Origin of the sequence: Spartinivicinus poritis, from assembly GCF_028858535.1 — a bacterium.
In the GTDB taxonomy this organism is placed as follows: Bacteria; Pseudomonadota; Gammaproteobacteria; order Pseudomonadales; family Zooshikellaceae; genus Spartinivicinus; species Spartinivicinus poritis.
Genome location: NZ_JAPMOU010000020.1, coordinates 1 through 108,705 on the forward strand (window position 1 = coordinate 1; position 108,705 = coordinate 108,705).

The window sequence follows — 108,705 nt, forward strand, 5'->3', positions numbered from 1 at the left end:
AAACAAATAAAAATCCAGCCCCATATTTCAACAGCAAGGCTTTTAAAAGCGGCTAAAAAATCACCTTGAAAGGGCTGGTCAACAGTTGTATATATAGTTGACTGGTTGTAAATACAAATAGTATGGGAACTAACAGTAAATTATAGACTTATTATTATGAAAAAAACTGTAAAACTATCACTACCACTTTTACTGATGATGGGTTGTGCCAGCCTGTCGGCTGAAGAAACAGCGGAAGAAAATGCTGCACTTGAAGCGATTCAAACTTTTTGTAGTAGCAAACTAGCTGAAAATAGACGTTTATATAATCAATTGAAAGCCATTGAAGGCGAAAAAACAATTAGCAGTTTTTTAGTGCCATATAACCAGCTTGAAGTAAAAATGACGGATAGTTATGCACATGCTCAACTGTATGGTGCAACTCACCCCAATGCTGATGTAAGAAACTATGCAAATAATTGTGTAAAGGATTTTGCCAGCTTGTCAAATGAAATATCATTATCTCAAGAGGTTTATAATGCTTTATTAGCAGTAGATATTTCTACGGCAGATGATGAAACTAAACGCTATCATGCTATTTTAGTGAATAGATTTAAGCTGTCTGGGGTTGATAAAGATGCAGGCACAAGAGCAAGAATAAAAAATATATTAAAAGAAATCGCTGCTACAGGTTTACAATTTAATAAAAATATTCGTGAAGATGTAAAAGTTTTATTATTGGACTCAGTTGATCAGTTGCAAGGGCTACCTCAGGACTATATTGATAGTCATCAACCGGGCGATGATGGAAAAATTAGAGTCACAACCCAATACACTGACTATAAGCCATTTATGAGGTATGCGGAAAGTGATGACTTACGTAAACAGCTGTTTTTAAAATATAATCAGCGAGGATACCCTGCCAATGTTGCGGTATTAACGCAGTTGGTGCAAAAACGTCATGAGTTAGCTCAACTATTGGGTTATGAGAGTTTTGCTGAATATATCACCTCTGATAAGATGGCAGGCAATCCTACTCGGGTAACTAAGCTAGTTGAGGATGTTGCCAAATTAGCTAAACCGGGTAAAGAGAAAGACTATCAAAAAATGCTGGCGTTTCTGCAGAAAACGGATAGTGATGCAGAGAAAGTTAATCCATGGCAAGATACTTACTTAGCAGATAAAATAAAAACGACTGAGTTTAATTTAGACTCTAAACAAGTACGCGAATATTTTAGCTACCCCAAAGTACGTGATGGATTATTTAAAATAGTACAAGATTTATTTCAAGTGCGTATCCAGCGGAGAGAAGGGGTGGCCACTTGGCATGATTCTGTTGAAGCTTATGAAATGTATGATGGGGAAAAGTTAATTGGTCGCTTTTTCCTCGATATGCATCCGCGTGACGGTAAGTATAAGCATGCTGCTCAATTTCCTTATAAAACAGGTATAACAGGTCAGCAAGTGCCTGAAGCGGTGCTGGTTTGTAACTTCCCAAAGGATGGCAAAGCATTAATGCTGCATAGTCAAGTCAGAACATTTTTCCATGAGTTTGGTCACTTGATCCATACCTTATTTAGTGGTGAGCACCAATGGGCAGGTATTTCAGGTATCAAAACAGAAAGGGATTTTGCTGAAGCACCATCACAAATGCTGGAAGAGTGGATTTGGGATAAAGACGTATTACAAACGTTTGCTAAGAATGAGCAAGATGAAATCATTCCAGATACGCTTGTTGCTAAAATGAACCAGGCCAGAAGTTTTAAGCTTGGTATGGATACAATGCAACAGTTATATTATGGTGCTTTATCATTAAATTTATACAATCAAAACCCAGCAGACTACAATATTGCGCAGCTTAATCAGACGCTTGCGAATAAATATTCTCCTTACGGGTATATTGATGGTACTCACTTGTATACTTGGTTTGGCCATTTAAATGGGTATTCTGCAATGTATTATACCTACCAATGGTCTAAAGCAATTGCGGCTGACATGCTCACCAAGTTTAAGGCTGAGGGCTTAACTAACACGCAAGTGGCGGCAGAGTATAGAGAAAAAGTACTGAGTCAAGGTGGCGCTAAACCAGCGGCAAGGTTGGTTCAAGATTTCTTAGGAAGAGAATATAACTTTGAAGCCTATGCTAACCAATTAAACGCCTCTCAAGACTAATGTAGACTATTTTTTGTTGTCTACTTTATAGGTATTCTTTACTCACCGTGGTGGGCTTTTAGGGTTAGCGCTAAAAGTCCACCACACTCTACTTACAATCAATCCCCACTTTTAACATCGCTCACTTGGACTAAACTGCTAAGTTGGATAGTGTGCTGATGTTGTGTATCATGTCCGGTAATTCTATTAAAGCGCGTTACTCTGATTAAACTTTTTAGCTTTGCAGGATGGAAGTATTATGATGAAGCTTCACCGAGTTGCCGTGGGTTTGTTACTAGCAAGTGGTTTATTAGCTGCCAAGTTAGGGATTGCGCAAGCTAACACACAAGCCTCTCCTGCCATTAACGCAGAAACACTTCGGCCACTGTTAAATAGTGAAAGGATTACACTTAAATTTGGTAGCTATGGAATAAAGGTTGTTCAGAATGGTGAAAAAATAAGAGTTTCTAACCTATATAGTGAATCAGATAATAAACAGACAACCCGTACCTTAGCAGTGGTTGTATACCCAGAAATGGTTGCCCCAGCATTTAAACAGGAACATCAACAGATCGTGGCAGGTGGGTCGATTGGTGCTACTTTTAAAAAGAGTGGCTGGAAAATCAATAAACAGCATACTTACTTTGGTGAGATAGCGGCTTCACCAAAACTGAGCCAGCTTTACCAGTTAATGGGGGGGATCAAACCCACAGGCTTAGCCATGCATCTTTATCAACTAAATGTGAGTAAAGAGGGCAACCAATTTCATTATGCAACGATTGCAGAAGTACATCATCCAGCGTATTTGACTTCTAAAGATTTACAGGCAATTTACAAAGATCAGTATCAACAATTACAAAAGCAGAGTAATACAATCAACGTAATTCTTAATACTGTAAAAGAAAAATTAGCGAGTCTATAACTTGGGTATAGAGCGATATTTAGTGTGAGTTATGGTAAAGCCAGCATATTGCTGGCTTTTTTGAATGTTATTTAGCGACATAATTAACTCTTATTTACTTTGATGAGAAATACTTAGCCAGTATAAATTGTATTATGTATAGTGTTTTGCAATGTGTGATTTTATAGACACTACTTTATTGGTTCATGCTCAGGACAGTCTATTCTGAAATCACTAATCGCTAAGGGGCTGTTTAATAGATGACAGTAAGCGCCTTGTTTATTTTTTTCAAAGTGCTGGCAAGTCATGCACATGCGGGTGGGGATCATGCCTTGCGCTTGAAAGCAGGCAATTAATTGGATAAGCACTTGCCAAGTGGTTTGCTGCTCAGCTTGGGTTAAAGTGGCTAAAACCGGTTCAAACAGCTGAGTTAATTGCTGTAGCTGAAATAGTGTCGCTACCTTTAGGGGTAATCCCTAAGGAAAAAGTGCGTGGATCTGCTTTTGCCTGTTTGGTGAGGTAGCCTTTTTCAACTAGGACTCGGATTGAATCACTAACAGTGGCTTTAGTAACGACAAATTCTTCAGCCAAGCGGGTCACTGTACATAAGTGTTCCCGATGGCTGGCAATAAACAACAAAAGTTGTGTTTGTAATGGGGTTAGCTTGTTAGCTTTTGCCTGTTGCTGAATAACGGCCCGAAACACAGTAGATAAGCGCTCAAGCCCTGCAATAATTTTGGCATTGAGGTTGGTCGCTTGTTCATGTGGATCAAAGGCATTATGCATTTAACGGCATCCATCAGGTGGCGAGGGAGTCTTGCAAGTACGCTTTTAGATCATTGTGATCTAAAAGCACGGGTAAAAATTATTAGCGATGTCTTTAATTACTTGGTATGTCTGATTAATTGCGAAAGTTTGAGATGGGAATAAGAGCCATCTAAGCTGTTGGGAACCACTGCAATTCATTGAGAGCAATGAATGAGTCAACTTAGGCAACTGAAAAAATTTTGGTTTGGCATGTTAAAGCTCGTTGTAGCTTGTTTATTTTTTAAAAACACCAACGGTTTAGCCGAAACAATCAGTGTGGCTGTTGCTGACTGGCCTCCCCATTACTATAAAGAAAAACCAACTTATGGGGGGCACGCTCAACCGGTCATTAGGCTGATTGAGCTGGCTGGGTTTAAGGTGAAATTTGTTTGGTATGATGATTGGAAGGCAGCGTTTAATACAGTCAAAGCGGGTAGGCATCACGCTACGCCTTCTTGGCGTTGTACGGCGGAACGAGCAGCCTTTTTTTACTATACCGCCCCCAACCTTTATGACCCATATGTCTTCTTTCATCTAATTGACACGCCTTTTACTTGGGAATCACTAGCCCAGTTAAAAGAGTGGGAACCGATAGGTGTGACGGCAGGTTATGATTATGGAAAAAACTTTAATAAAGCAGTAGGGCAATATCAAATACAATTACATCATGTCAGGGTTGATAAATTAATGTTGAAGCTGCTATTAAAAGAAAGAATTAAGCTTGGGCTATTTAGTCGTGATAATGGTTTGTTTTTAATGAAAAGCCAGTTATCTCGCGAGCAACAGCAATACATTACCTATCACCCAAAACCTGTCGTTAATGCCATTTATCATATAATTTTTTCAAAAAAGAACCGAGATAATAGTAGGATAGTTGATAAAATTAACCAGCAAATAAAAAAGAACTCAACAATGTTCGAACCTGGTTTGCAGGAAATTCAGAATAATTGGCAAGGTTGTATAAAAGGTGCTCTGAATTTACACTGATGAAAATTTCTTTGCTTCGCGATAAGTTACCATGTGTTGTAGTTCTTCATCCCACAAACTGGATTTAAAACAATTAATAACATCTCGTAATGCAAGTGTAGTAGTTACTGGTGATTGTAGTTCAGGAATTGCAGCCATCGCTTCAGGTAATCGATAAAATGGGATGTGCACATTAAGGTGATGAATATGGTGATAGCCAATATTTCCTGTAAACCATTGCATGACCTTGTTAAGTCGCATATAACTTGATGATTCCAAAGCAGCCCGGTAAAACGTCCAAGCTTCTGGTGAAATAATATTCATACGTTTAAAGCTATGCTGTGCAAAAAAAAGATATGATCCCAGTGCGCAAGCAATAGTCATCGGTAATAAAACAACAAAAAATGCCATATCAGCACCGCCAAATACCCATAACACAGTAATCAGGCCACCATGAGCAATAATTGATAACAGGGAATCCCAATGTTTTAATGGGTTAAGAAATAACGGCAATAAACAAATGCTAAATGCAAAAATCGTCAAGTAGCCAAACATAACCGTGAATGGGTGGCGTTCTATACGGTAACGAGCACGTTCAATAAATGAAGCGGCATGCCACATTTTTGTCGTGATCACTGGAAACGTGCCAATGCTTACAGCACTAAACTTACCCACATGGCCATGATGAAAATTGTGGCTTTCTTTCCAGGAACTGGGAGGTGTCAGTGCAAAAGCCGCATATATGTGAAATATTATCCAAGCAGCTCGTGAGTTTTGAAGGATTGAACCATGCATGTAGTCATGATAGGTAATGAAGGTTCGCACCATTAACATGGCGCCCAATATTGACAGCATTAATTGCAGTGGCCACCAAGGAGCTGCACCAGCGAAAGCTAATACAATAATCATCAAGCTTAATGTCACCCCTACATGCCACCAGCTTTTCACTCTTGACTCTTTAGCAAAAGGCACGGTTGCTGCTATTAAATCACGTCCTACACGAATGTCTGCACTGTGTTCAGGTAGCTCAAAGGTGTCACTTGAATTGGTGATATTTGACGACGTTTGAATCATTATTATCCCCTCCATTCAGCGGTGTAATCATCCTTTATTAACTTTTTTCGCTAGGATTGTTTCTAATTAAAGTGCATACACTATTCTATTAAGATAGAAAGTAGTTTAGTTTGTTGAAAGTGTTCAGAGTCACTACAAAAAGATTCCTTCCTCAACAAGTAGGTCAATACAGCGATGGCATCAAACAATGGCGGAAGCGACACAGGTGACCCTTGGCAAAATAAAGGCCACACTCATACTAATAAACTCATCCAACACAGGCAGAACTGGACCCGTCAGTTGATAGCAAATGGTGTTCCCTATGGCGCTATCATCTTAGCTGTCATTGGGCTTGTAGGACTGGTTATTTGGACAGCCTATTATACCGTGCCAAGCGACTCTGTTGCTGTTGTCCAGCGGTTTGGTCAGTATTTAAAAAATGTACCGCCTGGATTGCATTTTAAACTACCGATGGGTATCGACAAGGCAACAATTGTTCCCGTTAAACGGCAGTTGAAGCAGGAATTTGGTTTTACAACGCCCGGTGCTAATGACCCATACCAGAGCCCTCGTCCTAATGAGGAAAAGCGAGAAACGCAGATGGTAACAGGTGATCTGAACGCTGCGTTAGTGGAATGGGTTGTTCAGTATCGCATCTCTGATCCAGTTAAATTCTTATTTGAAGTGCGTGAGCCAAGTGAAACGCTTCGATATGTTTCTGAGTCGGTTATGCGCGAAGTGGTTGGTGATCGCACCGTCGATGAAGTTATTACTATTGGTCGACAGGAAATCGAAATAGAAGCATTAACTAAGATGCAAGCATTATCAACTAAGTATGTAATGGGCATTAGTATTGACCAAGTTCAGTTGAAAAATATCAATCCTCCCCAAGCGGTACAGGAGTCATTTAATGAGGTCAATCAGGCTCAACAAGAAAAAGAAAAACTTATTAATGAAGCACGACGAGATTACAATAAGGTCATTCCTCTAGCTGAGGGGGAGAAAGACCAACGAATTCGTGAGGCTGATGGATATCGACTTAAACGGATTAATGAGGCTAAAGGTGATGTAGCTCGATTCAATGCGTTGTTAGCGGAATACCTTAAAGCGCCGGAAGTGACGCAACGTCGTATCTATATTGAAACCATGCAGGAAATCATGCCAAGTATCCGCTCTAAAATTATTATGGATGAGCAAGCAAAGAATATTTTGCCACTATTAAATCTTAATGCTTATAAGAGAAGTCAACCATGAATGGTTTTAAGCAGCTTGTATTTTTAGCGATCTTTTTTATTGTTATTTATGTGGTAAAGAGTTCTATTTACACTGTGAGCGAAGTTGAGCAAGTGATTATCACCCAGTTTGGCAAACCAGTAGGCTTACCTGTAACCGATGCTGGACTCAAGTTTAAGCTTCCTTTTATTCAAGATGTCAATCCGATTGATAAACGAGTACTGGAGTGGGATGGAACACCATCAGATATGCCAACCAAAGATAAGCTTTATATTTCAGTTGACCTATATGCTCGATGGCGAATTACTGCCCCCTTACAGTATTTTTTGCGGCTACGCGATGAACGCAGTGCCCAATCCCGTTTGGATGATATATTAGGCAGTGAAACACGAAACGCTGTGGCAAAGCATGAATTAATTGAGATTATTCGTACCACCAAAAATCGCGAACCACTACGTGATGAATTGCTGACTGAAACAGAGCGGGAACAGAAATTAGGTGCGTTGGTGCCAATCCACAAAGGTCGGAAATTAGTTGAAGAGGAAATTTTTAAAGCCGCTGCTGAAAAAGTACATGTATTTGGTATTGAACTGCTCGATATACGGTTTAAACGAATTAATTATAATGCTAGTGTACGCCCCAAAATTTATGACCGAATGATAAGTGAGCGCCGTCAAATTGCTGAACGCTTTCTATCAGAAGGCAATGGTGAAGCAGCTAGAATCCGTGGTAATCGCGTACGTGATCTGAACAAAATCCAATCTGAAGCCTATCACCAAGTTGAACAAATTCGTGGATTAGCTGATGCCAAAGCAACTGAAATTTATTCAAGTGCGTATAACCGGAGCCCTGAAGCTATTGCTTTTTACGAATTTACGCGCACGATGCAATCCTATAAGTCTATTATTGCCAAAAATACAACCCTCGTTTTATCCACTGACAGTGATCTATTCAAGTTTCTAAAAGGTATGAGTCCTGATAATAACGTAAGTGCAAACATTAAAGAATAATACTGTACCGAATAAAAGTATTAGAGGTGCCCTTAAGAGAGTCTTTTAATTTACTTTTATCTTGAAGTTATTTTTTCGAATGATTGTCTGATATAAAAAATATGAAAAGCGATAACCAGTTTAATGATAGAGGGCATCCAACTCAACTTCCCAAAGAACTCATTGACTGGTTAGCCAGGCCCGTAAAGCGGTTTTTGCGCATTGAAGCAGCTGTGGGCTGGATACTTTTATTATTTACCATTGTGGCACTCGTACTCTCCAATTCTTCTTGGAGCCATATTTTTATGGCTATATGGGAAATTCCGATAGGTATTTATATTGGTTCGCTAGAATTCAGTCGCTCACTACGTGAATGGATCAATGAAGCATTAATGACCTTGTTTTTTTTCCTTATTGCTCTAGAACTTAAACGGGAGATGGTGCTTGGTGAGCTACGGAACCCACGTATGGCAGCCTTACCAATTGCGGCGGCTCTGGGGGGGTATGCTAGTACCAGCTACCATTTATTTAATGCTGCAACTGGGTCAGCCAGGGCAGAATGGCTGGGGTACCGTGATGGCAACGGATACTGCGTTTGTTATTGGGTGTCTGGCATTACTAGGGTCTCGCATTCCCCAGAGTTTACGAATATTTATGCTGTCAGTAGCCATTGTTGATGATATTGGCGCTATCTTAGTTGTAAGCATTGGTTATGGTAGTCGCATTCATTGGGAAATCCTTGCCTTATCTGCTATCGGCGTTGTTATTGTAAGAGTCATGGCATTGCTTGGTATTCGAAGTATAACTCTCTATTTTCTAATAGGGGGGATAATTTGGCTCATAATTGACGCATCCGGAGTGCATGCAACAATTACTGGTATCATCCTTGGCTTGATGACACCAACCGTTAAATGGGTAACTGACAAACATCTACATACCATATTAGACAGTGTGGGAGTGATGCCAGAAGCTAATCACAAAAAAAACGCTACGACTCATCGAATGGCATTACGAACAGCTGAGGCTGCAGCACGTGAAGCACTGTCACCAGTCGAGCGATTGGAAACGTTGTTACACCCATGGGTTGGATTCGTTATTATGCCACTTTTTGCTTTTGCTAATGCTGGAGTATTAATCAATATCACAGATTTTGGAAACTCCATTACCATAGCTGTTTTTTTGGGGTTTACACTAGGTAAACCGATTGGAGTATTTATCTTCAGTTGGATAGCAGTATTAACAGGTATAGCTTTACGCCCAGCAAACTTAAGTTGGTTATTGTTACTGGCGGGAGGTTTTTTGGCAGGCATTGGTTTTACAATGGCGCTATTTATTGCCAATTTAGCTTTTAGCCCAACCCTAATTAATTCTGCCAAACTAGGGATTTTTTCAGCCTCATTATTTTCTGCAATATTAGGAATCTCACTGTTGAGCTTATGGGCTGTTTTTGGAAAAAATAAACTAAATAATTCAATGGATTACTAATTTAGTAAGGTTTTAACTTAACATAGTACCATGCCCACCTTCCTTAATTGCCCATTGATTAGATCGATTAGGTGCTATCTGCATGTTCTTTACAACCTCCAGTCGTCCACAATCTCAAGGAGAAGAAATTGCAAACAGCATCAGTCATGGAATCGGTTTGATTGCGGCATTGATTGGAACCCCATTTCTTATTTTCCATTCAGTAGAATATGGCGATGCTAGTATTATTGTTGGTGTCAGCATCTTTCTTTCGACAGTTATACTACTTTACCTATCATCTACACTTTATCATTCACTGCCCATGGGTAAGGCTAAGCGCGTTTTTCGGCTTATCGAACACTCAGCCATCTTTCTTCTTATTGCAGGCACATACACGCCTTTTGTCCTTGGTATACTACGTGGCACATGGGGGTGGACGCTATTCGGAGTCATTTGGGGACTTGCTGTAGTAGGAGTAGTCCTTAAGATATTGGAGAAAGCTCCTCATCCTATTATTTTTACAAGTCTTTATTTATTGATGGGGTGGATTATTGTTATCGCCCTTGATCCTTTGCTTGATACAATGACACCTACTGGTTTATTTTGGCTGATTGCTGGGGGCTTGTGCTATACAGTAGGAGTCATTTTTTTTGCCACAGACTCGCGCCTAAAGTATGGCCACTTCATCTGGCATTTGTTTGTTTTAGCAGGTACCACATGCCATTATTTCTCAGTACTTGGGTATATAATCTAATAAGCAAATTTATGCTTGTTCAACTGTTTTAAATCAGATGGAATAGCAAATAGGAGTAACTTGGTTAAGAAGCTATAAGCTTTAACTACTAATTAAAAGGAGTATGTTGCGAGATAAAAGTTCTATTTATCATTGTCCAATTTTTCCATTTCTTCTTTAATCCAGTGGTAAACCTTTGATTGAGATACGTTGTTAGCATGAAAGTTTCTATTGATTAGTTTTTCAATCACTAAAGCATCATCTTTTGAGTAGTTTTCTGATTTGGCAATCTTATTGATCAGGCTTAAGACTTCATAACCTTCATGTTTATTAAATAAATTCACACCTAAACTTCCTTTTAGTCTAGAATCGTTGGATTTTGTTTTCCAATGATATATATACTTTAACTCTCTTTTATTGATTACTGACATGATAATTCCTTTTTTATTGCTTTAAAATCCAAAAATTGACGGGGAAAAGTCAATTCATTTAATTAAGTATATACTAACAAATGAACTTTTACCCATTAATTTAGACTAATGTACGTAGTCTAAGCAGAATGAATTATGTAAAGCAGCCTCAAGTGTAAATGTAGATAAATACAATTATTGAGAGGTACCCTTTAGTTAAGAGCTTTCAATCGCCTGGTGAGAATTATATATGGAGCTACAGCCAATGAAAAAACTACAAAATAATGATGTGAAAGCTGTTCTTAACTTTTTAAATAGTTACTTTGTTACTCAAATAGAAGAAAAAAGAGTAGGGAAGTTGAATAGTGCAGAAAGTATGGCATGTGCAAGTATTTTGTTGGATATGAGTATGTACTTACTTGAGATATCTGAAGATACCGAAAATCACCACACAGCATTATGTTGGCTAAACAGGAAACTTTTGGCTGAAATTAGCGAACATATACAATACCAAGATCACTATCCTAATCGTTTATTAATAAATAATATCAAGTCGTTGCAAATGGGGATTGATGGGAGCAAGTAAATAGATAAAAGGCTGTTCTTTAATAGGTTCGACATATTTATAGGCTTTTTACATGATAGGCGGATTCAACTAATAAGTGCAACTCAACAACATCGCGGATGAGAGGGGCTATCTGCTATACTAGGCCGCTTCTCTTTTCCGCCAAGATTGGAGTTGCTAATGGCCGAGACCTACAAGCAGATAACCCTAGAAGAACGATATCAAATTTCAGCTTATTTGGCAGCAGGTTTTAGCCGCTCAGCTATCGCTGAACAGCTAGGACGCAGTAAAAGTAGTATTTCCAGAGAGATAAATCGTAACAAAGGCTTACGAGGTTATCGCCCCAAACAAGCCCATGAAAAAGCAATGGAACGCCGTCAGATGGCTTTTAAAGCAGTTAAAATGACACCAGAGCTTATCCATTTAATTGAAACAAAAATTCGCGAAGAGTGGAGCCCGGAGCAAGTATCAGGTTGGCTATTGGATGAGCATAATCTACAGCTGAGCCATGAGAGGATTTATCTGCATATATGGGACGAGAAGGCTCAGGGTGGAGATCTGTATAAACACCTGAGACGGCAAGGTAAAAAATACACCAAACGTTGCCATAGTAAAAATAGTCGAGGCCAAATCAAAAACCGGATAAGTATTGATGAAAGACCTGCGATAGTGGATGCTAAAACCCGTGTGGGTGACTGGGAAATTGACACTGTGATTGGTAAAGGGCATCAGGGGGTATTGGTTACTCTTGTTGAAAGAAAAACACTTTACACACTGGTTGCTCAAGTAGAAAGTAAGCAAGCAACCGTTGTAATAAAAGCGGCAATTGACCTGTTAATGCCATTTAAAGAACGTGTACATACGATAACAGCAGATAATGGAAAAGAGTTTGCGTTCCATGAAGAAATAGCTAAACAGCTACAGACCAAAGTGTATTTTGCTCATCCTTACCACTCATGGGAGCGGGGTGTAAACGAGAATACTAACGGTTTACTAAGGCAATATTTTCCGAAGAATACTAATTTAAAAAATATTACCCAAAAACAAATTGACGCGGTGGTTTATAAGCTTAACAATAGACCCCGTAAAACACTTGGATATAAAACACCTGAAGAGATGATAAATCGATCTCTTGCCAGGACATCGCATCAGTAGGGAAATTAAAAGGCGGAGTTGCACTTATTAGTTGAATCCGCCATATTTCTAATACGTTGGGTGACTTTAGAATAAATGATGCTTTCCATACTTAAAACTATTATATTATCAGGTGAATTATTTCTCAGTGTAACAACATTTTCTGAAACCATTGAGTTGGTAGATGGAACTATAATTTTTGGATATGTTAATTCACTCAATGGTGAGGTTTATTTAATGAATACGCCTAGCTTAGGGCAATTGCGGATAGAACAAAGGAAGTAAGGTGTGCTCAATCCGCAAAGGAAAAGTTATCTCTAGTACAGGAAATGATTTATCCAATTCTATTGTTAATATTCCTAAAGCAATGACCGCTATTCAAACATTACAGAATGACCCTCAGATGAAAGCTATACTTGCTGATTAGGAGCTTATGCGGCTGATTAGCAGGGGTGATCTCAATGCACTGCAAAGCAACCTTATTTTATGCCTAAAAATATTTAACCTTCCTGATAGGCTTTTTTCACTTCCTCGGCAATAATCTTCAAACCGTTAGCAACTTTTTCATCATCTTGTGAATAAGTAATGCGAATACACTCTTGTTGATGGCGCCAGTCATTATCATTGATACCTGGGAAAAAATAATGGCCTGATACCACAATAACCCCTTTATCTTTTAATCGTTCGTAAAGTTCTAGGCTGGTGATAGGGAGGTCTTTAAACCATAACCATAAAAACATAGCACCTTCGGGTTTATGGATATAGTAGTCGTAACCATCAAGAGCCTGGTGGATAGTATTTACCGCTTTTTCAACTTTCGTTTGATAAAACGGTTTAATAATTTCATTACTCATGGTCAAAATGCTGCTGTCTTTGACCATATCCATGGTTAATAAACTGCCAGTACTGTTAGTAGCTAAGCTCAAAATAGCATTGATTTTAGTGACTGATTCGATTACCGATTCATTGGCAATCACGATACCGGTTCGACAAGCGGGTAAGCCAAGTTTCGATAGGCTTAAGCACAGAATAATATTGTCATTCCAATAAGGGGTAGCTTCGGTAAAAATCAGGTTAGGGAAGGGGGTACCGTAAGCGCCATCAATAAATAAGGGAATGTCGTGTTGCTTGGCTAGTTTATCCAGATGCTCTATTTCTTGATCGGTTAATACATTACCTGTCGGGTTGGTAGGGCGTGATACACAAATAGCACCAGTGTTGTCAGTAACCTGTAAATTAGTAAAGTCGACATGGTATTTGAAGGTATGCTGGTCGATTAACTCAATGGAAGGGCGGTTAGCTGTAAAAAAATGCTCGCTTAAACCCGCATCAGCATAACCGATATACTCGGGTGCTAAAGGAAACAAAATTTGCTTTTGGCTGCCGTCCTGATACTGACCAGCAAACATATTAAATAACATAAAAAAGGCAGATTGGCTGCCGTTGGTCAAGGCAATGTTGCGGGTGGTTAAGCCCCAGCCAAACTGGCTGTTTAACAACTTAACCAGAGCATCAATAAATTCTTTCTCGCCTTGAGGAGGATCATAGGTGCCGATGAATCGGACAAATTCGCTATGATTATCAACAATCCGACGTAGCCGGGCTTTAAACACTTCCTCTACCTCAGGGATATGGGCAGGATTGCCGCCCCCCATCATTATCAAGGGCTGATCACTGGCAAGGGCATTGCCTAAGTCACTCATTAAAGATTGAATGCCCGTTTGGCCGGTAAATTTTTCTCCAAAATTGGATAGTTTCATTGCTTCCTCGAATAGTAGAGTTGTCTATCCTGCTATGTCGCTAATATACACTAGATGGCTTGGGTTTATACGTTTATACCGCTTATGTCGTTACCAGGCCCTAGTGTAGTCAGTATATCAGAAGTATTAACAAGTGAAATATCAGGTGTAGAGCAGTTAAAAAATGAAAACTACGCTATAGTCAAAGCGAATGGTTTTTAGGGGCGGCCGTCAAGCGATGAAGCCCTATGAGTTTATGTTTTTATAAATGAATAGGGTGAAGAGTGACGACAACAAACCCTAAAAATCATTCGAGAAGAGTATATATTCAGCTATGTGTAAGACGGGCGAGTAGTGGTTTCACTGATATGCAACAGTTAATATGCCGTTTGCTTGCTTTTTTAAACGTAATAATAAGTACCATGCTAATCATCAGTCGACCTGGGCTGGCTGAGAAAATTCGTTTATCTGTAGCAGACTGGCCACCTTACTATTATAAGACGCATCCTGCCGATGGTGAGCATGCCAAGATAATTAATCAATTATTCAAGCAGGTTGGATTAGAGGTTGAATATGTTTGGTATGATGACTGGAAAGCAGCCTTTAATACTGCAAAAGCAGGAAGACATCATGGTACGCCCTCCTGGCGGTGTAACTCAGAACGGGCAAAATATTTTAGTTTTACGTTGCCTATTTTTAATGACCCCTATGTTTTTTTTCATTTAGCTGATACGCCCTTTAATTGGGATCGTTATTCCCAATTGAAAGCCTGGGAGCCGATAGGGGTGACTGCCAGCTATTTTTATGGTGATGACTTTCATCAAGTGGTTGCTCAAGACCGTATTTACCTCCATCAAGTCAGAATTGATGTATTGATGTTCCGGCTGCTGCTCAGGGGACGCATTCAGCTAGCATTAATGACCCGAGATAATGGTCAGTCATTGATGAGGAGAGCCTTAACTCAGCAGCAACAAGCAAAAATCACTTATCATCCTACGCCTGTAACATACTCAATCAGTCATATTCTATTTTCAAAGCAATGGCTGGGTTACCAGGAACTAGTAGAATCAATTAACCAGCAGATTACTCAAAGTAAAGACTTATTTCCTGAAGATATTCAGGCGATTCAGCAGCAGTGGCAAGGGTGCAAGTAGCACCCTGATCTTGGTTGTTTCTCTGAGCTGGGGCCTGTTAACAGGCCCTAGTTAGATAGGCTGGGATACAGAGGCATTAAACTATGTTTTGCTGGTTTAGCCTGTTTAGTCGGTTTTAATTGCTTGATTTGTTGTTTAAAGGCTGCACAGTCAAACGGTAGGGATTGGTTGCCATATAATTGGTTATCCAATGCTTGCAAGTAGGCACTGAGAGCAGGGTTTTGCCAGCACTCATCAGTTTTTTGCAAATTTTGGATTTGGGGATTATCCAGCGCTTGCTGGCTCCACTGAACAAACAGTCGTCTAATTTCGGTTAAATTTTGTTGGTCACAACTATTCATTAAACCATTAAATAGTTTTTGGGTTGAAGCGTTTTCCACTGCTGGTGTATTTGAAAGTGTATTAGCGGTTTTGGGTTGTTGCTGTCGTTGCTGCCACCACAGGCCAAGGGTAATTAGCCAAAGTGTCGCAAATAACAGGGTAAACCATGGCCAAACCCCACTGGATAGAGGGGATGGTTTCGTCAATGTGGTGTTTATTTCTGGCTGGGTAGCCACGACAGAAGGCGTGGGTGCAGTAGCTGGCGCTGAAGGTGCTGTTGGTTGGGCCTGGCTGGTTGCAACAGGGGCTACGGTAATTTGCTTGGCTGGTAAAACTGCTTCTTCTATGGTTTGGCTAGTGGTATTAAACCAGCGATAGCGAATTTCGGGTAACTCGATAGTACCTGCTTGGGTAGGTACCAATGCAATGGATTCTATTCGTTGGCCAATAATACCCTGGTCAGTTGGGATATCCTTGGTTTGTGATTTATCAGGGTACAGTTTTACCCCATTTAATTCAGGGGTTGTTAGTGGAGGTAATTGAGCAGCGGTTAATCCCTCGGCTTTAATTTCAATGGTTCGAGTAACAGAGTCTCCCACTTTAAGTTGGCTGGTGTCTGTACTCCAATTTTCAGTGAGTGTCAGTTTTTGGGCTGGTAGCCAATGACCTTTAGCTGAGGCGGGAGGGGCTTTTACGGTTAATTTAATTTCTGGTGAATATTCTTCAACAGGCGTACCTATCTGGCGAGGAAACATATTAAATGGTGAATTTCTTCGACTTTGTGAAGCAACCGTACTGGTAAATTTAAGGGCTGGAATTAATATTTCACCACTTTCTTGAGGAAAAATAGCATACTTCAGCTCAAATACCCCATAACGCTGGCCATTGATAATGGTTTCATAATTTTTGACTTCCCCTAATTGCTGACTAATAACACTGGGAATGGTTAAGGGGGTTATCCGACTATCGTCGTACAGTGGAACAGAATGATAAATAAGGATAGTAAGCACCGCTTGTTCCTGAACAAAAACCTTCTCTTTATCCAGGCTGGCTTCGATAAAAACAGGTGAAACATTTTTACCTGATAATTGTTGGTTTGATCCTGCTGGTTTCACATCTAAGGTAATAGGCTTGGTTTTTTCCCCTCGCAAGCTGATTGGGGGAATCACCACATAGCCACTTTGTTTGGGTCTTAAGGTAATAATCCAGTCAGTCCAGGACTGGGTTTTGCCATTAACCGATTGATATTGGCTACGCTGGCTGCGTCCTAATACCGTGAATAATTCATGCAAAGGTGATAGGTCGGGTTCAGCACCAAACTCCTGTTTATCACTGCGTAGGGTGAGTTCAACCGTTTCATTCTGATTAATAATGGTCCTGTCCACAGAGGCGGTAAACTTTGCATGGCAGATTACTGACCAACCCATCAGTAACGTTGTCAGCCAGATTAGCGCTGATCTTTTTCGAGTTACCATTTGATTTCACTATCCGATTGTTGCTGTTGAAATTGTTTTAAACGCTGTTGATAGAGTAGTTTTCTTCTTAATAGACCACTGGGGTCATCAGGGATTCGCCTTAACCAGCCTTCTACTTGTTGTTTTTCCAGGCTATTGGCATCACTGTCCACCAGCTGCTGGGCCTGCTGTTGTGTATCCTGTTGTTCTGCCTCATCAGCCGATTGCTGGCTGAGTTGGCTTGCCTCTGATGACGGCTTGTCTTGGTCTTGTGCATCCTTTTCAACTGCTTGTTCTGTCTTTTGGCTACTGGACTCTGTCACTTGGTCATCCTGATCTTGCTGACCGCCTTGAGTTGCTTGGCTATTTTGCTGTGCCTGTTGGTTTTGCTGATCTGAAGACGGTTGACCTTGTTGTGAGTCCGACTGGCTTTGATCCTGCTGATTTTCACCTTGCTGATTATTGTTTTGAGCACTGTTTTGCTGCTGGTTGTTTTCCTGTTGTTGATTGTCCTGGCTGGACTGACCCTGGTTGTTCTGATCTTGGTTGTTTTGATTTTGGTTCGATTGCTGTTGGTTTTGCTGCTGTTGCTGTTGTTTTTTCAAGTCTTCCAGAATTTTTTTGTTCTGTTGAGCTTTTTCAAAGTCGGGGTTGAGCTTAAGGGCTTGCTCATAGGCGCTAATGGCTTCATCTATTTTACCTGCATAAGCTAATGCGTTGCCCTGGTTGTAAAAGCCTTCTGCGCCGCCTGTCTGCGCAAAGGACTGGGCCGCTTGTTCATATTGTTGGCTTTGGAATTGGCTGGTGCCTTTCCAGCCTGGGTTGGTAAATAGCTCGGCGGCACTGGCAGTATCGCCATTGGCTAATGCTTTGGCCCCCTGTTGATCGCGGGTTTGCCAAAGGTCTTGCCACCAGCCAGCAGAGGCGGGTTCTGGGAGGGCAAGGGGCACCAACAACACGGCCATTAACCAGCCCCGTCGGAATCCTATTAAAGCCAGTGGCACTAACAGCAGTAACAACCAATAACCTTGGTCATGCCACTCATCGAAGGTTTGTTCCACTTCCATGGTGTCAGCCAGGTTATCTGTCTCAGGTAACAGGCGTTCGATATCCTTATCAGTTAGGGTGATATCACTGTAGCGACCACCAAACTGCTGGGCTAAATCCGCCAGTTGATTCCGGTTCAGTTTGGCGATAACGATGGCACCCCGTTGATCTTTTAATAAGGTATTATTGACGCGAATAGGAGCACCTTCCTTAGTACCAATTCCTAAAATAGATAGCTGGTAGGGGGCATTTTTCAACTGTTGTTGAATAGTTTGCAGGGTTTCTTTTTCTAAACCATCAGTCATTAACAGAATATCGCCACTGCCTGCTTCACTATTATTAAGTAGCTCAAGTGCTTGGCTAATACCTCGATCTGCACGGCTGCCAGTGACTGGCATAATTTCTGGGCTGAGGGCTTTCACTAAATTAGCAATGGTTTGGCCGTCATCCGTTAAAGGGGCGATGGTGTAGGCTTCCCCTGCATAAGCCACCAAGCCGGTTAAACCTTCCTGCCGTTGCTTAAGTAAGTCACGTAATTTTCGTTTCGCCCGGGTTAGCCGGTTGGGTTTTAAATCATCAGCATAGAGTGACAGTGACATATCCAGCACAATCACTAAGGGTTGGGCAGACTTTTGTACGGGTAAGGTGACTTTTTGCCAGCTGGGGCCTGCTAGTGCAAGGGTGGCCAGTAGCCATGCTAGCAGCAATAAGGCTAGTGGCCAGCGCTTCATGGCAGCGCCCGACTCAGTCATTAAGTGTTTCAGCAAGTGGGCAGGAATCACCTGCTCCCACAGCCCCTGTTTTGGTTGGTAATACCAGAGCCCCCAAACCAGCAGACAGCCAGGGACTAGCAGTAGTAGCCAGAAAGGGCGAATAAAGTGAAAGTCAGCAAGCTCCATCATTAGCACCTTCATTCATTGCCAAGTAAATTTGCCACATCAGCATGAGATTGTTGTTTTGTTGAAGTGGCTGTCAAACGATTGGAAAGGCTGGGCCAGAGACGACTGAGGGTCAGGCCGAAGCTAAGTAACAGCGCAGCTGCCAAAGGCCAGTGATATAAGCTTTTGCTGGGGCGAAAGGTTTGATCCTGTTGGGAAACTGGTTCCAGCTCATCTAGTAGGGTATAGATTTTATTTAGCTCCTCACTATTTTTGGCTCGAAAATACTGGCCTTGGGTTTTATCTGCCATGGCTTTAAGGGTTTTTTCATCTAGGTCAATGGAAGGGTTGACCCGTCTTGCCCCAAAGCTGGTGCCGAAAACACCAGGTAAGATCATTTCATCAGCACCCACGCCAATGGTATAAATTTTGATGCCTTCTTTGGCTGCCAGCTCGGCTGCTTGAATGGGGGTGACTTCACCCGCGGTATTGGCTCCATCGGTTAATAGGATCAATACTCGACTATCCGTTGGGCGTTTACGTAGTTGTTTAACGCCTAACCCGACGGCATCGCCAATAGCGGTATTTTTACCTGCCATACCAATTAATGCTTCATCAAGCAGGGTGGTGACTGTGCTTAAGTCGTAGGTCATGGGGGCTTGCAAATAGGCTTGACTACCAAACAAAATCAGTCCCAGTCGATCCCCTTTACGGCGGGCGATGAAATCTTGTAATACCGCTTTGACCACCGTGAGCCGGTCAACCTGCTTACCCTTCAGCTTTAAATCCTGGTGTTCCATACTACCGGACAAGTCCACAGCCAACATGAGCTCACGGCTACTGGTGGGTAAGGAAATAGGCTTGCCCACCCAACGGGGCTGGGCTAGTGCCATTAACACCAATAACCAGATGAAGATAACCAACAGTTGTTGTAATCGGTTAGCTTGGGTGCTTTGCTGATGTACGTCAGTTGCACTGGCCAAACTTTGATAAAAAGGCACGCGAATCGCTGCCTGTTGCTGCTTGGCAGGCGGCGTTAGCCAATACACTAAAGCGGGTAGGGGCACTAATAACAATACCCAAGGCCAGTTAAACTCAAACATGATGATTGATCCAACGATAAGTAAAGTCTTTGAGTTTGTCTGCCGGACAAGTCGGCTGGGGTTGATATTGACCAATGCCAAAAAAGCCATCCGGTAGTTGCACTGGGTGGTTGGGCTGATGGCTCACTAAAAACTGGTGCCATAGATCACCCGTTAGTCCAGCAACCTGGCTGCGACCATAGGCGGTCATTGCCACCTGTTTTAATAGTTGATTACAGGCAGCGACAAATGCCGTTAAATTTTGTTGGTGTTGATATTGCTGCCAATAATTATCCAACAACTGAAGGGCTTGTTTACGGTAGCGGCGCTGGATGGCACGTTGATACAGCCAGTAACTGACACAACCGATAATAAGAAGCAGCAGAGCCGCTAACATCCACCAGCCCGGTGCCAAAGGCCACAGGCTAACAGGCTCTGGCTGTACGATGGGTGCCAGCTGCTTTAATACGGCTTCAGGGATGGCTGATGGTTTATCCATGTCGCCTCCTGTACTGTCCGGCTAGTTTTTCTACTAACTGCGAAATAGCGGGCTGGGTCGTTGAAAGCTGCAATAAAGGCATCCGGTAACGTTGGCACATAGTGACTAATTGCTGCTGTTGGGTTTGCCACTGTTGTTGATAGCGTTGCCGACTAGGCGCATGACGGCTATTAACGGTTAACCGGTGTTGACCATCAGTAACGGCATAAACGCCGGGCTTGGGTAACTGCGCTTCTAGTGGATCAGTAATATTGACAATAAATACATCGTTATGTTGAGACAGCTTATAAAGGTGCTGCTCTGCCAGCGGGGGTAATTGATAAAAATTGCCCACTAAAATCACCGCACTGCCGGGCTTAACCAATTGACGGCTATGGCCTAAGGCGTGACAAAAATAGTCTGAAGAGGGAAGGGTAGCGGTTTGTTGCCAAGATAACGCTTGGTTCATTTCCGCTACCCCATGCAACAGTTGCAGTACGGATTTTTTACTGCGCCTGGGTTTGATTTCGTGATGTTGCTGTTGATGATTAAAGACTAAGCCACCCACCCGATCACCATGTTGCAAAGAGGCCCAGGCAAAAACGGCTGCGGCTTGCGCTGCAGTGACGGATTTAAAGTCCTGCCGACTACCAAAAAATAATGGCAAGCTTTGCTCCACCAGTAAAAACACCGGGCGCTCTCGCTCTTCTTGAAATAATTTGGTGTGAGGTACCTGGGTGCGGGCGGTGACTCGCCAATCAATGGTGCGAACATCGTCTCCTGGTTGATAAACCCGCACTTCAGCGAAATCGATACCTCGGCCTTTAAGTTTGGACTGGTATTGGCCTGCTAGACTGCTACGCACTTTATTCGGGTTAAATAGCTGAATATCTTTGGCCGCCAGCCGCAGCTGAATGAGTTCTTTAATAGATGTATAAGCACCACTCATAATCCTGAAGAATGCCCTGTTATTTTATTTCGAACACCAAAACTGATTATTTGCATCGTTTTGTGGCGTGTCACTAGCTTGCTGGTACTACTTGAATCAGTCGGTCAATCACCTGGTCGGCATTAACCCCTTCAGCTTCGGCTTCAAAGGTCAAGATTAAACGGTGGCGTAGCACATCGTGTGCAATGGCCTGAACATCATCAGGTGTCACAAAGTCACGACCTTGTAACCAAGCGTAAGCACGTGCACAGCGATCCAAGGCAATGGTCCCCCGAGGGCTGGCGCCATATTCGAGCCAGCTGGCTAGCTGATCATCATAGGCTCGGGCATCCCGGCTAGCTAACACCAGTTGGACAATATACTCTTCAACTGGCTCAGCCATGTGTAACGCCAAAATAGCTTGGCGAGCGGCAAAGATATCCGCTTGTGTCACGGCTTCGGCAGGCGGGGTAGGTGCCTCAATGGCTTCACCACGGGCTAGCTGTAATATTTTTCGCTCAGCATCTGCAGAAGGGTAGCCAATCATGACATGCATTAAAAAGCGGTCGAGCTGTGCTTCAGGTAAAGGGTAAGTGCCTTCTTGCTCAATGGGGTTTTGAGTTGCCATTACCAAAAATAAGTCAGGTAGGGGGTAACTGGTTTTGCCTACACTCACTTGCCGTTCTGCCATGGCTTCAAGCAGGGCTGATTGCACTTTAGCGGGAGCACGGTTAATTTCATCCGCTAACACCAGGTTATTGAAAACCGGGCCAGGCTGAAATTCGAAACTGCCATTTTCTGGGCGATAGATATCTGTGCCGGTAATATCAGCAGGCAACAGATCAGGGGTAAATTGAATACGGTGAAAATCAGCTTCCAAACCATCAGACAGGGCTTTAATGGCTTTGGTTTTGGCTAAACCGGGAGCCCCCTCGACTAATAAATGACCATCGGCTAACAAGGCAATCAACAGTCGTTCGACTAACCGCTGTTGGCCAATAATCTGGCTAGACAAATATTCTTGTAGGGCAATAATTGCTTGTTTTGCTGTTGTCATATTCCTTCTCTACCACCATGCGTCAAGTGACGGACACCATTGAGGGCGCCGTAAAACTATTGCGCTAATAGCCTGTTGTCCCTCTTTTAACAAGGGTTTAGTCAACAAGTAGGCTAATTAGTTTTATGGAGTCACTATTTATTTTAGGTCGCAAGGATAAAGGGAATTTTCTGATTTGCAACTTTCTGTTTTACTGCGCTTTGTTTTGAGGTAAGCAATTCCTATCGCTAGGCTGTTAGACTTATTCGGAAAATACGACTTAAGTTGCTTGCTGACGTTTATCTATAATCCGTCAGTTTATTTACAGCCTATTTGCAAGTGCATAATAAGTGCTCAGCTGGCCTGGGTTGATGAAGTCATGGCTAAGCTCTTGGTCTACGCTTGTAAAGTGTGTGGGTCAGACTGGGCAATACTGCGGAGTTTAAGGTATGGGCTATATTTCAGCCGACAACAAAACTGATTATTTAAAAAAACTAGTGGCCGACGTGGTAACCCATGTGCCGGCCAACCAGGTAGATGCAGTCACAGCATTTACTCACCAGTTCTTTTCGATTGCTGGATTTGAAGATTTATTAAAGTTTCGTAAAAGTGATATTGTCGGCGGTACATTGTCATTTTGGAAATTTATCCAACAGCACAACCCTGAACAGCCCAAAATTACCATTATTAATCCTGACTATGAGCATTTTGGCTGGCACTCTACTCACACGGTTATTCAAATCATTCACCAAGATCTGCCTTTTTTGGTGGACTCCATCCGAATGCGCCTGAATCGGCGTGGTACTACCATTCATTACCTGCAAAATACCGTACTTAATTCTGTGCGTGATGAAAGCTTTAAGCTGATCTTGCAGTCTGACCAGCAGGGCTCGACGGTTAAAGAAGCGGTTATGTATTTGGAAATTGACCGACTTGAGCATCAACGTGAGCTGGATGAATTAACTGACGAGCTGAATGGCGTTCTCTCTGATGTCAGGCTAGCGGTGGCTGATCATCATGCAATCTGTGATAAAGTAGCAGTACTGACCGATCAATTGGCAAGTTCTCATCCCGCTGATCAAGTAGAAGAAGAACAAGCTTTTTTAAACTGGCTGTTAAGCAATAATTTCACCTTCCTTGGCTATGAAGAAATTGAAGTAAAAGGTAAGGGTAAAAGTAAAAAACCAGTCGCCGTTGCCAGCTCAGCATTGGGCTTGCTCAAATCGAAACGGGTTGCTGCCCATATCGATTGTGACTTTTTGTCTAATAAAGACATTATCAGTTTTTCTAAGTCAGGCTTGCGCTCGAGTGTGCATCGCCCAGCTTACCCAGACTACATTGCGGTTAAACAATTCGATAAGGCTGGCGAGGTAGTAGGTGAAGCTCGTATTATGGGGCTATATACATCTCCTGTTTATTCTGAAAGCCCAAGGCTTATTCCTATTTTACGACAAAAAGTCCAAGCGGTGATTGATCGCAGTGGCGTAGAGCCTTCCAGTCATCATGGCAAAGAATTAGCCCAGATTTTGGAGGTGTTTCCTCGAGAAGAGCTGTTTCAAATGCAATTTAACCAGCTGTTTGAAACAGCCATGGGTATTTTGCAAATCCAGGAAAGACGACAGATTCGGGTTTTTATTCGTCAGGATAAAAACTGCCTGTTTTATTCTTGCTTGGTCTATGTACCAAGAGATGTATACAGCACCCAGTTGCGGATGAAAATGCAGGCTATTTTAGAGCAGCGTTTGGGTACAGTTGACTCTGAGTTTACCACCTATTTTTCAGAGTCGGTGCTGGCTCGAGTACATTTTACGCTTCGGTTGAACCCTGAAAATGTACTGGATTACAACCTGCAAACCATTACCAATGAAATTATTCAAGCGGCTTATTCTTGGGAAGATGAGTTTAAAGACACTCTGTTAGAGGCTAAAGGTGAGGTAGAAGGTAACCACCTGGCGAACCTCTATTGCAGTGGTTTTCAAGCCGGTTATCGAGAAACATTTTCACCAAGAACCGCTGTTGTGGATGTGGAACACTGTGAATCGTTATCAGACAGTCATCCTCTGACCATGAGTTTTTATCAGTCAATTGATGATGTAGATAACCGGCTACGGTTTAAAGTGTTTCACCAGCACCAACCACTGCCATTATCTGATTTGATACCGATCATTGAAAACTTAGGTTTGCGAGTCATTGGGGAATATCCTTACACAGTCCGCAAGTCAACAGGTGAGTCAATCTGGATTCATGATTTCACCTTGCTCTATGGCCAAAATCAGCCGATTAATGTCCAACAGGTGAATACTATTTTTCAGGATGCCTTCCAGCATATCTGGTTTGGTCAGGCTGAAAATGATGGCTTTAACCGACTCATTCTGGGTGCACAATTAAGCTGGCGACAAGTGTCGGTATTAAGGGCCTATGCACGTTATTTAAAACAAATTCGGTTTGGTTTAAGCCAACCCTATATTGAGCAAACTCTCACTGAAAATATCGAAATTGCCAGATTACTGGTTGAGTTATTTGAAGTTCGCTTTAACCCGGAGTTGCAACTGGGTAACGGGCAGCGTAAAGAACATCAGCAAGCCCTTGAACATAGCATTTATGCCGCCCTTGATCAGGTCAGTGTGCTTAACCAGGATCGAACCATTCGTCGTTATGTGGATGTTATTAATGCCACTTTGCGTACAAACTTTTTCCAACCGGATGCCAGTGGCCAATTAAAAGATTATATTTCACTTAAATTCTCACCAACTCAGATTCCACAAATTCCACTGCCTTGCCCCATGTTTGAAATATTTGTTTATTCACCTCGGGTGGAAGGGGTGCATTTACGGGGCGGTAAGGTTGCCCGTGGTGGTTTGCGTTGGTCTGATCGGTTAGAAGATTTCCGTACGGAAGTATTAGGCCTGGTAAAAGCCCAGCAGGTAAAAAATGCGGTGATTGTACCCGTCGGTGCTAAAGGGGGCTTTGCACCTAAACGACTACCGACAGATAGCCGGGAAGCCATGCTGGAAGAAGGAATTGCCTGCTATAAGACCTTTATTCGTGCTTTACTGGATGTGACGGATAATTTACAGGAAGGTAAGGTTATTCCTCCAGCATCAGTTGTCCGTTATGACGGTGATGATCCTTATTTGGTGGTAGCGGCGGATAAAGGAACAGCAACCTTCTCTGATATTGCTAACCAGCTGGCAGAAGAATATGGCTTCTGGTTAGGCGATGCCTTTGCATCTGGTGGCAGTGTGGGTTATGACCATAAGAAAATGGGGATTACCGCGCGCGGTGCTTGGGTGTCTGTGCAACGACACTTCCGTGAAAAAGGTATTGATATCCAAAAAGACACTATATCTGTCGTGGGTGTTGGTGATATGGCAGGTGATGTATTTGGTAATGGTATGCTGCTATCGGAAAGTTTGGCAGTAGTGGCAGCCTTTAACCATATGCATATTTTTATTGATCCTAACCCATTAATTTCCCAATCATTTAAAGAGCGCCAGCGGCTGTTTAATTTACCTCGTTCTAGCTGGATGGATTATGATCAGTCATTAATTTCTGCCGGGGGTGGGGTTTTCTCTCGGGATGCCAAGTCGATTAAGATCAGCCCTGAAATGAAAGAGCGGTTTGCAATTGATGAAGATCAACTGACGCCTAATGAATTAATTACGGCGCTGTTAAAATCACCCGTCGATTTAATCTGGAATGGGGGCATTGGTACCTATGTCAAAGCGGCTACTGAATCCCATGCGGATGTAGGGGATCGGGCCAACGATGCATTACGGATTAATGGTAAAGAGCTACGCTGCCAAGTTGTGGGTGAGGGTGGTAACTTAGGTCTTACTCAACTGGGCCGGGTTGAATATTGCTTGAGTCAGGGTGCTTCCAATACCGATTTTATTGATAATGCGGGTGGCGTCGATTGCTCAGACCATGAAGTCAATATTAAGATCTTGTTGAATGAAGTGGTAAGCAATGGCGATATGACCCTTAAGCAACGAAACCAGTTACTTGAGGCAATGACTGATGATGTCGCTGACCTGGTGCTAATGAATAACTACCGTCAGGTGCAGGCTATTTCTCTGGCTCAGCAAGAGGCTACTCAGGTAATGGATGAAAATAAACGTTTTATTCATTACCTGGAAGCGCAAGGTAAATTAAACCGCGCCATTGAATTTTTACCTGATGATGATGGCTTGGCAGAACGAGTAGCAAACAACCAAGGACTTACCCGACCAGAGCTGTCTTTATTAATTTCTTATAGTAAAGCGGACTTGAAAGAAGCGCTGTTAGCTTCCGATGTATTGGCTGATGCTTATTTCGCTAGGGAAGTGAATACTGCATTTCCACCGGTGTTAGTGGAAAAGTTTGGTCAGGCGATTGAAAGCCATCGACTAAGAAAAGAAATTGCTGCCACGCAAATTGCCAATAATTTAATTAATATGATGGGCATTACCTTTGTTCATCGTTTGCAATTATCGACAGGGGCAGAGCCGGCGGATATTGCTAAAGCCTTTGTGGTAGCCAGAGATATTTTTGCAATTAATGATTGCTGGCAGCAAATTGAAGCATTAGACCATAAAGTGCCTTCTAGTATTCAGCAGGAAATGATGGCTGACTTAATTCGCTTGACCCGTCGTGCGACACGTTGGTTAATTCGTATGAAGCGCAAAGAGCTTAATGCAGAAGAATGTGTTGCTCATTATGGCCAGCAAATTCGTGAGTTTAGTCAGTTGCTACCTGGTTTATTAGGTAATGGAATGCGTCAGGTATGGCAGGCTAAAACCCAAGAATTAGTCGAAAAAGGCGTACCAGAAGATTTAGCTGGTTTTGTGGGTGGTTATAAATACCTGTCTTATGGTTTATCTATTGTGAAAGCGGCCGATCAGACCGGTCAGCCATTAGCTAAAGTGGCGCAAACCTATTTTGCGATTGGCGAGCGTTTGCATTTACATTGGTTTGCGCAAGAGCTAGGCAATTTAGAAGTGTTTAACCATTGGCAATCTATGGCTAGAGAAAGTATTCGAGATGAACTTACCTGGCAGCAGCGGGCATTAACAGTAGCTGTATTAAATATGGAAACAGCTGTTGAAAATATCGCTGAGCGGATTGAGCAGTGGATTAATCAGCATCAGGTATTGGTCGGGCGTTGGGATGCCATGCTGGCGGATCTACGTGGCCAAACCAACTGTGAGCTGGCGATGTTTACCGTTGCAAACCGAGAGTTAATGGATTTAGCGCAGAGTGGCTCGCGGTAGCATTTAACACACTCCCTCTTAGAAGCCTAGGGAGTTCCCCCCTTTGAAAAAGGGGGGCTAGGGGGGATTTATAAGGCTGCTAGAGTTTTGGTTATAGGAAACGTTAGTGTCCGATATGGAGTAAAGGGTATTCTTCGCCGCTCTTGAAAGACCATCCCTGGTCTATCAAGAGCTAAAAAGGCATCCTTGCCTTAGCTATAGAATACCCTTTTACCCCATATCCATTAGCTTTAGTGATAATCTCTAATGGAGGAGAGGTAAAAAAACACCAAAAATGTCCACCATTACTGTTGAATTAACGATTCCAGCAGACGAATTTCTAGCCTTATACCGCGGCACAGCCCGTGATGTAGTAGCGACCTCCATAGATGGTCGAACTGTTCGATTCCCAGCCAAAGTCTTACAGCCCTTTGTCACCCAAGCAGGCATTCATGGCCGCTTTAGTATTGAGTTTGACCAACACTTCAAGTTTAAAAAAATAACTCAGTTGTCGTAACCTAATCTTTTTGTAAAAAGACAGCGACGGGTAAGATTTGTTACTATAGCTCCCGACAGAAGCCTTGTTCGTTTTACGATAGGCTGTTTATTAGACAGTTGTTTTATTGGGGATGTTAAGGGCGGTAGCGTTCAGTTCATATTAAACTAACTGTTCAATATTTCAACTCTTGATGCTTTTGTTTTTTATTATTTAGTTACTGGAAAAAGAATGAAACACATAAATAAGTTGATTGTTGTTGGTTTTTTGTCACTTTCTAGCAATGTGTTTGCAATACCTACAAGTGATAAACTAATTGATCAAATAGGTATTCAAGGTGCGTCACCAGATGAAATTGTTATTACTAACTTGGCTGGTTGGGGGGCTGCAGGATGTGAAAAAGCAAGACATGTAGTTTTAGGAGCCTCTGTGAATAATCGACAAGAAATGCTTTCTGTAGCGTTGGCTGCAAAAATGGCCCAAAAAGTTGTTCGCTTCTATGGTAATTGTGATACCTCAAATGGGGATGATCGATTTAATGCCACTTACATCATAGTTAAGTAAATTACGAATAGGTACAACTAAGAACGGTGTTATTGAAAATAATCCTAAATAAATAATGATGGACAAAGGATTGCCAACAAATTGTGAAGGAACTCCATACGGCTGGATGCTAATTGAGCAAAAGAAAACAACAATCATTTCCATGGTGCTTGCTGCATGGGCATCACAAAATAAGTCAGGTACTATCTATACCTCCGGTCGCCTTGGTGATAGTGGATATTATTTAGTCACGCAATTTGATCCAGACAATTAAATTGTAACAGCGAGCGCAACCTTTGGGAAAACCTACAACTTGCTTTGGTTTCCCTAGGTTGTGGTGTTAAAAAAGAGCGTGTAGAAAATTGAAAATTAGAAGCACAGAAGAATTAGCAAATTATGTCAATCGTGGTAATAAAGTGAAGTACATATGTTTTTGGGGGCATCAAAAACATAAAGATGCTGTCTCAAAATCATGCTTTAGCCAGTGGTATGACTCGCCTTTCGAAAAAGAAGGAAACTATTTTCTAACAGCTGAGCATTACATGATGTATCGCAAGGCGTTGTTGTTTAATGACGCTAAGGCCGCAGAAAGACTGTTAGCTGCTAGTAATCCAGGAGAAGCTAAAGCAATAGGGCGTGAAGTTAAAGGTTTTGAGCAATCACTGTGGGATGCTCATCGTTTTGAAATAGTTGTATCTGGTAACTTGGCAAAATTTAGTAGTAACAGCGATCTTAAAGAATTCTTGCTCAATACAGGTAAACGAGTGCTCGTAGAAGCTAGCCCAGTAGATAAAATATGGGGTATAGGGTTGGCTGAAGAAAATCCAGCTTGTAAAAATCCTAACTTATGGAAAGGGCTTAATTTATTGGGATTTGCGTTAATGGAGGTTCGCGATCAACTTTTGATAAAATGAGTTGTAGCTAATAAACCGTAAATAGAGTTTGTGCTGTTATGGAGTGATATGGAAAACATATTTATTGAAGAAAGGGCTGTTAGTCTTAAAGGTAATGAATTATTAGAGGTAAAAAAAGAGCTGGTAAGTTCCTTATCAGAATTTCTATCTCTTAAACTTGAAATTATTAACCCTAAGGATGTTTGTTCTATACATAGTACGGCGATAATGACTAATCAAGGATGTTCAGCTTATGAGCTAGCTTGGCAAGGCCTTATCAGTACCACCAATTATAGATCAGATGGTAAACTAGAATATGGTGCTTTTTTATTTCCTATTATCGGTAATACAAGAGTTAGTGCTTTGAGACTTGATAACCAGCAGCAATATTATGACTATGCTTATCGATATATACGGTTAAAAAATGATGGTAATTGGTATGATATAGGGTGGCAAGTTGATGAATTTGAAGAGTTTGAAAATTGGTATGTATAGCCAAAGCGAATGGTTTTTAGGGGCGGCCGTCGAGCGATGAAGTCCCATGAGTTTATGTTTTAATAAATGATTGGGGTGAAGGCAGTTAAATGCTCCTGCATAAACTGCATTCCCACCATCCTTGGTGGTCAGCGATGGTAACAAAACCCTTGTGCCCTAGGGGTATAAAAATCATTCGAGATGGGTATAGAGAGGTTACTTTGAACCTAGAACTTAAAATTCCCCCTTTGCTATTAATGATCATATTTGCAGTGCTCATGTATATAGTTGATACACTTTTTCCCAGTGCTGGATTGACAGGTCATTATCTAGTGGCGCTTGTGTTAGCTATGACTGGTATTTTCTTTATTATTGCAGGGGTACTATATTTCTATCAAGCAAAAACGACGGTAAACCCAATCACACCGGAAGATAGCTCCAGCCTGGTTACTCATGGTATCTATCGTATTACCCGAAGCCCGATGTATGTTGGGTTTGCGATGCTTCTAGTTGGTTGGTCTGTTTTGCTCTCTAATGTATATTCACTGTTATTAGTCTTCGGATTTATTTGCTATTTAAATCGGTATCAGATTAAGCCAGAAGAGCAGGCGTTGGAAAACTTATTTGGTGAAAAATACCTTGCATATAAAAAGCGTGTCAGTAGGTGGCTTTAGGTAATATTTTGTTGTTTAATATCGATTAAAGAATAGCTTTAAATAACCTATCGCCAATTATCACTCAGTATCCGTACTTCACGCTGGGGAAATGGTATTTCAATACCATTTTTCTGGAGGGTTTCGAGAATAATTAGTAGTAGATCGCCACCTACTCGATTGCGGCCGTCGTCAATTCCTTCCATCCAGAATTCAACAAACATATTGATACCAGAGTCACCAAAACTATCGATTTCGCAATCAGGGCGTTCTTCAAAGGGGATATTATCTCCACTGATCACCTGAGGGTGTTCTGCTTCAGCCGTCTTCACTAGCTCGACCATATGACGGACATCGGTTTTATAGGCAACTGAAAAGTCTACACGGTAACGCTGCTTAGTATTTTTGTGAGTCCAGTTGGTGAATGAGCTAGTAATAAATTTTTCATTGGGCACGACGATGTCTTTTCCATCGAAGGTTTACAATGTGGTTGAGCGCATATTCAACTGGGTAACAACACCGGTTCTGCCGTCTTCTAACTCTATATAATCACCGACGGAGACTGAACGATCCAGCAGTATAATGACACCGGAAATAAAATTAGACGCGATTGCTTGTAGTCCAAAGCCCAAACCAACGCCAACTGCACCACCAAATACTGCCAGAGCTGTAAGGTTAATACCCATCACCTGTAGCATTAGCAGGAAGATGATGAAGAAAAGAGCAATTTCGAAAAGTTTGGCCAGCACTTCACGCGTGCGAAAATCTAATGATTGTTGTTTACGGATCAGGGTCTGACCTGTGGAGTTAGACACTCGTCCCAGCCAAAATAATAGTGAGCCAAAAAGAATAACTCTCACTAAACCGTAGGCTGACAAACTGATATTTCCGACTTTAATAGCAATGGACTCAAGCACCAGAATAATATCATCTAAAACACCAACTAAATGTAGGAATAAAATGGGTAGACCAATCCAGCGGAATATCTGTGCTACGAGTTTATGAGTGATCACCAAGCTTACGAATGAGTTGTATAGCAACAATATTGCAGCAGTTAAGGCGAGCTGCATTACCCAGCCGTCTTCCAGTATGAGCTGACTGAACTCTAACGCCAAGCGCAATAGTAATATTGCAAATAATGGAAATAATAGTTTCCCAAAGCGGAAAAATAGATCATGAATGGGGAAGCTTTCAGGCGGGGTTGGCCTCTGCTTAAAGATAGGGATTTGTTTGCGAAGTTGGCTGGCAAGCATATAAGCCAGCGTATAGATCAGAATAATTACGGCAATTTCGCTATAGGTTTCAATTTGCGAGACTGTAGCAATAACGTTATTTAGGGTACTATTGATTAAGGCCAATAAGGCTTCTTGGTTCATGCCACCTTACCTTTTTTAGTACCCTTATGTAGAATCCTATTTTTAGTGAATTATCTATCCAATACAGTTTATCCTGCTTGCTGATGATGAACCTCTTCGGCAATTTCCAAGGCTTCCTTGGGTAACTTTTTGGGCTTGGCTTTTTGTTTGCGTTGGTTCTTTATTGGGATCATTGAGCGCATTGACTCCAATTTGCCGAAACACAGCAACTTGTCGTCTGCCTCAAGTTGACGACTGGATTTTGGGTTGGGAATGACTTTATTGCCCCGATATAGGGTCAGCACGTTAATATCCTGCTCAGGTAAGCCAGACTCTGATATGGTTTGGCCGATATATTGTGAGCCCTCTGGAATATAAAGTTCACTCACTCCGTAGCCTTTGCTCACGGTTAGGCGTTGGCGTATGTCAATCTCTGGGAAGTCGACCTGGGCAGATATATAGTCAATAATCGAACCTGCTATATCCAGCTTGGTACAGGTTTCAATTCCCTCCAGACCAGGGGAAGAGTTGACCTCCATTATTTGAGGCCCATCGGTGCCTTCAAGCATATCGACACCTGCTACCTGTAATCCCATAATTTGTGCAGCACGAACGGCTGCTTCTTTATACTGGTCATTCAATTCAACCGCTTCGGTAATTCCGCCACGGTGGACGTTATAGCTAGAAAATCATAAAGTGACATAGTCGATTCGCTCAATAAACAGGCTGTATCTGAGGGTAGAGGCATTCTATTTATGCCACATTATAGATTTCCAGCTATACTACGGAATTCCTGTCCTTGAGCGACTCGGCGCATGGCAGCCACAACCTGGTTACCTACAACGAAGGCACGAATATCCTTACCTTTGCTCTCTGCAACAAATTTTTGCACAAGTACGTTTTGTTTCTGACTCTGTAGTAATTCAATGAGCGCCTCAGCAGATTTAGTGCTTTCTGCCAATAAGACACCAATGCCTTGAGTACCCTCAATCAGCTTAATAATGACAGGTGCATTACCTACCCGTGAAATGGCTGGCAACACATCCTTTTTATCGCGCACATAGTTGGTTTTTGGAATGCCGATGTGATGTCGACTTAGCAGCTGAAGGCTGCGGAGTTTATCCCGTGAGTTAAGGATGCCGTGAGCTGTATTTGCACAGAAAACGTTCATCTCCTGAAACTGTCGTACAACAGCTGTACCAAAATAGGTGATGGAGGCTCCAATACGTGGAAGTACGGCATCAATGTCACTTAATTCCCGTTGTTTGTAGTAGAGACTGGGTGAGCCTCTCTCCAGGTCAATCGCAAATTTCAATGTGTTCATCACTTTAACATGATGTCCACGATCCAAAGCTGATTCTTTCAGTCGACGGGTGCTATAGCATTTGGGCCCACAAGAGAGGATGGCAAGATTCATTAAAATATCCAAGGTAATTGTTTTCTTTTAAGCCTTGTATATTCTGCTGAAAATGCAAGCACAACTCCTTAACAATAGGGCTTGTCATCTAACTGTCAACTGGGCAGCAGTTTTAATACCTATTTAAGATATCTTACAGACTCAAGCTGTCTTTTAGTAAGCTGGGGATAGAAATTGTTTGCAGATTATACAGCCAATATTGCCTGGTTCTGGTTTTAAATAAATCAATCTTAATGTAATCTGGCGTCATAAAAATAATGACGCTAGGCTGATTGGCCTATGTGTGGTGTAATAAGTACAAAATATAAATGAGTATTATGAGTAACCAGTTGTCAAGCAAACCTGTTTCAATGGATTTTAATAATGGTAACGGAATAGCCGCACACTTTTATCATGCCAATGGTTTTCCTCTGGAGATATATAGCGGGCTATTGACTAAATTAAGTCAACACCTCAATTTAAGTGCGTTGGCATTACGGCCTACATGGCCGAATATAGGTTTGCCTCCTAAACAAAGGAGCTGGCAGATATATGCAGATGATTTAATTGATTTTCTTGAAAGACAGAATAAAGGTCCAGTCATAGGCATTGGGCACTCAATGGGAGCTACTTGTACCGTTTTGGCAGCTAAAAAACGACCAGACCTTTTTAAATCACTTGTCTTGATTGAGCCTGCAATGGTCTCATCTGCAGTGGCTTTGCTTGTTCGTATTTTCCCTAAAGCTTTTGTGAATTTATTTAATCCAGCAAAAAATGCCTTAAAAAAGCCTGATAAATGGGATAGTCGACAAGCATTTCTTTCCTACTGTAAACAGTTTAGAGGGTATAAACGTTTTGATGATGAGATGTTTAGTTTATTGGCTAAATACGGTGTCACTGAAACAAGAAACGGTCAATACCAGCTCAGTTTTCCAAAAATATGGGAAGCCCATAATTATACGCAACCGCCTAATCTTATGACGAGTCTTGAAAAGCTTAAAATGCCCTGTATTGCAATACGAGGGAAGCCATCTATTTTTGTCACTGAGTCCATTTGGCAAGAGTGGCGAAGTCGCTGTCCGCACTTTTTATTCAAGGAAAATCTAGACTATGGCCATTTATTTCCACTTGAAAACCCCTCAGCATGTTATGATATTCTTTCAGAAGCGTTAACTGAATTATCATTAATGGGCTAAAAAGTTGTCACACAAATTAAAAGTTTGTGTCTGGTGGAATACTTGGATGAAGATGCTAACTTTAAAAGGTTGACTGAAATAGGAACTGGCTAACCCAGGGATAACATATGGATCATGATGGACTAGTGGCATTTTTACGATCAGCAAAAAGTACCGGTTATCAATGGATTGGGGGTAATGAAGGCCAGCCTTGTCGTGACCAAAGTCGACAGTTCCTGTATACCGAAGGTGATTATCATTACCGTGACCATTATTTTGGTTATCGCCAGTTTGGTGGGGAAGAAGTCGTTTGGTTAAATCAACAACCTATATGGCAAATGCTGTATTTTGGTAACATTAGCCTACCTCAGGCCTGTGAGCCTGTCTTTACTTTTTTGCAGAAAGCGCTGCAACAGCCAGATGCCAACCTTCCTTTACGTGGCCCCAAACAGTTCAGCCAAGAGCCGTGGCAGTATCAGCTAACGGTGGAAGGAACATTGCAGCAGTTCCAAGGTATTGAACAAGTATCGCATGATGGCCAGTTGGTTTATCAGCTACGACTGATTGGAGGCTGCCTCAAGTAACCTAGCCGTAGTAAAGGGTATACCGCTAAAATTATGTCAGTTTTGTTGTCAGATCATAAAACCAGGTCTAACTTGTTCATAATATAACTGATTATTTTGGTTACCCTTATGAGGTGGAAAGCACTATTCATTGGGATTTTGACTTTACAGCTGGGCGTACTGAACTCAGTGGGCTTTGCGGGCGCTAACACATTATTAGTGGTGACTGAAGACTTTCCACCGTTTCAATTCCCAACCCCTGAGGGTGAGGTGTCAGGAATGGCCACAGAAGTGGTCAAAGAAGTGCTGGCTAAGGCGGGCATTAAAGCAGAAATACGTTTGTATCCCTGGGCCAGGGCTTATAAATTAGCTCTCAAAGAAACTAATGTACTCATTTACTCAATTGCCAGAACCCGAGATCGTGAGCATCATTTTAAATGGATAGGCACTATTACCCCTTATAGTGTTTATTTATGGAAGTTGGCGTCCCGGGATGATATTCAATTACAAACATTGGAAGATGCCAAACAGTTCATCATCGGTGGAGTAACCAATGATGTTAAACAAGATTATCTGGTTAACCATGGGTTTGATGTAGGGGAGCAAGTCATGTTAACCAACAGTGATACCTTGAATTTAAAAAAACTTACGAAAGGACGCATCGACTTAACGCCGTTTGATGAAGTTGCATTTGCTCATACTGCCAGGCAGTTAGGCTTTAAGATGGCCAATTATAAGCGGGCATTTTATTTAGAAGAATTATCTTCTGAGCTTTACATGGCAATGAGTATTTTAACCCCAGATGACCTGGTTTATAACTTAAGACGTGCCTTAGACAAAGTGAAAGACTCTGGTCGCTATGATGAAATTAAACAAAAATACTTAAAATAGTCAGTCATTTCTCTTTGCTTATAATATATACCTATTATGAAACGCCGTTATTCCTGTTGATTGCGAGATTCAAATCGTGTTAACAGGCCCTAGCTTTTTTATAATACAAAGATATATCGCTATAGGAAACATAAAAAAACAGTTAACTATAAAAAAATATAAATAAAGACTAGATAGCTTTTACACTGTTACTAATAACTTTCAATCAATGAGAGGAGTAGTATCAAATGCTTGTCAGTCGCTTAAAAACGATGTTATTGATGGGGTTGCTGTTATTGGGCAATCACGTTAATAGTGAAGGGTTAGAGAAACTGACTTTTATTACGGAGTCATATCCTCCCTATAATTTTGAAAATGCAGGTATATTAAGAGGTATTTCAGTTGATTTATTAGTGGCTGCTAGCCAAAAAGTGAACCAACCTGTTACTCGCAGTAAAATAAAGCTTTACCCTTGGGCCAGAGGGTATCGTAATGCTGTTGATGGTCCAAATATTGTGCTGTTTGCAACTACCCGTACAGAAGAGAGAGAACCTCTCTTTAAGTGGGCTGGCCCTATTACAGCTACTCGCATTGTATTATTAGCCCCCAAAGCGAACAATATTACCATTAATTCACCTGCAGACTTAAAAAAATATAAAATCGCGGCTATTCGTGATGATGTGGGTGAGCAATTGGTTGTCGCGTTAGGTATTGAGAAAGGTAAAATCAAGTCTTCAGCAAATGCTGACTCTGTTGTTAAAAAGCTAGCGAGCAATAAAGTAGATATGTGGGCCTATGAAGAGAACGTTGCCCGCTGGTTTATCAAGAAAAATAATTTAAATAATGATGACTATGCTACCGTATATGTTTTGAAGGAGGGAGAGCTATATTACGCCTTTAGTAAAGATGTGCCAGATACGGTAGTGGCTTCTATCCAAGAAGGTATTGATAAAGTCAAAGCAGCGCCTGGTAAAGTAGGAAAAACCTTATATGATGATATTATGAGTGAATATATGTAGTTTACTCCATAGCGGTTATAATGAGGGGTAGATAATGGGGCTACTCCTTTTAAACTCTATAATGAAAAGCTTAGCTTTATTGCTACTATTGTTTGGTGGTTACATTGGAGGGGGTACCGTAGTAGCTGAAGAAACAGTTGATTTAATAAAGAAAAGATTTTCCAAGTTAACTTTTATTACAGAAGCCTATCCACCCTATAACTTTGTTGAAGAGGGACTTCTAAGAGGGATTGCAGTAGACTTATTGATTGCAGCCATTCAACTACAAAGCATCACCTTAAAACGCAAAAATATTAAAATTTATCCTTGGGCGCGTGGCTATCAAAAACTATTAAAAGGCCCTAATATTATTTTGTTTAGTACCACACGAACTGCCGCTAGAGAAAGTCTATTCAAATGGGCGGGACCTATTTCGCCAACTCGTATTGTACTAATTGCAGCTAAGACCAGGAAAATTAAGATAACATCAAAACTAGACACCCATAATTATATTATTGGTGGTATTCGTGATGATGTAGGTGAGCAGTTAGTGTTAGCAACGGGTTATCCTCGTAATAAATTTATATCTCAAGCCAACGCTAACTCCATTGTGAATATGCTAGCCAAGCAAAGAATAGACCTATGGGCATATGAAGAGTATGTTGGCAACTGGTTTATCAAACAGAATAAACTAGGTGTAGAGGACTTTGAAACGGTATTTTTATTGAAAGAGGCGCATCTCTATTTTGCTTTTAGTAAAGATGTCGATAATAATTTAGTTAACCTATTGCAACAAGGTATTGATAAAGTGAAAAAAATATCTGGCACTGTGGGGGAAACTTTATATCAAGATATATTGGCTCGTTATATGTAGGTGTGATGAGCGACTTTTTATTATATAGCTAAAGACGTATGCCCAACTTGAGGGTAATTATTATATGATTGGTTTTATCAAAAAGCTATCAATTAAAGCGAAGATTAATGGCAACTCATTCGTTCTATTAGCAGTGCTGGTGATTAATGCTGCGTTTGCCATTTACTCTATGAATAAAATAGGGAGTGAACTACACACTATCGTCGCAGAAGACTTGCCGTTAAATGAACATTTAACCCTGGCGACTGAAAGTCAACTGGAGCAGACGATTCACTTAGAGCGTGGTATACGTTATGGGCAGCAAAATAAACAGAGTGAAGCCAATGGTGAGTTAACGCAGTTCAATAAATATGGCAGCCAGTTTAAAAAAGAAATGAAAGCCAGTCATCAGATCATTGATACCGCTATAGCACAAGCACATGATCAAGACCATGTAAAAAAATTCAATGAAACCAAACAGCAGCTGTTAAAAATTGAGAAAGAGTATGTTGAATATGAAAAGCATAGCCATGAGGTATTTAGCAAATTAACGGCAGGTAAAGCCAGTGAGATTACATCATTAACCGAAAAACTTGAACATGAAAGTGATCAGCTAGCCAAAGAGTTAACAGCTTTATTAGGAGATGTTGAGCACTTTATTCTTGAGGCAGGGCAACGGGCTGAAGCGCATGAACAAGTGGCATTAAAAGTATTATTAGGCTTGACTGTACTGTCGATAATCATTTGTGGCTTCACTAGTATGACAGTGTCAAACTTTGTGTCAAAACGGCTAAAAAATGCAACACAAGGGCTAGAGTTTATTGCACAAGGCGATCTTACTCAAACAGGCGATACTGATAGTCAGGATGAGTTACAACAATCCATTCAGAAAATGCGTAATAACTTGTTAGATATTATAAGCCAAATTAATAACACATCAGTAACGTTGTCGACAAATACAGAAAAATTGTCGTCATTTTCCAGGGAGGCCAGCAGTAATACCCAGCAACAGCAGCTTGAAATAGATCAAATAACAACGGCAATGAATGAAATCAGTGCTACTTTACAAGAGGTTGCTGAAAATATAAATAGTACTTCGGTGGCTGCTAATAGTGCTAACATAGAAACGAAAAAAGGCCGAGAGGTTGTTGAAAATACCGTACAAGGTATTCAACAACTGGCGGATCAAGTTGATAATGCAGCCAGTGTTATTACCCAAGTGGAACAGGACAGTGAGAATATCAATACGGTACTTGAAGTCATTAAAGCCATTGCAGAACAAACCAATTTATTAGCGCTAAACGCGGCTATAGAAGCGGCCCGAGCAGGTGAACAGGGACGGGGGTTTGCAGTAGTGGCTGATGAAGTTCGTTCATTGGCTGGTCGAACCCAGGAATCCACTAAAGAAATTAATCAAATTATTGAAAAGCTTCAAATAGGTTCTAGAGATGCAGTTACTGTCATTAAGCAAGGTCATCAGCAGGTAGAAACAGTTGTTGAGCAGGCGAAAGTGGCAGGGCAGTCTTTACAAACCATTGAAGAATCGGTTTCTAATATTGACCAAATGTGCAGCCAGTTTGCTACAGCGACTGAAGAGCAGTTGGCGGTAATGAACGAAATTAATGTCAACATTACTCGGGTTAATGACTCTGCTGTCAGTAACTCAGGTACTGCTAAACAAATTACCTCATTTGCTTCAGAGTTGGTTAATATAACTTCAAACCTGAAGAGTATTGTAAATAAATTTAAAGTTTGAAATTGAGCATCGCCTATATCTTTAAGGTTCTATACACACATTTAAATGGGAATTTGCATATCCCGTAAGCTATCGGGGTAAATACTTTGACTTTAAAAAATACTAGGGCGAGTGAAGGCGTGGGCATAATGCTGTGTTGGTTCTGTTGGGTGATAATATTGTGCTACTAAGAGTAGTTGAAAAAATTAAAATGGAGGGAAAGCCCATAGAGTACTGGGCTTTATAAATTTTATGGTGGCTTGATGGCGTGTTTAGCTCAACAAGCCTCTGATAATTCAGGGTTAATATATTCTACCAACATTTGTCGTAACCATTGATGCCCAGGGTCTTCATCAAATCGTTCGTGCCAGGTAAGCAGGTAGGTAATGGTTGGTAATTCCAGCGGTAATGGAAGTTCTACCAGCGGATAGTGCTGTTTTGCATAGGTGGCAAATTGCTTGGGGCCCGTAAAAATCAGATCGCTATGTTGAATAATAGTCAGTGCTGCTTGAAACTCTGGCACTTTGGCGGCAATTATTCGCTCATACCCCTGGTCAGCCAAAATAAAATCCAGCATCCATTTATATTTTCCTTCGCAGTAAGCTTGGACATGGCCTAATTTAAGGTAAGTTTTTAGACTCCAACGGGATTTTTTGGATAAGACTGGATGGCCACGGCGTACCAAACAAACCATATAATCATCGGTTAATGGCTGGCTGTGTAAATTGGTGGGTAACTCGACGGTGCTTTTCCACGGCACATTACTGACATTTTCTTTCACTGTTATACCCAGCTCAATTTGGCCTTGGGTTAACATGTGGGCGGACTGTGCATTCCAAGGTCGATAGTCCAATTCAATATTAGGTGCTTTTGATAAGAGTGGCCCAAAGTAGCTGGGTAAAAATAATTGATAAGCACTATCAATACTGGTCAGAGTAAAGTGGCGCCTGCTTATATTTGGATTAAAACTGGGTGGATCAAGTAGTTTGGAAACATGTTGTAAGGCTGTCTGTAACGGATCTCTCAGTTGTTCTGCATGAGGGGTAGGCAGCATTCCATGGGCATTGCGAACCAATAAAGGATCTTGAAACACGTCTCTTAATCGAGCAAGGGTTTTACTCATTGCTGATTGGGACAAATGCAGTCGTTCAGCTGCTCGGGTACAGCTTTGTTCCTCTAGCAAAACCTGTAAGCTGACAAGCAGGTTAAGGTCAATTCGGGCTAGGCTTTCAACTTTCATTATGATATTCCGTTGGGTCATTATAGTTCTGAATTTGTTTCTCTTGAGTCCATATCATAAATTAGCTAAGTTGCTCTTATCAATTATGGGTCTATCTCTTCATTACAGGGGGAGTTAGCATTGTGACTGTGTGTGGTCCCCCCTGATTTTTTTCATTATTCAATATCCGTCGTGTAGTAGTGAGGTATTGCTTTTGAATAATGCCAAGAAAAATACTCCTGGTATTTTATTTTTAGTGCTGATCACATTGGTACTGTTTTCTCCAGTAGGCATTGATATTTATTTACCTGCCGTGCCTGACTTGATTGATTACTTTAATGCAGAACAACATCAAGTACAAAATACAATTACAGTATTTTTATTATCAATGGGGCTAGGTCAACTCATCATAGGACCTTTGGCTGACCATTGGGGACGTCGAAATATTGCGTTGGTAGGTATTGTACTCTATGGCGTGAGTAGTTGGTTAGCGGTATTTGCTGAGTCAATAACAGAGTTGATGTGGGTTCGTGCCATTCAAGGGGCTGCTGCCTGCTGTACTTCAGTTGCTGCCTTTGCAGTAGTGAGAGACTGTTTTTCAGGGCAACAAAGTGCCACGGTTTATAGTTATATGTTAGGGGCGATTAATTTAGCTCCGGCCTTGGCACCGATATTGGGTAGTGCATTAATTGCTCTGTGGGGTTGGCAAGCTTGTTTTTATGCGCTCGCAATTTACGCATTGGTTGTAGTCGTGTTGGTCAATCATGGTTTTGTAGAAACGAAGCCTGAGTTTTCTGAGCCTATCCGGCATGTATTAAGCAATTTTTGGCGAATTATCAGCCATCATGGCTTTCAATACTACAGTTGCTGTTGTTTGGCTGCTATGACCATGATTATCGCCTATGTCACTTGGTCGCCGGTTGTGTTGATTAAACAGGCGGGCTTTTCTCAGCTGGCTTATGCTGCATTGTTTGCTTTGAATGCGTTATGGATTTTGATAACCAGCGTTGTTGCCCCAGGGCTTATTCGAAAAATAGGGCCACAGCGTTGTACTCAACTAGGGCTTTTATGGATGGCAGTGGCGGGTGGATTAATGTTAGCGAGCTATTTCTTTGGCTGGTCATTAGCTGTCAGCTTAATGCTGCCCGTTGGTATTGCTAGTGTGGGGTTTGCTTTAGTTTTGGGCTCTGCTACCAGCTTGGCACTAAGCCCTTTTGCGGAATGTGCAGGCACCGCTGCAGCTATGTTGGGTTGTGTACAGATGGTGGGCGCTTCGTTATTAGTAACAGCAATGACTCAACTCGCGATACCTCCACTGATATTACTGGCTGCTGTCATGCTACTGGGAGGAATTCCACTATTGTGTTACCGCTATAGAAACCCAGCAGCAATGGATACGGTTGTGAGTTCGGTTGGGTAAAGAGATTTCGTTAATTTAGACCATCCTATCACTTAGGCATTATATGCTGAGCGCTACGCTGTCTACAATTAAATAATTGGGACAATCTAACGAAGTAGTGAGCTGATGACTAAAAGCTTTATTTTTAGGCTGTTTTTAACCCCTTTATTGACAAGCACAGTGTTACGGCGGCAGGTATTAGGAGCAGGACTATTACTCATAAGCTTCCAAGCAGCAAGCGGAGAGTGCCCTAAATCCTCTTATGTGATGGCCTGGTCCGAGATGCCGCCTTATATGTTGATTGATTCAGAAGGGAAGATAACTGGATTAGATATTCAATTTATTCAAGCGGTTTTTAAACAGCTGAATTGCCCATTAAAGCTGGCACGGTTACCTTGGAAACGTTCGCTTTATGAAGTACAAAAAGGTCGGGTAGATTTTTTAGGGTTGGCTTCTTTAGTAGCGGAACGACAACAATTTGCCTATTACTCAACCCCCTATCGGCTTGAGCAGGTGCGCATAGCTATTCGTAAAGGTGAAGCAGAACGTTGGCATATCACATCACTTGAACAATTAGCTGAGCTGAATATGCGATTGAATGTCCAGCTGGGTGCCTGGTATGGACCTGCTTATGCGCAGGCAATCCAACAAGAGGGATTTAAGCAGTTAGTCCGTGAGGATACGGAAAACGATAAGCAGGTGCTGCGGCTGATCAATAATCGAGCTGATGGTGTGTTCAATGATGTATTATATTTTGATCACTTTGTAATGAAGTATCAGCAAGCAGGTAAAATTGAGTTACTGCCTTTTGTAGTACATGATAACCCTGTGCATTTTATTTTTAGTAAAGCCAGTATTAGTCAAGAAAGTTTTAATAAAATTAATGAAGTAATAAAAGCAGTTAAAAAAACCCCTTTTTATCATCAATTGTATAAACAGTCTGTGGTATCTGACGTAGTAGTCGATTAAGACTATTTCTGATGTAAATAATGATATACAGCAAATGTTGTTTGATTTTACTTTAATTAATCTTGTCATAGTCATTTTTCACTTGTTATGATTGGCGCTGTTCTGAATGGTGATGGCGCTAGGAAACGACTATGATGGAAGGGGTTGCTTTAGCCCAGGAAAGGGCGTCACTATCTAGAGCTCGATGGGAGCCTGGCAATAAGCCTGACCCTTTTTGCTCAGATAATCGACAGATATCGCATAAGTCATTTAATACGTTAGTAGCAGAATATGCGATTGAACAATTAGTTCCACAATTATGTGCTCAAGGCTTGCATATGCCAGCAAGCTTACAGGATGCTAGGCAGCTAGAACCTGTTGGGTTAGATCAACAACCGTTGATAAACTCTGTCGAACAATTAAATTATCTTGCGAAATTACATCATGCTAAAGTCAAGCTGGACTATGACAAGCTAGCTCGGCACCAGTGGTTACCTGAATATAATCCAATGTTGCTTGGTTATTTTAACCCGGCTAAACGACGCTTGCTGGCTGCCATGTTAGATAGCCTTTGTTATGATTTTCAGCATCTATTTAGACCTGTCAGTTTAATCGCAGGTGTTTATGAGACTACCCATTGGGGGCGTATGCCAACTGGGGAGCTGATGTTAGCTAATTTACAGCGAATTAGTTTAGGTAACCCTGCGCTGGATCTTGCGGGTACATTTGTTCATTTACCAACAGTAGATAACTGTTATCAAATGGCGCAAGCTTATTTACAGGTTAATCCACAGTTTAAACGAAATATAAATCAATTGACGGTTGATATTCTGGCTGCTGCTGTTTGGCTGAAGGTAGACAAGTGTCGTCTAGTATGCCTGGGTCTTGATGAGTTTTCAGTAACAGAAGAAACCTTTTATTTTGAGCAGGTGTCGCAATGGTTAGTTGCGTTAATGAATAAATAGTATGTTTGTTTTCAGGTTTGGAAGGCTGCTTATTGGCTACCATGAGACCCTGCATCGGAAGGTAATTTTACAATGAGTGCTGAGCCAGGTATTTCAACACTAAAGTTGCCAGTTAATTTTAAATAGTAGTCATCCGCTGGGGTGTAGTAGCGACGAGGGACAAGGGCAAATTGTGGGCCAAGGTTATAATTGGGTTTAATCGTGCGTTGTTGAAACCGTTGCCAGGCAGTAAAGGCACCTGCATTGTCAGATTCAGCCGCAACAGCTAAGGCTATTTGTAAGTTGGAAGGAAAACCTTCTGTGGAATAGCTATAGCCTAGCATTTGGCCAAGCTGTAAGTTTTCTTTTTGTTTTTCCACTTCTTCATTAAATGTATTAGCCAAAGGAACCATGGCAGGTGAGTCGCAGGCAGTTTGATTGAGATCAATTTGAGTGGTATTGAAAAAGGCTTCTTGATAGTTGTTGTATACCCGATACTTAATGGTAGTGCCTTCGGTATTGACAGTTTCCATTAATTTCAGGCCATTGGCTAATGCTGCAAAAAGCCAGCAGTAATTAGGGTTTAGCATACGCTGTAAGCTAAACCGGCTGCGTTGATTTAAAATAGGCGCAGCCTGCTGAAACCCTAATTCTTTTAAATAACCCACTGACCAGGTATGGAAATCATCCATCCAGGTCGACAGGCCAGTGCGTCTTTTATAAACCAGTGCATAATAACCAGTTCGTACTCCAAACCGATCAATGAGTTCTGCGGGAATATAACCAAGATGATTAATAATTTTACTGCTGTCTCGATCAGACTCCTGTTTCGCCACATAAAGGTTGTATAAATAGGTTAAATTGTTGTGCAACAGCTGGTTAAAATACACTTTTAATGCATGACTGTCCGGTGTGATATAGGCTGCTTGAGCGAGTGTCCTTAATGACCAGGCTTCTGCTCGGACTTGAGTTTCACGAAAAATACCTTGTTCAAGACGGCGATAATGGGGGTTATTATTTAATAAATTATAAGTTGCCCAAAACTGCAGTTCTTCTAATAAAAAATAGTCTCCTGACGTTAAATAAGAAAAGTAGCTAAACCCTGGCTGGTGCGCGGAATCTGGGTGTAAAGGGGTTTCGCACTGATGGCAAGCAGGAAAAGCTTCACTTTTATTAGTCTGTGGGTTAGTAAAGTCGCCTGGGGTACCATACAGACCTGCATAGGGCCAGTCATCAATCCGTAAAGGCAAACCGGTTCGTTTATCTCGATAATGGATGGGCCAACTGCCTGCCAAATAGGCAGTGCCATCTGTAGTCACTTTTGCACGTTTATCCATACTTAATAAATAAGCCGTTGCCCAACCCGGTAGTGGGCCGATATCAGGGCGACCACCGCCAAGTCCCATATAGGGTTCTGCGACACCACTTTGCATTAATTGCTGATTATTTTGATATTGCTTATAGAATCGCTGTAACAATGACTCATTAATGGTTAATGTTGGATCATATAAAGGGATGGCTTTGCTGTTCATTAGGTAATTGGGGTTAAAAACCAGATGGGTGTCTTCACCACCAACTAGAATTACTTTTTTATGCCAGCGAGCATGATGGTTGTGATTGAGGGTTTGCTGAAATAGCGTTTTATCTTTGTTGGTGATTGTAACTTGATATTGAAGATTTTTAGGGTTGGGCTGGTAAGCCCAATTATTTTCTAAGGTAATGCCTAGCACTACTTTTTTAAACTGTTGATAAACCCGTAATTGAAAATAAGCATGTAAATGAGGATGGGGTGAGCCATTGACGATAATCGGATATCGATAATGCCACTCCATAACCAGAGGACCAGCTAACCAGCGACGAAGTAACTCTCCTTGACTGAAAACCTGCGTTATTGGAATGGAGACATCCAAGTCATTTCCTTTAAGCTGGATACTGACATCACTGGTTAATTGATGGGGCAAGGGTGATGGTTGCCGAGAAGTAGTCGCTGTGGGTGAACTGACTAAAATGGCAGGTAATTGCTGTTGATTATTGAAAGGTAGTTTAACAGAAATAATGCCATGCCGTAGGCTACCATCAGGATGGAAGGCTTTTTGATCCAATTGGCTGGCTAGTAGCTGATTATTGACTTGTACATAAACTTGATCAAGTCGGCCTACATCACCAGGCTTAAAAATATGGCCGAAGCTGATATAGTCGGTATCGGTTACCCGCTTGGAACGAATAAATAAAACTTCACTAATTGGTTTTAAATTGGCAGTTGCAAATGCCTTGTCAGTATATGAAAAGAGAATGAGTAAGCCATTAACTAATAAACTGCACAGACAGGCAAAGGGTAGTGAGTTAAATAACCATCCGTAGAATTTCATCACTTAAAAACTTTTATAATTATATTATTTATTTGGGGTAGAGTAAGGGTTACATTTGAGTGTATAAATATACAGCCAACTCTTAGTAAGGGTCGACTGTTTTTGTGGTGAGCACAAAATAAATTATTGTTTCAACTTTATAAATACTTTATTAAGGGTGCCTCTAAACATGCACTTATTTTAGCGGCGCCCTTACTATTGAATCAACCCGGCAAGTGTCTTATCCATTTCAATGAGTTGTTGATAGTGTCCTTGTTGAATAATTTGTCCTTTGTCAACAACCAGAGTCTGATCAAACTGAATGGCTTGTTCAGCACGGTTTAACACCCAGATTAATCCCTTATTGATCATTGCCTGTTTGACCTGACTGATTATTTCGCTTTCAGTCGATAAGTCTAATACGCTGGTTGCTTGGTTAATGATTAACAAGTCGGGTTTTTTCAATAGTGCTCTAGCTAATGCTAGCTTTTGTCGCATTGCTAAGGATAAACGCGTACCAGCAGTGCCCACTTCGTAATCTAAGCCATAGCCCATGATCGGTCGAATTAAGTCGTGTGAAGCAATCAGTTTGTCAATGCAAGCTGTTATTTTAGCTTGGGCGCGTGCCTGGCCATAAACGGCTTTGCCAAATAAAATATTTTCTTGAATACTCAGTGCTTCGTTGTATTCTTCCGAATCATAAAAAATAATGGTCGTGTGACGGGCTTTTAATGCCTTAGCCAGCTGCTTACGCACATTTAACAATTTGTTGCAGACCTCATTGGATAGCAATCCTAATCGATGCCGAGCAGGGGTGAGCTGAAAGACTAATGACAGCAGCATTTCAATTTGTTGGCGGGGCAGTTTATAAAGTTGCTCTTTATTAGCCTTGGCTAAAAGTGCCTTATAATCATTAATTTCTTCAGCTTGAATGAAACTGAAGCGTTCAAACAGGTCACTGCCTGGCTCAACATCGGCAAATAATTCCAACATCATGCCTGCGACTTCGTAGCCCATGGCGAGAGTGGTGTCCATTAATCCCTCATCATCCAGTAATTGATGGATTAAGGTATTTTTATGTAACATATTGAGATCTAACATCATTTCACGGCTAGAGCCGAACAAAATATTTTCAGCAACAGTTAAATTGTTGTTGTATTTACCCCAATCAAAAAACTCGACAATATCAGTCATGTCAGAGGTTTGCACGGCCTCTCTAAACGCTCGCCTTAATTCAATAACTTGCGCCATCAGTGTTTGGTCAGTGGCAGGGTTCAAATAGCCTTGCAAGCCATAATGATAAATATCATCTTCCAGCTTGAGTTTACTTAGGATACTTATTAAATGGTGGTCAACGGCTTGGTCACTATCAAAACCCAGTTGGCTGGGCTGAAACCAATTATCTACAAATATGGGGTCTTCTATTTGTAATGAAGGCACTTCATTGATGGTGGTTGGGGGCTGAGTGTTTAAGCCGTACAACAAGTTTTGTCGAATGGTGCCTGAAAAAAAATGAGGGGAATTATCCAAGTAGCAGATATGCTGGCTTAACGTAGCACTGGTTAATGTTTGTAAGTTTTCGGCTGCTAAGTTAATTCGACCATTACGGGGTATGAGTAAACGGGTTAACAATAGCACTAACTCATTTTTACCACTGCTATCATTACCCACAATTGCTGTATGCTGGTTAAGTGGCAGGGTCAGGTTGAGGTCATCTATGGTGTTAACATTTTCATGCTCGCCATAGTATAAGTGCTCCATCGTCAGGTGTTGGTTTTGTAATGTAAGTGGCGTGGCAGGTCCATCCTGGATATGGCTAGCAAGCATATTTTCAGGGTGAAACTGGTAAACGATCTGCTCGTATTTTATCCGTATATCTTCTTTGGTCTGATAGTATTTTAACAGTTCTTTCCACGGGGCATCCAGGTCCTGATAGGCTGCCAGGGCTGCAATTAATGCGCCTAGAGAGAGCTCACCTTTAATGACATAGTAACCGCCCACTGAATAGAAAAAGAAGGGTGTGACTTTGCCCAGAAAGTTGTTTAAAAACTTTATAAAAAACTTTAGCTTGTATATTTTGTAGCGAATTTCAAAGATGTGCTGTAGGCGGTCTGAAATTTTTGAGCGCTCAAACTGAAAGGTACCAAAGCTATGAATTTCTTTAATACCGCCAATACTGTCCCCAATCTTATCACCCAACCGGCGGGCTGCTAGCACTCGTTGCTTACCCAGTTGGTTGACGATCCGTTGGAGTTTGGGAATGATGTATAACTGCAATGGATATAAAGCAGTTGCTGCGATACCTAAAATCACATCCTGGTTATAAATAAAAAACAGATAAGTCAGTAGTAATCCGCCTTGAAAGGCAGGCAAGGCAAAGGCTTCACCAATAAAACCACCTAGTGGCTCGGTTTCGGCGGTAATGATGGGAATGATTTCCCCTTGTGATACTTTTTTAAAGTGAGGGACGGGAAAACGTAGAATACGGCTATACAGGTCAAAGCGAAGCTTTTTCAACATTCGCTCACCCACCACACCACGATAGACGTTTAATAGGTACTTGAGGACACCATTAATAATTACCAGGCCCAGGAAGATAAAGCAGAGAACTAACAAGTAATCTATCTGGTCAACAGGGTAACCCCAAACTGTTTCAGGGACGTTCTCCTTATTTAAGGCATCATTGATAATGTGTTTAGGTACTTCTAAAGTGGCGTACACCAAAGGAAATGAGAAGACAGTTAAAAATAGGATCAATACCTGGTCTTTGAGGGTGTACTTCAGAATAAAACGATAAATTGATGATTCCATTAGCCTCACTAAATGTCGTTGGATGGCCTGTTTGAGGATAGCCTGAACCCGCTTTTAGACTAGCAAAAAAGTGAACTGCTGACTGCCTTAGTGGAAAGCAAGTTAGCATGTTACAATGTTTTGAATGCTTCATAAATAATACAGGCTTTCGTGTATACTCTTCGCTTTGACTTTAAAGAAAGTCATGATCATTTTGCACTGTATGTTATACCCCATACGAAAGGTTTTTAGGTGTGGCCACTGAATGGCGAAGGGTATATGAAAGTAGTCTTCACTCGTCTTGAAATTGGGGCAACAACTTGATAACAAAAGTCGCACTTGTTTTAAAGGGTTATCCTCGTTTATCAGAAACGTTTATTGCTCAAGAAATCAAAGCATTGGAACAGCGGGGGTTACAGATCCAGCTGGTTTCTTTACGACACCCCACCGACTCGCATGTTCACCCTATTCATCGAGAAATTAAAGCACCGGTTAACTACTTACCTGAATATTTACACCAAGAGCCTTGGCGGGTGGTGAAGGCCTTATTTAAGCTTGTGTATAAGAGCGCTTTTTGGCGGCTGCTAGTGGTTTGGTGGCGAGATTATAAACGGGATCGTACCCGTAATCGGCTCCGTCGCTTGGGGCAAGCATTAGTGTTAGCCGTCGAGTTACCTGCGGCAACCCAATGGTTATATGCACACTTTATTCATACGCCAGGCTCTGTTACTCGTTATACCAGTTTATTAACGGGCTTGCCTTGGTCTTGTTCTGCCCATGCAAAAGATATTTGGACTACTCCCCAATGGGAGTTAACTGAAAAGTTAAATGAACTGGCTTGGTTGGCAACCTGTACTCAGGCGAATCAGCAGTATTTACAATCGCTGTCCGCAGCCCCAGAGAAAGTGATGTTGGTTTATCATGGATTAGACTTTAATCGGTTTAACACTATCACTCCCCCAGAAACAAACGACAGTTCAGTTTCAGTAGACAACAAGTCTGGTAAGGCAAAAAATACGGAGGAGATTTGCCCAACTGTTGTGCAATTAATTTCGGTAGGGCGTGCGGTAGCCAAGAAAGGCTATGATGTGCTGCTACAGGCACTGGCCCAGTTACCAAGTGAATTAAGTTGGCGGTTTGTCCATATTGGGGGTGGCCCGTTACTCACCAGTTTAAAACAACAAGCGGCCAACTTAGGTATTGCTGATAAAGTAAGATGGCTAGGGGCAAAACCTCAAGAGGAGGTGTTGGCCCAGTATCGGCAGTCAGCTATTTTTGTTTTAGCTTCAAAAATAACTGAGGATGGTGACCGGGATGGTTTACCCAATGTATTAATGGAGGCACAAAGCCAGGGGGTTGCTTGTATTGCTTCAGATATTTCAGGGATTCCAGAGCTGATTATTGATAAAAAAACTGGGTTATTAGTTCCTCAAGGTGATGTCGCTGCATTGACCCATGCGATTGCTAAGCTAATTAGTGATAGTGAGTTACGCTATCGGTTAGCGGTGGCTGGTCAACAACGTGTTACCGAAGAGTTTTCATTAGCCACAAATATTGAGCGACTAGCTGAACAGTTTGGTCTGGCTTACCCTGAAAGCTGTAGCAAACGTGAGGAAAAAAACAAATCAAGTGCTTGAAATAGAATAACAGGCTGTCATTTTAATGAAGCAAACCATTGCCTTTTATGCACCCTTAAAATCCCCTTTTCATGTGATTCCTTCAGGGGAGCAACGGATTGCTCAACTATTTTGGCAAGCCTGTGAAAAAGCAGGGTTTAATCTGGTTTGGGCTGATAGCTTACGAAGTTATGATCGCAGCGGTGATGTCACTCGCCAACAGCGGCTGGCGAAGCTGGGTGAACGCAGAGCACAGCGGCTAATTCAGCGTTGGCAACAGTTACCCACTGATCAGCGACCTGTCTTATGGTTAACATACCACCTTTATCATAAAGCGCCGGATTATATTGGGCCTTTTGTCAGTCAGGCGCTTAATATTCCCTATGTATTAGTCGAAGCTTCCTATGCTGCCAAACAACAACAAGGCCCTTGGGCGCCAGGGTTAGCAGCTTCTGTGCAGGCTATCCGACGGGCCAATAGCATTTTATCCCTTAATCCTGGCGATATTCCAGGTTTACAACAGGTGCTGGGCGAGAGTGAGCGAATACATCTGATTAAACCTTTTATTAACCCTGTTATTGTAACTGAAAATAAAAATCAACTCAGGCAACAGTTAGCGAAGCAATGGTATTTACCCGTTACAAGCAATTGGCTGTTAACAGTGGCGATGTTACGCCCCCGAGATAAACAACAGTCTTATCAGTATCTCAGTGGTATTTTGTCCCAGTTAGTTGATCTGGACTGGTACTGGATTGTCGTGGGGGATGGTAAAGCGCGCACTGAAATACAAGATTATTTTAGTGGTTTAACGGAGCGTATTCGCTGGGTAGGCGCATTATCTGAACAAGAGGTGACCGAATGGTTAACGGCTGCTGATCTATTTATTTGGCCTGCAATTAATGAAGCGTTAGGTATGGTGTTTTTAGAGGCGCAAGCTGCGGGTTTACCGAGTATAGCAGGAGCTGAAGTAGGGGTGGCCAGTTTGTTTGACCAGAAGAAACCGGCAGGTATTTTGTTAAATACTGGGCAGCCGAGTGACTTTATCAATGCTATCCGACAGTTGCTGTTAGATCAGTCAGGTCGAGAGTTGCTAGGTCAACGAGGTATACAACATGTGGCGCAGGATCATTCTCTTCACAGCACCAGTATCTGGTTGCAGCATCATTTTAGCGCCCTAATAGGCAAACGCTAACAGCATTGACAAAGAGTATCCATCAGCCATGCAATCAATTTACTTTTTACGCCACTGGCCTACAGCCTGGAACCAGCAAGGTTTAATTCAGGGGCGGTGTGATGTGCCATTAACTCAGGCAAGCATGGCAGAATTAAACACCTTACACGTGCCACCGGACTTACACATCAGTCGTTGGTATGTCAGCCCGTTACAGAGAGCAAAACAAACCTTGGCCAGTTTAGGGCTAACCGGTGAGGTAGCCCAGCCTCTGATGGAAATGGACTGGGGAGAATGGGAAGGTAAAACCTTAGCTGAATTAAGGCAAACTGATCCTAGGCTAAAGATAGAAGAGCCCAAAGGTATTTACTTGCAATGCCCGAAAGGAGAGTCACCGAAAAAAGTACAACAACGGTTGTTAGGTTGGTTACAGCAATGTTCAGATAAGGGCGAGTCAATAGGCATTGTCACCCATAAAGGCGTTATTCGTACGGCACTGGCTGAGGCCTGTCAGTGGGATATGACCACAAAACCTCCCGTTAAACTTAACTGGCAATGTATTCATTATTTTGGTTGGGACGGACATAAGCTGTATTTAATAAAAGCCAATATTCCTTTGCTTAAGCAGAGTTAGTAGCTGTTATTTTTTCTTGTTTAGACCACGATTAATTCTTTAGGTCGCATGAAGTAGTCTTGAAATTAACGAAGAGAGGCCCAAAACTGGCTTGTATTTATTAGCGTTTTCTTTTAGTACTATTGTGCTGTTAAAAATGACTTTTACAGCACTTTAATCCTCCTCAACATACTACAAAACATGTACAATTGGCGTTGTCATGTCAATTGTTTCTTATTGTTAATGGAATACTCGAAAATAATGAAAAATATAAAGTCTATCATGCCATTATTTTACTGTGCTAATTTATTGGTTGGTTTATCTATTACCACTGGTACTTCAGCTGATACCTTATCGATAGATAGTGCTAAGCGTATAGCACTACAAGCTTATCGAAGTAAAGTACTAAAAAATGATGATCAAGCAAATCTGGAAATTACTGATATTAAAATTAAAAATAATGACTCAGGGGACAGTTTATTTTATATCGTTCAGCTGAATCATAAAGGCTTTGTGATCGTTGCGGCGACTGATCAGAAAAAGCCTGTGATTGCTTATGGTAAAGACGATGGTGATAGTATAAGTTTTGATAAAAATAATCTGGCGTTTAATCACTGGCTTGAACAGTACGCTATTCAATTACAAGCTAGAGATAGTGAGCCACAAGAAGCGATTACGTCAGCTGAACGATTAGCTCCACGAAACCGAGTAGCAAGAAGTAACTATCGTGTAGAGCGGGATGCTGAATCGGCTATCGCTCCCTTGACCACAACAACCTGGTCACAAAATGGTTTTTACAATGATTGGGTACCCAATGACTACTTAACAGGATGTGTAGCCACTGCACTTGGGCAGTTTTTAAAATATTATGAGTATCCGACAGTTGGTACTGGCCGTTACACTTATAAATACCCTGATCAAGATGAAATTACGGTGGACTTCGCTTCAACGACGTATCATTGGGAAAGCATGGCTAATAGCTTAACAGAGGAAAATGATGAGGTAGCAAAATTATTATTTCATGCAGGGGCGGCTGTGAGAACTTTATATGGGAATAAAGTGTCACTTGCCGGTATGCGCTATATTCCAAACGCCCTGGAAAAGCATTTTGGTTATGTGACTAATGGTTTTGAGTATGTATCAAACTATGCTGAAGCTGAGTGGCGACAATTAATTCTTGATGAGCTAAAAGCTAAACGGGTAGTTATCTTAACTGGGCTGAGCGCTCAAGGGGCGGGTCATGCTTGGGTTGTTGATGGCTATGATGGTAATGATTATTTTCATATGAATTGGGGGTGGGGAGGCAGTATGAATGGTTATTTTTTACTTAACCAACCTAACCCTAGAACCAATTATAATTTTAACCAGCGCATGGCCTTTGTCAGAGCTGCTCCTAAACCATCGCTGGCTAATGTCCCTTTTTGCCAGGGAACGCAGTATCTAACAGACAACCAAGGCACTATAACTGATGGTAGTGGCAGCTGGAATTATCCTGTAAAAAGTGACTGTAAATTTGTTATTCAACCCACTCAACCAGGCGAAATTAGGCTAAATTTCAATGAGTTTGCGACAGAACACTCCTACGACCTTGTGAAAGTTTATGATGGAGCAACTACGAACGCACCTTTAATTGGCCAATATTCAGGTAGTCGCATTCCTTCTGCTGTAACAGCTACCAGTGGCAGTATGTTGATTCACTTTACCAGTGATGAAGTGGTTACCAAAAAAGGTTGGGCTGCTAGTTATAGGGTTCAGTAGTCATTTTTCACTTCCCTCAAGCCTTGGAGTCACCAAGGCTTGTCAGAAACGGAAGCAAACTGTTTAACCAAAATGCCCAGATTTTTCGATATCTGACGACATATCCAAGTTAGTAACTTCTGCTTTATTTTTACCTTATCTCTATAAATTAGCCTGAGGTTATAATGGACTACATATTAACTAAGTATATTCATTTGCTAGCAATTTTGTTGTTGTTTTCTACCTGTGTTGCTGAACATTTACTTATATCAGATCGAATGCAACGGGCAGAGGTTAAAAGATTAGCAAAGGTTGATGTGTTTTTTGGTGTGTCTGCATTTATTGTTTTATTGTCAGGTTTAGCAATGATGTTGTGGGTAGGTAAGCCAACGGAGTATTATTTAGCTAACTGGATGTTTCATTTAAAATTTACAGTATTTATTGTAGTCGCTTTGTTATCTATCTATCCGACAATATATTTTATTAAAACTAGAAAAGCCGGTGAGCTAACGGATATGGTTGAACTCCCTAAAATAATTAAAATAATTATTCGGGTGGAATTATTGGGAATTATTATTTTACCCCTACTTGGTGTAATGATGGCCAGTGGCTTTGGCATATCAGGTTAACTATTTTGGAATAGTTTGGGCTATTATTTTGATTTAAATGTGGCTAATATTTGCTCAAATCCAGGTTTGGGTCACTATCATTGATTTGATGGCATTTATGCTCATACCAACTTTGCCATATGATAGGTAGGATAATGCAAGTAATTCCGAATAAAGTCCAATTATCAAGCGTCTCGTCAAATAACCACCATCCAAATACAGCGGCAAAGATGAGCCCTGAGTATTCGGTAACGGTTATTGCGCCTGCGTCAGCTCGTTTAAATGCAATGACACTTAGGCCTTGATACACCAGCAGGCATAAACAAGAAATAACACAGAGCCAGATGAGATCGGCCGTTATGGGTTGCCAAAACATGAGTGTTATTACAGTCATAATTGGAATAGTAAACAAATTGCTCCAAAACATGGTAGTGATGGTGCTTATTTGTTTTGGTAAGCTTTTTACAGAAATATTGTATCCCGCAACGGCAATTGCAGTACAAAATGCTAATGCGCTAGCAAAGCCAAAGTATTCTGGTCGCAAAGCAATACCAACACCGATAAATCCTAAAACAGTCACGACGATTCGATGGGTTTTTAATGGCTCTTTAAACAGCAGGGTACCGAGCAGTAGCGTGAATAATGGTGCCGTATAAAAAATAACATTGGCTGTCGCAAGTGGCAGATAGAGTAATGAGATCACGGCCGCTGGTGCCCCGATATTAGTCATCAAACCACGGAATGCATGCACTTTTAACCTGCGAGGGTGACGCTTCTCAGCAGATTGTCGATACCAAAATGGAAAGATACAAAGCAACAGGAGCAACTGTCGTAACAGCAAATATTGATAAACACTGCCTTCTACAGCAAAGGCTTTAACCGCTATATCGACAAAGACTGCAAATAAATTACCGATGATTAATGCCAAAAATGCATAAATAATTAGAAGGCTTGAGTGGTTCACTTATTCATTAACCTTTGCAGCGGCTCGTTCCATACCAATATGGGGAATGCCATCTTCCAAGTAACCTTCACCAACAGCGTAGAAGCCATGCTGGTTATAAAAGCTTTGTAAATGGGTCTGTGCCGATATGTGACAAGTATTAGTTGGCCATTGCTCATCAATGATAGCTATGGCACATTTAAGCAACTCATGACCTAAACCCATGCCACGAGCGTCCAGATGAATCACAACGCGACCAAGAGATGACATATCAGGATAACTGACTTCTGGTGGTAATAAGCGTAAATAAGCCATGACTTGTCCCTGTTCTTCAGCAAACAAATGCAATATACCCGCTTGGCGGTCTTTGTTATCCAAATCGCTGTATATAGACGCTTGCTCAACGACAAAAATATCGATTCTTAGTTTAAGAATTTGGTAGAGTTCATCGATATTGAGTTCGTTAAATGATTTTAAATGCCAATTCATAATCTATCCTGAAACAAGGTTTTGGGGACTTTACGATATTTCCATCAGGCCATCATTAACAATTGTTAATCGCCTGGTCAGCACGCTCTAGTCATAAGCCTAAGCGTTTTTTTATTCGGCTAACGCTCACCGGACTTAGCCCTAGATAAGAGGCAATGAGTGTAGCAGGAACGCGACATACGAAATGAGGAAACAGCTCATAGACTTTTTCCACTTTTTGTTCATTAGAGTGTAGTAACAACAGTTCTTCTTTGATTTCTTTAAACAATAACTGATGTTCAATATGTTTTTGGTGATAGCGTAACCATACCGTTTTGCTATCAATGAGTTTTTGATAAATATCGATAGGCATTTGATACAGGGTGCAAGGCTCAACAGTCTCTATAGAATAAGGCAGAGGCTTTTTGGTCATCAAATAGCGCATAACAAAAATAATGTCGTTTTCCCAATAAAATTCTTTGCTAAATTCTTTTCCATCTTGGGTAACAAAAACAGCTCTTAATAAACCCTGCTCAATAGCATATAAATATTGTGGTTTTGAATTGCAACTAATTAATACTTGATTCGCTTCAACCTGAATAGGTTTACTACGACTAACAAGTTCATCTAGTCCCTGCTCTGGGACAGGCGTTAGTTGGTTGAGTATGTTTATAAGCGTTGCTGACATTTATGGGCAGCCTCAAACAATAGTAGATACCAAGCCGCAATCTTATGTCTTATCATACATTTAGTCCAAACGCGTCCCCTCGGCAATCAAGGGGTAAGTAAATACTCAATATAATTTTTAGTTTATTGTACTCATATAGTGCCAAGGGTGGCATAGAGTTATTGAATAATAGCCACCTCAGTGACTGGTCTTTAACTGATCATCTTTATCTATACAATTAAACCACTATAATGCGCTCCTTTTGTCTGTCTTGTTGAGTGTTCACTAATGAAAAAGAAATTGGCTGCAGCGTTGACTGCTTTAACCGTTGTTGGCACTGGCTCTGGTTATGCCGAAACAACGAATGTTTTTTGTGCTACATCAGATGGTAGTTATTGGGAATGGTTGGTAGTTGAAGGTGTTCAAGTTGAAATCAATGGCCAATGGGGTAGGGGCACTCAAGCAAATGGGGCTTACTTTGATTATTTTAGTGTCTCTGAAGGCAGCTATTTGCTACTCAACCAAGTATGTAAGTTGACATTTGGTGATGACTATATTGCACAGCCTGCTGATAACTCGGCAGATGATTGGTTTATATTCTTGGTTAACAAGACCGATGGACGACAGTATTTAAGTGATGGAAGATACAATGTAACCCAGAGAAATTTGCCTACCTCTGCTTTTAGGCTTTAGTGGAATCCTTTAGATATTATGTTTGGATGATAGTGTCTTATTGCTGGTCTTCCACAGTGATAAGTGAAGGCATCATACATTGTGTGATGTCTTTCTTGTTTTGAGCTGATAGAAGGATAGTGATTTATAGTGGCTTCATGCATACTCGCTTTAAGTGAAAATAATATAAATCACTCATAGCGTTTTAATACACTTTAGGTTTACTCTGTTTTAAGCAGCATTCACTAAGAGTATAAAACACTATAAAAACCTCACAAGGAAAGCGAGTATTTATAAGAAAGCTTGTACTTATATTTAGTACGCATAACTTGCAATAAATAATTATAATCAATTAAATAATAGCGACTACATCATTATAAACTGCAAGCTGCTTATATAGCCATTTGGGAAGTCTATAACTATAACAAATAGGTAATGATAATGGCTAACTCAATCCAAAATACAGGCGTTAGTCCGTCTACTCAACCTGCAGTTCGATATGCATTACCCAATAGTAGTGCTTCGGTGAGCAATCAAAATCCACCCATCTCCTCTGTTATTAATAAAACCGTTGTGCCTAATATCATCCGATCATTGTCGAATGAACAGCAAAGTGGCTCTGAACATTCAGGAGCAGCTAGAACAAAACGTGCTGCTGAAGCTGATAGTCGTACATTTACTGGGGTTGTGTCTGGTTCTAATATTGAGCGAGGTGCTCAATTGACGGTCAGTGATCGTAATGGAACCAGGGTAGTACATGACCGAGATGATGGTCATATTGATGGTGTCATTCATATTAAGGTGAATCCTAATCAAAATGGCGATTATCGTATTAAAGTCGATAATGATCAGGCGCCAGACTTTAGCTTTACTGCTAATACAGGTAATACTCAAGTGCAGGGACTTAAGCCTGGTATACAAGACACGTTAAGTCATGCCCCTGCGGTATCAATAACAAATAGTGGAAGTGGGCTACAGATAAAAGCTAATTTTTCGTCAGAACAAATTGCGTTGTTTAAAACGATTACCAATGGCAATTTAATTGGTAATTTAGGAAGCAGCCCTGCAGATCCACGTAATCAGCAATTTGAACGCCAGCTGTTAGCGGGAACGGCTGACCCTCATAAGGTAAGTCAACTACTGAATAGGGTGGACAGTGCTCGGCGATCAGCCATCATGAATGTTAATGAGCGACTATTTGATGTAGTGAATAACCTGCGAGGATTAGAGGGAGTTAATTTAAAGAAACCCCTCCCTACAGACAGTTCAACGGTAGCCTCTCAGAAATTATTTGAAGGTATGCAGCAATTAAGCACCTTGGGTACAGCATTGCAATCGACTTATGGTGATTTACAACAAGCATTAAAGCAGGCAAAGGACTATGGTGTATCTGACGACTATTTAGCCTCTGGATTAACAGCACTTGAGTTTAATGGTAAAACCGGCGAAGCGGCGCTCCAAGCAATGGAGACAAGAATCAAAATTGCTGCTGATAATTTTTTTGATAAGGCGACTGAACTGATTAAAACCGGTGACCAATTGATTGGCCTAATAAAAGACCATGAAGCTAAAAAGCAAATGATGGATACCCTGCAAACGGTGTTAGGTTTTGTAACCTTAAGCTTTTCATTTGCTGGTGCAGCACGCAGCTTATTTAAGGGCGCGGCAGGTTTGCTTAAGGCATCGAAAAATACCAAATTATTAAAAGAAGGGGCTGAAAGCGCCAAAAAAGCAGCTGATGAAGCCCAAGCTAAACTGACAGAGGCAATTAAAAACACTCGGCCTAGAGTACCAGGCAGTGCTCGTTATCGACCCGATTTAATTGCCTTGGATAGGCAGCGGGAGAAAACACTGGGGCTACAGAAAATTGCAGGAGATGCTCAAACAGCATTCAATGATGGTGTGAAAGAAGTCAGTAAAAAACGTAATGCACTAGTAGACTCAGTAAAAACCGGGCTGGATAGCGCTACCAGCACTGTATCAACCATTAATCTAACGATTGCACGACATAAGCCAGGTGTTAAACAGCCTGATGATAGTACCCTGGTTAGACAGACTGATCAATTTATGAGTACTGGTGATAGTGCAGGGCTGCAAGCATCGGCCAGTTACCAACGCTTTCATAAAACATTCGTGGATATGTATCTGAAGTATGCCATTGCACTGGATATGGGGCAGAAAGTTGAGCATCATCATGCCTATGGGGAATATGATGATGGTGGTTACGATATGGTGCATATGCCACCACCTGAAGCCCACAAACGAAAGCGTAAGGAGATGGAAGCTCAGGTGGTTGAGTTGAATAACCAGGCTAATCCAGGCGAGTTTTACTATTTAGTCGACCAGCGAAAATCCCGGGGATTCTGGCGACAGTCATCCTGGTCATTGGATATTATTAAAATTGATACCGGGGCTTATATGAAAGTACCTGCCAGAGCTTACCTGCATGGGAACAATGTCACTCGTGATTTTTCAGAGTTTATTCCTGACTTTGATAGCACCGATTTTGTGGGTATTATCAGTTAATGAATAAGTTTTAAATAAAAATTGCTACTAAGTAAACCTTTCGCATAAGGCCCGTTAAAGGGCCTTTTTAGGGCTTATCTTTTCATATTCAGAAAAAAATATTCAAAAATAAAGTGATAGCCAATAAAAATGACCTTTCGTTAAATAATTATTAGTAGTTTCCATAAGTGGTTGTCATGTTTAATAAGGCAACTGTTTGCTATTCAATATATTCATAAATAATCAATCAACTACTTAGTGATAATAATTAAAGTATTACACCTGTCTGATAATTCTTTTGTATTTGCTTCAAATTTTTAAGAGTAGGCAGTTCCTGTTAAGCCTGAAAGTTTGTTTAATTATGTCAATTGGTTATCTGTATTAAGGAATGCCAAAAGTTCCAGTATTTTTTTGCGTATTCCTAAGCCTCTAGATTTTTCACATCATTCTTGAAGAAGGGTAAATTAAAGTGAAATACCGTTGGCAACCTTTAATAAAAGGGGCTCTACTTTATTTGTTATTCACTGGGAGTGTGTACGCTGCAACAATTGATGTGTTAGTTGTGCACCCCTATAACGTAGGTCGAGATGTTAAAGCACGAGCGTCGTCAATGGTTGCCTGGGCAAATCAGGCTTATGCTAACAGTGGGGTTAATATCCGTTTAAATTTAGTTCACGTTCAGTCCATTAGAGGTTATGGTACTGTGAGTGAATATGCACTAAACCAGGTTTCCAGGGACAGGCAAGTTGCCCAATTAAGAGAGCGCTATGGTGCTGACTTAGTCAGTTATTTAGCGCCAAGAACAGGCGGCTTATGTGGTATTGCCTGGGTACCTAATGGTGATGGAAGAAGTGGGCGTTTTTATCGTGGTGCCAAGCGTTATGGTTTTAGTGTGGTGGCTACCGATTGTACTTATAGTACCTTTGCCCATGAATTAGGCCATAATATGGGGCTAGGTCATTCCGCAGGGCAAGGCAGCAAAGGGGGAATCTGGTATTGGGCTCGTGGTCATGCTGAGTATAATAAATTTGCCACTGTTATGGCTTATCCTTGGTTTTACCGGGCAAAAGGCCTGCAGTATTTTTCTAATCCCGGTATGCGTGGGCATTGCATGGGGATGACCTGTGGTGTTAGCAACTATGCTGATAGTGCACGCAACCTTAATCAAGTGGCTGCCCAGATGGCTAACTTTATGCCAACAAAAGTGACTACCCGTCCACCGACTAGTCAGCCTAAGCCACCTACCAATAAACCACCAAAAAACCCAACGACACCGACGACTAACTGTTTAAAAGGTAAATCTTATAGCTATCGTTCAGACGAGTTGTTAAGTTGCGTGCCAAAGACCAATTTAGCAAGTAGGGGGAATAGTCCGCGCTATTACTTCGTTTATTTCCCTAAAGGTGCTAAGCATCTAGACCTCTCATTGTCTGGTGGTAGAGGTAATGCCGATTTATATATTCGCCTGCCAGGGTGGCCATCACGCAGTCAATATGGTTATCGTTCTGTGTCTTCAGGTAATAACGAAAGAATTCGCTTAAGCAACATACCACAGGGTAGGTATTATCACATTCTGGTTGATGCGGTAAGGCCATACAGTGGCGTAACATTGCAAGCTAAAATAACCAAATAAATTGAATAAATTCCCCAAAAGTAAAGTGGGTTAACTGTTTCTCAACAAAAACCCATTTTATTCCTGAACACTTTTCTAGTCTTATTAATTCCTCTCGAGTGACTCATGTCTTTAGTTTAATTAGCGCTTTTACTACAAAACCTTGCTTTGTTTACAGCTTTTCATAAGAGGCTGTCGCAAAAGTTAACGGATATGGGGTGACAGGCTGTCATGTCGCTAAGGGCAACTCTGCTGCTGTAAAACTTGCGTTAGTGTCTTTCTCATCAGGAAGGGCATATTGAGTATGCTGTTTATGTACCTATACTTTAGAAAGTAGTGCCATTGTAGTTGAGTAGGATGTTTGTATGTTAAAGCATTACAAAAAAGCGGTTATCGGCCTATTCATGATGGTTTTTAGTCACATTGCCATTGCAGGTGAAGTAGAGGTTTTGCATTGGTGGACTTCTGCAGGTGAAGTGCGTGCCTTGAATGCACTGAAGTTATTACTGGTAGAGCAGGGCCATAGCTGGAAAGACTTTTCAGTAGCAGGCGGTGGTGGTGATAATGCAATGGCCGTGCTGAGATCGAGATTATTATCGGGTGTTCCACCAACGGCTGCCCATGGTAAAGGTGGGCATATCAAAGAATGGGGAAAACTTGGGCTGCTGGCTAATTTAGATCAGATTGCTGATGAACAAAACTGGCCTGAAATCTTACCCACTTTTGTCAATGAATTGATGAAATATAATGGCCAGTATGTAGCTGTACCAGTGAATATTCATCGAATTAATTGGCTATGGGTAAATGCTCCGCTTTTACAGCAGGCTAATGTAGCGGTACCAACAACGATAGAGGCATTTTGGCAGGCAGCAGATAAACTTAAAAAGGCTGGGATTATTCCATTAGCCCATGGTGATCAACCGTGGCAAAATTCAATCCTATTTGAAATGTTATTATTGGGAATGACGGATTCCCATTTTTTTAAAAAAGCATTTATTGATTTTGATGCTATGAGCCTATCGAGTGAAAAAATAGTAAACGTATTTGCCGCATTAAGGAAGCTAAAGCAATATATGGACCCCGATATTGCCAATCGCGATTGGGATGATGCCACTCACATGGTCATTCAGGGCAAAGCTGCCATGCAAATAATGGGGGATTGGGCTAAAGGGGAGTTCACCGCAGTCAATAAGCAATTAGGTAAAGATGTTTTATGTTTACCTGTGCCCTCTACCGATAAACATTATTCTTATGTTATTGATAGTTTTATTATGTTTAAAATTACCGACGCTGAAAATAAACAGGCACAAATAGCGCTGGCTAAACAAATGTTAAATAAAAATTTTCAGCAGGTATTTAATTTGAGTAAAGGCTCAATACCTGCACGCCAAGATATGAATATGGACGCATTTGACATATGTGCAAAAGAAAGTGTAAAAGCAGTTCAAACTGTTGGTAATGGAAACGTGCTACCAAATATATCTATAGGCATGGCAACCTCGATATATACGCAAACGGCCATAGCGGAGGTAGTCACTCATTTTTTTCGTAACGATACAATCTCACCGGAACAAGCGGCTAAACAATTGGTGAATGCGGTTAAAGCCAGTTTGTAGCATTCACTGCTATAGTTTGATGCTAAATGCTCAACCAGGCTAGGCATTTAGATGATTATTAATGGGGTACGCTTCAAAATTTGCTAGTCTATGTCTCTCTGATTTGTCTTCTACTTATAACAGATCCACATTGGATACTACCTGATGAGACTGCCTACCGTAACGCACAGATGCTGAACAGCTTGCTAACCAGTGGCAAAGTGGTTAGTCAGTATGTGGTCAGTAAGGTAGCTTAAGTAGTGGGTGAAGTGACAGAGAGGTTAATGGCTTAAAAATAATTTACGAAGAATATAATAAGTGCTGCAGTTCATACTACACTTTATGTCAGGTACTTAACGATTGGTTATTAAGTACTGGCATGAGGGTGTACTATGACTGTCTTATACAAACAATGGCCCAAACTTCCTTGTTATTTACTATTGGATGCTGGAAAACATCCAGTGATTAATAACTGGATTAACGACAGTTATAATAGTTATGCTATTTATTTAAATACACCTTATGCAGCCTTAAAGTCACTTTCACCACAATTAGTTGAGTGCTCTTTTGATGCTAAACTCTGGAGCGTGTTCCAACGACAGGGTATTTATAACCAGTGGGGTATTCTGTTATTCTCAAACGCTGACTTTTCAGAAATAGTTCGCCACTGTCAATGGTGGATTCAAGTACAAACCGAAAATAAAATGACAGGGATATTTCGTTTATATGATCCACATCTCTGTTACAAATTATTTACTTGCTCTTCAGATATTCAGCGGCAAAAGCTGCTAGGTATTATCAACAGCGTATGTTGTTTTCATGATGGCTGGCATCAATTTGATAATGCTGTGATGCAACCTGTTGATTATCAATACATGTTATCATTGGATTCGCATCAGTGGCGTGCAATCAAAGAGGACAAATCCACTGCACTGAAAAAAAGAATTCACCAGCATGTACAGCACTTATTTCCTCACTTATTAAGAAAGAAAGATGCTGAACAACAGCAGCAATGGGTAAATATGCTACTGGATGAAGCGAGCGCACTGCATTTTACAACAGCTCAAGATATTTACCAGTTTATCAATATTATTGGCATTTTAGGTATGGATGCCTTAAACCCTAAAGTGTATCCAGAAATATACCAGTTGTTGACTGATCAGGATGATGGTTCACCTGCTGTCAGATTAAGAGAAGCTACCATGCTGGCTCAACAGGCAGTAAAACAAGTGGTGATTGAGTGAGAGGTGAAATAAGGAGCAATCTATGAGGGGGGCTGGAGGAACATCGGGTGGAATAGGGTTATTTTTTATTGGATTGATTATGATGTGCGGAGGCTTTTATCTGCTATTTAACGCAATTTCAGTGCGATCAACATTTGGTATGGGGGTGGGGTTATATAATTTTTCAGGATGGGGTGCTAATGTTACCATTACCAATGGTATGGTGATGATTCCCTTTATGTTTGGAATAGGGCTGGTTTTCTATGACGGTAAAAATATTATCGGTTGGATTTTATTTGTTGGCTCTTTAGTGGCGTTAATTTTTGGGGTTATTACCTCTATTCATTTTAGTCTTAAGGCGATGTCTGCTTTTGACTTGATTACTATTTTGGTATTAGCAGTTGGTGGTTTGGGGCTATTTTTGCGTTCGTTAAAATCGTTTTAAAATACTTAAGGGTACCTTGATTACACCAGTGAAATAACCGATGCTTTACTGAATAGTCGGTTGGGCTGTTGCCATTGGACATGGGAATAAGGCTTTAAAAATTCACACAATTGTCGGCAAAATTGCCAGCAACCTGCATCGTGGTCTAAATGGTGGGTCATTAGCCCAGTGGCTTCCTGTCTATCAATCTGGTTTAAGCGTCGTGCTTGTAAGTGTTGAATTAACTGCGTCAAGCAATGCTTTTCTCCAGCAAACTGGCGCTGTTTCCAGTTAATAATATCTACATGAACATTTTGCACTACCAGGTCTTTTCTGGGTTGGCGTGGGCCTAGGGTAGATAAGCCAATATAATGCATATTGGCCAACTCATTCACTAACGAGTGGGCAAGTCGGTTCCAGGGCGGTACTAACACAGGAAAAAACTGTTTGGGAAAAGCATGTTGTAGCATATTTTGGCCGGTTAATAACTCACTGGCAATCACTTCAAATAATCGGTCAGCACCTAATTCACATTTGCGTTGGTTAGCAGGTGCATGATTTTGATGGCTATATCCATGCTGGCTTATCCAGACTAAAGGCTGTTGTTCGACCCGTTCAATTAAAGAGATTTCCAGTTGACTAGGGATCACAGCTAGGCAAAGGGGGATTTGATAATGATTAGTTAAATTAATCAACTGAGTCAGTGCAGCACTGTTGGTATAGGCATCATCATCTCGCCACCAGAGAGTGATGGTTTTTTGCTCGGTTGCCCAGATTTCAATTTCTGTTGCTAATTGTTGCCAGCTCATGAAGCTATTCTTTTAAAGAGTATCTGTTAAAAAGCGTCTTTTAAAAAGTCTCTATTAACAAGCACCTGTTAACAGTCGCCTGCTAAAAAGTATTCAAGTTGCTGAATGGTTTTCGCTGCACCATCCATTTGTATTGGGGGGTGAGGTTTAACTGGTTGTGATAACAGCTGACAAATGGTGTCTGCTAACTGTTGTACAGTCAGTGTTGCTTGGTCTAAACAGGGAAAGCCTGTAACCTGGCTAAATTGTTGGGCACGGAACCGCTGTTCAGTTTCCGTTTCATTAGCAAAAGGTACCCAAATAGTCTGGCAGCCTGCTTGAAGTGTATCCAGCAGAGTATTATATCCTGCTTGAGAAATGGATAATTGAGAATGGCATAAACACTGAAAAAAATCCTCTCTTATTAACTCAATAGCCATATTAGCGGGGCAATTCTTCTTCAGCTGATTATATTGCGGCAGCGGTATATTAGGGCCCGTAATCATTCGCCAGCGCCATGGCCTATACTCAGGCTGCTGGTTTAATTGATGACAGGTGGCTTGGGCTAGCTGAAGTAATTCAAAACCAACCGCGCCGCCACCGGCAGAGACTAAAATATCCTGTTGCGGTACTGTGGCGGATGGTGGTTGATTAATGGCTTTTTCTCTCACTTCGCTTGCGGGTGCAATATAGCCAGTATAGGAAATTTTATTCGCAATTTGGCCAGTGAGAGGAAAGGTTTGATCTAGAGTAATCAGCTGCGGGTCACCATGCACCAGCACATGATCAACATAATCTTGCAACTGTTGTACAGCCCATTGATGTCGGCTCATGTCGTGTTTTTCAACTAATACATCACGAATGGAGGATACGATTACGGGTGCTGGTGTGGCTTGGTGGCATGCGTCAAGCAGAGGTATCAATTCAAAGCGAAACTGGCGACGACCAAAGGGGTACATTTCCAGCAAGACAACATCAGGTTGAATTTGCTGAAAATAATGCAGGAGTTGTTGAGTTCGCTGCTGTTTAATGGCTTCATCAATAACACGGCCATCTGCTTGAACCAGCTGGCTAAAATTGGCGTCAGCAGCGGTTAAAACTGGTAGTTGGCGGTAGTGGATAGCACCAAAGTCAATTTCTGTTATGGGCTTTCCACCTGCTACCACAAATACATCCCAGCCTGCTTTTATGGCAGCCTGACAAATGCGAGCAGCCCGTTGCAGGTGGCCAATGCCTAACAGGTGTTGGACATAAAAAAATAAGCGACGTGGTTTGGTTAATGGCTGCGCTTGGCTCATGCAAGATTAGGCTCCAAACTAACACCCCGTTTGGTCATAATGTCATTAAATCGCTGGCCGATGGTTGCGATACCACTTAAATAAGTGTCTGCTTGCATAGTGTAAGGACGCGCTTGACTGGGAAGGGCTTTAAGTGCGCCGACCATTTTTAGGGGAGCATCCCCCCCCGTCAGTTGATCTGGGTCTAGCATAGTAGCCCAACCTAACTCGGCGGCTTTTTTAGCACGAATAAATTGCTCCAGGCGTGGCTCTTTTCTAGGAATAAAAAGAGCGCGCTGATTAAAAGAGAGTATTTCACAAAAAGTATTGTAGCCACCCATGGCGACCACTGCCTGGGCATTGGCCATAACATGCTCAAGCTGGCTGATAAAGGTCAGCAGGGTGACTCGTGATAATTTTTTGACTCGATTTTCAAAGGCATGTCGGTCTTTACTATTCATAAAGGGGCCGGCAATAATCACGGCAGGCCAGGGCAGTTCAGCTTCTGCCTGTTCATAAGCACTGATGACCCAGTCCACCATTTCGACACCATCGCCACCACCGCCAGGTGTAACCAATAAATACTGCTTGGGTAAATCATTTAATGGTTCTGTTTTAGCTTGAGGTAAGTGTCGATGTAAGAATCCTGTATACAACCCGCGTTGTTCAATTTCATCGGCAATGGCTAGCCCCTGCAAGGGATTACCCATCAGTTGTGGACCGTATATCCAAATATCGTCGTATTGCTGTAGTACGTCTCGGCTAATGCCTTTATGTTGCCATTCTTTTTTTAGTAGCTCTGGTGCATCGAGTACGTCCCTTAAACCAAGCACTGTATGTACACCTTGTTGGTGAAGATGTTGTAGCGTACGTTTTACTTCACCTTTTAAGCCGAGGGGTTCTTTATCGACAATAAAAACATCGGGTTGAAAACTATTCGCGGTATTAAAAATAATGGACTCACGAATAGACAGGGTTTCTTCCAGGTCAATATGTAGTCCCATTGACGTATAGTCGCCATTATATAGCTTAATCACCCCAGGAATTCTGACAAAATCGACACGGGCCTTAAATTCAAACCGACCAATCAGTGCAGAGCCACTTAATATCAGGATAGAAATCCCTTTATATTGTTTTACCAAGCTATGAGCAATGGTACGACAGCGGCGCAAGTGGCCTAAACCGTAAGTGTCGTGACTATAAATTAAAACTTTTGCATGGTGGGGGGGTGATTGGGGCATGGGTATGAATTGATAGTGGAAACGCCAGACTATAAAGCAACTTCTAAATGATTGATAGTAAAATCTGCCGTGCTTTGCTCTAACCGATAGACGGCCAGAGGTTCTGCAACACCTTTTACCGGATACTTGCCAACAAAGTGCACAGGATGATTAATTAAGCTGGCAAATTCATCAGACATTAATAGATTGGTGCCTACCATTTGGGTTAGCTCTTCAATACGGGCAGTACGATTAACAGCAGGTCCCATTACGGTAAAGTCTAGCCGTGAAGATGAGCCCACATTCCCATAGATGACTTCTCCTTGGTGTAGCCCAACCCCAAACTCAATAATAGGCTGGCCTTTTTTTACCAGTTCTGCATTGAGGGTTTGAATTTGCTCATAAGCTAAGATGGCAGCGTCTAGAGCTGCTTCGCAAGCAGCATTAATCGTGCTGGCAGTTTCTTTAGTAAATAAAATCAACATCGCATCGCCAATAAATCGAAGTACTTCACCACCGCGATGAGTTACTGCGTTGGTAATAATCTCAAAATAAGCATTTATTAGCTCCAACATATGCTCATTTTCTAGTGACTCGGTTAGGGCGGTAAAATTACGCAAATCACTGTACCAAAGGGCTGCTTCAATGATTTCGCTATCACCTCGCTTGATGCTGCCTTTTAATATTTTTTGGCCGGTTTTAGGGCCAACATAAGTGTTTAATAATGAGCGGATAATATCGCGAGTGGTATATACCTCAAGAATAGGGGTTAAATAGTCCAGCAGCAGTGACAGTTTTTGTATATCCTGGTCGGTAAAGCCGCTAGGGTGATCTGTGGCAATAGTAAAGGTATTAATATAGCCATCGGTAAACTCTAGTGGGAAGACGATATAATCACTCACCTGGGTGGCAGCGAGCTCCTGCAACACAATATGGGCATCGCTGATATCAATTTCAGACAGCTTATAACGTACCATTTGATTGGTTTGGCGGACTTTTTCAATGGGGCTGCCTCGGTATGAGTTAGTGACTTCAATACCATGTTCTGGGGTAAACACATCAATTTGTTCACGGCCGCGCCACCAGGTAAACGCTTTGCCCGTAATTTCTGGATGAATGGTATGTAAAGTGAAGCGAATGCGAATGATAGGTAACCCTGCTGCCAATAACTGATTAGACAATGCTCTTAGCAGCTTACAACGATCATTTAATTTGCGGCCATCAGTAATTAGCCAAACTAGCAGTGAGGCCAGTGGCCAACCCTCAGTATTACCCAATAAGGACTGAGTGGACTGAAGCTGCTGATGGTTTGTTGAGTTCACTATTGTACTGTCGTTACTTAAATCACTCTATCTCTAACAGTGTAGACGAGTGTTGCACCCTTTGAGGGGATTACTGAGGTAGTACCAGGAGAAGTTAATGATTGCTTATCTTGTGATATAAGGTGGCGGGCCAAGAGCAGCCTGTATTAACAATGCCTATGGAATGATCGAGCTGTTCTATAGTTTATAAGCAAGTCAGGCTTACTATCCAACTATATGCATACACGACAAGTATTATAAATTAAGGCTGCACTTTATGGTGTGGGAAAAATTTACCACATGGCTTTCCTTTAGACATTTAGCTTCGCCAATCAGCAAACTGCCTGATCGCTTTCAGCAGGCGGTGCAACGTCAGCAAACCATTGGTGAGCAATTAATTGCCGGAATAGAATTTGTTATTGTGGTGCTTTTCTGGTTACTGTATTCGCTGTCACCCAAAACTTTTAGCAAAAATACTGACGATTTGGCCAGTCCCTTTTGGAGTCTTGAGGGATTGGTACAAGTGATTCAGGCAGAGCCTGTACCTTGGGCATTATCTGCTTATTTAGGATTTACGATTAGCCGGTTATGGTTGGTTTATTATCGGCCCAAGAATAACTGGCATGCTTATTTATCGATCATAATGGATTTTGCACTGCTATATGCTTTAATCTGGTGCTTTCATATTCAATACCAACAACCCCCTTCTTTTTATTTAAAAGCACCCACTTTGCTGTATGTATTTATTTTTATTGCGATTCGTAGCTTGCGATTTGAGGCACGTTTTGTCCTGCTGGCTGGGTTAGTTGCAGTGATTGGCTGGTTGATGATGGTGGCTTATGTGGTATTTAGTCAGCCAGACATGCCTATGATTACACGAGATTATGTAGCGTATTTAACCTCAAATTCGGTCTTATTAGGGGCTGAATTTGATAAAATGATCACCATGGTTTTTGTCACTTTAATTTTGGCTTTGGCAATCACCCGGGCTCGTTTTTTGTTAATTGAAGCAGTGGTAGAGTCACAAGCAGTAGAAGATTTGGCCCGGTTTGTGCCAACCTCTGTGGCGAAAAATATAACCCTGGCTGAGCAGCGGGTAGCCGCTGGCTTTGGAGAAGTGAGGGAAGCCACCATGCTGTTTACCGATATTGCTGGGTTTACCAGTTTGAGTGAAGAATTATCACCAGAAACCCTGATTCAAGTATTAAATCATTATTTTAGTGTGGTAGCAGAGCCGATAGAGGCGTTCGGCGGCACAATTAATCAGTTTCAAGGGGATGCGATTTTAGCCACGTTTAATTTGCCAACCGCTGATGATGATCATGCCAGGCATGCGATTGAAGCGGCCTTGGCGATTCAGCAAACCCTGGCGAAGGAGCAAATTGAGTTAACGACCCGAATTGGCATTAATACTGGTCTGGTTGTTGGCGGGTTGGTTGGAACTAAAGACCGGCTGACCTATACGGTACATGGTGATGCAGTTAATTTGGCCTCGCGCTTAGAAACATTAAATAAACAATACAACACATTAATTCTGTTGTCGGAACGTACTAGAGCATTAGCGAAAGGCGCCTTTGATTTTCGGTTGGTGGGGGAGGTGCAGGTGAGAGGTCGCACCCAACCCACCTCAATCTATACTCTGCGTGAATGACTTTTATGGTTTGTTGTCATCGCAATTCATCCTAATCGTTTATTAGCACATAAACTCATAGGGGTAAGTCTGCTACCGTAAGATTTACGACAGCAACTTTAATTTATATAAAAGTGCTGGCTGGAACTCATTGCTCGACGGCCCAGCTAGCACTTTTTATTTCCGTTAGTGCTGCTATCGCTAGCTTCACAGTAGTAAGCTAGCCCCCTAAAAGCCCTTCACTTTGAGTAATACCCTTCGTGAATGATGTTTATGCTTTGGCCTTGTTATTTATTGCAGCTATGAAAACCTTGTTGGTTCAGCTGCTTGATTAAGCGCTGTAGGTTGTCCTGAGCTTGGTCGCCGAAACGTTGCTGAAAAAAATCGGTGAAGAAAAACTGTTTTCGTTCTAGCAACGATTCTAAAAAAGCCAGTTGTTTAGGATAAAACTCGTTATCACATAAATGACTACACTCGGCGCGTACGTTAGTACTGTCACGCAAAAATTCCTGCCAGGGTAGGGCCATACTGGATAAATCAATATCGGCTAAATATTGGCCATCTAGGGTAGTGGGGGTGTGTTTGTGAGTGGTGTCTAGGATAAGGCTGTATACTAGGTCAGCAAATTCTGGATTTAATTTTTCAGCGGCATAGTCTTTAAAAAACTGTGCGCTTTGAATTTCATTGTCACAAGCGCCTCGTTCATAGATCACATCATGAAACCAAATTGCCATTTCCACGGCATCGGGTGCTGTTAACAACTCACTGACAAGATCCAATTGTTCCAGACAAAATTTGATATGATCTGTCGAGTGATAATAACGTTCATCTGAGTTGTAGTAAGAATAAATGCGATGAAAAACTTCACCTGCGTCGTGGTCGTTACTACCAGCAACAGTTCTATTCCATAACTGACAAAACCGCCGTTGCATCATAGGGTCTAAATACCGTCTTAGCATCTATTTTTATTTTAGTGTAGTTTCTTATGCCACTCATTCGGGTATTTGAAGAAAACGCTACACTTGTAACTGCTCATGCAGTTGCTCATACTGCCGTTGGGCTTCGGCAATTTTAGCACTAAGTTGATGCATCACATCAAGAGCAACACTAGGGTTTTCTGAAAGGAGTGTGAGGAAAACATCAGCATTGATTTTCAATACGTGCACATCTCCTTTCGCACGAATGGTTGCCGAGCGGGGAGATTTCATAATGACGGCCATTTCACCAATCAATGCATTGCGTCCACGAGTGGCAGCGACTACGTCGCCAGCTGAGGTATGGGCAACAACCTCAACTTCACCACTCATGATGACATAGGTACTGTCAGGTGGATCATTTTGCTCAAACAGCAGCTCTTGGTCTTTATAACAAAGTGCTTCACTGGTAAAAGCCAACAGCCGTAACTTCGATGGTTCCATTTTAGAAAACATGGGAACCTGACTTAACTGTTCAACTTCTTCTTTAATATCCAAAGTCATGCCTCTTTTAGCAAGGGATTACCCCTGAGAATAACAAAGTTCACTGCTAACGGGTAATCTACTTAATACACTTTAGTTATACATCATTCAACCATATTGAGTGAACAGTTATATAATGCTGTTATAGCCTTCCCTTTATCTAGCTCTTTTTATTAATAATAGCGTTTATTCCGGCATAAATATTGACGTGAATTATTAATAACTCTCATACCCCGGTTTTAAAGATATATACAGCACCCGTCTTTCGGTGATATGGTAGCACTATTATGCCTGTTTAATGAGACTATGACTGCTTAATGAGATTTAATAAGCGATAGTTAAATGTTGGCTTATTATTGCACAGGTTGGTGGTTATTTATCAACTGAAAAGCTGCTCAGCAAGCCGTTTCTATAGCCAAAAGTATAAAATAAAAAATAATAAAACCCTTAGCCAATGATTTGTCAGGCTGAACTGTTCTATTGAATTGTTCTATTGGCAAGCGTTCAAAAGCCCTCTTAGCTTATAGGGGCAATACGAGGTTTTAGGTCTAATAATAAAAACAAGGAATGTTATGACGGAAAGCAACACGTCTTCAGTAATTAGTTATGAAACAGTTTCTACTGAGTATTTTTCAAAACGTCAGCTAAAACAAGGGGCTGCTGGTTGGGTGTTGCTTGCCAGCCTGGGTGTATCTTATGTGATATCCGGTGATTTTTCTGGGTGGAATTTTGGTTTGGCCCAAGCGGGTTTTGGTGGCATGTTGATCGCGACGGTGATAATGGCTGTCATGTATTGCTGTTTAGTTTTTTCATTAGCTGAATTATCCGCAGCTATCCCTACAGCGGGAGGAGGCTATGGCTTTGCCAGACGTGCGATGGGGCCATGGGGTGGTTTTATTACTGGCAGTGCAATTTTATTGGAATATGCCATTGCTCCAGCGGCGATAGCCGTTTTTATTGGTCATTACATGAATGCATTGCTTGGGATAAATGGACCATGGGTTTATCTGGCATTTTATAGTGTATTTATTGGCATTCACCTGGTGGGGGTAGGGGAAGCACTTAAACTGATGTTTGTGATCACTGCCTTAGCATTGTTAGCCATTCTAGTATTTGTGTTAGGGATGTTACCCCATTTTCAATGGGCTAATTTACTGGATATTCCCATTAATCCCGATGCGTTGGGTGCCAGTGCCTGGTTGCCTAATGGTTGGATAGGGATTTGGGGTGCCTTGCCTTTTGCTATGTGGCTGTTCTTAGCTGTAGAAGGGGTGCCGCTGGCAGCAGAAGAAGCACAACAGCCAACGAAAGATATGCCCAAAGGCATTATTTGGGCGATGATGGTTTTATTATTATTAGCAGGTTTGGTGTTGTTTTTAGCGCCAGGCGGCGCAGGTGCTGCATTGATACAAGCCCATGGTGCTCCACTGGTAGGCGCATTGGAAGCGGTTTATGGTAAAGGCTCAAGCGCTGCAATATTTGTCAATATCGTGGGGTTGGCAGGGTTAATTGCAAGCTTTTTCTCGATTATTTTTGCGTACTCCCGGCAAGTGTTTGCTTTGTCCCGAGCCGGTTACTTACCTCGATTTTTATCATTAACCAGTCAACGTAAAGTCCCTGCAGTAGCATTGATTGTACCTGGTGTATTGGGGTTTGGGCTGTCACTGACAGGGGAGGGCGACTTACTGATTACCATGGCCGTTTTTGGCGCTACAATTTCCTATGCCATGATGATGCTTTCTCATATTTTGTTGAGAAAAAATGCGCCTGAGTTACCTCGCCCTTACTATACACCAGGGGGAGTGTATACCTCAGTCGTTGCTCTGCTATTAGCTATTGTTGCGCTAATTAGTACATTTGTGGTTAATTTAGCGGCTGCTGCCTGGTCAGCATTATTTTTCATGGTGCTATTGGCTTATTTTTCCTTGTATAGTCGTCACCATTTAGTGGCTCAGGCGCCAGAAGAAGAGTTAGCAGCTATTACCCAGGCAGAAGCTGAATTAATCTAAGGGCACATCTAAAATTACTATTTTTAAAAGTATTCTAAAGTAAAAATAATTTCGAATAGATAAATATAATCAAAGTGAATGGCTTTTAGGGGGCTAGCTTACTTCTCATCATTCACGAAGAGTATACAGGTTGTATTGAATAAGGAAGTTACATGACAGACTCAATAACTGCACGACAAGTGACTACCCAACAGGAGTTGGCGCAGCTGATTCAACAGCGACAGTTGTCTCATATTAAGGTGGGCTTGTTTGATTTGGATGGGGTGATGCTTGGCAAATACATGAGCCGGGATAAACTACTCAAGTCAGTTGATGCAGGCTTTTCATTTTGTGACGTGATCTTAGGCTGGGATATAAAAGATCAACTATATGACAACGTTTCTTTCACTGGGTGGCATACGGGTTATCCAGATGCCCCTGTTGAATTACTACCCAACACCTGCCGTGAGCTTCCGTTAGAAGACAATATGCTGCTGATTTTAGGTCAGCTGACAGGTAATGCAGAAGCTTTATGTCCTCGTGGACTATTGCGTAAAGTACTGCAAGCGGCTGATGATATGGGTTATCAGGTTAATGCTGCCTTTGAGTATGAGTTTTTTCTATTTGATGAAACCCCTGATAGTGCTCGTGAAAAAGGATTTCGTCAATTAAAACCGGTGACACCTGATTATTTCGGCTATTCAGTTCTACGAAATAGTGCTCATGCTGAGTGGTATCATGAAATTTTAGCCTTAGCAGAAGTCATGGATTTTCCTATTGAAGGGCTACATACTGAAACTGGCCCTGGCGTGTTGGAAGCGGCACTAGCCGTGGATAACGCGTTAAATGCAGCGGATAAAGCGGCGCTATTTAAAACCTTTATTAAAGTGTGGGCACAAAAAAATCAGCGAATGGCTACTTTTATGGCGAAGTGGTCTAACGAATACCCTGGTCAAAGTGGTCATATACATCTTTCTCTGGTCAATAAAAACACGGGACGTCCCGTGTTTTATGCAGCAGATCAGCAGCATACCATGAGTGCAGTACAACGGTATTTTATTGGTGGTTTACAACAGCAGTTGCCAGAATTTTTACCTTTGTTGGCGCCTACTATTAATAGTTATCGGCGGTTGATACCTGGCTTTTGGGCTCCGACTCATGCGACCTGGGGTGTAGAAAATCGTACGACGGCGATTAGGGTGATATCAGGTACGGAGCAAAGCCAGCGGTTGGAAATTCGCTTAGGTGCTGCCGATGCAAACCCTCATTTAGCGCTTGCAGCAACTATCGCGGCAGGGTTACAGGGTATTCGCTCGTCAATTGAGCCTTCACCAGCAATTGTTGGCAATGCTTATGATAAAGCCATTCCTGAAGAACAAGCATTGCCTGCAACCTTATGGGATGCTGCACAACGGCTTCGGCAATCCAGTATTGCCCGTGACTGCTTTGGTAGTGCTTTTGTTGAGCACTTTGCTGCATCCCGAGAGTGGGAAGAGCGAGAGTTTCGCAAGCATATTACCGACTGGGAGCTGGAACGGTATTTTGAAATTATTTAACAAGTGAGGAAAGTGGATGTCCACCAGTGCAGCATTTCAAACAATTTCTCCCATTAATAATCAGGTATGGTTAGAAAGGCCCTACGCCAATAATAAGCAAATAGCCGCTACCTTGGAAAAAGCAACGAAAGCTCAACAATTGTGGTGTAAGCTGCCACTGAATGAACGTATTGCTTATTGCCAACAAGCAATGGATTATTGTCTCAGTCAACAGCAGGCTATTGGACGGGATATTTGTTGGCAAATGGGGCGTCCGTTATTACAAGCTGAGCGTGAAGTGGCTGTGATGGTAGAGCGAGCCAGCTATATGCTGGAGGTGGCTGAGTTGGCTCTGGCACCTGCTCAACTACCTGCAACAGCAGGCTTTAATAATCGATTAGTGCGTGAGCCACTGGGGCTAGTGATGGTGATTGCTCCCTGGAATTACCCATTATTAACTGCTATTAACTCCATTATTCCTGCCTTGGTGGCAGGTAATGGGGTGATTTTAAAGCACTCTTCGCAAACGCCGCGTTGTGCTGAGTGGTTAGCAGAAGCATTTAAACAGGCCCAGCTACCCGAGGGGGTATTTCAATATTTACATCTGGATCATCATACAGCAGGTGAGTTATTAACAGCTAACGAAGTCAATCATGTGGTATTAACAGGGTCAGTATCAGCAGGCAAACAGGTTGAACACCAATTGGCAGGGCACTTTAAAACCCTCGGTTTAGAGTTGGGGGGTAAAGATGCCGCCTATATCCGCCCTGATGCTGACCTTACAGCCAGTGTGGCCAGTATTGTTGATGGGGCTTTTTATAACAGTGGTCAATCGTGTTGTGGAGTCGAGCGGTTATATATCCATCAGGAGGTGTACGACCAGTGTTTACCGATGATTATTGATACGGTCAAACAATATCGGCTCGGTCACCCAGAACTTCAGCAAACGACCCTTGGGCCAATGGTAAGCGCAAGCGCTGCCAGCCAGGTGCAAGTACAAATTCAACAAGCAATTGCGCAAGGAGCTGAAGCCCAGCTTGATTCTCAGCTGTTTGTTAATGAAGATTTAGGTCAACTGCCGCTCAGGATTAATACGGCAAATAGCGCCTATTTAGCGCCTCAAGTATTAACGGGGGTCAATCATCAAATGGCCGTAATGATGGAAGAAACTTTCGGCCCACTATTGCCAGTAATGAAAGTGAATGATGACCAGCAGGCGATTGCATTAATTAATGATTCTGATTATGGCTTAACAGCGGCTATTTATAGTCAAGACAATGAAACAACCCAAAATATTGCCAGCCAGCTAGCGGTGGGGACAGTCTTTTTAAATCGCTGTGATTATTTAGACCCTGCATTGGCATGGACAGGAGTAAAAGCCTCTGGTAAAGGTTATTGCCTATCTGCTTGGGGCTATGAAACAGTGACACGACCAAAGTCGTATCACTTTAAGGAGCAGGCATAATGGAGCATATTTCAGTTATCGAACAAATGCCTTGCCATTGGCATTTTCCTACGGCCATTTTATTAGGCATCGGTGAACGACAACAGCTACCTGCGCTTTGTTTGCAAAATGGTATTCAGTCACCCCTGGTCGTGATTGATCCTATATTGGCCCAGCTACCTATTTTTACTGCATTAATTGGAAAAATAGCCCGTGGTGGCCTGAAGCTGACGGTGTTTACCAAAATAAGTGGCAATCCAACTGGTCAGCAGGTTATGGCGGGAGTAACGCAATTTCGATATCACCAGCATGACGGCGTAATCGCCATTGGTGGAGGGAGTGCGCTGGATGCAGGAAAAGCGATTGCCTTAATGGCTGGGCAAACACAATCACTCTGGGATTTTGAAGATATCGGTGATAACTGGAAACAAGCTGATGCAGAAAAAATTGTGCCTGTGGTTGCCGTGCCCACCACAGCAGGCACAGGGTCAGAGGTTGGTAGAGCGGCAGTCATTACTGATGAAAAAGTCCAGTTAAAAAAAATTATTTTTCACCCGAAAATGCTGCCTTGTCAGGTGTTATTAGACCCAGAATTAACCTTGTGTTTACCTGCTAATTTAACCGCTGCTACTGGTATGGATGCATTAGCCCATAATTTAGAAGCATTTTGTGCGCTGGGCTATCACCCCATGGCTGCCGGCATTGCCGTTGAGGCGACCCGGTTGATTCGTCATTATTTACCCAGGGTCTATGAAAATAGTGATGATATTGAAGCAAGAACCCATATGTTAGTAGCCTCTTGTATGGGAGCAACTGCATTTCAGCGAGGGCTAGGTGCTATGCATGCATTAGCACACCCCATGGGAGCTAGATATAATGCCCACCATGGTTTATTAAATGCAATACTGATGCCGTATGTGTTAGTAGCCAATCGTACTAAAATCGCCTGTCGTATTGAGCAGCTAGCTAAATATATCAATTTACCGCAAGTGGATTTTGCTGGTTTTATTGAGTGGATTCTCAGTTTACGCGATCGACTGGGGATTCCCCATACGTTGGATGCAGTTGGCGTGACAATAAATGATGTGGATGAGCTAGCAGAATTAGCATTTAAAGACCCTTCTGCAGCCACTAACCCCATTTTATTTTCAGTTGAGGACTATGCGACACTTTGTGCCAATGCCGTTACTGGCACATTGAAATTTTCTGGGCGGTGATAATGTGAAGTTAGGTTTACTTCAGTGCGATCATGTTGTAACAGAATTACAGTCTGCCCATGGCGACTACCCTGAGCAATTTAAAGCGGTGTTTGAGCGAGCGGGGGTGAATGTAGAATGGCAGTACTTTGATGCCACACAAGGAATACTACCTGATCATATTGATTGCTGTGATGCCTATATAACCACAGGTAGCCGTTTTGGTGCTTATGAAGCAATACCTTGGTTGACTGCATTACAGGATTTTTTACGGCAACTGTATCAAGCAGATAAACCTTTTGTAGGGATTTGTTTTGGTCATCAGTTAATGGCTCAGGTATTAGGGGGTAAGGTTGAAAAGTCAGCAAAAGGCTGGGGTATTGGGGTTTCTTTTAATCAAATCAAACAGCCGAAAAGTTGGATGCAGCCTTTTAAACCCAAAGTTGATTTATTGGTGAGTCATCAAGATCAAGTGGTCGAACTACCGGCTGAAATAGAAGTATTAGGCGGCAGCCAGTTTTGTCCTAATTACATTATTCAGCGAGGTAAATGGCTGGGTATTCAAGGACATCCCGAATTTACTAAAGCCTATAGTCAAGACCTGATTAAGCTACGGAGTGAAAAATATTCTCCAGAACGGGTGCGTGAAGCAGAATATTCAATGGCAGCATCGGTGGATAGTGAACGGGTTATTCAGTGGATAGCTGCATTTATTCAGGAATCTTTACAAAATCCATAAAAAAGGAAAACAAGAATGGATAACACCTCTCAATTGAGGCCATGGAGTCAACTGTTAATGACTGGGCTAGCTGTCAGCTTAGTCTCTGGCTGTGTAACGCAGCAGACGGAACAAGCTAACCAAAAGCGTCAATGGACCAGGGCCGCTGAAGCTAATCTTACCCATGAATATGCTAAACAGCGTTATCAACAAGTAAAAGATGTGTCGTATCAACTTGCTTTATCATTATCAAAAAATAAACCCGATTATACCGGTGAAGTGAAAGTTGATTTTACCTGGCAACCTGGTAAACAACCCCTGACCCTGGATTTTGTAGGAGGGCAGGTCAACAATATGCAGATTAATGGCAAGCCGGTTAAAGCAGAATACAACAATTGGTTTATTAAATTACCTGCTAATCAGTTAAAACCTGGTCGTAATCAGGTGAGTATCCAATATAGTCACCCTTACAGCAAAGATGGTGCTGGGTTACACCGCTTTATTGACCCGAAGGATGGTAAGGCATATTTACATACTCAACTGCAGCCTTATGATGGCAATAAGTTATTTCCCCAGTTTGATCAGCCAAACTTAAAGGCCACTTATCAACTAACGGTTGATGCACCTGTTGAATGGCAGGTTGTGACGGCGGAGCGGGAGTCAGCCATTGAGCGGTTATCCTCGGCGCAACAGCGCTGGCATTTTCCTCGATCAGCTCGATTTAGTACTTATATTATTTCTCTGCATGCCGGCCCCTATCAAATTTGGGAGGATAACAGTGAAACGCCACCGTTGCGGTTAATGGCTAGACCATCAATGGCTAACTACGTGGATGCTGAAGAATGGTTTAAATTAACCCGTCATGGCATGGAATTTTTCCAGGATTATTTTGGATTGGATTATCCTTATGCTAAATACGACCAGTTAATTGTGCCGGAGTTTAATGCTGGCGGCATGGAGAATGTGGCGGCAGTCACTTACTCTGAGCGCTATTTAACCCGGGGGAAGGTGACTCGAGAGTTACGCCAGCGTCGTGCGAATGTGATTTTACACGAATTGGCCCATATGTGGTTCGGCGATTCAGTGACAGCTGATTGGTGGAATGGCTTATGGCTAAATGAAAGCTTTGCGACTTATATGGCCCATTTAGCGATGAGTGAGTATCCAGAATATCAGGATAGCTGGTTACGGTTTTATTCACGGATAAAATTATGGGCATATGAAGAAGATGAGTTAGTTACTACTCATCCTATTGAAGTAAAAGTCGTCGATACCAATAATGCTTTTACCCATTTTGATGGTATTACTTATGGAAAGGGGGCAGCGGTATTAAAACAATTAGCCCATTACTTAGGACCTGATAATTTCCAGCAAGGGGTACATAACTATTTAAAACAGTATGCGGGTCGAAATACTCAACTTGAAGACTTTTTTAATAGTTTGGCTGCTGCCTCAAATCAGAACTTAACTCCTTGGGTAAGGCAGTGGTTACGTACTGCTGGGGTAAACACGATTAGCGCTCGTTATCAGTGTAACAATAACAAAATCAGTGAGTTTGATATTGTTCAGCAAGCCTCAAATAAATACCCTGTTTATCGTACGCAACGGGTACTAGTTGGACTGTATTATGATAAAGGCAAACAATTAAAGTCGGCTAAACAGATTCCTGTGACTTATTTAGGTGAGGTAACACCTGTTCCTGCTGTGGTAGGACGCCCTTGTCCAGATTTTACTTTTGTTAATGTTGAGGACTGGGGATACAGTAAAGTAGCACTAGATGCTCGCTCAGAGAATTACATCAAACGGCACTTGTCAAGGATTAGTGATCCTTTGTTACGTTCGATGGTGTGGCAAAGTCAATGGGATCAAGTAATGGCGGCTAAATTGTCATTAACAGATTACTTACCCTGGGCATTAAGGCAGCTACCCTTAGAAAGCAATGAAATGATTGTACGGCAAGTGGTGGCTAATTTGCAGGAAAGCTATGACTATTTAGCTGTGTTGCATGAAAAAGAGCTGGCTATTTTTGGCCCTCAACTGGAAAATCTTGCTTGGCAACAGCTTACTAAAGCAAGGCCAGGGTCTGACTGGCAGGCGCTTTGGTTTGAGGCCTTTATTCACTTTACCCATACACCTGCCGGTCTAGCGAAAGTAGAAGATATTTTAGCCTTAAAACGGCGAATAGCAGGGTTAGCTATTGATCAAGATTTACGCTGGCAGTTGGTGGTGAAGTTGAATGAATATGCTATTCCCAGTGCTGCACAATGGATTAATCAAGAGTTAAGTCGAGATGCCTCTGATCGTGCGGAGCGTCAGGCATTATTGGCAAAAGCCATTCAACCACAGGCAAAAACTAAGCAATACTGGTTGGAACAATTGTGGGGAAACAGTAACTTAACCCTGCAAGAACAACGCTCGTTAGTTGAAGGGTTATTTCCTACCAGTCAGTTTACCTTATCTGCTGATTATGCAGACCAAATTGTTGGGCAACTTAATCTGTTGAAGGAAAAAGACAGCCGGTTTAAATCAACGTACTCTCGATTATTGCCAAAACTGTGTCAGCCAGAAAATGTTGCGCGGTTACGGAGTGCGTTATCTAATCTTGAGTTTAGCAGCCCTGTCGTACAGAAGCGTTTAAAAGTTGCTATCCAACAGGAAGAGCGTTGTATTGCTATTAGTCAGCGTATCAAGGAGAAGAACAGACAACAGTTGTAGGAGAGGCTGTCACGAAGCTGCTTTCGCTCTTTATGGAGGGGGGCGCGAAAGAGTATTGGTGAAAAAATATGAAGTAACAGGGTATTCTTCCACCGCTCTACAAGGCCATCCATGGCCTTTAGAGCTTTAGCTGTTCCCGACAGCTGCTCCAGAACACCCCATTACTCCATATTTACCAGCTTTTGCGACAATCAAACGGAGGAGTCAACTTTCACGACAATCCAGTAGGGGAGATGTTAGCAAGCTAACGCTTGTAACAATTGCTTGAGGTTTAATCACTATCGGTTATGTAATATACTACATTACACGCCTGACTTAACCGAGAATTTAAATGACTGCTACTTCTGTCACTTCAACCAACGAGTTTATTCAAACTGTACAACAGTTGCTCAAGCCTTTGGGGGATATTGGAGGAAAGCAGATATTTGGTGGGTATGGTTTACAGGTTGCAGCTAAACAGTTTGCTATTATTAGGGGAACAACGATCTATTTCCGGGTAGATGATATCACGCGTCAGAAGTACCTGGATAAAGGTATGCAACCGTTTTCTTATGCTTCAACCAAAGGAATTATCAAAGTCAAACAGTATTATGAGGCACCAGAAGAGTTGATCAAATACCCTACACTATTGGTCAAATGGGCCAAAGAAGCGGTAGATATTGTTGTAAATAAAACCTGACTTGGGTAAGCCGATTATTTTAATGTTAAAGCCTTATAAAGCGTTATTTCTGGACTTAAGTGGTGTGCTTTATGACGAGATGATGTAATCAGTGATAAGGTTTAAACGAAAAAAAGCCAGTGTTTGACACTGGCTTTTTGCTACTTGGATGTCTTCTACATCGACTATTTGGTGCCCGGGGCCGGAGTCGAACCGGCACGGATTATTAATCCGAGGGATTTTAAGTCCCTTGCGTCTACCAATTTCGCCACCCGGGCTGCTAACAGCGACTTACTTGCTGTCGAAAGTGAGGCCCATTATACATAGCTTTTCTTGTAGTGCAATAGTTAGCAGTTATAGTTTTTGAAGCTGGGTTTCAGTAAACACTTGTTGTAGTCTAAAATTTAGTCGCTTTATTTGGGGGGCGAAGCTTGTTCATCGACTTGTCTGTGTCATTGATAAATAGCTGAGAAATTATTTAAAAAAGGAAAATGCTTTGAATAAATATAATAGCGGCTACAATTAATATGACTATGAGGTAGTATTTGGAGGTTGCGTTGAAAAGTAGATCAAACTTGCCACTAAGTTCTGTACTCTTCATTTCTCATGGTGGAGGCCCTTTACCACTATTAAAGGATAAAGGACATCAGGAGCTAGTGAAAAACCTTAGTCATATCTCCTCTATTATCGAAAAACCATTGGCTATTCTAGTGATTAGTGCGCATTGGGAAGAAGCTAATCCTATAGTTACCAGTGGTGAATCTCCCTCATTAATATACGACTATTATGGGTTTCCTGAAGAATCTTATCATATCCAATATCCAGCCTCTGGGAATCCTCCCTTGGCACAAAAAATAGCTAGTTTATTAAAAAATAATGGTATTGAGGCAAAGCTTGATAACGATAGAGGATTTGATCATGGTTTATTCATCCCTCTTAAAATAATGTACCCTGAGGCTGATATCCCTTGTATCCAGCTATCTCTTGTGAATTCACTAGATCCAAAAAAACATATTCAAATTGGTAAAGCTCTGGCTGAACTAAGGCGTGATAATGTGCTGATTATTGGTTCTGGCTTTTCATTCCATAATCTTAAAGCTTTCTTTGGCAAATTTTCAGATGAAGAGCAGGAAAAAAATGCAGCATTTGAAAATTGGCTGATAGAAACTTGTGTTAGCCAGGATCTTACAGAAGATCAGCGAGAGAAACGATTGATTGAGTGGCACTCTGCACCTGCAGCGTCCTATTGTCATCCTAGAGAAGAGCACTTATTACCACTACATGTTTGCTATGGTTTAGCACAATCAGCTGTAAAACAGGTTTTTACTTTCAATATATCCAAGATAAAAACAAGCTGTTACCTTTGGTGATATGCCGATTTTTGTAAAATCGGCTCAATAGCTCGCTGCCATTTTAAGGCTGTTGATTTGATCCATTGGTGACTTATTAATATGATCGCATCCAATAAGAGAAAATACGAAAAGTCATCAATATTAATAAAGCGGAAGTGCTGAGAAAAAGTAAACCGATAACCCAATACCAGGTGCGTTTCAGCTTATATTTAATTTTTTTGAAGAACCCCAGTTTCTCCTTAGTTGCTTCTGGTACTGCACAAAATGTAGCAATAAAACAATGGGTGCTAATAGCCCAGAGTAGGCCGGCTAGACTTGGAATAAGCAAGAAATCAGTTTCATGAGACCGGGATGTCAAAAAAATATAAGTGGCGGATAGAAAGCAAATGCCCCCTATTACTACTGATGGAAAACGAAGAAACTGGGTGGCTTGAGCGGCACGCTTTAATTTATCAATCATAATGCTATGGTGGCTTACTGTTTATAAGCCAAGCACTTTACCCTGAGTGAGGCAACCAAACAAGCAAAACCCTTATTTTCTTTGCATTCATTTGCTAGTAAGTCATTCTGCTGATCAACGGTGGGGGCTTCGCTTACATGATTCATGGCAGCTACTTTAGCAGCGCTAAAAAAATAGCTTGGTAACCAGCGTCATGCATCAATTCACTGTTTAGGGGAGGGATCTATAATCATTAACAACTAATCATGTAAATTGGTGGATTAGTTATGAGTGCTAATTGGGCGATGTTTTCACTGCTTGTGTTTTGTCTTAGATAAACTTATTAAAGTATAAAAGCCGTTGATAGCGAAGGGAATAATACTGATGATAAAAAATGGTTGCCAGGGAGAGGATGTGAAAAGTATTCAGGAAATCCTTAAAAAACTTGGTTATAAACCAGGTCCTTTAGACGGGGTTTTTGGTGAGAAAACCGAAAATGCCGTTATACAATTTCAAGAAAGCTATTGTCTATATGCTGATGGGGTTGTAGGGCAGAATACCTGGACTGCGTTACATAGTGCTTTAGCTGTTAGTATGGATGAGCAAGTGCATCCACTTACCTCTCATGATAAGCAAGGGAAGTTACTGGATTGGGTGAGGGTGCCCGCAGATCAATACAGAGATGGTTATGATCGCTTTTTCCTGAGAGAGGATGCTGCCGCAGCCTATATGAAAATACGAGAGCATGTGATTAAAGCCGGTGGCAAACTCACCAGTTCCGGCGCGAGGCGTGCATTAAATGCTCATGTAGGCGCATCTCGTAGTGCAACTTCGTTTCACTATATTGGTAGAGCACTGGACTTGTTTGTTGGCAGTGGTATGGAAAATAGAGCAAAAGATCCCTTTATTGTGACGCCTGACGAAGGCAGGTATTGGCGAGTGTTTGCCAGAGCAGAAGGTGGAACAGAAATGGAGTTAAATGCCGTTACTTATGGCTCTCGAAACCATGGTAAATCCATAACAGGTAAGTTCATCGATATTACTGAACTGTTTGAAAAAGAGGGTTTTAAGCGTATTCGCGCCCGTCGTTCATTTCTTAAAGGGGGAAGTTGGTTAGGTGCAGAATGGTGGCATTTTCAGTATGAAAAAGGGTTAGAAAAAGGTATTTCTACCTTTGGGGACGAATTGTTAAAAGTTTATACTGAGAGGCAGTTACAAGGTTCACCCCCTTGGCAGTACAGAAATAGAATATTTAACCTTGATTGGTTTTAGAGCTGCCTTTAATCATTAATTAACTTTATGCCATAACACTTGATTGTCTAAAGGGGTTTCAGACGGCAAGAGTGGGTTAATAAAGTTAAAAATAATTCTGTTTTCCATTTTAGCTGATTTGAAAACCTCTGCATGGGCTGGGTGATTATAGAAAAGCTTGTCAAAACTGCCATCTTTAATCGCTATCCAGAGTCCTCTTTCTAACCTATCGGCAAGAGCAGTATTTGCCTTATTAACAAAAAAATAAAAAGGGGCAGGATAAACCAGCATGAGTGTTTGGTTGACTATAAAACGTTCTTGGTGGTGAGAGGCGACTTCTCCCCAAATTTCAGTTACGCCACGGGGAAAATAGTCAAATCGACCATGCTTTAACATGGCAAATAGTCCTTCATAATCAGGACTGGTGACAGTGGGGATGCCGTTTGCCTTGAGAATGGTGGTATCTGGCCAATCGTGACCTTGACCAGCGCGGTATTGTTTTAATGCCTTTAGGCTTTTGATTGATTCAAATTTGGCTTTATCTGCTTCTTTTATAATAAAAATACGATGACCAAGTAATCCTTTTAGTAGGGGGATGCGAATAGGTAGCAGCAGCTCTTCTCGTCGACGAGATGTCATAGTCCATAACACATTGATAAACTTGTTTTCTTGAAGACTGGCAATTGCTCTGTCCTGACTTAAAGGTGATTCGGCCATTTTTACTGTGAAGTCCCCATCCGTCGCTTTGGTTTTGTTAAGGACTAAATTTAATAGTTCGATATAATATAAATCTCTATTATCGGTATCACTGTACTTCGAAACATGAGTAACGGTAAGATCACAGCTTGCTAAGCGACTAGCCAAGGTAAAATAAAATAAAGCTGTGATTATGAGTACTTTCATTGTTCGTTGTTACCTTGCTGCTATTTAGCAATTAAGTATATATCCTTCGCGAATGTGAATTAAAAGTAAATACTGTATAGTTTAAGAGTAAACTAGGGGAATAAAAATTAACCTGTTTTTTCCAGGTTTGTCTTGTTATCCTGGTTATTGACTGGCTTGGGTGGTTGCTCAGGTAATTCGAACTGGTCAAAATCAGGGTTGATTAACTCTTGCTGAATGCGTCGAAATTCATTCATTAATTCTTCAGGTAACTGGTTTTGCGAGGATAGCTTATGCTGAAGGTTAGTTAATTTCGATGAGATTTGCATCCGCTCGGTTAATAACTGTTCATTGACTCGACTTTTCGTAACCGTTTCTTGCATTTCACTGGTTTCTTTCGAATCGCTTTGAATGATTGACTCAACTGCACCGGCAAGGCGGTAAAGGATTCGATATACCACAGACGCTGAAAAACCACCTAATAAGGCTAATACGGGTTTACCCAGTCCATGCAACGTTGCGGTCATTTTTCCTTCATTTTCGCTAAATGTTTCGATAGGAATAAGAGAAGCCAAAATGATCCCTGACAAAAGCCCTAAGACAAATCTAACCCAATAAGAAGAGCCGTAGACTTCATCAAACGTTCTATTTTTAATGTAATAATTGGCTTTAAATAAGCCGGCAAATGATGCACCTATAGCAGCAGCACTGAGCAAAAATAATTCGTTAATCAAAAGTGAGATGCCAGAGTTGTCTAATAAACTAAAGTTGCTTGGCATGCCATTGACATAAGAAGATAAACTCAAGGTAATAAAGCTAATGAGTGCAACTAAAGCAACTATCATCATTTGCCGAATTAATGGTACTGGGCCAAGAAATTTCAGCCATATACATCGTTGTGCTTCTCTTTCAAGTAGTAAAATAGTTCTGGGTTTTGCTGGCGCAATGATGTCAGTTAATTGATTGTGGATAATAGATAACTCGTGAGCATGGTTTTGGAGGGAATCAAAACTATTGGATTGATTGTCTTCCAGTTGATGAAGGTTGATGGATTGATTCGTCAGCTTTAAGTATTTTAACTCATAGTTTTCTAATGAAGAGACTAAATTTGCTGGTACTTTTAACCCCGATGCAAAAGCATGTTGTACCATTGCTTTGCACTCGATAAGAATACCGTGTTGTAGTGTTGTGTCGATTGGCATGGCGCTTTTCCCTAAGCTGCCGCTGTTTGGTTAAGTATAGTTGAGCACTGTACTTATAAAAAAAAGCCCAACATGGGTTGGGCTTAACAGACTACTCATTAATGCTATTTTTATTCGGGAAAGACTTCATAATACTGTGATAGTAATTTAACGATATCATCACTGGCATCTTGTACTTCAGGTAGGTAATTGGTGATAGCCATACGCACTTTATTAGCAAAATTACCGTATTGATAGTCCAATTGTGTTGCAGGCTTTACATAAGGCTCAAGTCGTTTGATTAATGCGTAATTACTGTTAATCCGTGCTGCACTTAAGGCTTGAGGCAGGCTATTGGTTTGAGGATTGGCTTCAACCTCTGGCAATATCCGGCTAACAAAGGTCACCCGGTGCATAATCCGCCATGGGGCCGCTTTATCAGTGTCATTGGCAGCTTGATCAGCAGCAATCGCCTGACGCAGCGCAACGGCGTTGGCATCATTACTTTCAGCCAGCCAGTTGGCATCGACCACTTTATTAGCAAAGTGCTCAAAGTTTTCTGTTGAGCCTTGCAAGAAATAACTATTAAACCGGTAAGCATCCACTTTACCGGGTCTGGCCACGGCCTCGCCATTGTTAAATACACCTTCACTGACATTGACCCCATGGTGGCTGGCTTCTGCTGAATTACCGGCATACAACTGCAAGTTACCCGATACCCCCCCGGTGCTGACATCAACACTGAAGCCTGAGCTTGCGTTTTTCGACTTATGGGCGGTGGTGGTGAAGCTACCACCTGCTTGTGCTGATACCCCAAAGGTAAAGCCCACACCGGCTAATAGTGGTGTAAACTCTGCCTTAATGCCGCCACTGATAGCAATGGTATTGCTGCCGCTGAATTTCTCACTCACTGCATCCATGACTGAGGATGACTCAGTGAAAAAGCCGCCTGCTGCTGTCCATACATAGGTGTTAACCAGGTTCTTCCGGTAGGGGGTAGGTAAGTCAGGTGCATTCTGGCCTATGTAGCCACTTTCTAGCCCAAAGTCCTGATAGTCTACCCGGCGCTCGTCTTCTTCTAACTCGATACGTTGTTTAAGGGCATAGGCTTCTTTAGGTTTGTAGTAGCTGTATTCTCCATAGTGAGTGGACTCTGTGTAGTGCTCATCGGTATTGACCACATATTGATTATTTTCGAATTTATAACCTAACTTGCCATCCAAAGTCCCTTGTTTGGTATAACGAGGGTTAATGGGGAAGGTGATGACGTTATAATCCTCAGGGATATCGGCATTGAGCACAGTCCGATAGGCTACTAACACACCGTTATGGGCTAACCGCAGGGCATACACATCGGCAGTTTGTGAGCGTACTAAAGCCATGCCGATATTATCTGGCACAAAGCGTTTTTCGGGTAGAGTGTAGGTACTGCCATCACTACTGTTTTGCTCCACGGTGCCACCAAGTTCCAGTACGGTACTCTTACCTTTATGTTCAGTACTGCTGTAGCTGATTTCTTCGGTTCGGGCACCATTGAAGTCTACCCCAAAGTTAACATGGATTTTTGACTCGAACTTACCGACGGTTAATTCGGTACCAAAACCTAAGGGGGCGAATAAGCCTTTTGCTTCAAAAGAGGTGGTTAAGCCGCCGTAGAAATTGGTATTAAAGAACCAATCGTCTTTTGAGCCAGTGGCGTATGAGTAATTAACAGAATCGGCTTGCTTAAATTCCACTTTACTCGCACCGGTATAGGGGAAACGCCCATTACTATGACCGGTTAGGTTTTCACCCGGTACGGGTGGTGCACCTTCAATAAAACCGATCACCTGTGGATTCGTTTGTACTTGAGAAACCCATTCAGTGATTAGGTTACCGACTTTAAAACCGGTAAATATCCGCCAGGCGCCGTCTTTAATGACTGAGTAGGCGCGTTTAAATACCGCTTGGAGTTCATTATTACTATCAAATTGAATATCACTATATTCTGCAACAGCTGGGGTACTACTGGCATCGGTTTGGAAGGGAGTGGTGACGTCGGCCAGGGTATTGCGGAATAGGGGGGCATCGATGCTCACTGGGGCTTTAGAGGCTTGCCAATGATAGGCGGCATCACCACTACTTAAGGCCAGGTTAACATTGCGACCGGACTGATCAGTAATGGTATTAGCCGTTTCTAAGTCAAAGGTGTAGTAGGCCAATAAATCATCCCGCTCGCCCAGTAGACGCCGGAACATATTGTCTTGAATTTCTTCCTCAGTGCGTGCGGTTTTCCAAAGTCGTAACTCGTCAAGTACTCCTTTGTAGTAGTGGATATCTTCGGCACCGTGGTCGTCGGTACGCCGGCCAATATAGAAACCATTATGGATTTGTGAGCTGGCTTCTTCAGTAACATCAGTGACCTCATCACCATTGACATAAAGCTTGATGTAAGAGGCATCACTATCAGGGCTACGGACCCATTTAACCACTGAGTTATTGTCAGGGCGTGCATGGTTATTGCTGACTGAATCCTCTGCAATGGAGCCGTCGCCTTCTTCAAACTTCCAGTGGGCAATTAAACCATTGTTGCCGAGATTCTGGACTTCTCTTCCTGCCTGACTGGCTTCAAGGGCGCTACTCCACAAGCGGATTTCTGCGACCGTGCCTTCTAGTTGGCCTTTAAACCGAGTGAGATTGCTATAGCCGAAGTTGCCTTGGTTACTGCTAGACACACTGGCATCCGCTGATTCAAAGTGAGCCACACCAAAGGTGACGTCTGTTGAGCTAGTACGGACATTGACTTCCCGATTATCACTGTAGTGGACATAAGCAATGGTATTCGCTGGTGCAGATTGTGAGCCCGCTGGACGGTTATACTGCACATTGCGGCTATTGCTGGTGCTAAGGGTTTTCGCTTGGCCATCCACATAAATGCGCACTTCAACCCATTTGGTTTGCAGACTGCCAATATCATCGAGAATATTACTCACGTTACTGATGCTGTAATTATTACCGCCGGTATTAGTGACTGAAACGCTGGCATTATTATTACTGCTGGTGTCTTCGCTAACAAAAGCCCGGGTGACAGTGATTTTGTGGAAGTCATCTGCTGATAAGATAGCGTTTGTTTCTACATAGTAGACATTGTCATCTTCATCGGCGAAACGATAAGCCACTTTGCCATTATGCAAGAATAAGCCAAAGTTAGAGCCTTTATTGACCAGTGCTTGGGTTTGGTTGGTGCTCGTACGTTGGACAAAACACTCGATAGTACAGTCGCGAATCATGTCTAAGGTACTGGCATGGGGTACCCGTAGCCCACGGTTTTGCTCACCAAACTTAATGGCTGTTGATTGCTTGTATACTAACGACAGGTGATACCATTGATTAAAGTCGTAACGGGTGTTGGACCTGACATGCTTGTCTTGCACTTCCGCCCGAATGCGAAAATCAGTCGCATTATCTTGATCATAGTAATCTAAGAACACACTGAATAAATGATCGGCGTCGGTGCGGTAATAAATTAAACATAACCGGTCGCGGATGCTGTTTGAGCGTTCAGGCTTGATCCAGGCTTCAATCGATAGGTCCTTATCACTATGTAATAAATGGTCAGAAACCCCATCAGCAAATGTCAATTGAGTTTGTTGGCCATCAAAATACAGCGCGGTACCTTGCCCTTGGGTACGCCATTGCACAGGTTTAATCACGGTACTGTTGGAAGTGATATTAGCATTAATCAACTTTTGGGTATGGGAGCCTGGGTTGAGGAAGAATAAGCGGGAACCGTTTTTTACCCCAGGCTTTTCATTCTCAGTCATCACAGAGGCATAGTTATACTCATCATTAATAGTGCCTACAGGTGTATTAGCATTAATCTTGCGCGCTTGGCCATTGAGAATTCTGGCTAGTAATTGCGGATCTCTCGGGACATCGCTCCAGGTTTCTCTTAAGTTGAAATTGCTATTGACTAGACTGAGATTGCAACGGTCAGCAACAGAGCCATCAGTAATACTAATGACGGTTTGTGCAAGCTCCTGTCCGGCATGTTGAGCGATCAATTTAACACTACTACTGCCTTCTGTTGATAAGTTATAACTAACTCGCTCAGTTAAGGTATTCAAATGAGAAGTAAATAATGATCCTTGTTGGTCGGTATAATAGAGGTTGACATTGCCAACAACACTATCAACAAGTCGAGGGTTACCTTTAGCATCTGCTTGAGTCAGGGTAGCACCACTGATGGTTAAGCCATTAGCATCGGAATGTAACAGTGGCATCACAATGGATTTTTCACCCTGGATTTTATCGTTAATGACATCGATCTCGTTGCGTAACTGCTGCAGCTCATCAATTGCCGTATTCAGCTGGCTTTGCGTATTATTTAATGCGGCTTGTTCAGTAGCAATATCACTGTCGATGGTTGCATTGAGTGACTCTATTTCATTGGTAAGGTTTTGCACCTTAACTTCTGCTTGGTTACGGTGATATTGGATAAGATCGGTGTAGACAATAAATGATGAAATGCTTGGTTCAGGGTTTTGTTTTACATTTAGGCCAATACCATCATTCACTACACTGCTAAAGAAATAGAGTGGTACTTCATAACAAGCACAGTGTTGGTTTGAGTAGTTTGGTGAGTTATACGCATAAATATCATGGTAATGTGTGTGCCTTAAACCAAAGGATTTCACGTTGTTATTAAAACCACTCAGGTCGCTTAAGTCGGCAACGCCTATTCGATTACTCCAAGTTTGAATCTCTACGCTACCTGACGTGTATTCATTTTCGGTTATAGTATAGGAGCTGCCTTGCTGATCGTACTCAGTATAGAGGGTGATAGTAAATGGTTGCGCGAGTTCATTGCGTTTTGTAGTGGCTAAGGAGAGTTCTGTTTGCTTGTCAGGGATACTTAGCTTTTGCTCATTGAGCTGGCTGAGCGTATTATTGTGCTGGGTAACTTGTGCTTGTAAGGTCTCAATGGCTGTGACTTTTTGCTTAGCTAATGCATCTTTAGCTTCCCGTTCAATTAATAAGTTAGGAATATTAACTTCGGCACTATTGGATTGCACTTCAGGTAATACTAGCTGAGTAGGCGCCAAAGCCAATTTACCGTGACGACTAATACCAAAATCTAAGGTATCGACTTGGCGATTTTCTACCACTTGGCTGTTAGCGGGAGTCGTTGCTGTGCTTACCGTTAGTAATACCCGGGGTAGGGTTTTCATGGGTTTGCTTGCCGCATCATAACCCGTAGCGGCATTTTCTTGCTGATAATAAAGAGCAGCATCTAAGCCTTCAACCCGGCGTAATTTACCATTATTTTGGTTAGCACTGTAATTAACGCTAAAACTAAAGCGGTTAATGCCAGCTTGCTCACCAATAGGGGCGGATGAATTTGTCCATAAGTCATTGGTACTACCAGAAGACAGTTGTAGGGTACCATGGAGACTATTGCGACTGTAATCCAATAAATATTGGCCTTGGCCTTCATCTAAACGGTAATAAGCAATTAAATTGGTTTCATTACCTAACAGGCGATAACGTCGATTTTCACTGACTTCTCTGGCTGATAAAGCACGGCTCCAAATTTGTACTTCATCCAACTCACCGATAAAGTGCTCGGCTAGTTGCAGCTGAGTGCTGGCACTATCGGAGAAGGTTTCAGGCATAGCCAGGGATTGGCCTTTAATAATGCCATCTTGATAGATCATCACTTTATTGGCTTCTTTGACAATGGCTAAATGATGCCATTGGTTAGCGGTTGTTAATACATCACCAACAGTAAGCTCTTGGGTGCCGATTAATACGGTTAAATGACCGGTTTGACTTAGGGTTACGGTCACCTGGCTGCCATTGCTAAATAACACTGCATTTTGATTTAGTGGGGTATTATTTCGACGTAGCCAGAAGGTAACACTGCCATTTTTAATATGACTGAAAGCGTTGGTATTAATTTGTAAAGAGGCCTGATCGTTAAAGATTAAACCATAGCTGGCAAAACCATCATTGGTTTTAACCGGGACTAAGTCATTACCCTTGGTGTCCTTCCCAGGCTTTGATTCAAACACTGATTTGCGCAGCTCTGGGTCGGGACTGGTATAGAACTGAGTGCCCAAGAAATTAAATAAACCTTCTTTGGCAACTTCAATACTGTAACTGTCAATCAGACGACTACTGTTGTTATAAGCAAAAAACTGCCAGCGTTTTATATCGGCTATCGCCGTGGGTACTTGGTTAACACTGAATGCACCAAAGCTTAAATTATTAATAAAACTCAGTTCTTGAGTGGGCTCATAAAATACCTTGCCTTCTAAATCAACGGTATCTCGAGCATCTTTACTATTGTCTGGAATTAATTTTTTCCGGCTGTGTTGATAACGTGTTTCTCGTTTTAAATTGAGTTGGCTGCCTACCATCACAAACCGATCCGCTAACAGCGTGCTATCCACAACAGCACGATTATTTCGGCTAGGTACATTGGTATCTGTGCCATGTAAGGCTTGGCGGAAAATAAAAATATGCTTACCATCAGACAATGCTTTAAATGGCGCTTGGGCTGTCAGTGCCCCCGTCGATGACTTCCAGCTGGCTAAGGCTTGTTGTTCTTCACCACTCAGCCCATGGGTTTCATGGGCGACTAGTTGACTGGTGGTGACTTTAGTCATGGTAAAATTATTACCGGCTAAGAAACCCACTTCGGTAATTTCAGCGGGGAAAGGCAGCAGTGAAGGCGTGGCAGGCCAATAGTTAACATCAAGTGCTTTATTATTTGCACTGGTTTGACTCACTTCTAGCTCACCACTGTCAGTTGGACTATTACTTTCAGCATTATTAGGATTGAGTACGGCATAATAGATTTTACGCTCACTATCCATGGCGAAGGCAACCAGGTTACCTTGGTGGTTTACCATATCGGTATAAATAAAATCACGATGACTGTATTGGGCTGTGAATTGCTTTAACACCTCTGGAGGTGAGTCTTCATGCATATCCCGTTGAATTTGCTCAATGAGCAAGGGTCTATCATAAACCCGTACATTATAAATCGACCCGTCGAAGCGGTTAGCTAATTTCCCTACTAATAAGGTGCTATTAGCCGCAAGGTAAAAATCGGATGGTGCCTGGCCTTCATCTGTGAGCACACCATTTTTGTATAAACGGCAGCTGTTGCCTTCTTTAACCCAGGTGATATGGGTCCATTGGTGTTGCTGGAAATAATTAGAAGCAAAGAGACCTGTTACCAATGACCCTAAGTTGCCATTATTATTTTCATAGAGAATATAACGTAGTTGGTTGTTGGCTATTTCGAGACCTAACGTAGTCGTTTCTCCATTGGGGCCATTGTCACGATGACCAAGCAACCCAAATTGACCACTATTGGTTTGTGGTTTTACCCAAAGTGACAGGGTAAAAGAGTGGTTATTGGTAAAGGGGGATGGACAGCTAAAATGGCCATCAGATGTTTTTATTACTTTTGGAAATAAATCATCTGTTGTGCAAACCGTTGGTGCTGTTGTCGCATCAAACTGGCCATGGTGTAAGCTATCTGACATATCAGGCACAGTTTGATTATGTATTTTAGCAAAATTTAAATGTAATACTTTGTTACTGGGCTGGTAAGTACCTCGATCACTGAGGAGGTCGGCAATAATTGCCTGATTGGTTTGTACTTCGTCATAGACTCTCAAATGGGCTAAACAGCCCACAAAGTAATTGTCGATATGGCCAATGTGATAGTCGACATCTTCTTTAAAGTAACATTGTGCTGGGGCAGTTGATTCTTTAAAAAGAATACCATTACGGTAAATACGACTGTTGGTTCCTTCTTTTACCCAGGTGATATGAACCCATTGGCTTTCTTCCGTGAACATGTCATAGGCATTGTGAACTACCCTTGCGCCTGGTGTTTGTACATCGTTATTGTGATGGTCGTATATGTCATAATGCAGGTAACCACCAGGACCTACCCAGAGACTGGGGAAACGGTCTAAAGAAGTAATGGTATTTTGACTGGGCTCGATTTGGCGGCCAAAAATAGCATGGTATTTATTATTAATCAGAGTCGGTTTGGCCCATACCGATATGGTAAAGTTCTGGTGATTGGTAAGAAAAGCAGGAACGCTTAAATAGTCATTGCCACTAAAATAAAGGACTTGACCAAGGTAGCTATCTGTAACGACAGCAGGTTCACCTTGTGCGACAGTTGCATGGCGATTATTACCAGAAATATCTTGAACCTGTCCGCCTTCAGCAGTAGCGAAGTCAATGTGTAGTAGCTTGGCCATAATTCCTCCGTGAAGTGACCATGTAACGTCTAAATGCCTATTGAGTACCAATAGGCTTCCTTGAGACAAGATGTAGGGTTAGTTTAATAAATGGATTGTAGAGCAGAGTTAGAGAAAATCTGGAAATATTAGAATAAATTAATTTGAAGATTATAAGACTGTCTTGGTGGTTGACAATGGTCATATAGTTACGTTAAGTTAGCGGCTCCTTCAATAAGCAACGCTTTCAGACATCGGCCCCTGAAAGGTATTCAAGATTTTCGGCCGTTTTAAATGTATCAATGCCAGCAGTGTAATTCCCAGGTAAGTGCCAATACACCTTCCTACTCGTTCGTTATAAAAAAACGTAAACAAATGTATCCCAAACGCCTTCAGGTGAATGTTCATCATAAAGAGGGAAAAACCAAGACAACCGATGATCCTGGTGGAACAGGGTTTGAAATTATCAAAGAAATAGCCGTGTGCCGCGCTTGCTATGATACACTTCGAGAATAGATTTTAAATTAAACGGCTATTGTAGCCGTTTAACTCATGATCATATTATCCAAGGGCAATTATTTCGCCGTACTTTCCAGGCGCATAATAATTTTCACCGTTGGGCTTATAAACTCTAAATCGTTGCCAGTCAGATAATTTATTATCAGCAGGTTGCGCAACATAACCTTCACGGCACTGACGATTAACCGCTGAATAATCTTCTTCAGATACGCTCATATATTTAAAATATTTACCCCACACGATAGGACTTTCATGCCATTGACCGGAAATCGTGACATAATTGTCGAAGTTATTTTTTAACCAATACCAGTCTTCACCATCAGGTGTTGCACAAAAGACGTAGGTCCAGGCAGCGTGGGCATTTGTTTGAATTAGCAGCAATAGTACCAGGGTGATCGTTAACCGAATTTTGTTCATTGAAATGTTTCCAATAACAGCTAAAAATGAATAATTCTATTGTCGTATAATAAGTTGCCATATAGGTTTTATGTAGTGAAATGTGTCTGAATCGTAATTAAAGGTGCTCATATCAGACTGGCTGTCAATGATGTGTGAACCCAATGTGAAAAATATCCCTCCTGACAGAATGCTGTCAGGAGGTACCGTCTAAGCTATTGGTTGTTGACTATCACATTGATAAGGAAGAATAAAATGTCAGATGATATGCCAAGCATTATTTCACATGTGTCTATTGGTACTAATCAGTTTGAGCAGGCGGTAAGTTTTTATGACAGAGTATTAGAGCCGCTGGGGTGTCGTCGAGTTATGGAACACCCTGGAGCCGTTGCCTATGGTAGGCAGTTTCCAGAGTTTTGGGTACAAGCACCTATTGATGGGAAAGCAGCCACTATTGGCAATGGCACTCATATAGGTTTTTTAGCGCCTTCCAAGCAAGTGGTGGATGCATTTTATCAAGCGGCAGTGGCAGCAGGTGCAAAGGAGGAGGGGGCGCCAGGCCCACGACAAGAATATGGTGAGCCGTACTATGGCTGTTTCGTGCGAGATTTAGACGGTCATAAAATTGAAGCGCATTTTTGGGATATGTCATTAATGCCTGCTAAATAGGTTATTAGCGGTGCCTATCAATCAACCAATGACAAACGCATATACCCGTCAGCTTGCGCAGAGGCCATAAACAATTATTAGAGGTGCCCTATAGACCCTGATAAATAGGATAGCTACAATCTTTGCCCTCAGTAGCTGCCCCTCTTGGGAGAGTTTATGTCATTGGACCCTAAAATTCTTTTTACTGTATTTAGTGCGGTATTTATTGCTGAATTAGGCGATAAAACTCAACTAGCAACCATGTTATTTGCTGCAGATAAGCAGGTGAGTAAATGGACTGTCTTCATTGGTGCGTCATTGGCGTTAATTGTAGCGTCAGCCATTGGCGTATTAATGGGAAGTTTGTTAGCGAATTATATTAATGAAAAATATCTCTCTTACATGGCAGGTTGTGCATTTATCGTTATTGGCAGCTACACCCTCTATCAAGCTTAAGGGCGCCTTTAATAAATGAGGTTGTCGCAAAACTACTGCGCTTGCAAATACGGCGTTAAAAATCGACTCAAAATGCTCGTTTATTAAGTATAAACTCCGCCTTTTCGCCGATTTTTGCCTTGCCTTTGCTTCGCTCATGACCTTTTGCGACACCCTCAAATAAAAAGGGGCTTAAGCCCCTTTTTATATCTTTCTCGAAGGATTTTTACATATTAGGGTAGTTTGGTCCTCCTGCCCCCTCTGGCGTCACCCAAGTAATATTCTGTGCAGGGTCTTTAATATCACAGGTTTTACAGTGCACGCAGTTTTGGGCATTAATTTGGAAGCGTTTACCCCCTTCATCAGCCTCTACCACTTCATACACGCCAGCAGGGCAGTAGCGTTGTGCCGGTTCGTCATATTTAGGTAGGTTTTCCCGAATGGGCAGGTCTGGGTCAGTTAATTTTAAATGGCAAGGCTGGTCTTCTTCATGGTTGGTATTAGAAATAAATACCGAGCTGAGTTTATCAAAGCTGATTTGGTTATCTGGTTTAGGGTAGTCAATTTTTTTGCACTCAGCTGCTGGCTTCATTTGTGCGTAATCAGGTTTTAAATCATGCATGGTGAAGGGCAGTTTGCCATTGAATATATTTAAATCAATATAAGCAAAAGCAGCTCCTAAAATATTGCCAAACTTGTGCATGGCGGGGCCAAAATTCCGTTGCTGATACAGCTCTTTATAAGCCCAGCTGGCTTCATACGCTTCTGTAAATTCAGTAAGCTCTGGCTTCGCCTCGGTCGCTGAAGACAAAGCGTTAAAAATAGTTTCAGCGGCAACCATGCCTGACTTCATTGCGGTATGGGAGCCTTTAATTTTGGCAAAGTTTAGCGTGCCTGCATCACAGCCAATTAATAACCCGCCAGGAAAAGTCATTTTAGGTAATGACTGGATGCCCCCTTTACTAATCGCTCGGGCCCCATAAGACACACGCTTACCACCTGCTAAATAGTGTTTAACGACAGGATGCTGTTTATGTCGCTGGAATTCATCAAAGGGGCTAACGTGTGGGTTTTCATAGCCTAGGTCAGTGATTAAGCCCACAACAACTTGATTATTTTCCAGGTGATAGAGGAACGAGCCGCCATGGCTGCCACTTTCTTTCAGTGGCCAACCGGTTGTGTGGACGACTAAACCGGGTTGATGTTTTTCAGGCGGAATATCCCATAATTCTTTGATGCCAATTCCGTAGTGCTGTGGCTCTTTACCTTCATCAAGCTTGAATTTGGCAATTAACTGTTTACCCAGATGGCCACGGCAGCCTTCAGCAAATACAGTGTATTTGGCATGTAACTCCATGCCAGGCATATAGCTGTCTTTTTGCTGGCCATCATGACCAATCCCCATATCCCCAGTAAGCACTCCCTTAACGGTACCTTTATCGTCGTATAATACCTCTGCTGCCGCAAACCCAGGGAAGACTTCAACGCCCAGGCTTTCTGCCTGTTCAGCTAACCAACGACACAGGTTGCCTAAGCTGATAATGTAGTTGCCTTCATTATGCATGGTTTTTGGTATTAACAATTGCGGGACTTTAATCGATTTTTCCGCATTATTAAGCACATAAATATCGTCTTGCGTCACGGGGGTATTGAGAGGTGCCCCTCTGTCTTTCCAGTCAGGAAATAATTCGGTGAGAGCAGTTGGCTCTAAAATCGCACCAGATAAAATATGAGCGCCCACTTCGGAGCCTTTTTCAACCACACATACAGTTAATTCTTGGCTTGCCTCTGTTGCTAATTGCATTAGCCGACAGGCGGTGGCTAAACCTGCAGGACCCGCCCCGACGATGACTACGTCAAACTCCATCGATTCACGTTGCACTATGAAATCTCCTACCCAGGCTAAGAGCTATCTTTAGGGGCTAATCGTTAAATGGTAGCTTGAAGATAGCTGTATTGTTATGTCAGACTACGGTCGATTTTAAACGCTTGTTTTAATTTTGTCTAATGGGCACAATAAACTACTGTAGTGTCATTGAATGTATGGTGGCATTAAATGATGAGGGTACCCAGTCGATGGTACTCAATTATAATGGCACTCAAATTAGGATGACACCTAATGGTAGTGGCTGTTACTAATACGACAGCTATTAATACAACAGCCAAAACAGTGCCAGTGGTAAAACAGGCTTGGTAAGCCATAAGGTTACCAAATTATGTATGCAGCAAGACAGGTATTTTTATTGCTGTTTAAGCGAATAGCGACTAGTTAAAGTGGCTAAATCGTTTTCAACGGGTGGTCTCTTGACCTGCTATAGCAATCAGTTCAAGATACTTCCGAATTTTGTCGCACAAGGATTGTCGTATTTTTTGTGCCGATTATTAGTTACCTGTTGATAACAGGTTTTTCACCCACGAACATGATACGAGGAATCCATGAAGATTCTTGTAGCGGTCAAGCGCGTTATCGATTACAACGTGAAAGTTCGAGTCAAGCCGGATAATAGTGACGTTGACTTAACCAATGTCAAAATGGCGATGAACCCATTTTGTGAAATAGCGGTTGAAGAAGCTGTTCGCTTAAAAGAAAAGCATAAGGATGCGGCGGTTGAAATTGTTGCGGTTTCGCTAGGGCCTAAAGAGGCACAGGAGCAGATTCGCACTGCATTAGCACTGGGGGCCGATCGCGGTATTTTAGTGCAATCAGATGAAACTTTAACCTCATTAACGGTGGCTAAAATTCTGAAAGCTATTGTTGATGAAGAAAAACCCGACCTGGTTATTTTAGGTAAACAGTCTATTGATACCGACAATAACCAAACAGGCCAAATGTTGGCAGCATTGGCTGGGTTGCCTCAGGGTACTTTTGCTTCAAAAGTTGAGTTGACAGATGGTAAGGTGGCCGTCACTCGGGAAGTGGATGGTGGCTTGGAAACCGTTGCACTGCAACTGCCTGCTATTGTTACCACTGATTTACGTTTGAATGAACCACGTTATGCCTCATTACCCAATATCATGAAAGCCAAGCGGAAGCCACTGGATACTAAATCACCTGCTGACTATGGGGTTGAGGTGGAATCAACCATCAAAACCCTAAAAGTCGAGCCGCCGACTGAACGACAAGCAGGTATTAAGGTAGCCAGTGTTGAAGAGCTGGTTGATAAGCTAAAAAATGAAGCAAAGGTGATTTAAATGAGCGTACTGGTTATTGCAGAGCACCATCAAGGCAAACTTCATGGCGCTACCCTAAATGTCGTCACTGCGGCGAAAGCGATTGGTGGGGAAATCGATATCCTGGTAGCAGGACACCAGTGCGGTACAGTTGCCGATGAAGTAGCCAAAGTTGCTGGTGTTAATAAAGTGTTGGTTGCTGACCAAGCGGTATATGCCCATCAGCTGGCAGAAAATATCAGCTTATTGGTGGCTGAATTAGGCAAAAACTATGGACATATATTGTCTGCTGCTACGACAACCGGCAAAAACTTTATGCCGCGGGTGGCAGCTTTACTCAATGTTGATCAAATATCCGATATTATTCGGGTTGATAGTGCGGATACCTTTGCTCGGCCCATCTATGCAGGCAATGCCATTGCTACCGTACAATCCAGTGCGGCGACAAAAGTGATTACCGTGCGCACTACTGGGTTTGATGCTGCCGCTGTTGAAGGTGGTAACGCAACGATTGAGCCTTTAAGTACGAGCCATGATGCAGGCACCTCTAGCTTTGTGGGTGAAGAGATGGTTGAGTCTGATCGCCCTGAACTGACAGCGGCAGATATCGTGATATCTGGTGGTCGTGGTATGGCTAATGGGGAAAACTTTGCCATGTTGTACAGCCTGGCCGATAAACTTGGGGCAGCAGTGGGTGCTTCTCGGGCGGCGGTGGATGCTGGCTTTGTTCCCAACGATATGCAGGTAGGGCAAACGGGTAAAATCGTTGCACCTAATTTATACATCGCTGTGGGTATTTCTGGTGCTATCCAACACTTGGCGGGTATGAAAGATAGTAAAGTGATTGTGGCCATTAATAAAGATGAAGAAGCTCCCATTTTCCAGGTGGCTGATTATGGTCTGGTGGCTGACTTGTTTGAGGTCGTTCCTGCCTTGGAAAAACTGCTATAGAAAGATCATCACTTCTCTGCCTCGTTTGGTTATTTTGGTGAGTGAAGTACCAAACGAGAGACTAGTGGTCTATGTACCACTAGTAATTATCTTATTAAATGAATATTTAACCAAAAGAATCGGAAAATTAGCCAAATTTTTGTTCTTATAACAAAAAGGCGCTATTCAGTTAATTTTCATTCTGATATGTTTACAGCTTTGTAAACCAGAGTCTGTTTTGTTATTTACACTGTTAAGTGGGCAAGAATTTCCCAATCTAGAAAAAGACGCTAGATTTGTTAGGTGCATGTTTAGTTGGTTAATGCCGAGGAGTCCCTTTTGATCAATATTCTTGTGGCGGATGACCATGACTTGGTAAGAACCGGTATTACCCGGATGTTGGCAGACGTTGATGGTATTGAAGTGGTTGGTGAAGCTTCTAGTGGTGAAGAAGCTGTCGAGCTGGCCAGAAAGCTAAAGCCAGATGTAGTGCTGATGGATGTCAAAATGCCAGGCATTGGTGGTTTGGAAGCAACAAAAAAAATCAATCGCCTTGGGCTTGATATAAAAGTGATTGCAGTGACGGTTTGTCAGGATGAGCCATTTCCTTCCCGTTTGTTGCAAGCCGGTGCCGCAGGGTATGTGACCAAAGGTGCGGACCTGTCTGATATGGTAGATGCTATTCATAAGGCTTATCAGGGTAAACGTTATATTAGTCCTGATATTGCCCAGCAGCTGGCACTCAAGCCTTTCCAACAAGATAATGCTTCCCCTTTTGATAGTTTGTCTGAACGTGAAATTCAAATCGCAATGATGATTGTTAACTGCCATAAAGTGCAGGCTATTTCTGATAAGCTGTGTTTAAGCCCAAAAACAGTGAACAGCTATCGCTACCGTATTTTTGATAAACTCAATATCAGCAGCGATGTTGAGCTAACTCTGTTAGCGGTGAAGCATGGCATGCTTGATGCTGAAGCCATGAATTAGCACAATGTGTTTACTTGTGCATAAATAACCTACCTGCTAGCTATTCTCTGCTGTGTTTTATAGCGTTTTTTAGCCAATGTCAGCTACCTTCGGGTGGCTTCTCATTTTCTAGTGTTACCGTTACACTGGTATCAGCGCACGTATTTTCCATTTCTCGACGAACTCATTAAGTCATTGCTGTGAATGCAGAAACCTCATTAGACTTTGATTACAAAACATTTTTAGCTGGTTTAACCCAAAAGCCTGGTATTTATCAGATGTATGATAACGCAGAGCAGGTGTTGTATGTGGGTAAAGCAAAAAACTTGAAAAAGCGGGTTAGTAGTTATTTTCGTGCCTCGGGATTAACGACTAAAACCATGGCACTGGTGAGTAAAATTGCTCACATTGATGTGATGGTTACCAACAGTGAAGCTGAAGCACTTATTTTAGAGCAAAATTTAATTAAGCAATTTAAGCCGCCTTATAATATTTTGCTGCGAGATGATAAATCCTATCCTTATATTTACTTATCCAGTCAGGATACGTTTCCACGACTAACGTTTCACCGAGGTAAAAAATCGTTACCAGGCAATTACTTTGGACCGTTTCCCAGTTCTGGGGCGGTACGTGAGAGTCTTAATTTACTGCAGAAGGTGTTTAAAGTTCGTCAGTGTGAAGACAGTTTTTTTAAAAATCGCTCCCGCCCCTGTTTGCAATACCAGATTAATCGTTGCAAGGCCCCTTGTGTTGGCTTGGTATCGGAAGAAGAGTATCAGCAAGATGTGGCTCACTCTCAATTATTCTTGGCAGGAAAAAATCAGCAGTTGATTGCCATGTTAGTTGAAGAAATGGAAGCGGCTTCCCAACAGTTACACTTTGAACAAGCAGCACAGTTACGTGACCAAATTCAGTACTTACAACAAGTGCAAGCTCATCAAGCAGTGAGTGGTGAGTCAGGAGATGTGGATGTGATTGGTTATGCCAGTAATGGTGAGCTAGGCTGCTTAGTGGTGATGTTTGTGCGAGGGGGGCGCGTGTTAGGCCAAAGAAGCTTTTTCCATTCTCTTGGGGCAGAACAGAGCCAGTTGGAACAAATTTCGGCTTTTCTATCGCAGTTTTATTTATCTGTCAGCCAAGTTGATTATCCAAAAGAAGTGGTATTACCCACTGCACTGCCTGATAGTCAATGTTTGTCAGATGCCATTAACCAGCAGGCTGAACATCGAGTGTTGTTTAAACATCAGGTGCGGGGAGAGCGGCGGCAATGGTTACAGCTGGCAGAAAAAAATGCGACCCAGCAACTGGCTAGTCGCTTAGCTGATAAACAGCAAGTAGCTGATCGCTTAAACTTGCTGCAGCAAGGGCTAGGTATAGACACTATTAGCCGTATTGAGTGTTTTGATATTAGCCATTCCAGTGGAGAGGCTACGGTTGCTTCTTGTGTTGTATTTGGTTTGCAAGGGGCCATCACCAGTGACTACCGGCGTTATAACATCAAGCAGGCAGTGGCAGGTGATGACTATGGGGCCATGGCAGAGGTCCTTCAACGGCGTTATCAAAAAGCCTTGGTAGATACTGAAGCTGTATTGCCTGACTTGGTGCTGATTGATGGTGGCAAAGGGCAGCTAGCCAAGGCTCAGGAAGTTTTTACTGAGCTGCAGCTCAGTCACATTAAACTGGTGGGGGTAGCCAAAGGGGTTACTCGAAAGCCTGGCTTGGAAACCCTATGGCTTTTAGATGAGCAAGGGCAATTCAGCGAAATACAGCTGAAAGAGCCTGGCGTTTTATTATTGATTCAACAGGTGAGGGACGAGGCGCATCGGTTTGCGATCACAGGGCATCGCCAGCGGCGAAGTAAAGCTCGGCAACGTTCTCAGCTTGAAGACATCCCAGGTATCGGCGCCAAACGTAGGCAACAACTGTTGAAGTTCTTTGGGGGAATCAGTGGCGTCAAGCAAGCCTCTGTTCAAGAGCTAAGTAAAGTGCCGGGGGTGAGTCTAAAGCTGGCTGAGGTTATTTATAATACTTTACATCCAGAATAATCCCTCTAATATCATGCACGTTCCTTAAAAAGCAACCAAGATAAACAAGCTATTAAGCAAACTGAGCTTTTAGTAAAACAAGAATACTCGCTGTTATATGAATATCCCAAATATTTTAACCTCCTTACGAATTATCCTGATTCCCATTATTGTGGTTGTTTATTATGTGCCAATGCCTTGGAGTTACCATGTTAGTGCCATTATTTTTGCCGTGGCCGCTGTCACTGACTGGTTTGATGGCTATTTAGCCAGAAAGCTCAATCAAACGACACCTTTTGGTGCATTCTTAGATCCAGTAGCCGACAAGTTAATGGTGGTAGCTGCCTTAGTACTATTGGTAGAAGAGCATGCTAACTTTTGGTTGACCTTGCCTGCATTAATCATAGTAGGTCGTGAAATTGTTATCTCTGCGTTGCGAGAGTGGATGGCAGAGTTAGGCAAGCGTACCAGTGTGGCGGTATCTTTTGTGGGCAAATTGAAAACAACGGCACAAATGCTGGCTATCTTTGTTTTGCTAACCGCACCAGCCGGTATTGAGAGTACAGGTTATTTTATTGGCTTTGGATTGCTGTATCTGGCAGCCATTCTTACGCTTTGGTCTATGGTCGTGTATTTGAAAGCCGCTTGGCCTGACTTGGATCCTTTTAACAGCACGCATCAAGTAACCACAACCAATGATGAGTGATGTATGTAGCAATAAATGTGTTTAATAAAACTGCAATCTGTTGTGTTTTTGAGCGATTAAACGAAAGAAAAAATTATTTGCAAACAATAGCTTGACATAAAAACCTAGTTGCCTAAAATACGCAGCACTTGAAGCGGGAATAGCTCAGTTGGTAGAGCACAACCTTGCCAAGGTTGGGGTCGCGAGTTCGAGTCTCGTTTCCCGCTCCAAAAAAATATGGCTGGGTGGCAGAGTGGTCATGCAGCGGACTGCAACTCCGTGTACGCCGGTTCGATTCCGACCCCAGCCTCCATATTTTTTAGTAGTAAGCAGTAACGTTAGAAAGTTTGAAGTAAAGCCCGGGTGGCGAAATTGGTAGACGCAAGGGACTTAAAATCCCTCGGATTAATAATCCGTGCCGGTTCGACTCCGGCCCCGGGCACCATATATAGAGAAGGCCAGTGCTTAATAAGCACTGGCCTTTTTGTTTTTGTGCTGCTTTGTAGTATTTTCATAATATCCAGTATGAGCGCTTATACAGCACTATAGGGCGATAAGTTACTACTACTTATGTGTGATGGCTAAATTTCCTCCCCCCCCATTATTTAACATTCGTTTAGTTTTAATGCCATGTATGGTAAGCAAAACCTGCTAAGGCGAGTTTTTAATTACGTGGATTAACGTTAAATTATTTCCGATGGAAATAACTATAGTTGCAACCGCTACACCGTTTCAGGTGAAAGATGACAGTTGGTTTAAGAAAAGGCGGTCACAGTCCTATGAGCAATATACACTCGGTGTGTTATTTTGAAATACCGTAAAAAAACACGGTTTTTTACCTCGCGTCGATCCAGCATTAGCTAAAATTATAGTGACTCATGTCGATCAAACCGACGAAACGGATATGTCGTTTATTACCCGTTTAGCCAGGCAGTATGATGCGGTAGCCAAACCTGTCAATAAGCTGTATGTACTGGCTAAAAAAGGACAGCTGAAAAGCCTATCGGGTAAAAAGTTATCGACTGTTAAAGTTGGTTTGCCTGCCAATAACCAGCCGACAAATCATAATTTTATTAATGCACATGCCACTTTACCGAGTAGAGGTAAATATCATGGTGTGGTCACTCTCTGGTGGGATGGAAAAGCCGCTAAGGAACGAGAAGTGAAAATAGGCAAACCTGCCTATAAAAAACTACGACACCTGTTTGATAGTGAAACCAAAGCCAGAGAAATTGGTGAAAGTCAGTTAAGGAAACTCGGTCGTAAAGGTGTGAATGTTTCCTTAGAAATGTCAGCGAATCCGTTGTTAGTCGCTGAAGGCCTGATCGAGTTAGATGGGAGTTTTCCAGCTCATATGCATGGTAAGTGGTCAATTGAGCGGGTGATGTATAGAGGCAATAAATCGATGGGCTGTCGGTGTTCAGTGAGTGCGGGTGTCGTCGTAGAATAAACTTTATATACAAATTTAAGAGAAAATAAAAGTGTCACAAATATTAGAAAGAGAGATGTTGATTTGAAATAGAGTAGTATATTTTGTAGCTGTTGGAATGTTAGATTTTTAATCGAAAATAATTTTATATATGTATTATCCTATAAGTTTAATTGTTAATAAGCCTGCATAATGACAAAATATAATATATATAAAATTAAAAGTAGTGTAATAAGTGGCCTGTTAGAAAAATTAGAAAAATCTGGTCTAAAGTTGGTGTACAATAATGTGCATAAAAATACAGATTTCAATTTTATTTCTCTGTTAATCCAAGTTCAACAGGAATTGAGTGGATAGAAGATTATAAAGATTTTTTGAGTGGTTGTGATGTATTTGGTGAAAATAAATCATATTTTGGGTGTCTTGTTATATCAAAAAAATACTCTATTTATGCTATAAGTCTTGGGAAAACACACTTCTATCTAAACAATTTTTGTGATATTGATTTTGGACTTAACCTTGCTGAAAGAATACTGGATTATAATGAATTAAAAATAAAACAATCTAGGTTCTTAAATAGTAATAAGAAAAAATCTATTACAAGTTTTGGTTCAGGGAGCGAGTTTATTTATGATGCTGGTGAGTCTATGCATTTTATAAAAGGAGAAACAGTAAATAAAGAAATCTGGGGCAGTCCTGTTAGTTTTGGGCATTCTATACATTTAAAACTAGATAAGAAGCCTGTTGAGTTAGTGAGTACTATAGAAGAAATTGAAAGAACATTAAATAAAGAGCCCATTGTATCTTTACCCAAAGTTGAAGCTATTCATGATCCTGAAATAATTAAAAAATTAGATTTTAAATTGTACAGTGCAATGAAGGCAGAATTAGATCAAAAGTTAAATATAAACCTAATTATCACTATACCTAAGCCATTAGCTGCTGTATATTTGAACAGTATGGCAATTTGATTGAGAAGGTA

The 108,705-nt window shown here is 41.8% G+C and carries 90 protein-coding genes, 4 tRNA genes and 3 pseudogenes; 62 read left to right on the forward strand and 35 right to left on the reverse strand.

Going from position 1 to position 108,705, the window contains the following annotated elements:
* Window positions 1-156 precede the first annotated feature (156 nt).
* Together ORQ98_RS15535 and ORQ98_RS15540 are read left to right on the forward strand one after the other, a co-directional pair.
* Entirely contained in the window at window positions 157-2,151 is a 1,995-nt protein-coding gene (locus tag ORQ98_RS15535) for a M3 family metallopeptidase (RefSeq protein WP_274689724.1), read from the forward strand.
* A 238-nt stretch (window positions 2,152-2,389) separates the two neighbouring features.
* On the forward strand, window positions 2,390-3,052 hold the full coding sequence (locus ORQ98_RS15540; protein WP_274689725.1) for a hypothetical protein: 663 nt from the start codon (window positions 2,390-2,392) through the stop codon (window positions 3,050-3,052).
* A 396-nt stretch (window positions 3,053-3,448) separates the two neighbouring features.
* On the opposite strand, the gene ORQ98_RS15545 is transcribed toward ORQ98_RS15540, so the two are convergent.
* A complete protein-coding gene (locus ORQ98_RS15545; protein ID WP_274689726.1) occupies window positions 3,449-3,817 on the reverse strand; it encodes a MarR family transcriptional regulator in 369 nt (122 codons plus the stop codon).
* A 192-nt stretch (window positions 3,818-4,009) separates the two neighbouring features.
* On the opposite strand from ORQ98_RS15545, the gene ORQ98_RS15550 reads away from it, so the two are divergent.
* Entirely contained in the window at window positions 4,010-4,825 is an 816-nt protein-coding gene (locus tag ORQ98_RS15550) for a substrate-binding periplasmic protein (protein WP_274689727.1), read from the forward strand.
* Here ORQ98_RS15550 and ORQ98_RS15555 read toward each other — a convergent pair.
* Entirely contained in the window at window positions 4,817-5,878 is a 1,062-nt protein-coding gene (locus ORQ98_RS15555) for a fatty acid desaturase family protein (RefSeq protein WP_274689728.1), read from the reverse strand. The two genes, ORQ98_RS15550 and ORQ98_RS15555, sit on opposite strands and share 9 nt — an antisense overlap.
* Before the next feature lie 174 nt (window positions 5,879-6,052).
* On the opposite strand from ORQ98_RS15555, the gene hflK reads away from it, so the two are divergent.
* The 5 genes and pseudogenes from hflK (at window position 6,053) to trhA (ending at window position 10,297) form a co-directional block, all read left to right on the forward strand.
* Window positions 6,053-7,111, forward strand: coding sequence for an FtsH protease activity modulator HflK (gene hflK, locus ORQ98_RS15560; protein WP_180566916.1), 1,059 nt, complete (start codon window positions 6,053-6,055; stop codon window positions 7,109-7,111).
* Window positions 7,108-8,100: a protease modulator HflC gene (hflC, locus tag ORQ98_RS15565; RefSeq protein ID WP_274689729.1), complete on the forward strand. Its 993-nt coding sequence runs from the start codon at window positions 7,108-7,110 to the stop codon at window positions 8,098-8,100. Before hflK ends, hflC begins: the two co-directional genes overlap by 4 nt.
* A 101-nt stretch (window positions 8,101-8,201) precedes the next feature.
* A pseudogene (locus tag ORQ98_RS15570) lies at window positions 8,202-8,510 on the forward strand (Na+/H+ antiporter NhaA); the annotation flags it as partial.
* Window positions 8,511-8,610: 100 nt separating this feature from the next.
* The gene (locus ORQ98_RS15575; protein ID WP_274689808.1) at window positions 8,611-9,564 is read left to right on the forward strand and encodes a Na+/H+ antiporter NhaA; all 954 of its coding nucleotides are present in this window, start codon (window positions 8,611-8,613) and stop codon (window positions 9,562-9,564) included.
* 82 nt (window positions 9,565-9,646) lie between these two features.
* The gene (gene trhA / locus ORQ98_RS15580) at window positions 9,647-10,297 is read left to right on the forward strand and encodes a PAQR family membrane homeostasis protein TrhA (RefSeq protein WP_274689730.1); all 651 of its coding nucleotides are present in this window, start codon (window positions 9,647-9,649) and stop codon (window positions 10,295-10,297) included.
* A 122-nt stretch (window positions 10,298-10,419) separates the two neighbouring features.
* Here trhA and ORQ98_RS15585 read toward each other — a convergent pair whose 3' ends face one another.
* Window positions 10,420-10,707 carry a hypothetical protein gene (locus ORQ98_RS15585; protein WP_274689731.1) on the reverse strand — a complete coding sequence of 96 codons (288 nt, stop codon included), beginning with the start codon at window positions 10,705-10,707 and terminating at the stop codon, window positions 10,420-10,422.
* A 244-nt stretch (window positions 10,708-10,951) separates the two neighbouring features.
* On the opposite strand from ORQ98_RS15585, the gene ORQ98_RS15590 reads away from it, so the two are divergent.
* The 3 genes from ORQ98_RS15590 to ORQ98_RS15600 all read left to right on the forward strand — a co-directional run bounded on the left by ORQ98_RS15590 (window position 10,952) and on the right by ORQ98_RS15600 (window position 12,812).
* Window positions 10,952-11,272, forward strand: a complete 321-nt coding sequence (locus tag ORQ98_RS15590; protein WP_274689732.1) for a hypothetical protein — start codon at window positions 10,952-10,954, stop codon at window positions 11,270-11,272.
* A 159-nt stretch (window positions 11,273-11,431) separates the two neighbouring features.
* Window positions 11,432-12,406, forward strand: coding sequence for an IS30 family transposase (locus ORQ98_RS15595; RefSeq protein ID WP_274689733.1), 975 nt, complete (start codon window positions 11,432-11,434; stop codon window positions 12,404-12,406).
* Between the two features lie 265 nt (window positions 12,407-12,671).
* On the forward strand, window positions 12,672-12,812 hold the full coding sequence (locus ORQ98_RS15600; protein ID WP_274689734.1) for a hypothetical protein: 141 nt from the start codon (window positions 12,672-12,674) through the stop codon (window positions 12,810-12,812).
* A gap of 73 nt (window positions 12,813-12,885) precedes the next feature.
* Here the strand turns inward: ORQ98_RS15600 and ORQ98_RS15605 are convergent, their stop codons facing one another.
* Window positions 12,886-14,145 carry a valine--pyruvate transaminase gene (locus ORQ98_RS15605; RefSeq protein WP_274689735.1) on the reverse strand — a complete coding sequence of 420 codons (1,260 nt, stop codon included), beginning with the start codon at window positions 14,143-14,145 and terminating at the stop codon, window positions 12,886-12,888.
* Window positions 14,146-14,408: 263 nt separating this feature from the next.
* On the opposite strand from ORQ98_RS15605, the gene ORQ98_RS15610 reads away from it, so the two are divergent.
* A complete protein-coding gene (locus ORQ98_RS15610; RefSeq protein ID WP_274689736.1) occupies window positions 14,409-15,278 on the forward strand; it encodes a substrate-binding periplasmic protein in 870 nt (289 codons plus the stop codon).
* Between the two features lie 47 nt (window positions 15,279-15,325).
* Here ORQ98_RS15610 and ORQ98_RS15615 read toward each other — a convergent pair whose 3' ends face one another.
* From ORQ98_RS15615 to ORQ98_RS15640, 6 genes are all read right to left on the reverse strand, one after another.
* Window positions 15,326-17,074, reverse strand: a complete 1,749-nt coding sequence (locus tag ORQ98_RS15615) for a BatD family protein (protein ID WP_274689737.1) — start codon at window positions 17,072-17,074, stop codon at window positions 15,326-15,328.
* The gene (locus tag ORQ98_RS15620; RefSeq protein ID WP_274689738.1) at window positions 17,068-19,002 is read right to left on the reverse strand and encodes a VWA domain-containing protein; all 1,935 of its coding nucleotides are present in this window, start codon (window positions 19,000-19,002) and stop codon (window positions 17,068-17,070) included. The genes ORQ98_RS15615 and ORQ98_RS15620 overlap by 7 nt, the downstream gene beginning before the upstream one ends.
* Before the next feature lie 8 nt (window positions 19,003-19,010).
* Entirely contained in the window at window positions 19,011-20,081 is a 1,071-nt protein-coding gene (locus tag ORQ98_RS15625; protein WP_274689739.1) for a vWA domain-containing protein, read from the reverse strand.
* On the reverse strand, window positions 20,074-20,559 hold the full coding sequence (locus ORQ98_RS15630; protein WP_274689740.1) for a DUF4381 domain-containing protein: 486 nt from the start codon (window positions 20,557-20,559) through the stop codon (window positions 20,074-20,076). Before ORQ98_RS15630 ends, ORQ98_RS15625 begins: the two co-directional genes overlap by 8 nt.
* Window positions 20,552-21,487, reverse strand: coding sequence for a DUF58 domain-containing protein (locus ORQ98_RS15635; protein WP_274689741.1), 936 nt, complete (start codon window positions 21,485-21,487; stop codon window positions 20,552-20,554). The genes ORQ98_RS15630 and ORQ98_RS15635 overlap by 8 nt, the downstream gene beginning before the upstream one ends.
* Before the next feature lie 73 nt (window positions 21,488-21,560).
* Complete coding sequence (locus ORQ98_RS15640) at window positions 21,561-22,523, reverse strand: AAA family ATPase (RefSeq protein WP_274689742.1); 963 nt, start codon at window positions 22,521-22,523, stop codon at window positions 21,561-21,563.
* A 428-nt stretch (window positions 22,524-22,951) separates the two neighbouring features.
* Between ORQ98_RS15640 and ORQ98_RS15645 the strand changes: the two genes are divergently transcribed.
* The 7 genes from ORQ98_RS15645 (at window position 22,952) to ORQ98_RS15675 (ending at window position 30,813) form a co-directional block, all read left to right on the forward strand.
* A complete protein-coding gene (locus ORQ98_RS15645; RefSeq protein WP_274689743.1) occupies window positions 22,952-27,754 on the forward strand; it encodes an NAD-glutamate dehydrogenase in 4,803 nt (1,600 codons plus the stop codon).
* 274 nt (window positions 27,755-28,028) lie between these two features.
* Window positions 28,029-28,250: a DUF2835 domain-containing protein gene (locus ORQ98_RS15650; protein WP_274689744.1), complete on the forward strand. Its 222-nt coding sequence runs from the start codon at window positions 28,029-28,031 to the stop codon at window positions 28,248-28,250.
* A 210-nt stretch (window positions 28,251-28,460) separates the two neighbouring features.
* A complete protein-coding gene (locus tag ORQ98_RS15655) occupies window positions 28,461-28,793 on the forward strand; it encodes a hypothetical protein (protein WP_274689745.1) in 333 nt (110 codons plus the stop codon).
* Window positions 28,794-28,863: 70 nt separating this feature from the next.
* Window positions 28,864-29,046, forward strand: a complete 183-nt coding sequence (locus ORQ98_RS15660) for a hypothetical protein (protein ID WP_274689746.1) — start codon at window positions 28,864-28,866, stop codon at window positions 29,044-29,046.
* Window positions 29,047-29,134: 88 nt separating this feature from the next.
* Window positions 29,135-29,686, forward strand: a complete 552-nt coding sequence (locus tag ORQ98_RS15665) for a riboflavin biosynthesis intermediates N-glycosidase (protein ID WP_274689747.1) — start codon at window positions 29,135-29,137, stop codon at window positions 29,684-29,686.
* A 48-nt stretch (window positions 29,687-29,734) separates the two neighbouring features.
* On the forward strand, window positions 29,735-30,160 hold the full coding sequence (locus ORQ98_RS15670) for a hypothetical protein (protein ID WP_274689748.1): 426 nt from the start codon (window positions 29,735-29,737) through the stop codon (window positions 30,158-30,160).
* 257 nt (window positions 30,161-30,417) lie between these two features.
* Window positions 30,418-30,813: a methyltransferase family protein gene (locus ORQ98_RS15675; protein ID WP_274689749.1), complete on the forward strand. Its 396-nt coding sequence runs from the start codon at window positions 30,418-30,420 to the stop codon at window positions 30,811-30,813.
* Window positions 30,814-30,860: 47 nt separating this feature from the next.
* Here the strand turns inward: ORQ98_RS15675 and ORQ98_RS29515 are convergent, their stop codons facing one another.
* The 5 genes and pseudogenes from ORQ98_RS29515 to ORQ98_RS15695 form a co-directional block, all read right to left on the reverse strand.
* The gene (locus tag ORQ98_RS29515) at window positions 30,861-31,229 is read right to left on the reverse strand and encodes a mechanosensitive ion channel family protein (RefSeq protein WP_342455207.1); all 369 of its coding nucleotides are present in this window, start codon (window positions 31,227-31,229) and stop codon (window positions 30,861-30,863) included.
* A pseudogene (locus tag ORQ98_RS29520) lies at window positions 31,212-32,168 on the reverse strand (mechanosensitive ion channel family protein); the annotation flags it as partial. The pseudogene ORQ98_RS29520 and the gene ORQ98_RS29515, both read right to left, overlap by 18 nt.
* Window positions 32,169-32,236: 68 nt before the next feature.
* Window positions 32,237-32,554 carry a cation:proton antiporter regulatory subunit gene (locus tag ORQ98_RS15685; RefSeq protein WP_274689809.1) on the reverse strand — a complete coding sequence of 106 codons (318 nt, stop codon included), beginning with the start codon at window positions 32,552-32,554 and terminating at the stop codon, window positions 32,237-32,239.
* 60 nt (window positions 32,555-32,614) lie between these two features.
* Window positions 32,615-32,812: pseudogene (locus ORQ98_RS15690) on the reverse strand (ATP-grasp domain-containing protein); the annotation flags it as partial.
* A gap of 98 nt (window positions 32,813-32,910) precedes the next feature.
* Window positions 32,911-33,564 carry a RimK family alpha-L-glutamate ligase gene (locus ORQ98_RS15695; RefSeq protein ID WP_274689750.1) on the reverse strand — a complete coding sequence of 218 codons (654 nt, stop codon included), beginning with the start codon at window positions 33,562-33,564 and terminating at the stop codon, window positions 32,911-32,913.
* A gap of 317 nt (window positions 33,565-33,881) precedes the next feature.
* Between ORQ98_RS15695 and ORQ98_RS15700 the strand changes: the two genes are divergently transcribed.
* From ORQ98_RS15700 to ORQ98_RS15725, 6 genes are all read left to right on the forward strand, one after another.
* A complete protein-coding gene (locus tag ORQ98_RS15700) occupies window positions 33,882-34,739 on the forward strand; it encodes an alpha/beta fold hydrolase (RefSeq protein WP_274689751.1) in 858 nt (285 codons plus the stop codon).
* Between the two features lie 107 nt (window positions 34,740-34,846).
* Window positions 34,847-35,302: a DUF5680 domain-containing protein gene (locus ORQ98_RS15705; RefSeq protein WP_274689752.1), complete on the forward strand. Its 456-nt coding sequence runs from the start codon at window positions 34,847-34,849 to the stop codon at window positions 35,300-35,302.
* Between the two features lie 108 nt (window positions 35,303-35,410).
* A complete protein-coding gene (locus ORQ98_RS15710; RefSeq protein ID WP_274689753.1) occupies window positions 35,411-36,172 on the forward strand; it encodes a substrate-binding periplasmic protein in 762 nt (253 codons plus the stop codon).
* Window positions 36,173-36,399: 227 nt separating this feature from the next.
* Window positions 36,400-37,170 (forward strand): substrate-binding periplasmic protein, encoded by a 771-nt coding sequence (locus ORQ98_RS15715; protein ID WP_274689754.1) that lies wholly within the window; start codon window positions 36,400-36,402, stop codon window positions 37,168-37,170.
* Window positions 37,171-37,204: 34 nt separating this feature from the next.
* Window positions 37,205-38,023: a substrate-binding periplasmic protein gene (locus tag ORQ98_RS15720; protein ID WP_274689755.1), complete on the forward strand. Its 819-nt coding sequence runs from the start codon at window positions 37,205-37,207 to the stop codon at window positions 38,021-38,023.
* Between the two features lie 64 nt (window positions 38,024-38,087).
* Complete coding sequence (locus tag ORQ98_RS15725; protein ID WP_274689756.1) at window positions 38,088-39,758, forward strand: methyl-accepting chemotaxis protein; 1,671 nt, start codon at window positions 38,088-38,090, stop codon at window positions 39,756-39,758.
* 256 nt (window positions 39,759-40,014) lie between these two features.
* Here ORQ98_RS15725 and ORQ98_RS15730 read toward each other — a convergent pair whose 3' ends face one another.
* On the reverse strand, window positions 40,015-40,977 hold the full coding sequence (locus tag ORQ98_RS15730) for a LysR family transcriptional regulator (protein WP_274689757.1): 963 nt from the start codon (window positions 40,975-40,977) through the stop codon (window positions 40,015-40,017).
* Between the two features lie 193 nt (window positions 40,978-41,170).
* Between ORQ98_RS15730 and ORQ98_RS15735 the strand changes: the two genes are divergently transcribed.
* From ORQ98_RS15735 to ORQ98_RS15745, 3 genes are all read left to right on the forward strand, one after another.
* On the forward strand, window positions 41,171-42,376 hold the full coding sequence (locus ORQ98_RS15735; RefSeq protein ID WP_274689758.1) for a multidrug effflux MFS transporter: 1,206 nt from the start codon (window positions 41,171-41,173) through the stop codon (window positions 42,374-42,376).
* Between the two features lie 105 nt (window positions 42,377-42,481).
* A complete protein-coding gene (locus ORQ98_RS15740; protein ID WP_274689759.1) occupies window positions 42,482-43,324 on the forward strand; it encodes a substrate-binding periplasmic protein in 843 nt (280 codons plus the stop codon).
* A 131-nt stretch (window positions 43,325-43,455) separates the two neighbouring features.
* Entirely contained in the window at window positions 43,456-44,268 is an 813-nt protein-coding gene (locus ORQ98_RS15745) for a hypothetical protein (protein ID WP_274689760.1), read from the forward strand.
* Between the two features lie 29 nt (window positions 44,269-44,297).
* Here the strand turns inward: ORQ98_RS15745 and ORQ98_RS15750 are convergent, their stop codons facing one another.
* The gene (locus ORQ98_RS15750; RefSeq protein ID WP_274689761.1) at window positions 44,298-46,616 is read right to left on the reverse strand and encodes a hypothetical protein; all 2,319 of its coding nucleotides are present in this window, start codon (window positions 46,614-46,616) and stop codon (window positions 44,298-44,300) included.
* A gap of 195 nt (window positions 46,617-46,811) precedes the next feature.
* The gene (locus ORQ98_RS15755) at window positions 46,812-49,406 is read right to left on the reverse strand and encodes an ABC transporter transmembrane domain-containing protein (protein WP_274689762.1); all 2,595 of its coding nucleotides are present in this window, start codon (window positions 49,404-49,406) and stop codon (window positions 46,812-46,814) included.
* A gap of 299 nt (window positions 49,407-49,705) precedes the next feature.
* Between ORQ98_RS15755 and ORQ98_RS15760 the strand changes: the two genes are divergently transcribed.
* From ORQ98_RS15760 to ORQ98_RS15780, 5 genes are all read left to right on the forward strand, one after another.
* Entirely contained in the window at window positions 49,706-51,022 is a 1,317-nt protein-coding gene (locus ORQ98_RS15760) for a glycosyltransferase family 4 protein (protein WP_274689763.1), read from the forward strand.
* Window positions 51,023-51,047: 25 nt separating this feature from the next.
* On the forward strand, window positions 51,048-52,193 hold the full coding sequence (locus tag ORQ98_RS15765) for a glycosyltransferase family 4 protein (RefSeq protein WP_274689764.1): 1,146 nt from the start codon (window positions 51,048-51,050) through the stop codon (window positions 52,191-52,193).
* 28 nt (window positions 52,194-52,221) lie between these two features.
* A complete protein-coding gene (locus ORQ98_RS15770; protein WP_274689765.1) occupies window positions 52,222-52,806 on the forward strand; it encodes a histidine phosphatase family protein in 585 nt (194 codons plus the stop codon).
* A gap of 240 nt (window positions 52,807-53,046) precedes the next feature.
* Window positions 53,047-54,543 (forward strand): C10 family peptidase, encoded by a 1,497-nt coding sequence (locus ORQ98_RS15775; protein WP_274689766.1) that lies wholly within the window; start codon window positions 53,047-53,049, stop codon window positions 54,541-54,543.
* Between the two features lie 164 nt (window positions 54,544-54,707).
* Window positions 54,708-55,151, forward strand: a complete 444-nt coding sequence (locus ORQ98_RS15780) for a DUF2214 family protein (RefSeq protein WP_274689767.1) — start codon at window positions 54,708-54,710, stop codon at window positions 55,149-55,151.
* Between the two features lie 43 nt (window positions 55,152-55,194).
* On the opposite strand, the gene ORQ98_RS15785 is transcribed toward ORQ98_RS15780, so the two are convergent.
* The 3 genes from ORQ98_RS15785 to ORQ98_RS15795 all read right to left on the reverse strand — a co-directional run bounded on the left by ORQ98_RS15785 (window position 55,195) and on the right by ORQ98_RS15795 (window position 57,229).
* On the reverse strand, window positions 55,195-56,094 hold the full coding sequence (locus ORQ98_RS15785) for a DMT family transporter (RefSeq protein ID WP_274689768.1): 900 nt from the start codon (window positions 56,092-56,094) through the stop codon (window positions 55,195-55,197).
* Window positions 56,095-56,562 carry a GNAT family N-acetyltransferase gene (locus ORQ98_RS15790; RefSeq protein ID WP_274689769.1) on the reverse strand — a complete coding sequence of 156 codons (468 nt, stop codon included), beginning with the start codon at window positions 56,560-56,562 and terminating at the stop codon, window positions 56,095-56,097.
* 91 nt (window positions 56,563-56,653) lie between these two features.
* Window positions 56,654-57,229: a Crp/Fnr family transcriptional regulator gene (locus ORQ98_RS15795; protein WP_274689770.1), complete on the reverse strand. Its 576-nt coding sequence runs from the start codon at window positions 57,227-57,229 to the stop codon at window positions 56,654-56,656.
* A gap of 267 nt (window positions 57,230-57,496) precedes the next feature.
* On the opposite strand from ORQ98_RS15795, the gene ORQ98_RS15800 reads away from it, so the two are divergent.
* The 6 genes from ORQ98_RS15800 to ORQ98_RS15825 all read left to right on the forward strand — a co-directional run bounded on the left by ORQ98_RS15800 (window position 57,497) and on the right by ORQ98_RS15825 (window position 65,260).
* The gene (locus ORQ98_RS15800) at window positions 57,497-57,901 is read left to right on the forward strand and encodes a hypothetical protein (protein WP_274689771.1); all 405 of its coding nucleotides are present in this window, start codon (window positions 57,497-57,499) and stop codon (window positions 57,899-57,901) included.
* A gap of 420 nt (window positions 57,902-58,321) precedes the next feature.
* Complete coding sequence (locus ORQ98_RS15805; protein ID WP_274689772.1) at window positions 58,322-60,406, forward strand: phage tail tape measure protein; 2,085 nt, start codon at window positions 58,322-58,324, stop codon at window positions 60,404-60,406.
* Window positions 60,407-60,854: 448 nt separating this feature from the next.
* Window positions 60,855-62,018 (forward strand): zinc-dependent metalloprotease family protein, encoded by a 1,164-nt coding sequence (locus tag ORQ98_RS15810; RefSeq protein ID WP_274689773.1) that lies wholly within the window; start codon window positions 60,855-60,857, stop codon window positions 62,016-62,018.
* Window positions 62,019-62,362: 344 nt separating this feature from the next.
* The gene (locus tag ORQ98_RS15815) at window positions 62,363-63,613 is read left to right on the forward strand and encodes an ABC transporter substrate-binding protein (RefSeq protein ID WP_274689774.1); all 1,251 of its coding nucleotides are present in this window, start codon (window positions 62,363-62,365) and stop codon (window positions 63,611-63,613) included.
* 371 nt (window positions 63,614-63,984) lie between these two features.
* On the forward strand, window positions 63,985-64,836 hold the full coding sequence (locus tag ORQ98_RS15820; protein WP_274689775.1) for a DUF4123 domain-containing protein: 852 nt from the start codon (window positions 63,985-63,987) through the stop codon (window positions 64,834-64,836).
* Between the two features lie 22 nt (window positions 64,837-64,858).
* Window positions 64,859-65,260, forward strand: a complete 402-nt coding sequence (locus ORQ98_RS15825; protein ID WP_274689776.1) for a hypothetical protein — start codon at window positions 64,859-64,861, stop codon at window positions 65,258-65,260.
* Window positions 65,261-65,280: 20 nt separating this feature from the next.
* Here the strand turns inward: ORQ98_RS15825 and ORQ98_RS15830 are convergent, their stop codons facing one another.
* The 4 genes from ORQ98_RS15830 to ORQ98_RS15845 form a co-directional block, all read right to left on the reverse strand.
* Entirely contained in the window at window positions 65,281-66,048 is a 768-nt protein-coding gene (locus ORQ98_RS15830) for a polysaccharide deacetylase family protein (RefSeq protein ID WP_274689777.1), read from the reverse strand.
* A gap of 68 nt (window positions 66,049-66,116) precedes the next feature.
* Window positions 66,117-67,325: a glycosyltransferase family protein gene (locus tag ORQ98_RS15835; RefSeq protein ID WP_274689778.1), complete on the reverse strand. Its 1,209-nt coding sequence runs from the start codon at window positions 67,323-67,325 to the stop codon at window positions 66,117-66,119.
* Window positions 67,322-68,545: a glycosyltransferase family protein gene (locus ORQ98_RS15840; protein WP_274689779.1), complete on the reverse strand. Its 1,224-nt coding sequence runs from the start codon at window positions 68,543-68,545 to the stop codon at window positions 67,322-67,324. The genes ORQ98_RS15835 and ORQ98_RS15840 overlap by 4 nt, the downstream gene beginning before the upstream one ends.
* A gap of 29 nt (window positions 68,546-68,574) precedes the next feature.
* Entirely contained in the window at window positions 68,575-69,846 is a 1,272-nt protein-coding gene (locus ORQ98_RS15845) for an adenylate/guanylate cyclase domain-containing protein (protein WP_274689780.1), read from the reverse strand.
* 256 nt (window positions 69,847-70,102) lie between these two features.
* Between ORQ98_RS15845 and ORQ98_RS15850 the strand changes: the two genes are divergently transcribed.
* Entirely contained in the window at window positions 70,103-71,476 is a 1,374-nt protein-coding gene (locus ORQ98_RS15850) for an adenylate/guanylate cyclase domain-containing protein (RefSeq protein ID WP_274689781.1), read from the forward strand.
* A gap of 266 nt (window positions 71,477-71,742) precedes the next feature.
* Here ORQ98_RS15850 and ORQ98_RS15855 read toward each other — a convergent pair whose 3' ends face one another.
* Both ORQ98_RS15855 and ORQ98_RS15860 read right to left on the reverse strand, forming a co-directional pair.
* On the reverse strand, window positions 71,743-72,414 hold the full coding sequence (locus tag ORQ98_RS15855; RefSeq protein WP_274689782.1) for an HD domain-containing protein: 672 nt from the start codon (window positions 72,412-72,414) through the stop codon (window positions 71,743-71,745).
* Window positions 72,415-72,471: 57 nt separating this feature from the next.
* Entirely contained in the window at window positions 72,472-72,933 is a 462-nt protein-coding gene (locus ORQ98_RS15860; protein ID WP_274689783.1) for a cyclic nucleotide-binding domain-containing protein, read from the reverse strand.
* A gap of 551 nt (window positions 72,934-73,484) precedes the next feature.
* Here ORQ98_RS15860 and eat point away from each other — a divergent pair.
* The 7 genes from eat to ORQ98_RS15895 all read left to right on the forward strand — a co-directional run bounded on the left by eat (window position 73,485) and on the right by ORQ98_RS15895 (window position 83,187).
* Window positions 73,485-74,921 carry an ethanolamine permease gene (gene eat, locus ORQ98_RS15865; protein WP_274689784.1) on the forward strand — a complete coding sequence of 479 codons (1,437 nt, stop codon included), beginning with the start codon at window positions 73,485-73,487 and terminating at the stop codon, window positions 74,919-74,921.
* 152 nt (window positions 74,922-75,073) lie between these two features.
* Entirely contained in the window at window positions 75,074-76,456 is a 1,383-nt protein-coding gene (locus tag ORQ98_RS15870) for a glutamine synthetase family protein (protein WP_274689785.1), read from the forward strand.
* 16 nt (window positions 76,457-76,472) lie between these two features.
* Window positions 76,473-77,900: an aldehyde dehydrogenase family protein gene (locus tag ORQ98_RS15875; RefSeq protein WP_274689786.1), complete on the forward strand. Its 1,428-nt coding sequence runs from the start codon at window positions 76,473-76,475 to the stop codon at window positions 77,898-77,900.
* On the forward strand, window positions 77,900-79,096 hold the full coding sequence (locus ORQ98_RS15880) for an iron-containing alcohol dehydrogenase (RefSeq protein ID WP_274689787.1): 1,197 nt from the start codon (window positions 77,900-77,902) through the stop codon (window positions 79,094-79,096). Before ORQ98_RS15875 ends, ORQ98_RS15880 begins: the two co-directional genes overlap by 1 nt.
* A gap of 4 nt (window positions 79,097-79,100) precedes the next feature.
* Window positions 79,101-79,814, forward strand: a complete 714-nt coding sequence (locus ORQ98_RS15885) for a glutamine amidotransferase-related protein (RefSeq protein ID WP_274689788.1) — start codon at window positions 79,101-79,103, stop codon at window positions 79,812-79,814.
* A 15-nt stretch (window positions 79,815-79,829) separates the two neighbouring features.
* A complete protein-coding gene (gene pepN / locus ORQ98_RS15890; protein ID WP_274689789.1) occupies window positions 79,830-82,508 on the forward strand; it encodes an aminopeptidase N in 2,679 nt (892 codons plus the stop codon).
* A 331-nt stretch (window positions 82,509-82,839) separates the two neighbouring features.
* Window positions 82,840-83,187 carry a TfoX/Sxy family protein gene (locus tag ORQ98_RS15895; RefSeq protein WP_274689790.1) on the forward strand — a complete coding sequence of 116 codons (348 nt, stop codon included), beginning with the start codon at window positions 82,840-82,842 and terminating at the stop codon, window positions 83,185-83,187.
* A gap of 169 nt (window positions 83,188-83,356) precedes the next feature.
* On the opposite strand, the gene ORQ98_RS15900 is transcribed toward ORQ98_RS15895, so the two are convergent.
* Window positions 83,357-83,444 (reverse strand) — tRNA-Leu (locus ORQ98_RS15900).
* A gap of 279 nt (window positions 83,445-83,723) precedes the next feature.
* Between ORQ98_RS15900 and ORQ98_RS15905 the strand changes: the two genes are divergently transcribed.
* Complete coding sequence (locus tag ORQ98_RS15905) at window positions 83,724-84,536, forward strand: DODA-type extradiol aromatic ring-opening family dioxygenase (RefSeq protein ID WP_274689791.1); 813 nt, start codon at window positions 83,724-83,726, stop codon at window positions 84,534-84,536.
* A 76-nt stretch (window positions 84,537-84,612) separates the two neighbouring features.
* Here the strand turns inward: ORQ98_RS15905 and ORQ98_RS15910 are convergent, their stop codons facing one another.
* Window positions 84,613-84,978 (reverse strand): hypothetical protein, encoded by a 366-nt coding sequence (locus tag ORQ98_RS15910; protein WP_274689792.1) that lies wholly within the window; start codon window positions 84,976-84,978, stop codon window positions 84,613-84,615.
* Window positions 84,979-84,992: 14 nt separating this feature from the next.
* Window positions 84,993-85,124, reverse strand: coding sequence for a hypothetical protein (locus ORQ98_RS15915; protein WP_274689793.1), 132 nt, complete (start codon window positions 85,122-85,124; stop codon window positions 84,993-84,995).
* 217 nt (window positions 85,125-85,341) lie between these two features.
* Between ORQ98_RS15915 and ORQ98_RS15920 the strand changes: the two genes are divergently transcribed.
* Window positions 85,342-86,229 (forward strand): peptidoglycan-binding domain-containing protein, encoded by an 888-nt coding sequence (locus ORQ98_RS15920; RefSeq protein ID WP_274689794.1) that lies wholly within the window; start codon window positions 85,342-85,344, stop codon window positions 86,227-86,229.
* A 15-nt stretch (window positions 86,230-86,244) separates the two neighbouring features.
* Here the strand turns inward: ORQ98_RS15920 and ORQ98_RS15925 are convergent, their stop codons facing one another.
* The 3 genes from ORQ98_RS15925 to ORQ98_RS15935 form a co-directional block, all read right to left on the reverse strand.
* The gene (locus tag ORQ98_RS15925; RefSeq protein WP_274689795.1) at window positions 86,245-87,111 is read right to left on the reverse strand and encodes a substrate-binding periplasmic protein; all 867 of its coding nucleotides are present in this window, start codon (window positions 87,109-87,111) and stop codon (window positions 86,245-86,247) included.
* 107 nt (window positions 87,112-87,218) lie between these two features.
* Window positions 87,219-88,292, reverse strand: a complete 1,074-nt coding sequence (locus ORQ98_RS15930) for a hypothetical protein (RefSeq protein ID WP_274689796.1) — start codon at window positions 88,290-88,292, stop codon at window positions 87,219-87,221.
* 110 nt (window positions 88,293-88,402) lie between these two features.
* Entirely contained in the window at window positions 88,403-96,541 is an 8,139-nt protein-coding gene (locus tag ORQ98_RS15935; RefSeq protein ID WP_274689797.1) for a LamG-like jellyroll fold domain-containing protein, read from the reverse strand.
* Between the two features lie 354 nt (window positions 96,542-96,895).
* Here ORQ98_RS15935 and ORQ98_RS15940 point away from each other — a divergent pair, with 354 nt between their 5' ends.
* Window positions 96,896-97,036: a hypothetical protein gene (locus ORQ98_RS15940; RefSeq protein WP_274689798.1), complete on the forward strand. Its 141-nt coding sequence runs from the start codon at window positions 96,896-96,898 to the stop codon at window positions 97,034-97,036.
* Between the two features lie 45 nt (window positions 97,037-97,081).
* Here the strand turns inward: ORQ98_RS15940 and ORQ98_RS15945 are convergent, their stop codons facing one another.
* Complete coding sequence (locus ORQ98_RS15945; RefSeq protein ID WP_274689799.1) at window positions 97,082-97,456, reverse strand: hypothetical protein; 375 nt, start codon at window positions 97,454-97,456, stop codon at window positions 97,082-97,084.
* A gap of 234 nt (window positions 97,457-97,690) precedes the next feature.
* On the opposite strand from ORQ98_RS15945, the gene ORQ98_RS15950 reads away from it, so the two are divergent.
* Together ORQ98_RS15950 and ORQ98_RS15955 are read left to right on the forward strand one after the other, a co-directional pair.
* Window positions 97,691-98,104 (forward strand): VOC family protein, encoded by a 414-nt coding sequence (locus ORQ98_RS15950; RefSeq protein WP_274689800.1) that lies wholly within the window; start codon window positions 97,691-97,693, stop codon window positions 98,102-98,104.
* A 156-nt stretch (window positions 98,105-98,260) separates the two neighbouring features.
* Complete coding sequence (locus ORQ98_RS15955; protein ID WP_219340088.1) at window positions 98,261-98,539, forward strand: TMEM165/GDT1 family protein; 279 nt, start codon at window positions 98,261-98,263, stop codon at window positions 98,537-98,539.
* 205 nt (window positions 98,540-98,744) lie between these two features.
* On the opposite strand, the gene ORQ98_RS15960 is transcribed toward ORQ98_RS15955, so the two are convergent.
* Window positions 98,745-100,400, reverse strand: coding sequence for an electron transfer flavoprotein-ubiquinone oxidoreductase (locus ORQ98_RS15960; protein ID WP_274689801.1), 1,656 nt, complete (start codon window positions 100,398-100,400; stop codon window positions 98,745-98,747).
* Between the two features lie 554 nt (window positions 100,401-100,954).
* On the opposite strand from ORQ98_RS15960, the gene ORQ98_RS15965 reads away from it, so the two are divergent.
* The 10 genes from ORQ98_RS15965 to ORQ98_RS16010 all read left to right on the forward strand — a co-directional run bounded on the left by ORQ98_RS15965 (window position 100,955) and on the right by ORQ98_RS16010 (window position 108,694).
* Window positions 100,955-101,710 (forward strand): electron transfer flavoprotein subunit beta/FixA family protein, encoded by a 756-nt coding sequence (locus tag ORQ98_RS15965; RefSeq protein ID WP_274689802.1) that lies wholly within the window; start codon window positions 100,955-100,957, stop codon window positions 101,708-101,710.
* Window positions 101,711-102,640, forward strand: coding sequence for an electron transfer flavoprotein subunit alpha/FixB family protein (locus tag ORQ98_RS15970; protein ID WP_274689803.1), 930 nt, complete (start codon window positions 101,711-101,713; stop codon window positions 102,638-102,640).
* Window positions 102,641-102,958: 318 nt separating this feature from the next.
* Window positions 102,959-103,606 (forward strand): UvrY/SirA/GacA family response regulator transcription factor, encoded by a 648-nt coding sequence (uvrY, locus tag ORQ98_RS15975; protein WP_274689804.1) that lies wholly within the window; start codon window positions 102,959-102,961, stop codon window positions 103,604-103,606.
* Window positions 103,607-103,785: 179 nt separating this feature from the next.
* Window positions 103,786-105,630, forward strand: a complete 1,845-nt coding sequence (gene uvrC, locus ORQ98_RS15980; protein WP_274689805.1) for an excinuclease ABC subunit UvrC — start codon at window positions 103,786-103,788, stop codon at window positions 105,628-105,630.
* A gap of 97 nt (window positions 105,631-105,727) precedes the next feature.
* Complete coding sequence (pgsA, locus tag ORQ98_RS15985; RefSeq protein ID WP_274689806.1) at window positions 105,728-106,315, forward strand: CDP-diacylglycerol--glycerol-3-phosphate 3-phosphatidyltransferase; 588 nt, start codon at window positions 105,728-105,730, stop codon at window positions 106,313-106,315.
* A gap of 133 nt (window positions 106,316-106,448) precedes the next feature.
* A tRNA-Gly gene (locus ORQ98_RS15990) sits at window positions 106,449-106,524 on the forward strand.
* A gap of 9 nt (window positions 106,525-106,533) precedes the next feature.
* Window positions 106,534-106,607: transfer RNA gene (locus ORQ98_RS15995), tRNA-Cys, on the forward strand.
* Window positions 106,608-106,651: 44 nt separating this feature from the next.
* Window positions 106,652-106,739, forward strand: a tRNA-Leu gene (locus ORQ98_RS16000).
* A 426-nt stretch (window positions 106,740-107,165) separates the two neighbouring features.
* The gene (locus tag ORQ98_RS16005; protein ID WP_274689807.1) at window positions 107,166-107,744 is read left to right on the forward strand and encodes a contractile injection system protein, VgrG/Pvc8 family; all 579 of its coding nucleotides are present in this window, start codon (window positions 107,166-107,168) and stop codon (window positions 107,742-107,744) included.
* A 332-nt stretch (window positions 107,745-108,076) separates the two neighbouring features.
* Complete coding sequence (locus tag ORQ98_RS16010) at window positions 108,077-108,694, forward strand: TIGR04141 family sporadically distributed protein (protein WP_274689810.1); 618 nt, start codon at window positions 108,077-108,079, stop codon at window positions 108,692-108,694.
* Window positions 108,695-108,705 lie beyond the last annotated feature (11 nt).

Excerpts from the sequence above, each read along its gene's own strand:
- ORQ98_RS15535 (WP_274689724.1), top strand. The coding sequence starts at position 157 with ATGAAAAAAACTGTAAAACTATCACTACCACTTTTACTGATGATGGGT.
- ORQ98_RS15540 (WP_274689725.1), top strand. The coding sequence starts at position 2,390 with ATGATGAAGCTTCACCGAGTTGCCGTGGGTTTGTTACTAGCAAGTGGT.
- ORQ98_RS15545 (WP_274689726.1), bottom strand. The coding sequence starts at position 3,817 with ATGCATAATGCCTTTGATCCACATGAACAAGCGACCAACCTCAATGCC.
- ORQ98_RS15550 (WP_274689727.1), top strand. The coding sequence starts at position 4,010 with ATGAGTCAACTTAGGCAACTGAAAAAATTTTGGTTTGGCATGTTAAAG.
- ORQ98_RS15555 (WP_274689728.1), bottom strand. The coding sequence starts at position 5,878 with ATGATTCAAACGTCGTCAAATATCACCAATTCAAGTGACACCTTTGAG.
- hflK (WP_180566916.1), top strand. The coding sequence starts at position 6,053 with ATGGCATCAAACAATGGCGGAAGCGACACAGGTGACCCTTGGCAAAAT.
- hflC (WP_274689729.1), top strand. The coding sequence starts at position 7,108 with ATGAATGGTTTTAAGCAGCTTGTATTTTTAGCGATCTTTTTTATTGTT.
- ORQ98_RS15575 (WP_274689808.1), top strand. The coding sequence starts at position 8,611 with ATGCTGCAACTGGGTCAGCCAGGGCAGAATGGCTGGGGTACCGTGATG.
- trhA (WP_274689730.1), top strand. The coding sequence starts at position 9,647 with ATGTTCTTTACAACCTCCAGTCGTCCACAATCTCAAGGAGAAGAAATT.
- ORQ98_RS15585 (WP_274689731.1), bottom strand. The coding sequence starts at position 10,707 with ATGTCAGTAATCAATAAAAGAGAGTTAAAGTATATATATCATTGGAAA.
- ORQ98_RS15590 (WP_274689732.1), top strand. The coding sequence starts at position 10,952 with ATGAAAAAACTACAAAATAATGATGTGAAAGCTGTTCTTAACTTTTTA.
- ORQ98_RS15595 (WP_274689733.1), top strand. The coding sequence starts at position 11,432 with ATGGCCGAGACCTACAAGCAGATAACCCTAGAAGAACGATATCAAATT.
- ORQ98_RS15605 (WP_274689735.1), bottom strand. The coding sequence starts at position 14,145 with ATGAAACTATCCAATTTTGGAGAAAAATTTACCGGCCAAACGGGCATT.
- ORQ98_RS15615 (WP_274689737.1), bottom strand. The coding sequence starts at position 17,074 with ATGGTAACTCGAAAAAGATCAGCGCTAATCTGGCTGACAACGTTACTG.
- ORQ98_RS15620 (WP_274689738.1), bottom strand. The coding sequence starts at position 19,002 with ATGATGGAGCTTGCTGACTTTCACTTTATTCGCCCTTTCTGGCTACTA.
- ORQ98_RS15625 (WP_274689739.1), bottom strand. The coding sequence starts at position 20,081 with ATGTTTGAGTTTAACTGGCCTTGGGTATTGTTATTAGTGCCCCTACCC.
- ORQ98_RS15630 (WP_274689740.1), bottom strand. The coding sequence starts at position 20,559 with ATGGATAAACCATCAGCCATCCCTGAAGCCGTATTAAAGCAGCTGGCA.
- ORQ98_RS15635 (WP_274689741.1), bottom strand. The coding sequence starts at position 21,487 with ATGAGTGGTGCTTATACATCTATTAAAGAACTCATTCAGCTGCGGCTG.
- ORQ98_RS15640 (WP_274689742.1), bottom strand. The coding sequence starts at position 22,523 with ATGACAACAGCAAAACAAGCAATTATTGCCCTACAAGAATATTTGTCT.
- ORQ98_RS15645 (WP_274689743.1), top strand. The coding sequence starts at position 22,952 with ATGGGCTATATTTCAGCCGACAACAAAACTGATTATTTAAAAAAACTA.
- ORQ98_RS15650 (WP_274689744.1), top strand. The coding sequence starts at position 28,029 with ATGTCCACCATTACTGTTGAATTAACGATTCCAGCAGACGAATTTCTA.
- ORQ98_RS15655 (WP_274689745.1), top strand. The coding sequence starts at position 28,461 with ATGAAACACATAAATAAGTTGATTGTTGTTGGTTTTTTGTCACTTTCT.
- ORQ98_RS15670 (WP_274689748.1), top strand. The coding sequence starts at position 29,735 with ATGGAAAACATATTTATTGAAGAAAGGGCTGTTAGTCTTAAAGGTAAT.
- ORQ98_RS15675 (WP_274689749.1), top strand. The coding sequence starts at position 30,418 with ATGTATATAGTTGATACACTTTTTCCCAGTGCTGGATTGACAGGTCAT.
- ORQ98_RS15695 (WP_274689750.1), bottom strand. The coding sequence starts at position 33,564 with ATGAATCTTGCCATCCTCTCTTGTGGGCCCAAATGCTATAGCACCCGT.
- ORQ98_RS15700 (WP_274689751.1), top strand. The coding sequence starts at position 33,882 with ATGAGTAACCAGTTGTCAAGCAAACCTGTTTCAATGGATTTTAATAAT.
- ORQ98_RS15705 (WP_274689752.1), top strand. The coding sequence starts at position 34,847 with ATGGATCATGATGGACTAGTGGCATTTTTACGATCAGCAAAAAGTACC.
- ORQ98_RS15710 (WP_274689753.1), top strand. The coding sequence starts at position 35,411 with ATGAGGTGGAAAGCACTATTCATTGGGATTTTGACTTTACAGCTGGGC.
- ORQ98_RS15715 (WP_274689754.1), top strand. The coding sequence starts at position 36,400 with ATGCTTGTCAGTCGCTTAAAAACGATGTTATTGATGGGGTTGCTGTTA.
- ORQ98_RS15720 (WP_274689755.1), top strand. The coding sequence starts at position 37,205 with ATGGGGCTACTCCTTTTAAACTCTATAATGAAAAGCTTAGCTTTATTG.
- ORQ98_RS15725 (WP_274689756.1), top strand. The coding sequence starts at position 38,088 with ATGATTGGTTTTATCAAAAAGCTATCAATTAAAGCGAAGATTAATGGC.
- ORQ98_RS15730 (WP_274689757.1), bottom strand. The coding sequence starts at position 40,977 with ATGAAAGTTGAAAGCCTAGCCCGAATTGACCTTAACCTGCTTGTCAGC.
- ORQ98_RS15740 (WP_274689759.1), top strand. The coding sequence starts at position 42,482 with ATGACTAAAAGCTTTATTTTTAGGCTGTTTTTAACCCCTTTATTGACA.
- ORQ98_RS15745 (WP_274689760.1), top strand. The coding sequence starts at position 43,456 with ATGATGGAAGGGGTTGCTTTAGCCCAGGAAAGGGCGTCACTATCTAGA.
- ORQ98_RS15750 (WP_274689761.1), bottom strand. The coding sequence starts at position 46,616 with ATGAAATTCTACGGATGGTTATTTAACTCACTACCCTTTGCCTGTCTG.
- ORQ98_RS15755 (WP_274689762.1), bottom strand. The coding sequence starts at position 49,406 with ATGGAATCATCAATTTATCGTTTTATTCTGAAGTACACCCTCAAAGAC.
- ORQ98_RS15765 (WP_274689764.1), top strand. The coding sequence starts at position 51,048 with ATGAAGCAAACCATTGCCTTTTATGCACCCTTAAAATCCCCTTTTCAT.
- ORQ98_RS15770 (WP_274689765.1), top strand. The coding sequence starts at position 52,222 with ATGCAATCAATTTACTTTTTACGCCACTGGCCTACAGCCTGGAACCAG.
- ORQ98_RS15775 (WP_274689766.1), top strand. The coding sequence starts at position 53,047 with ATGAAAAATATAAAGTCTATCATGCCATTATTTTACTGTGCTAATTTA.
- ORQ98_RS15780 (WP_274689767.1), top strand. The coding sequence starts at position 54,708 with ATGGACTACATATTAACTAAGTATATTCATTTGCTAGCAATTTTGTTG.
- ORQ98_RS15790 (WP_274689769.1), bottom strand. The coding sequence starts at position 56,562 with ATGAATTGGCATTTAAAATCATTTAACGAACTCAATATCGATGAACTC.
- ORQ98_RS15795 (WP_274689770.1), bottom strand. The coding sequence starts at position 57,229 with ATGTCAGCAACGCTTATAAACATACTCAACCAACTAACGCCTGTCCCA.
- ORQ98_RS15800 (WP_274689771.1), top strand. The coding sequence starts at position 57,497 with ATGAAAAAGAAATTGGCTGCAGCGTTGACTGCTTTAACCGTTGTTGGC.
- ORQ98_RS15805 (WP_274689772.1), top strand. The coding sequence starts at position 58,322 with ATGGCTAACTCAATCCAAAATACAGGCGTTAGTCCGTCTACTCAACCT.
- ORQ98_RS15815 (WP_274689774.1), top strand. The coding sequence starts at position 62,363 with ATGTTAAAGCATTACAAAAAAGCGGTTATCGGCCTATTCATGATGGTT.
- ORQ98_RS15820 (WP_274689775.1), top strand. The coding sequence starts at position 63,985 with ATGACTGTCTTATACAAACAATGGCCCAAACTTCCTTGTTATTTACTA.
- ORQ98_RS15825 (WP_274689776.1), top strand. The coding sequence starts at position 64,859 with ATGAGGGGGGCTGGAGGAACATCGGGTGGAATAGGGTTATTTTTTATT.
- ORQ98_RS15830 (WP_274689777.1), bottom strand. The coding sequence starts at position 66,048 with ATGAGCTGGCAACAATTAGCAACAGAAATTGAAATCTGGGCAACCGAG.
- ORQ98_RS15835 (WP_274689778.1), bottom strand. The coding sequence starts at position 67,325 with ATGAGCCAAGCGCAGCCATTAACCAAACCACGTCGCTTATTTTTTTAT.
- ORQ98_RS15840 (WP_274689779.1), bottom strand. The coding sequence starts at position 68,545 with ATGCCCCAATCACCCCCCCACCATGCAAAAGTTTTAATTTATAGTCAC.
- ORQ98_RS15850 (WP_274689781.1), top strand. The coding sequence starts at position 70,103 with ATGGTGTGGGAAAAATTTACCACATGGCTTTCCTTTAGACATTTAGCT.
- ORQ98_RS15855 (WP_274689782.1), bottom strand. The coding sequence starts at position 72,414 with ATGCTAAGACGGTATTTAGACCCTATGATGCAACGGCGGTTTTGTCAG.
- ORQ98_RS15860 (WP_274689783.1), bottom strand. The coding sequence starts at position 72,933 with ATGACTTTGGATATTAAAGAAGAAGTTGAACAGTTAAGTCAGGTTCCC.
- eat (WP_274689784.1), top strand. The coding sequence starts at position 73,485 with ATGACGGAAAGCAACACGTCTTCAGTAATTAGTTATGAAACAGTTTCT.
- ORQ98_RS15870 (WP_274689785.1), top strand. The coding sequence starts at position 75,074 with ATGACAGACTCAATAACTGCACGACAAGTGACTACCCAACAGGAGTTG.
- ORQ98_RS15875 (WP_274689786.1), top strand. The coding sequence starts at position 76,473 with ATGTCCACCAGTGCAGCATTTCAAACAATTTCTCCCATTAATAATCAG.
- ORQ98_RS15880 (WP_274689787.1), top strand. The coding sequence starts at position 77,900 with ATGGAGCATATTTCAGTTATCGAACAAATGCCTTGCCATTGGCATTTT.
- pepN (WP_274689789.1), top strand. The coding sequence starts at position 79,830 with ATGGATAACACCTCTCAATTGAGGCCATGGAGTCAACTGTTAATGACT.
- ORQ98_RS15895 (WP_274689790.1), top strand. The coding sequence starts at position 82,840 with ATGACTGCTACTTCTGTCACTTCAACCAACGAGTTTATTCAAACTGTA.
- ORQ98_RS15910 (WP_274689792.1), bottom strand. The coding sequence starts at position 84,978 with ATGATTGATAAATTAAAGCGTGCCGCTCAAGCCACCCAGTTTCTTCGT.
- ORQ98_RS15915 (WP_274689793.1), bottom strand. The coding sequence starts at position 85,124 with ATGAATCATGTAAGCGAAGCCCCCACCGTTGATCAGCAGAATGACTTA.
- ORQ98_RS15920 (WP_274689794.1), top strand. The coding sequence starts at position 85,342 with ATGATAAAAAATGGTTGCCAGGGAGAGGATGTGAAAAGTATTCAGGAA.
- ORQ98_RS15925 (WP_274689795.1), bottom strand. The coding sequence starts at position 87,111 with ATGAAAGTACTCATAATCACAGCTTTATTTTATTTTACCTTGGCTAGT.
- ORQ98_RS15930 (WP_274689796.1), bottom strand. The coding sequence starts at position 88,292 with ATGCCAATCGACACAACACTACAACACGGTATTCTTATCGAGTGCAAA.
- ORQ98_RS15935 (WP_274689797.1), bottom strand. The coding sequence starts at position 96,541 with ATGGCCAAGCTACTACACATTGACTTCGCTACTGCTGAAGGCGGACAG.
- ORQ98_RS15940 (WP_274689798.1), top strand. The coding sequence starts at position 96,896 with ATGTATCCCAAACGCCTTCAGGTGAATGTTCATCATAAAGAGGGAAAA.
- ORQ98_RS15945 (WP_274689799.1), bottom strand. The coding sequence starts at position 97,456 with ATGAACAAAATTCGGTTAACGATCACCCTGGTACTATTGCTGCTAATT.
- ORQ98_RS15950 (WP_274689800.1), top strand. The coding sequence starts at position 97,691 with ATGTCAGATGATATGCCAAGCATTATTTCACATGTGTCTATTGGTACT.
- ORQ98_RS15955 (WP_219340088.1), top strand. The coding sequence starts at position 98,261 with ATGTCATTGGACCCTAAAATTCTTTTTACTGTATTTAGTGCGGTATTT.
- ORQ98_RS15965 (WP_274689802.1), top strand. The coding sequence starts at position 100,955 with ATGAAGATTCTTGTAGCGGTCAAGCGCGTTATCGATTACAACGTGAAA.
- ORQ98_RS15970 (WP_274689803.1), top strand. The coding sequence starts at position 101,711 with ATGAGCGTACTGGTTATTGCAGAGCACCATCAAGGCAAACTTCATGGC.
- pgsA (WP_274689806.1), top strand. The coding sequence starts at position 105,728 with ATGAATATCCCAAATATTTTAACCTCCTTACGAATTATCCTGATTCCC.